Genomic DNA, 115,343 nt, shown 5'->3' with positions numbered 1-115,343 from the left:
TTGAAACGCACCAACGGCTTAACCAGCTTACGCATTCAGCCGGGCCAACCTTTATTGGTGGCCGCACAACAGACCAAAGAAACGCCTAACGCAGACTTGCCAGAAACCAGTGTGGTCAGCGTTGAAACCACGACCGTGGCGAATGCGGACAATCGGATTTTGGATTTGAATGTCTCGGCTTCTGCTGCTTCGCGTCATGTGGTGCAGCAAGGTGAAACATTGCCCGAGATTGCGAAACGCTATCGGGTGAGCGTGGCAGATTTAAAAGCGTTGAACCGTTTAGAGTCGGATACCTTAACCGCCAATCAAGTGTTAAATATTGGCGTACAACAGGCCAAAACCACTCAACAACCCGACACCTAAATTGCGCTCGGTCGATTGGGTTGCCAAACATCGGCAACCCAACACCACAACGGCGAATTTTTTTGGGTGGATAAGAGCGCCGTCCCTCGGTTACAGCGGCAACTGCATCCGCAATTCGTTCACCCAATCACGATGGGCAAAGTCTGGCCCCATCACCAGCGAAGCATAAAAATCACTGCCAAAGCGTGAATCGACCTCGATCAGCACATGGGTTTCATTGCCATACGGCAAAAAGGTCAATTCAATCTCTTGAATGCGGAAACTGCCGCCGCGTGGTCTGAGTTCAATTTCTTGATAACACCCCAACGTGCTGCTGACATGACCGACTCGCGCTGTACCCAATTCAACATCGGTGCTGCTAATCCCCCAGCCTAATTGATCGAAGGCTTGCAGCAAGGTGCTCACAGGGGCCGGCGGCAGAATTTCTAAGAAATCGCGGTCGTTGGTGTCGATAGCGGCATCAATCGCCAAATCGGTATGAATCCAAATTGGCAACGGTTGGCCATGATAAGGCAGGCCATTGATAGGCAAATCGGCGGGCAACTGAATTTCAAACGGAAACTCGCGGCGTTCTTCGGCACGGATGGTAAACGCTTGGCTGACACGCAGACTGCCTAGCGGCAAATTGACGCGCGTATCGTCATTGCTATCGTCCTCGGCTTCGATCATCAAGACCAATTCGATTTTTTCAATATCCTGTGCTGCCTTGCCGCCTTGCACAACAACCTTACCCCGCAACACATCACCCGGGTATAAACGGGGGTTATCTAGCTGGGTATCAACCTTGGCACCCCCGACACCAATCGAGGCAAGCAATTTTTTAAACATGGTGGGCCCTTTCTGTAACGGTGAGATGGATTGCAAAAGACAAGCAAACTACTGGCGCGCTACATGATGGCGTGGGGTGGTTTTTCCAGTCCATTGCCGCCACCAATCGCAGATTTTTTGCCAGCGCCCGTGTGCTTGTGCGTGCCGTTGGGCTTCGATTCGCGCATACGAGGCCATCTGTGCCTGTGCACAACCTTCGCCAGCTGAAGCGTCAGATTGTTGTAACATTCTGTCCTCCTATCGTTTCCAAATGCCTTGCCAAACACTGCTTAACCAACTGTGCCCACTGACCAACACCACCCCACCCAGCACACAGACGGTGCCGATGATGAAATTGCGTTCTAACGGTTCATTTAACAACCACACGCCAAACACCATCCCGAACAAGGGGGTCAGAAAAGAAAACACCCCGAGGCGCGAGGCAAGATAATTTTTCAACAGCCAAAACCACGCCAGATAGCTGACAAATGACACAATCACCGAGTGAAATAACAGGCTACCGATGGCGAGTGGGGTGAAGTGAATCTGCGCTTGGCCCAGTAAGATGGCCGCAGGCACCAACAGCACAAATGCCCCTAATAGCTGATATTGCAAGGTATGCGAAGTGGGGGCACTGGCCAGCCGCGATAAGCGCACGACTAAGGTGGTTGCTGCCCACGAGACACCAGCCAATAAACCCAGCATATCGCCCCATAACATCCGGCTCAGTTCACTTTCACTATAAGCATGATCGTTACCACGACCAAAAAAGGTCAACACAATGCCAGCAAAAGCTAAGCCAATTCCCAGCCATTGCCAACGGTTGAGCCGCTCGGTGGGCAATTTCCAATGCAAACCGAGGGCAACAAAAATCGGCGCGGTATAAAGCAACACCACCATGTGCGATGCAGAGGTAAAACGCAGCCCCTCACCGACCAATAAAAATTCAATTGCAAACAGTGTCCCAACCAAGCCGCCTGCTTTCCAATAGCCATTCCCCCATTGCATTTTTTCCTGTCGCCAACGCATCACCAGCCACACCAATGCCGCGGCTACCCCTGAACGCAGGGCGATTTGCAGCAGGGGCGTAATATCATTGGCAGCGGCTTTGAGCACCACTTGTTGCAGGCCCCAGATGACGCATAGCAAGGTCATGATGGCGCTGGCTTGGCCATCGAGGGTTTTTCTTTCGTGCATAGTTTGTCCGTTAAAGGTTAGAGCCGATTGCCAATATCATCCGGCAGCTCGTCGTCTTGTTCCATTTCACGGCGGTTATCATCGGGCGACAGTGTTGCCACTTGTTTTGCCTGTGCCACCACTTCGTGTAATTGGCGGTGCAATTCTTCTGGACTGAGGGCTAATAGGGCTTTGAGCGATAACCGCCGCAGCGACACTTTACCATTTGAGACAATCACATTGCCGTCTAAAAAGGCTGGATGTTCCTTAAATCGGCTGGCGCTGCGGTTCAAAATTGCTTTGAACAGCGCGGAATAGGTGATTTCTTTCGCGGTGCCGGTGCCGGTGGGGTCGGTACTGACACCATCGAGTGAAGGTTGTCCACGCAAGGTTTCAATGGCGAGGTTTAATAACTCCACCGTGCGCGGCGATTCCCCAATTTTTGCCATCACGCGGTCGATGGTCGATGCCGATAGCGCATGTTTATGTTGTTTTGCCCATGCAAGATTGTCTGGATTAAGCCGCTTAAACCAGCGTAAGCGATGCAGCCCCGAACGAGATCGCCCCAATAACATCTCTTGTTGCCGCAAAGAAAGCTGTTCTCCGCCGAGGGCTTGGCTGAGTTTTTGTTGTGACTCAAACAGTTCAATATCGGTGATTTTGTGATGTGAGGGATTGTCCGTGAGGACATAGAGCAAGGCTTGATAGTCGGTTAATTCACGCACTACGGCGCGAATTTTCGGCAAGCCCAATAAACGACTGGCACGCCATCGCCTTTCGCCAGCAATCAATTCATACAACCCCGCTCGGCTTGGATGTGGCCGCACCACGATGGGCGTAACTTGTCCGCCGGAGATAGAAAAGCTATCTGCCAAGCGGCGGATTTCGTCTTCGGTGGGAAAGCAAGGTTGAAAAGGCGATGGGGTGATGAGATTCACGTCCAACATCTGGTGTTGGTCGTTGTCGTCAATATGCAGCGGCGGTTGTACCCATTTCATCACCGCCGCCGGCATCGTGCTGCGTTTTTGCGTGGCGGCGGGGGCGGAATGGGGGGCGCGTGGTTTGCGTGGATAGCGGGATTTTTTGCCAGACTTGGGGGAATGCTCGCTCAATTTTTCCTCCTGATGCCATCAACAGGGCTATGCCTTCGGTAGAACAGGACGCGGCATAGTCATTTTCTATTATGAAATCTGACCGCCTGTGTGAATACAAGGAAAGTCGGCACGCTGTGTGCGATCAATCAGACGGTGTGTTTTGCTGTTTGTGTTGTTGCAGCAGCATAAAGTGTACCTGTGCCGCGCTTTCATCGGCTAGGTTGGCGGCGATATTTGCCAAAATCTGAATGCCGCCGAGTGTGCGATTGGGGTGTGGGTTGTCTTCATATTTGTTGCTGCGTTGTTCGATCATACGGCATAACTCGGTGAGGCGTTCAAGTTGGTCGGCGAGGGTGATGAGGTTTGGGGTGGGCATGGTGTGGTGGTGGGTTGGGTTGGTGGAAGGGGGATTTTGGTGGATTTGTTTGGGTTTGGCGAGTGGTGGGTGATTGGGGGTGGAGATTGTGCTTGTGTTGTTTGGATGATGTTGCTATATTTGGTGGATGTGTCTTGTTGCAAGCACAAACGCAATTAACAGCCCAGCTTTTTCGATCTTTGAAAACTTGGTAACCCCCTCTAGAAGTCCTTGATTTGCAAGGGGAATTTAGAGCGAAGAGTAGTAATTCAGCCCTGTTGTTAAAGGGATTAAGACTTAAATTTTTCACCTTCTTTAATTTCACGTGCAGTAGTAATTCAGCCCTGTTGTTAAAGGGATTAAGACCTCAGCATTACTTTCTAAGGATCGAGCCACTGGCTGTAGTAATTCAGCCCTGTTGTTAAAGGGATTAAGACTTAGTTGGACTACTAGGGTCGTAGCCAGCTTCAGTAGTAATTCAGCCCTGTTGTTAAAGGGATTAAGACCGAGCGTACTTTGATCTTCGAACCGCTGCATCCGTAGTAATTCAGCCCTGTTGTTAAAGGGATTAAGACCGTTTCGGAGTTGTGTCCCGATCCCAGTTTTCGGTAGTAATTCAGCCCTGTTGTTAAAGGGATTAAGACTCCAGTCAGATGAGCCGATAATCAGAATTGCAAACGTAGTAATTCAGCCCTGTTGCCAAAGGGATTTTCTGTAGCAAGCTTGTCAAAAACACATTCCCCCGCCATCCGGCTATCCTCCGTGCTTATTATTTTTCACGGAGAAACGCCGATGCGCTGTCTAATCGCCTATCACATTGCCTGCCCCGAACGCGCCCAAACCGTACAAAACGCACTCAAACCGTATGCAAAACCAATGCAAACGGCGCTATACCTGTACGACGGCCATCAGGCATTGCTGAGCGATTGCATCGACAGCGTACTTGAACACCTCCACCCCACCGAAGACCACATCTCCATCACCCCCCTCGACCCCGAAAACGACTGCCTTGTCGCCGGCGTTCCATTTGAGACAGAGGCGGTGTTGTGATGAAAAGATAAAAAATGATGCGTTGAGAAGTCCTTCCTTTTTAATACAATCTGGATGAGGGAATAAAACATGGAACGAGAACCAAGCGCCGCTGCACTGCCTGAATATGTCGACCAATGGATTCAATCGATTTTGGCTGAGGTAGATTGTTTGAGTGATCTATTGGATTGGCACAACGAAACAGAAACACGGCGAGAAAATGATAATGGGTTTGGTGAAGGTGGGGGTTTTTCCCCTCGCGTGCCATGCCGGATCAAACCTCGTGCTTCTCGGGGCGCTTCTTCGGTCAATGTCTTTCCTGCTGATCAGTTAGGCCCACACAAACCTGTTTTGGTGGTTTCTCTGCCTCGTTTTCCATGCAATAAATTGGGTGGTGTGGCAAAGCGTAATAACTTTTTTTATTTTCAAGATGCGGTGCGTGCGATTTATCATTGGGCGCAAAATAGCAATAGTGAACATTTGGTACTCATCACTGATACATGGCCATTACCGCCACAAGAACAAAACTTTAGTGAAAACCAACCCCCGTTTGATTTTTTAAATTTGGCTTTATCGTTGAAACGTCATTGCATTAGCCAGCGGATAGATCAGGAAGAATATCGTGAGCTATTAAATGATATGTGGCATTTTTACCGCCGTTATCATTTTGATGCGTTCTCTCATCGTTTTCCTCATTATGTAAAACGCCGTTTTGGTTTTGATTTATTAAATTTTTCATCGAGAGAAATGTCTGTGCAAGAAAAAATTGGTTTGATTTTGAAATCAACCAAAATTAATTGTCATGTCTATTTGCACATCGGAAAAAACCAGACTGTACCTTTTGCGCTGAATAAGGCATGGCCTTTAGGGTGGTAACTTCATGTCTTGAGGGCGGCATGCCTCGGCTGGTGTGGTTGGGGCATTGCTGCCATTGCGTTGGCTGGAGGTAGATTAAAAAGTGTAAGTTTTTTCTTGTGTTGTTTGGATGATGTTGCTATATTTGGTGGATGTGTCTTGTTGCAAGCACAAACGCAATTAACGGCCCAGCTTTTTCGATCTTTGAAAACTTGGTAACCCCTTCTAGAAGCCCTTGATTTGTAAGGGGAATTTAGAGCGAAGGGTAGTAATTCAGCCCTGTTGTTAAAGGGATTAAGACCTTTGAAATTGCGCTCTTCTGCCCATTGGCGAAGTAGTAATTCAGCCCTGTTGTTGAAGGGATTTTCTGTAGCAAGCTTGTCAAAAACACATTCCCCCGCCATCCGGCTATCCTCCGTGCTTATTATTTTTCACGGAGAAACGCCCCGATGCGCTGTCTAATCGCCTATCACATTGCCTGCCCCGAACGCGCCCAAACCGTACAAAACGCACTCAAACCGTATGCAAAACCAATGCAAACGGCGCTATACCTGTACGACGGCCATCAGGCATTGCTGAGCGATTGCATCGACAGCGTACTTGAACACCTCCACCCCACCGAAGACCACATCTCCATCACCCTCCTCGACCCCGAAAACGATTGCCTTGTCGCCGGCGTTCCATTTGAGACAGAAGGGGTATTGTGATGACCAAACCTATCGTTGCCCTACCAAACATGGTTCACACCAACCGCTTGCGTGTTGCTGTGCCCTTCCTCCCGTTTCATATCCAACTTTCACATCATGTTTTGGATAACATCGGCTCAATCGCACAATTTATGCTGTGCGCGCTGCGTACTTTCCCCCTTTCCCCCATTCAAATCGGCGAAAGAATCGGCTTATCCCCTCGGCAAACCGACAAAATCATCAGCCGCTTATCCCAATTCCGATTACTCACCGCCACCCACACCCTCTCCCCCCTCGGCCATCGGCTGGCCTTTGCCATACAAGAAAACCTCTACCACAACAAAAAAACAGTCTGGGTTGATGCCCTCGCCGGTACACAAACCGAACGATTGATGATGCCGGCTACCGTTGCCAAGCCGTGGCTCTCCGCGTGCCCAAAAAATGCAGTGGTGATGCCAAACGTATCTGTTTCTCCACAGAAGGTGACCGATCAACTGAGCAAAGTAAAAAATGGTCATGTCGATGTGTTTTCCGACCTGCGCCAAAATCTATGGCCAGAAACCCAGCCCTTTTTTGCACAAGAAAAATCCAATACCGATTGGTGGTTTGACGTGTCTTACGCCTTGGTGTTTGATGCCAATGGACGAAAGCGTTGTTCAACCAGCACAAAGCGATATCACTTGTCGCCTACAAAACAGTCAAATTGCCATCACCGCCAGTATCGACACTGAGCGCGGCATGTTACATGCCTTGTGCTGCGAGAAAGTCGCTATCAGCGCCAGCGGCATCGAATTGCCCTTTGCGCTGCAAGTGGTCGATAGCCTGTTGGCTGATGAGCCGCTATTGCATAAACCAGACATGGTTGAACCACTGATTTCTTTTGTGATGATGTCGCATATCAACCCACAACGCGAGGCATTGCGGGTGGAACAACACGCTTTTATACAACGCTGGCAGGCGGTATTGGACTGTCAAAAACAAGAAAGCTGTTTCCAATCCATCACATTTGATGCGCTGCCCATCGCAGATAAAACCCAAAACGATGTTTGGGAAATCATTTTGTCACGCGTGGCACACGAGGCATGGTGTGGTGCTTTCGAAGCCAATGAACGCCCCATCTTAAAATTATCCGTGTGGACGGCGGCGGCGGATGTGCCTGATTGGTTGCCGGTTTGTAAAGAAGTAAAGGTTGACGTGTCGTCAACTACCGAACTACGCCTCCAGTTTTCGCCACAACGCGGCTATCCTAAAATACAACTACAACGGGCCCAACATAGCTATTCCCTGAGTTTGGAAACCCGCGATGCGGCTTTAAAACGCCAACAACAAGCCTTGGCTGATTTCCAAGCTGATAAATTGGTTGAACCGGTGTTAAAAGAATTGTTACTGACACCACAATTTTACTATCCACAATCGCATCCCGAATGGCAACAACGGGTGGCACAGGGGTTGTCATGGTTTAACCTAGATCTTACCGAGACACAAAAACAAGTGATTCATAGAATCTCCGCAAGGAAACCCCTGACTTGAGTCAGGGGAGGAATTGCGGGTGCGCGAAGCGCACCATGTGGTGTAAACTGTGACGCATGATTGATGTTGTCACGAAACGTAATTGCGTCTATCAAACGGCGTACCATGTGATCTGGTGCCCGAAGTATCGGCGCGACGTACTGATTGGAGCGGTGGCGGAGGAAACAGGGGCGATGCTGGATGTGATTTGTGCGGAACGGAGTTGGCCGGTGATTTCCAAGGAGATTCAACCGGATCATATCCACCTGTTTCTGAGCATCCCGCCTGCCATTGCCGTAGCCGATGCCGTCAAGGTGCTCAAGGGCGTCACGGCTCGCCGTCTGTTCCAGCAGTTCCCGGCGCTGAAGAAACGGCTGTGGGGCGGACACCTGTGGTCGCCGTCGTACTACGTCGGCACGGCGGGCAACGTCAGCACCGAGACCATCCGCCGCTACATTGAGCGTTGCGAGCATGTCACCAAGAGGCGATAAGCGATGATGCGCACGGCGTCGATTCGGCTTGATACGACGGCAGAACACGTGGGCCGTCTTGCAGCACTTCAAGTGGCCTATGCGGACGCCTGCAACCGTCTTGTTCCCATCGTACGCGAGCACCGTCTCTACAACCGCGTCGGTCTGCACCAGCGCACCTATACGATGTTGCGCGAAGCGACACCGCTGGGCAGTCAGATGTGCTGCAACGCCATCTTCTCGGTCTGCAAGGCGTATAAGGCACAAAAAGAACTCGGGCGCATCAGGAAGGACGCCCCCATCCCCGACATCCGCTTCAACCGCGCCAGTGTCCACTTCGACAAACGCACCTACACCCTCAAAGGCAAGACCGTCTCGCTCTATACCCTCGATGGGCGTATCACCGTGCCGTTGCGTCTCGGCGAACACCAGCGCCACATCCTCGAATCCGGCCAGCCGAAGGAGGCGGAGCTGGTCTTGCGCAACGGGCAATGGTTTTTCAACCTCGTCGTCGAGCAGGGCGACGTAGAGCCCGTGGCATCCGGCCCTGTGCTGGGTGTGGATGTCGGAGAAAACAACCTCGCTGCCCATAGCTTGGGCAAGGTCTTCGGCGGCGAGCATCTGCGCGACAAGCGCGACCGTTACCTTGCCCTGCGCCGTCGTCTTCAGTCCAACGGCAGCCAGAGCGCGAGACAAAAGCTCCGGCAGGTCTCCGGCAAGGAGGCGCGGCGTGTGAAGCACATCAACCACCAAACGAGCAAGGCCATTGTTCAGGCGGCGATCCAAACCGGTGTCGCCAAGATTACGATGGAAGACCTGACGCACATTCGCTCCCGTATCAAAGCGGGCAAACGCATGCGTGGCCGCCTGCACCGCTGGGCGTGGCGGCAGTTGCAAACCTTCGTCGAATACAAGGCCAAGGCAGCAGGCATCGCGGTCGAGTACGTCAACCCGGCCTACACCAGCCAGACCTGCTCGTGTTGTGGAGGATTGGGGAAGCGCTCGAAACACCGTTTCGAGTGCCCTCACTGTGGTCTGCGGGCGCACAGCGACTTGAATGCAAGTCGGAACCTTGCCCGCATTGGCGAGACCGCCGTCTCGCCAAGGGCGGCTGTAAATACGCCTGATGTTGGGAGTGTCGATAGGGGTAACCATGTCTGCGCTTCACAATAAAGCCTGCGACTTCAGTCGCGGGTTATTTACGCTTTGCCAGAAGGGTGTCGGGCGACGTTGACTGAGCAATATCGGATGACGCCAGAAATTGGCGATTTGGTAGCGGAGTTGTTTTATACCGATCAGGGACAACGGCGGTTGTTCAATGGTGTGCGTCCGCTGCCGGTGGCGGTGTTGCCGAAGGCGATGGGCTGGGTTGATGTCAAAGGCCGTCATCAACGCGGCAGTCAGGGCCAAAGCTTGAAAAATGAAGATGAGGCAAGGGCCATCGTGGATTTTATAGATCGCCTGCGCCACAACACCACGACATCGCTTGATGTCGCGGTGATTACGCCCTATCGGGCACAAGTTGATTTTGTGCGTAAGGTGTTGCGGCAACGTGGGGCGATGCTTGATGTGCAACAGGGGATGGTGTGGGGACATTTGCGGTTAAAAGTGAATACGGTGGACAGTTTTCAGGGCAGTGAGGCCGATGTGGTGTGCTATTCAATTGTGCGCTCGTCGGGGTCGTTGCAGTTTTTGTTGGATAAAAAGCGTTTGAATGTTGCCTGTTCACGGGCACGGGCGCATTTGTATATTTTTGGTTCGGCTGACTTTGTGGCTGGTTATCAAGATGAGAAAAACGAGAATATTTTGGCGCAGTTGTTGGCGCGCCTGCCTCGGGTTTGATCCTGCCACGCATCACGCCCGATGCCTGTTCCCCTGTCTAGGCCCTACAAAAAAATAACCCAAGCCAAATCCTAATTTTTAAACATCAAGGTTGGCTTGGGTTAAAACAGATTGCTGCTGTTGCGTTAATGGAAATTAAACGGCAAGCATCTTTGCAAATAACTCACAATCGGCTCTGGATTGTGAATATGATGTGCTGTGTTTTTCCATTCCTTAAACACACCATGCGGCGCATCGGCCAGCTGGTGTGCCAACGTGGTCATCGTCTGTGCATCAACCTCGGCACCATAACGACCATTCAATGTGCCATACCACAACGCCAACACCTCACCCATCCAACGCAACGTAACACCGTCTTGCTCGCGACACATCTCAATCGCCTCGTCAAAATACCGGTTATGTGCATCGCCTTGACGCAAGGTTAAATAACCGCGATAGGCTTGAATCAACATCCAAGGATGGTCGTCACCACATTGCCATTGAGGTTGCAATTTCAGATATTCAGCACTCGCCGATTGCATCTCAACAGGGAACATCCAACACGCACGCAAGAACAGATAATGAATAAACCGCTGTTCTTGTTTTGAGGCAGCGAGGGATCGGGCTACTTGTTCTAACCCCTGCTTATGCAAAACACGCTCAAGATAATGCGTCAGACGCGATAGATAGGCCTCAATATCTAAATCAACCTGATCCATCTCAGCAACCAAGCGATAGAGCATGGTTTGTTGTTTTTCACGCTGTTGTTGTTTTTGGTCGCTGAGCTTGTCAAATGTAGCAAGGGCACGGTCGAAGTATTGCAAGGCCGGTGCCGTATGGCCTTGAAAAGCCTCTAGCTGGCCGAGGGTGGAATAGAGTTTGCCATGATTGCTCAGTCCAATCGCCGCCACCGGCTTTTCCAGCCAATGTTTGATAATGCTGTCGGTTACGGTAAATTGAAACGCATTGGTGGTTTGTACCACCACTCGCAAAATCACTTCGCATGATTCTCGGGCATCTTCTTCATACAACGACATCGCCAAATCGCACATCTGGCCTAAATGCTCGGGTTTGACATGACCGGTATGGTTGTCTGCCGCCAACATCGCCGACCCCAAATGCAGTTTCAACAAAGGGGGGAAATGATGGTTGCTGGGGGCGTAGCGTTGTAGCCAAGACAGCGCAAGTTGCAGCTGTTTTGGGTGATAGTTTTTTTGTCGCAGCTGTTGTTTGACAACCTCGAAATAGCGCGGCCATAACGTACATTCATGGTCTTGTTGTAAAACACCACCAACTTTTTCTAACACAGCATGCAACAACGATGAGGGAGGAAGTTCGCTGACTGCATTGACCATTCCATACCATTCTTCTGGGCTGAGATCGTGGTCGCGGCTGATGGCCAGATAAAGACGTTCGATACTATCTTCATCACAAGGCCGCAATAAGCAATGGCCCTCAAGGCGCGATTTTTTCAGGCGGTCGCAGCTATCACCTGCGCGGCTGCCCCAAGTGTGAGCGACAGCATCAACATAGCCGTTATGCGGATGGCCATTTTTATCAATAAATGCCAGCTCAAGGCCTAGATGTTGAAAGCGTTCGGCATCGAGGGTTTTTAATTGTTGCAACAACAGGCGTTCTACAGTGTGTAATGTTGCGCTGTCGCTATCACCGCCACGTTGTTCAATCAAAATTTTGACCTGTGGCTGGCCGGTCAGCGGAAGCTGGTAGAGCGTCCATGTCGCTAATTTCAATACATGGCTGAGCCAATCATTATCACCAGCATCACGGTCTTGAATGGTAAAACCGAAAATACCAACTTTGGCATGTAATAACACCCCTAACACACGGTCGATCTCGGTGCTGCTTTTATCCACCGCGTGCCACGATGAAAGCGCGGGCAGGTGTTTTTTCTGGTTGGCTGGAATTGCCAACGCAACCAATTTGCCCTCGCGACCATTTGAATTCAGTTGTTGGCGGTCGAATTGGTCGCCGGTTTCGTCAATCAAAATTTCCCAGCTTGCTGTTGGTGCAAGATAGGCGATGGCGTTCGGGTGGACGCCTTGTGTTAGGGTAACGGGCGTCAGTGTGCTGTGATAACTCTTGTTTTGCTGTGATTTTTTATTGAGGAAATCGAGGTGTTTATCTCGCACAATTTCAACACTATGCCGAATTCGCGAGGTATGCGGTTGTACCTTATCGAGCCAAATCGAGATTTTTTCTTGGCTTTCCCCTGCCTCAATTTTGGCAACAATTTGTTGCCCTAATAAATGTGCCGTCCGGCCATCTTTTTTTGCTTTGGCTAATTTTTCCAACAACAGCGGGTTGCTACGTTGTTTCAACTCACGTTCTAAGGCTAATACCTCACCACTGTTGTTAGGATCCCACGAGGTGCGTTTAAAAATTTCGAAAATCAGCTGTTTATTACTGAGGGTTTTATGGCTGCCAGATGGCGTGGCTGTGATGCTATCGACAGTGGCAACAGCAGATGGCGTGTCGGTGGGAGGAGTTTCTGCGGTGTGCTCGACTTCGACCGCTGCCGTGCGTTCAACTGCCACCGGCGGTGTGATGTCCTGCGGTGCGGTGGTGGGTGAAAACACGGCTTCTGTTGGTACTGGTGTGACAACGGGTGGGGCTAGGTCTGATTCGTCTTCATCTAGCGGCGGCGGTGTGGTTGGTGATTCGTTAAAGACCTCGCCGGTTTGTGGATTCACCCACTCTGGTGCGGCATAGCACAACACTTGTGCATTCGGAAAATGAGACAGGGCGTTGATCCATGCTAAGGCGGGGGTGTCGCTTGTACCTAAAATCCATTTGAAAGGTTGTTGTTGTGCCAAGTGTTGAAACTGTTGACGGACGGTAATGGGATGGCTCATGGCCTCGTCCCACGGTAGGCGGTAGCCCTCTGCTAAGGCACTGGGCAATTTGTCTATTGGACAGTTGGGAAGGTGTAACACTGCACTCATGGTGATCTTTCTATCTATTAAATACAGACTTAATCAGTTCTGGACGAGAACAGGCCAACTTAACAAAGCTAGCTTGGCAACGTGCTTCAAAATCTTGCCAGCTTCGTTGCTGTTCGCCTTTGCGCTGCATCGTGCGCCGTGCTTCTGGTCCCAATAATAGAATTTTCTTCGATTTGCCATAGACATCAATGCTTAATAGCTGTTGTACCAATTGGCCGTTGGGTTGTTCTGGCTGCTTGTCTGCTTTGGCTTCAACAATAAAGAGCTGTCCATTTAACAATCCGATAATATCGACCTCGCGCCCTTGTTCACTGTTGCGGTGATTGGTGACATTCAGCGCAATTTGCGTATCGTTCATGCCCTCTTCAATCAGCCAACCATAGGCCAATTCTTCTAACCAGCCTCCCGAAATCCATTTTTGCCACGCTCTACTTTTACCAGACTTGCTTAAAAACAGCCGCCCATCATTGTCTAGGGCAATAGAGCCGGGTAATAGCGCGTCAAATGCTTTTACCCACTCGGCAAGAGCGGGATCATCAACGGGCAGTGTGTCAGTAAACGCTGTCCCGTGCCACTGTTGGGAAAAGTATTTGAATAAGGTTGCTAATACCGGATCAGAGGCGTGTTGTTCACCTTCGAGCGCGTACCATATCTTTTGGGCTAAGTGTTGGCGGTGGGCAAGGTCAACAGCAGCCCACTTTTCTGTCGAGGGCAGATAGTCTTCGACATACAAACGTGCGGCATCAGCAATTTGCACTATTGGGGCAGGGATGGTGTCTGGTAAGGCAGGGTTGGCCGTAGGGGATTGATAAAAAATCCCGATATCTTTTTTGCCAAAGCTCTTGTAATCAATCCAATCCCATTCTCTTGATTGTGCAATGCCAAGGGCGAGCAATTTGGTACCGCCGGTTAGATTAAGACCATAACGTGCAGCTTGAAGGTGATTGAGCGTTGGGGTGAGTACGTCGGCAATCCATGTTTTGGTATTGGCGACGTTGTCACCTTGAAGGGGAAAATTGGCATCGTAGGGGCGATGGATCTGGCTATTGGGCAGTTTTTCTTGAATAACTCGGTGAAAATGGTTGGCATGTTTGTCCATGCTGGTGGTGACTACCAACACAATATCGCTGGGTTGATGATAGAGGCACGATTCAAGTTCGGCGATATTGTGTTCGGAAATCAAACAGACATAGGCAGTTTTTGGCTGATTTGACATCGAGGTACCCTCAACATGGGAAAAAGACTGCCGATTCTAACAAAGGTCTTGCCATTCGGGTATGGCAAAGGCATGATCTATTCACGTCTTGGCCACAATTTTTTGCACCCGATATTCGGTGAGACAGGCGCCGAGCGCGGTGAGCTGATCGGCACTGAGTTCGTGTCCGCGCCATTCCGCTGGCACCACGACATCTAAACTCCAAAACCGTCCGCCTCGTTCACAGACATAGGCAGCAAGGTGAAACGGTAAAATACCAATCACACTGTCTCCCGTTGCCAACGCTGTTACCTCAAGATGACTGACGATGTGGTCGGCGACAATGCCTTGTTGTTGCAACCACTCAAATGCCCCTTGATGACGAGTCACTAACCAAATTGCCATCATTGTCCTTTCGATGTTGTCTTTGAAAAAGACCACCCCCGTGGTGCGGGATGAAAGCACGAGGGCGGCAAAACCTGTGATTACTCGGTTAATTCGTTTTCAAATTCTTCATGACTCATCAACATTTCATAAGCACGGTTTTTCAGCTTCTCACCTGCACCAAACCAAGCACTTTTTAAGCGAGTGTCGGTATTGCGGCCGCGATTGTGGTCAACATGTTCGGTGATGACATTGAGCATCCGCCACCGATTGTGGCCACCCGTGAGATCCGACCCGATCAAGTTCTCATTAAACAGGTTCATCAACTGCGAAATTTCTTTTTCTGTTTTTGGTGAATCTATTTTGGGGTTGAGCAGCTGTGTGAGAAACGCATAGGCCTGCTTCTCGTTCATTTCGCGCTCGGCCAGTTGTCGCGTGTTTTTAAGCCATTTATACCAAATATTGTTTACCACACCGAGTTTCTCGCGGATTCGTTCTGGATGGAAAGTTTGATTGTGTGGAATGCGCACTGTTGACGACACACCCAAGTGGTTTGGACGACTCTCCACGTCGGATAGATTCACTGCCATCGTTAATGTATTGTGGCACACCACTCGAATAGCGGTGAATTTGGCAATAGTGGCCATTTGCCCATCATAAGATGTGGCTAATAGCAGATAGGGTCGCACCAAATCTTGACCGACAATCGGTGCGCCGTCGTTGACCTTGGCTAGACCCCAGATGCGTTTACCATCGGATAACGCCCCCGCCGTTTCCAATTCAAAGCCGCCGATTTTTGCCAGATCGTCAAAGAAATGTAATACCTCAGACGGTTGCACCACTTTGTAGCTTTTTGATACCACTGACAACGCGGCATGGGTATCGCTGCGGTATAACACCTGACGGTCGGCAAACTCAAGAGGCCCTTGGCACAACGAAGATTGAGATGAAGACGTCCCGTTTTCCGGTGTATATTCCACCGTTGCATGCAGCACTTCATAATTCAAGCCGGCGGCTTGTTGCCATGTGTGGATATTGGCACCCGGGCGTAATCGTTGCCCTAAGCCATGCCAAGGGGTGTCGCCAACATAAGCCATCGCAGCTTTACCTGTGGTTTGGTCGATCATGTGTGCCATAGTTTTCTCCAAAAGGGACAAAAGGGTGTGTGGTCGATCTACATCAGAAAAAGCTGCCCCCGCCTAGCGGGATGATCATTTAGCGAGGGCAGGTAAAGAGGCTTAGCCTTTTTGGCTTGGACGCCAGCGTTGGATAAGATCGGATAAATAGGGCAAGGCCTCTGGACCGACAATCTCAATGCGGTTGCTTTTTGCGCGTTCTCGCAAGATGTCGGACGGCGCTTGTGCCGATAACAACCATGTTTTGCCAAACAATCCACGCGCCTGTTTGCTGAGGCTATCGAGTTTGTACGCCAGTTGATTGTCGTTTTGGTTGTCTTGGAAACGCGCCGTTTTGCATTCTATAAACAACAGCTGGTTGCCATCGCATACCAAAACATCAAATTCGTTTTCGATGTTGGCTGTCGGTTGGACTTTGACGCCACATTCCACATCAAAAACACCTGCTTCTAAGGCCGCTTGGTAGGCATATTCTTCTAACCATTGTCCATTTAAGAAAATCGCTGCGTCTGCGCTTTGAAAGCGCACATCATAAGCACCATCCCATTCAAGTAACTGATAGGTTTGGCACAGCCGCAGCGCCTCGGCCCATAAGCCGCTTGGCTTGGGTTTTTTCCGGTCAAATAGCTGTTGTGGAGCCACCAAATTGTGAGTTTGGTTGAGTGCCGAGCTCGCCATGCCGTTGAGGATGGAGAAAAAGCGTGAGAGCTGGTCAGCATTTTTCGCTAAAAAGCCAGCCACCGTTTCACGTCCCAAACGGCGCGCATCCCACAATGCCGATTGGCTGTCGCTGTTTTGATAGCCGAGGCCTTGTGCGTTGAGGTAGTCGCGCACTTTTAAGACGTCGATCATTTTTTTGATCGGTTCAATGTGGCCGTTGAGTTGTGGCAGGGTTTCGATGCTGTAGTTCGCGGTATCCGCATAGATTACTGGCAGGCCGCGTTGACGGAAGGCATCGATAAAGCCAAATGACATCAGTTTGTTGCCGCCGGTGGCGTTGAGAGTCGGCCGGCAATTGGGCATGGCTTCTTGTAATACGTCCAACAGTTGGTTGGCGTAGTGGGTGATGTGTTGGACATCGTGAGTTGGGGCCTCATCGAGTTGTTCGACGGTGATACCGAAGTCTTCAAATAGGGCTTTGAGAACGCGGCCTTTTTGTGACATGGCTTGGCTGCAGACGATACAAACGTGTTTGACGTTGTCCATCAGAGCAGGGATCAGGTTGGGCAGGGTTTGTTCTGAAACAAGCAGGACTTGGGTTTGCATGGCGGCTTCCTTGGTGAGTGACTGGAAGCCATTGTGAAATTTTTCGTTAGGTGAGGTGAATTGACAAGCTTGTTGCTTTTTTGGGGTGGCGCACTGTTGTGCGCCGGTAGGGTTTAGAGATCGGTAAGTTCAACAACGGCATCGTCTTTTAAAACGAGGAAGCCGATTTCGTCATAGTATTCATCGTCGTTGATTTCAATAGGTTCGTTTTCTTCGTCGTTGGTTTCGATTACGACGGAGTAGCCAAGATCGGCTAATTCTGCGTTAAGTGCAGTAAGGAAGTCTAAATCAAGTTCAAAGTGTTCGAAGTTCGGGTCGGCTTCGCTACAAATGGAATAGACATCGGATGAGTAAAAACGCAGGAGATGGATGTCTTGGTTGAGGGTATTACGTAGGGTTTTGGCGATGATCTCAGCGGCATTCACGGCTTCTGCGACGTAGTTGCGGGCTAAGACTTTGGCTGATAGGGCTTTGTAGGCTTTGGATGTTTTGGACATGGTTTTTGCCTGTTGTGGGTCGTTGGGTATTAGCCCTCTATGACTGTCAGGGAGGGCTCGAACCCAGATTTTTGCATGACAAAATACTTTGTTGGTTTATGCGGTTTTTACACCATAAATCGCATAACAATGCACTTGTTTATTCGAAATGGCTTTCTCAAGCCCTTCTCGAATCGTGCCCGAAGCTTTTTCCCTTGTCTAGCCTTCGCTTAAAAAATTTTTTGGCCGATTTTAATGACATCCGCAGCCATTTTGTGCTTGAATCACCCACTCACTATCTAAATAGACTATGCAAAAAATGCAAAACAATTTATTTTAAATAATTTTAATTGGCTGGCGAAGATTTTTTTGTCATGACGACAAGCTTGTCAATCGACGCAATCCAGAGCTTTTCCTCTATCTTTCGCTCATTGCCACAAACCAACGGAGATAAGCGTGTTGTCACAAACCTAAACGCAACATCAAACCCTTAGTTGACCCAAATGCCACTGTCTGTGCTACCCAATCTGAAAGGTTTTTCCTCATGAACAAACGCAAAATTCTGTTGGCTGTTTCTGGCATGTCCCCACAAATCGTTACCGAAACCCTCTATGCATTGGTTACCCGCGACACCCCGTGGATTCCCGATGAAATTCATCTGTTGAGCACTAAAGACGGCTGCGAGCGTGCCAAAGTTGAGTTATTACATCCAAGCCGCGCCATTTTCCAACGCTTTTGCGAAGAATACCTGCCACAAGGGCACCAAATCCGCTTTGATAGCGAATGTCTCCACACCTTTACTCACGACGGTAAAGAGCTGTCTGATATCCATAACCTAGATGACAGCGCCCATGTCGCCGATGAAATCGCGAAAAAAGTGTTTGAGTTTACCCGCGATAATGAAACCGAAATTCATGCCTCGATTGCCGGTGGTCGTAAAACAATGGGGTTCTTATTGGGTTATGCCATGTCTTTATATGGTCGTGTTCAAGACCGTTTATCCCATGTTTTGGTTACCGAGGGTTTTGAAGGTAATCCTGATTTTTACTATCCGCCCAAAACCCCAACGGTGATCTACGACCGTAACAAAAAACCATTGGATACCAGCAAGGCTGAAGTGATGTTGGCCGAGATTCCGATTTTGCACCTTGGCCATGTTTTGCCCAGCAGCTATAAAAATACCCCGGCGAGTTTCTCCGACTTGGTGCAAATCATGAATAGGCAATTCAGTGCGCCAACAATAGAAATCAATATGCAGGAAAAAACCCTGACTTGTCATGGCATTGAAGTCAAGATGTCACCTGCACCACTGGCTTTGTATTCGTTGATTGCGTACAAAACCAAAAAACAAGGTGGGATGGTCTTGTTGGATATTACCGAGCAAGAATTTGCGATGGTATGTGATTTTATTGATAACCCAAAAGGCTTTTCATTTAACCCTGATCAATATGGCGGTAATGGTCGAATCTTGGCTGCACAGCATCAAAAAAAATACAAAGCTTTGCTTAAAAACCTTGAAGAAAAAGGCAATGAAGGTGTGCCATTTTTTGATGATAAGAAAACAAAAATCAAAAAAGAGCTTAATGATAAGTTAGGGATGTTGGCAGATCGGTATTTGCTGAAAAAAGACGGTAATAAAACTTTTATTGATATTTTGCCAGAAAATATTCATTTGGTGAATGTCAGTAAAAAAGACAAGAAAAAATAAATCTGTCGATGACTAAATTTGCTTGATTAATTGTGCTATTCAATTTTTTGAAGGCTTAAGGGGGTATCAATGTTGCCTAGCCAGATGTTAAAAGCTCGTTTTTGTATTGTGACACCGATGTTTTTAGGTGATGCCGATCAAAAAGCATCATCCATTCGTCCCCCGAGTCTCAAAGGTGCACTGCGCTTTTGGTGGCGGGCGCTGAATTGGTCAGGCTTTTTGAAACAAGCCAACCAAAACGAAGTGGCTGCGTTACAAGCCATGCACAAAGAAGAAGCGCGATTGTTTGGCGCTACGGCTGCAGATAATGCTGGTGGCCAAGGGGTGTTTTTGCTGACGGTTGCCAAAGATGAAACCAAAGTGGCAGAACAGCCTTTTGGCAAAGACATGAGTGGTGCACAGCTCTATTTGTTAGGAATGGGGCTGGGTTCGTTTAAGGACGGAAACCATACGTTGCGAAATGCACTTGAAGCAATGGGGTGTTTTTCTGTCGAGTTGTTATTCCGTCCAAAAACCTCTGCCAGTGACCGAAAATCGGTGGCCGATGCGCTTTACGCCTTCGGTTTATTGGGTGCGTTGGGTAGCCGCGCCCGCCACGGCATGGGATCGGTGTCTTTGATCGGTTGGGAAGGCAAAGAAACCCGCACGGTTCCCAAAACCCAAGAAGAATACAAAAAAGCGATACAGACTTTACTCGGCCCGGAAACTGAACAGGCCAACACTTTGCCTCCGTTCACCGCTTTTTCACAGAAAAGCGAAATTTGGGTGTCAGTCAAAGACAAATCTCCTATGCATTTACTCAGCATCGTGGGTAAACAGCAAATGTTGTATCGCAGTTATGGAAGAAATAACCGTGTTTTGAATCAACAAGCTGAACGTAATTTTGCTGATGATCACGATTTGATCATGAATGCCACCAACGGCCATCGCATTCAAAAAGCCCCTAGACGCGTGGTGTTTGGACTGCCACACAACTATCGTTTTTCGAATGAAGCTACAGCCTTCGTCAATTACGCCCCTCAACGCAAAGACGCCCGCCGTTCCAGCCCGTTGATCTTGCACATTCACAAATTGGCCGATGAGCAGTTTTTGGCGGTTCACGCCTTGTTGCCTGCTTTGTTTCTACCCACTGATGCAAGTATTCAAATTACATCTGAGGCACTTTGGCATCCTGTTGATGTTCCGGCAGATGTTGATTGGTCAGTATTAACAAATTATCTCAAGCGCCCATCCTTCACTCAGGACAAGATCTATGGCTGATTCTTCTTATTTCCATTTTACGATCGGCCCCGTTCAAGGCTTTGTGGCGCAAGCGCGCCGCACGCGTGACTTTTGGGCGGGTTCGTTCCTGCTGTCTTGGTTGTCTGGTGTGGCCATGGCTGAAATTCAACGCCAAGGCGGGATAATCAACTTTCCGTTGCCTGCTGACAATTATTTGGATTGGATTCAAGGCCAAGCCGACGGTTGCGACGCAGATGCCCCCCGACAAGGCGGCATTCCCAACCGTTTCAAAGCCATCAGCGCAGAGGTACCAAAAGAATTTGACGGCAAATTGTTGGAACAAACCGTCCGCGCTGCATGGATCGCCTTGGCTGAACACGTTTGGAAAAAAGACGAACTCGGTCAAATATCCAGCGAAATCACTCGCCAAATTTGGGATCGTCAGAACCACAATTTCTGGGAGATCAGTTGGGTTAAAACGACCGATAAAGAGGCAAGTTCGCTGCTCGATCAACGCAAAAATTGGCGTTCTCACTATCCGCAAGCCGAAGGCGGTGTGAAGTGCATGATGATGGACGGCTGGCAAGAACTGTCCGGCAGTCTGACACCGGGATTGTCTTCCAAGAAAAAAGACACTGAACTCAAACGTTTTTGGACACAAGTGCGTGGACTAAAACGCAGCGGCATGCAAACCGACTTGGCCGAAGACGAACATTTGTGTGCTCTTGCCTACGTCAAACGGCGTTTTGCGCGTTATTTCGACACTTTCAGCGCCACATTGCCTAGTGGTTTGAAACTCAAAGGCTGGAAATTGGCCGTTGGCATGCCGTCGGTGAGTTACATGGCCGCCGTGCATTGGCTGGAAAAATTGGTCGAGTGTGTTTCCCCATCCGAATTGGCCGAATTGCTCACCCTCGCCAAAGAAGTCAATCCTGCGCGGGATGAATGGGACACCCGTATCCAATGTTTGGTGAGGCAGCGCGAGGGTAAAACGGGTGAGGCGTTAGACAACCTCCGCGAGTTTCTGTCGCTGGACGCCAATATGTTCTTTGAACACGTGCAAGAAAAAGCCAGCTTGTATCTCAATTCAAACGATTTAGCTGATGAGCAAAAAAAGAAACTTGCGCTAGAAAAGCTAAAAATTTCTATTGAGAAGCTGCAACGCAAAGTGTGCGAGATTCAGAACAATCATCCAGAATTTCAAGAGCCTCTGTCACCGTTCTACGCGATTTTGCTGATGGATGGCGATTCGCTGGGCAGCCACATGAGCAAGGAAGCGAATCAGAAGCCCATTTCCACTGCTTTAAACGACTTCACCGGCGGCGTGCCTGCGATTGTCGAAAACCACAACGGCTTTTTGATTTACGCCGGTGGTGATGATGTGTTGGCGCTGTTGCCGATGGAAGACGCTTTGCGTTGCGCGGCAGAAGTGCGGCGGCATTATTTGGCTTCGTTCCAAGAAGCGTTCAAGGAAATGAAAGACGAAGACAAAATCCCCGCTTCGATTTCGGCAGCGATTCAGTATGTTCACGTCAAAACCCCATTGGGTATTGTGTTGGGTGACGCGCACCATCTGCTTGACGACGTGGCCAAAGACGGGGCTGGACGTGATGCCGTGGCGGTCAGAGTCTGGAAAACCGGCGGGGTGGTCTTGGAATGGGCACAGCCTTGGAAAATCGCGCTGGATGCCGCCCAAAACGATTTGATTTTGGAAGGCTTGGTCGACGATTTTAAAAACCCGGCAAAAGTCGGGGGAAGTGTTGTCAATTTCTCCAACAAATTCTTCTTCAAAATCGACGAGCGTTTTGTTTTGCTCAATCCGCGCAAAGACAAAAACGGCCAGTATGGACCAGCGGTTTTGGATGAACAAGAAGCCATTGATTTGCTCGCGGTGGATTTCAAAAACAGCGCTGACAACCGCAATGTGTCCCTTGAAGGTGCAAGAGAATTTATCACCCGTTTGTTGACGCAATGCCGGATGGTGACGCGAGACAAAGATAAAGACAAAGAAAAAGATGATCATGAAACGTGGCCTAAAAGTCCCTTGTTAAAACCTGATGCCGCGTTGTTGGTTCGATTTTTTGCCCAAAAAGGAGTGGATGCGTGATGACTCAACAATGGAAATTCTCCGCCGTTGACACGTTGTTCTTTCGTGAATCGCGCCCCATGGAATCCATCGGCGGCAGCCAGTTGGGAAGTGTGTTTCCGCCCCCACCCAGAACCCTGATTGGCGCGATTCGTTCAGCTATTGGTGAGCATCGCAATACCGATTGGCATGATTACACCCACAACCCCGAAAACCCGACCCGAAAAATCATAGGCACGCCGGACGATTTCGCGCCTTTGTCTTTCCGTGGGCCTTTTGTGTTTTCTCAACAAGAGCGTTTGTTTCCGGTGCCATTGGCTTGTTTGCAAGCCTCGTCCGTCGAAGGCAAAGACCCCGAACAAACCCGCCTGACTCCGTCTGAAAATCCCGTCGAATGTGACTTGGGCAAGGTACGTTTGCCAGTCAAAGAGAAGGCAGACCTCGCGGGTGCAAAACCGTTAGAAGGTGCATTTGTTACGCAAAAAGGTTTGATGGCCTTTTTAGAGAAAAAACCCATTCATGCCGACCAGATTCGCAAACTCGATGAACTGATCGTTCGAGAGCCGCGCTTGGGCATTGGCCGTGACAATGAAGCTAATGTGGTGAAAACCGGTCAGCTTTACCAAACCTGCCACCTGCGGCCTTTGGCGGCGGCAGAACTGGAAATTGCCATGGGCGTGACGGGATTGGATGTCGAGTTGCCAACCCGTGGTGCCGTGCGCTTGGGCGCAGAAGGCCGCATTGCTACTTGGGAACTATCGTCAACTGATCTCAAGTTACCGCCATTGCCAAAAGCAAAAGGCAGCAAACGCTTGATGTTGGTGTTACTGACACCGGCTTTGTTTGAAAACGGTTGGTTGCCCGATGGCTTTGAGGCGCAGACCGATGAACGGGGCTCGCTGACTTGGGTAGGTACGGTTAATGGTGTGGTTTTGCGCCTGATTTCTGCGGTGGTGGGTAAGCCGACTCGTGAAGGCGGCTGGGACATGGCCAAACACCGCCCGCGCGAAGTCATCAGTTGTGCACCGGCGGGCAGTTGCTACTTCTGCGAAGTGGTCCAGAACAGTTTGGACCTTGATGTGGCGCTGAAGAAGCTGCAAGGCCAACAAATTGGACAACAACAAGAACTGGGCCGTGGTGAATTGGCCGTGGGCTATTGGTAATTTTTGACGAATCGAAAGAATTTTCTTATGAAAACAGAATTGCTGGGTTTATACGCTGAAACTTCCATCCACGCCGGTGCCAACGGTTCAACCAGCGTGATTGATTTGCCGATCATGCGCGAAGCGCATACCGGCTGGCCGTGTGTGTTTGGCTCGGCCATGAAAGGCGCGATGCGCGCCAAAGCGGAAAAGCGCGCCAAAGCAGAAAAAAATGAGCTTGAAGAATCGCTGTTAAATATCGTGTTTGGCCCTAGCAGCACTGAGCACGCCGGTGCTGTGGCCGTGGGCGATGCACGTTTGTTGTTGTTACCCGTTCGTAGCCTCACCAGTCATTTTAAATGGGTGACTTGCCCTTCTTTGTTGCGCCGTGCGTTTAACGATGCCAAGCGCGTCGGCAAGGCTACGCCTGACGCGGTTCTGAAAACCATCGCCGCCGCCGGACTGACCGAAGACAGCGCTTTGCAAGTTGGCAAAGCAGGGGTTTTGTATTTGGAAGAATTCCAATGCAAGACGCAACAAACCGATTTGGATGCTTTGGTTACTTGGTTAGCGGGTTTTGTGCCGACAGAAGAAGACTTTGCCGAGCGTTTGAAAGCCCAACTGGTGATTGTTCACGACGATTTGTTTGCGCATCTGGCACAACACGCCACACCGGTCAGCCCGCACATTGCCATCAACAACGAAACCAAAACTGTAGTAGGTGGCATGCTGTGGTACGAAGAAACCCTGCCGCCCGAAACGCTGATGTATTTGACCGTGGCGGCCAATAATTCTCGCAACAAAGAATTAAAAATCGCTGCGGATGAAGTGTTGGATAGTTTGTTGTCCTTGTTCCCCGAATCTGCGCCTTATCTGCAAATTGGTGGCAACGAAACCGTGGGCATGGGCTGGTGCCGTGTGTCAGCGGTCAAAGGAGTTTAAGCCATGACGACAAACATCACGCAAACCCTGCAACAACAACGCGCCGCCCACGCGCTGAAAGAAGTCAAATCACTGGCTCCTGATGATAGTAATCATCAACCCAAAGCTTCAGCATCTGAACTCAAAGCGCGAGCCTCTGAGCTGCCGTTCATGATCCACACCAACGGCTTGGGGCAGGCCGCTGCTTTCTTCAAAAGCAAAAAAGACAAAGACGGCTATGACCATCTGTATCGTATTCTCAGCAGTTGGTTGACCAGCGAAGGCCGTCCGTTTGCCGGTCATCAAGATTTAATGCAGGCCATCACCAGCGCTGATATGCACTTGTATCGGGTGGCGCAAGCTGAAGCCATGCACTACATGGACTGGGTGAAGAAATTCGCCAAGGCCTACCTCTAAGGGGAAACCGTATGCCAGTTCCGTTTTACAGGTCGCCAGAAGGGCAACATCCGCGCACATTGCCCAACGACAGTAAACCCAATCTTGGGCTGTGGTTCAACCGTTTTTACAATTCGTTTGATGCAGAAGATTGGTCGGTTGACGATTCAGGCAAAAAAGCATGGATTGAAACTGTCAGTGCCGCCCGTGGCGATCCCAAAGTGTTGGAAGCGGCCGCCGCTCGATTGGAAAAACTCGCCACCGGCTTGGGCGCACAATGCAAAGACTTCAAAACCGAATGGCACCTTGCCACGGGTTTGGGCTTGAATCATCCGGTCGAAAATGGCTTTACATGGCATCACACCTTGGGGGTGCCGTATTTACCAGCGTCAGGTGTCAAAGGCATGTTACGCGGTTGGGTCGAAGCGTGGATGGAACATGCCGATGATGCAAGTCGTAATGCCCAAATTACCCGTTGGTTTGGGGCGGTTAAAGGTGAATTGGAGCAAACCGAAAACCACATTGGCAATTTGATTTTCTTTGATGCCATTCCCAGTAGCGTGGTTACGCTTAAATGCGACATCATGACCCCGCACATGGGTAAATGGTATGAAAAAGGTGCAGACATCACTGAACCACATTATGCCGAGAGTTTACCTGCTGATTGGCATAGTCCAGTGCCGGTGCCTTTTTTGGTGGTGAGCAATGCCACGTTCCGTTTTGTGATTGCACCGCGTTTAAGTGGTAATGCCGAGAAAGACGCGCAAGCTAAAGCCGATGCACAAGAGGCGATGGTTCAGCTTGGTGATGCGTTGCAATGGATGGGTGCCGGTGCGAAAACGGCCGCTGGCTATGGCCGCATGATTAAAATAACGAGTGCTATTGCTAGCTCTTCTAGTACCACTACTTGGAATGATGCCCTTGTTAAGTATGATAAGAGTAGTGGTTCGCTTACAGTGACGAACAAGACAGACAAGAAAAGCACGACACCACTAAAAGGAGCACAGTCTAAAAAATTGTTTGAATCTTTTAGTGAATCGGCGCAGAAGCTGTTAAAAGAAGGGAAAAAATCACTTTCTGTCCGAGCAGAAGTGATGATCAAAGGCAATCAAAGTGATTTAATAAAAATAGATCCATTGCCCTGATTTTTTTGTGGTCGATGGCAATTGAGTCATCGGCCACCTCAATTAAAAACTGATGCAACACAATTTGTCTGTTTTTATTGTCAATGTGTCGCGATCCTGCGCTTGCATCCGACAAGCTGATAGTAGCTTATCTAAGATTTCTCTCTATCTGCTCAACTACCTCCAAAATAAATCTTCTCTTTGGCAGATTCCGGTCGTTGCAAGAACGTACAGCGCCTATCTGCCATCTCTGCACAAACCTGTGGGAAAAGTGTCACGCAGAATTTTTCCCAGACCTCCATGCCACGCCGAGCCGACATGAAGCTAGGCGTTTATCCCTAAGCCGCGTGCTTGGCAACGCAGTTGTAGAGCACGAAGCTGTGCTATCTCCTTAAAAGAAATGCTCCGAAAGACTTGATGTTGAGCTCATAAGAGTCATCGCGTGGCTCATTCAATCATTGATCAAAACCAAACGGTGACAAGCTTGTTAAAAACAGGCTGTTGCCGTTTTTTATTACAGTTCGTTCTGTTGGCAACAAAGTGAAAAAGAAAAAATGAAAAGATAACAAACACTATTTTGTATTAAAAATATTGCTTTGTTAAGAAAAATTTACCTTGGTTTCTTGGAGAGAGACATGATGGACAGCACAGCGACCCAATACCTTGCAAGCAAGGAAACCAATAAAAAAATCTTGTGTCAATTTGTGTTTGATACATCTGCTTCAATGGCAGGAAAACCTTTGGCTGACTTAAAGCAAGGTATCGCACAGTTTATTTCCCTGTCGAAAAATAATTCGCATATTCATAAGACATTTGAACTGGGTATGATCGTTGCTGCTGGGCGTGTACACGAAATACAACCGTTAATAGAAATAGAGAAAGTCACCCATCCCACCCTATTTGCGTGTGGTGGTGCACCTTTAGGTCAAGCGATGGCGTTGGCTCAACACCGTTTATATCTCAGAAAGCATCAGCTACTGAGAAAAGGTGTGACGTCTGTTGCATCTCATTTAATCCTTATCAGCGATGGTATGCCAACGGATAACTGGCTGACTGTTGCTGCTCAATTAAAACAGCAAGCAGAACTAGGCAATATTTCCGTGTTAGCGGTTGGCTTACCAGGTTCAAATTTACACATGCTAAGCCAGTTTTCACAACATCCGGCCAAGTCGATTGCTTTTTCTGAGTTAACAGCATTCTTTCACTGGCTTGCCATTTTACTAACGCAAAAAATCAAGTAATTCTTTGCAAGTGACAAGCTTGTCATTCTGAAAAAAATCGGTGTTTTATTTAAGCTGTGTTTATCCAGTTTTCTCGTGATAGGGGTCATCATGTAATTTTCTATTTGAGGTTGTATCTATTTGAGATTGTGAATATTTTTCTTTTTTTCAAATTGGGAGTTTGGCCATGTTTAATTTTTCTGCCCTCGTTGAAAGCACTGCAAAACAAGAAGCGAAAAGCGATCTGATTGATAATCCTTAAGCAGCTATTGTGCCTGCACAGGTAAAATCAGCGACTTATCGTGGGACGAACAGTGTTTAGCATTTTTGATCACCTTTTCAAATCGGAAACCTAACCGTCTGCTGGCTTGGCACTTTGGCCATGCAGCGTAAAAATAATGGTTCGGTTATCCAGTATGACAGCCATTGATGGAGTGTGGGGAGGGGTTGTTCGGCGAACCAGATGGGATCGATGGCGGCAAATTGGCGGATGAAAGGGAAAATTGCGATATCAGTCGCACAAGCCTGTTCTCCGCCAAGAAATCGGCTGGCGCTGAGGCGAGTTGCGAGAGGTTGTAACAGACATGCCATCGCTTGCTGTCGATGGGTCTCGCGGCCTTGGCTATCGGCAAAACGTTCCGGGTATTTATAACGGTCGAGGTGATATTTAAATTCGCCATCATTGGTATGCAACAAGGCAAGATTGTCTGTGCTTTGTGCTGCTTGCCACCAATGGCAGACATCATTTTGTTGTAAAGCCCATTGAATAATGTCCCAGCTCTGGTCAATGACTGTGCCATCCGGTAGGCATAAGACAGGCACAGTGCCTTTTGGCGAGGCGGCTAGCATGGCGGCTGGTTTGTCTTTCAGCACAATTTCGTGAATATCAAACACAATATTCGCAATTAACAGACTGATTCTAGCACGCATAGCATAAGGACAACGGCGGTAGCTATAAAGCAGAGGTCGAGAAGTCATCATCGAGTGTCATTCACCTTTTTCGATTTTTAAATCATACCCTAGCTTAATTGACCGCTGTTGATGCTATGCACAAAAGGGTTTTGAGAAAATTGCCAGAGAAAAATTCTGGTAATATCTGATACAAATAAAATTTCCCTGATTGAGAGGGCGGTATGTCTGAGTATTGTGGTTTAACGATTCTCCACGCCAATCGTATGGAAGCGCTGCGTGAAGTGGTTTTCGGTTGGATAAAACAACATCCTCTTACCCACCCTCTTAGTCATGAAGTTATCTTGACTCATAGCCACGGTATGGCGCATTGGCTGAAATTAGAGTTTGCGAATCAACACCGCATCGCAGCAGCGTTAGCGTTCAAACTGCCTTCAGAATTTTTATGGCATAGCTACCGCACTGTGCTCGGAAAAGAGGACGTGCCGTTACAGTCTGCTTTTGATAAAAAACAACTGCAATGGCACTTGTACCGCCATCTACCCGAGTGGATTACACAACATCCTGATGATTTCGCTGCCCTTGGGCGCTTTTTAGAACGTGATGACGATGGGCGTAAACGCCATCAACTTGCGCTACAGCTGGCAGATTTGTTCGACCAATATCAAGTGTATCGTGCAGATTGGCTGACTGATTGGAGTGAAGAAAAATATCAGCTCCGGTTAGCGAACGGCCATATTACACCACTCACCGACAGCCAACATTGGCAAGTGAAACTCTGGCTCAAACTGAATCAAACGCTGTTAGAACAAATTAACACCCACCGAGCCGCCATCCATCCGAAGTTTCTTTCTACACTTGAAACCCTGTCTCAGCGGCCAGCAGGCTTACCAGAACGCATTATTGTATTCGGCATTTCTTCTCTGCCTGCCCAAGTGGTGGAAGCCCTCCATGCCCTAGGCAAACATTGCCACATCATTATGGCGGTGCTCAACCCGTGCCGACATTATTGGGCCGATATTGTTGAAGTGCGTACCATTCTGCAACGCGAAGTGCGCCGCCGCCATAACAAACGGCCGGGGGTGCCAGAGATAAACGACCCAGAATTATTGCATTTGCATGGACATCCTTTACTTGCTGCATGGGGGCGGCAAGGGCGCGACTTTATCGAGTTGTTAGATCAATATGATCAACAAGCGTACTCTGAACAGCAAAAAATTCTATTCAGCAAAATCGACTTGTTTGATGACACCGAACCATCCGAACAGGCTCCGTTACTGCAAAAGCTACAGTGGTCGATTGTCGATTTAGAACCCCCGGTTGACACACCCAAACCGCTACCACGTTTGGACGACTCGATTGTTTTTCACAGTGCGCATAGCCCACTGCGCGAAGTGGAAATTTTACATGACCAATTACTGAATCGATTTGAAACAAGTCGCGGTGAGTTGAAGCCGAGTGATGTGATGGTGATGGTGCCGGATATTGATTTATATGCACCTTTTATCCAATCTGTGTTTCGACAGCCTATTGTCACGGCGGATAACAAGTCTTTGACGATCCCGTTTAATCTTGCCGACCGCGCTGACCGCAGTACGGCACCGGTGTTACGAGTGATTGAAGCATTATTACATCTGCCGGAACAACGCTTGCAAGTCAGTGAGTTGTTAGATTGGCTGGATATTCCTGAGTTTGCACAGGCATTTGCGATGGAAAGCCACGAATTGCCTCTGCTGCGGCGTTGGGTTGAAGGGGCGGGGATTCGTTGGGGCTTGGATGGTGAGCATAAAACACGCTTACAACTCCCTTCTGAATCACAAAACAGCTGGTTATTTGGGCTGCACCGGATGTTGTTGGGCTATGCGATGGAAGAGGACGGGGCATGGTCAGACGTCTATCCTTATCCGGAAATCGGCGGATTAGAGGCTGAATTGATCGGTAAGCTGGCGCAGTGTCTGCGGATATTGGGTCAATACAGCCAAGCACTGACTCAAACGTATTTACCGACACAATGGCAAACCCTGCTCGGACAGTTATTACAAGACTGCATTGTGGCAGAGGATGAGTTCACCCAAGCATTATTAGAAAAATTTACCCAAAGTGTGACTGACTGGGTGCTGGCTTGTGATCAGGCAGGGATTGATCATCCTATTCCGCTGGCGGTGGTGCGCGAAGTGGTATTACAAGGGTTTACGGATACCAGTGTGGCATTGCAGTTTATGTCGGGTTTTGTCACGTTTGGGACATTGATGCCCATGCGCGCCATTCCGTTTAAACTCATTTGCCTATTGGGAATGAACGACGGCGATTATCCGCGCCAAACCCAGCGCATCGACTTCGATTTGATGGGGCAAGATTACCGCCCCGGCGATCGTTCACGACATGAAGATGATCGCTATTTGTTGCTCGAAGCCCTGCTTTCAGCGAGAAAAGCCTTATATATCAGCTATGTGGGACAAGATAGCCGCGACAACCGGCAGCGTTCCCCGTCCATATTGATTAGCCAACTGCAAAATTACCTCAACCGTACTTGGTGTTGGGGCGATGATCCAAATAAACCCCTCTCGGCACATCTCACGACTGAACACCCGTTACAACCTTTTAGCGTGCGCTACTTTCAAGGAGAACCGTGGTGGACGTATGCCGCACACTGGGAAAGCGTCCATACGCCGTCTGAACAAAACGTTGCTGAAGTGGGAAAACTCGCTGCATACACGCCGCCTGAAAGCATCTCGATACAGCAACTGGCCTATTTCTTTAAAAAGCCCGTCAGTACGTTTTTCTCACAACGGTTACAAATCTATTTTCAGGACAGCGATGCACCGCTCGACTGTGAAGTGTTCGCCTTAAACACGCTGAGCCTTTATCAATTACGTTCACGGGCCTTGAATCAATTATTACGGCGGGCGGATAGTCTCACCGAGCAGGAATTAGCTGAGCGTTGGCAGGCGTTTTGTGCTCAGTTACGAGGCGAAGGCGTCCTACCAGTGGGCGAAGTCGCGGAAGCAGACTTGCGGACATTGGAAGCAGATTTATGGTGTGGTTTCCGGTTGTGGCAGCAAGCGGCAGAACAGTGGCCAAGAGAAATGGAAGATGTGGCGCATCTATCCTTTACTTATGAACACGGCGCTGCCCAAAAACAGGTGATTGAGGCGGATATAAAACATTGTCGGATCAGCGAAAATTCAGCACAGCAAGCGGTCTTTTATGTGTTGCCCGATGCGATCCGAAGAAAAGAACGGCTGTTTAATTTAAAAGCCGTGGCAACGTATTGGCCATTGCATCTATTGGCTAGTGCTAATGGACGGCCATTATCAACGGTGCTGATTGCACCAAAAGACAACTGTTATTTTGTGTGGGAACCGCTTGCCCCCTCTGTCGCACAAGATGCCTTACACCGCTTATGTCAGTTATGGCTAGAGGCCATGCAACACCCGCTTCCGGTAGCGATTAAGACCGCCGGCGTGTATTTGGCGAGTGAGGGGCAGGAAGATAACCCGGAAAAATGGAAAAAGCAGGCAAAAACCGAATATGAAGGGGATGTTTACAACAACCGCGTAGGTGAGGTGAGACAAGAGGCAGCCTTGGCGCGGGCATGGCCAAGTTGGGAACAACTGTTAGCCGCCGGTTTTGAACACTATGCGTATGGGTTGTATCACCTGTGTTACACGGCGTTATCGAATGCGCCGTGTTATCCGCTTGATGACTAAAAACCCCCTTTAAACAACATTTAGCGCCATCGTATGCAAGTACCGTAGGGCTGATAAGCGTCCTAATCCACCAAGCCAGAGGGGTTGGTCCGATGACCACATGCTGCAACCTACGGGGCTTAATCAACAACAATGGAAATACCATGTCCCAGATCACAACAGAATCAATCAAAAAGCTGGATTTATTAACCTTTCCGCTGGCTGGAAATCATTTAATCGAAGCCAGCGCAGGGACAGGTAAAACCTATACGATTGCCAGCCTTTATGTGCGTTTAATTCTTGGCGCTGCTGATGAAAACGACAGCGATAGCCCAATACCGCCCCAAATGCCGTCATCGATTTTGGTGGTCACTTTTACCGAGGCGGCCACGGAAGAATTGCGTGATCGAATCCGGCGGCGCTTAGAACAAGCTGCTGCAGTTTTTCGATCACCACTCAATCATGACGATCCATTTTTGCAACAACTGCGCCAGCGGTACGCCCAAGACGACCCCAAAAAAGCGGCGGCTTTCGCTTATCGTCTTGATCAAGCGGCACAAGCGATGGACCAAGCCGCCATTTATACCATTCATGCTTTTTGCCAAAAAATGCTGCGTACGCACGCTTTTGATAGCCAAAGTCTGTTTGAGCTTAAGGTGAATACAGATGATATTGAGCTGAAACAAGAGGCGGCCCGTGATTACTGGCGCGTTCATGTGCAAACACTGCAAGAGCCGTTGTTACAAAGCGCACTGACCATCTTAGGTAACGATCCTCTTAATGTACTTAATCAAGTGCGGCCGTTATTAACCCGAGGGACACTGGATCTCAACCAGCCGCCTACCACATCGTTGGCGGCGGCCATTTCTCAAATCGACGCTGTCTATTGCCAACGCCTTGCCGCACTGCGGCGGCCGTGGCGGGAAGGTTGGTTAGATGCGCTGACAACCGCTTTGACCCAAACTGATACGGAAAAACAATTCAATGGTAGCCGCATTAAATCGGAAAAACTGCAGGGATGGCTCAGTGATCTAGCGATATGGGTGAATAGCGACCAAGCACAACCATTGTTACCCGCCCCTGTCCCTACGAAAAAAGAAGAAGGTTTCTGGAAATATCTATCACCCAACGGTATTGCCGCTGCCTTGAAGAAGAACTGTGTCTTAATAACCAACCATCCAGATCAGGTGAATGCCGCGCTTGCTGCGCTCGCTGAATTGCCCAGTAAAATCAAGGCTTTGCCTTCATTGACGTTAACGGTATGGCAACATGCCGCGCAATGGATTGGTCATCGGCTGTACCAAGAAAAACAGCGACGGGCAGAAATCGGTTTTGATGACATGATTACGCGCCTTGACCAGGCACTGGCCAACACATCAACCGAGGCAGAAAATCCGCTGGCTAGGGTGTTGCGGTGTCAATTTCCGCTGGCGATGATTGACGAATTTCAAGATACCGACCCCGCACAATATCGCATTTTCTCGACCATCTACCCAGACCAAAACAGCACCGAACACGGTTTATTGTTAATTGGTGACCCTAAACAAGCGATTTATGCGTTTCGTGGGGCGGATATCTTTACTTATATCCATGCCCGCCAAGTCATCCAACCTGCACACCGCACCACCTTAGACACCAACCACCGTTCGACTGCGCCGTTGGTCAAGGCAGTGAATCAGCTCTTCAGTCACGCGGACACCGTCTGGAAAGACGGCGATGGCGTGTTTTTCCATGAGCAAATCCCTTTCTTTCCGGTACAAAGCCGTCACCAATCGCTGGCGCTAACTATCGATAACACACCATTGGCAGCGATAGATTTTCACTTTGTGGCAGGGCTTGATGAGGTCAATTCTACGGACTATCGCTACCTAACGGCGAATCACACTGCCCAGCAAATTGCCAACTGGTTGGCATCACCCGAGCAGGTGCACTTGCCCTGTGGCGATAAGGACGCCACGACACGGCCAATTCGGGCAGAAGATATTGCCATTTTGGTCCGCAGTGGTCGCGAAGCCGACATCATCCGCCAAGCATTAAGCCGTTACGGGGTACGGTCGGTGTATTTATCCGACCGTGATTCCGTTTTTCAGAGCCAACAGGCGGCTGATATGGTGTTGTGGCTTGAAGCTGTAGTTTATCCAGAAGATGGTAACCGCGTTCGTCGTGCCCTTGCGACGCCATCGTTGGCATGGTCATGGCAACAGCTAGAGCAGCTGGTGGTGAATGAAACCTTCTGGGAACAGCAAATCAAGCGTTTTCGGGACTACCGGCTGTTATGGCAAAAAAATGGTGTTTTAGCGATGTTGCGCCAACTGTTGCTAGATGAAGCGGTGCCGCAACGAGTATTGCAAGAAACAGGCGGCGAGCGGGTGATGACCAACTTTTTACACTTGGCTGAACGTCTTCAAGCGGATTCTGCCCATCTTGAAGGCGAACAGGGCTTAATTCGCCATCTCAATCAGCTTATTGAACAGCCGAATTTGCAACAGCAAGAAGCCATTTTGCGTTTAGAAAGCGAAGCCAATTTGGTCAAAGTGGTGACCATCCATAAATCTAAGGGCTTAGAATATCCGGTGGTCTTTTTGCCTTTTGTCTGCGCTATTCGCGTACCGATGCAAAGTCAAACCAGTGCTTTTTTCATTCATCAACCGGACGGCTCACCATGCTTTATTGCCAAAGGGGAAGAGGCCACACCAGCACAGTGGCAACAGTTTGTGACCGAATCACAAGCAGAGGAAATGCGGCTGTTATATGTGGCATTGACCCGTGCTAAATACTATCTGGCTTTAGGTATTGCGGCGGTGGTTAATCGACAAGTTGGCGTCAATCAAACTGCCATTGGCCGGCTATTTGGTATGGCACAACCTTGGCCAGCCGAGCAGTGGTTACATTATCTCCGCCAGTTACAGGATGAGGATCCGGCGTGTTTTGCTGTCTCAACCTCGCCGCGAATGGCAAACGCATCCCGTGCCCAAATAAACGCTGACGACACGTTGACCACCACAGAAGAAGCAAAAAAGTTTACCGGCACTATTGATCATTCGTGGTGGATTGCCAGTTATTCTGCGTTGTTGCCAGATCGCCACCAACGGCACATTTTTAGCCAACCACATCCAGTGATTGAGGATGAAGGCACGGTATCGATGCCTGTGCAGCGTACCCCAACGCCAGTCAATGGGGTATTGCAAGACATTCATCGTTTTGAAGCAGGGCCTCGGGCAGGGGTGTTTTTACACGGTTTATTGCAATGGGCGGCGGAATATGGTTTTGCTGCGGCCTATGCTCATGACCGTGAGCGAAAACGGATAATTGCGCTACGCTGTCAACGCCGTGATTTATCCGAATGGGTAGAGGTGTTCGATGGGTGGTTAAAATTGGTGTTAGATACCCCGCTGTGTTTGGATGAGGCGCTACCCAAACTACGGCTTGCTGATCTGGCTCCTCACCAAGTGCAGACAGAAATGGAATTTATGTTGTCGATTGATGCTGAAGTCAAGACCAGTAAGCTAGAGCAAATGATTCACCCGCTATTTGCTGACGCACCCCGCACGCCGCTTAATCCGCGCACCCTTCACGGCATGTTCAAGGGGTATATTGACTTGGTGATTGAACATGCTGGTCGTTATTTTGTGTTGGACTATAAATCGAACCGCTTGGGAAAAAGTGATGACGACTACCAACCAGCGGCCATGCAAGCGGCGATGCTACAACATCGCTATGATGTGCAAGGCGTTTGCTACACCTTGGCTTTGCATCGTTTGTTACAAAACCGACTGACAAATTACCAACCACAAAACCACTTAGGCGGTTTTGTCTGTTTCTTTATAAGAGGGATCGAGTCTGCTTCTCAAGGGCTCATGGTCAAACAACCTTCGCCTACCTTGATTTCACAACTCGATCAGTTGTTCAGTGGCCGTTAAGTGTGGGACGTCGGATATGCGCAGTAGGGCGGTTTTGCGAGAAGCAAACCGCCAAATGATACTACGCTGACTGAGCTGGTTTCCCGTCGAGCGGCAGGGTAATCTGCATTACGGTGCCAGATGGGATGTTATCAAACACCTCAATTTTTCCGTGATGTAATTGAACAATTCGCCACACAATATTGAGCCCTAAACCACGGGTTTTTTCCTCTGTACCAGATACATAGCGTTTAAAGACCTCGCCTTTTTTCGCATCACTAATGCCCAAACCAAGGTCTTTGACAGCAATTTCTACCCTATCCTCATGTTCTTGCACCGTAACTGTGATTGGGCTGTTATCGACTTGGCTATGTGATAGCGCGTTATCAATCAGATTATCGATGGCGATAGCGAATAAGGCGGCATCAACGGTGAGGCTGATATTGTGTGAAGGATGAATCAGTTCGATTTTGCGATGGGGATGCAATAGTTGGTAGTGGTTAATACTGCAATTCAGCAACGACCACAGCTCAACCGGATAAATTGCCTCATCCAAACCGACCTCCGCCCGAAAGCGGTGTTGTTGCAATAAATCTTCTGTTAAATCATTCAGCCGCCAACTGCTGACCCGCAGCCGTTGTAGTCTTTCTTGTGCGGTTGGTGGCAGCTCATGGTGTAACAACAATAAGGAATCAATGCTCGATTTAATCATCGCGCTATGGTTGCGAAACTCATGCGCCAACAATTCTAAAAAGTGCAAAGTACGATAGTCGGTCACTTCTTGCACCTCGCCTTGCTGCGGTATTCTGCTTCGAGGTTCAAGTAATTGCTCCTGACTGATCAAACTATCAGCAAGGTCTGACATGCGTTTTGCCGCATAACGCATATTATCCACCCGCTGTAATACCGCTATCGGTAGGTCATGACCAACAATCCGTAATGAATCTAAGCTTGCCTGAATTTGTGCTAACGGTGTGCGAAACTCATGTGAAGCAGTGGACAGAATCGTTCGTTGTATCGCTTCATTTTCTCTTAACGCCTGTACCCACGTGGCTAATTCCTCATCATCTTGTCGTTTGGCTAATAACAGAAAACCAAAACCATTGATAATCAGCGTGATATAGGCCATAAAATAAATGCCAAAATTTGCCCAATTCATCTGAAAACGAACTAATTCGCCAATAAATATGCCGTAATAGACGCGCAGGAACATTGAAGTTGCCGCCAGTAAATTCACAATGCCAATCACCCATATCAGGCCAGAGCGTTGCGGATAAGAAAACAGCAAGATAGAAACACCGAATAATAATGAACCAATCACGGTAGAGAGCCACAATAAACGCGGCCCTTGGCTGGTTTCTGCAATGGCAATCGACAGCAGGATAACAAGTGAAATAAGACAAAACGGCCATAGCTTTTTCAGCCAAGAGGGTTTGTTGAGTAACAAGCAATACGCTGCAAATTCTGTTGCAATCCCAGTGATTTGTAAGACGTTACCTATCACCGGTGGGATTTGATGTGGCAGGAAAATCTGAGAGAAATTGAATAAAAACCCTGCACTCAGCAAGACTTTGGCACTGCACCAAACCTTTAATGCTTTTTGTGTCGATCTTGATTTTTTAATATACAAAAAGACTAAAATAGCAAAAATCAAATTGCCAAGGCCGCTAGTAAAGGTTAGAGTAGGCAAGTGTATGTTCATATTCTAAAGTGCCACTTTTAAATGGAATTATTCCAAGATTATAAAATTGCTTTGGTCGAAGATGAGGATATCTTAAGAAAAGAATTGGCTTTTCAACTAAGATATTTGGGCTTTGCGACTGAAGAATTCTCAAGTGCCGCACAATTTTACCGCAGATTATGTGTTCAAAGCTTTATCGCGGTGATTTTAGACATTGGTTTGGTGGGTGAAGATGGTTTGTCAGTTGCGCGATACCTGCGGCAACATAGAAAAGACATAGGCATTATTTTTGTCACTGCCCGCAGTTTGCGCGAAAATAAAATCGAAGGCTTCGAATCTGGCGCAGATTATTACTTTGTCAAGCCGATTGATATTATGGAGCTCTCGCTAGCGATCCGGCGCATTGTGGAACGGATGAATGGGGAATTACCGCAGGCCTTACAACATGCCGTGCCTACTGCAGAAGTATTAGTCTGTGGTGCTTGGTTGTTAGACGAATCATCTGGCCAGTTGGTGTTTTTACCGCAAGAGAACAGTATTACCCTGTCGCTCGCAGAAAGTCATTTAATAAAAACTCTATTTCTTGCCCAAGGTAAAGTAGTAGAACATAAGACATTTCTAGTTGAAATGGGTTTGGAAGAAGGCGAAGTGGGAAAACACCGCTTAGAGGTGATGGTCAGCCGCTTGCGGCATAAAGTGCGCCGTCAATTAAATGTGGATATTCCAATTCAAGTGCGGCGCGGTATTGGCTATTACATGACCGCTGAATGAGATGTGCTCATTCATGCTTTTGGTTCAGTGCATGGCAATATAGCGGTCCGGTCGGTGATAAAACCCAATCACCAGACTGAGCGCAGCGGCACCGATAAGAGAACCGATGAGTGCCGGCAGACTGACCATAAATAACGACGAAAGCAACACCAGTAAGTCCACACCAAACTGAACTTTGCCAGCGCGGATGGCATAACGTTGTTGCAAGTATAGGGTGAGGATATTGATGCCGCCGACGCTGGCTTTGTGTCGAAATAGGGCAATCAATCCCATACCAATTAACAGCCCACCCAACAGGCCGGTGTAGTACGGATTCAGTTCACCTTCAAACGGTAAAAAGGTTTGATGTAATCCAGCAAACACTGATACCAGACTCACTGCAATAAAGGTGCGTAGGGTAAATGTCCAGCCCATCTGCCGCACTGCCAACCAGTAAAAGGGTAGGTTGATGAGAAAAAACCACAGTCCAAACGGTTGTCCAAATTGGTAGTGCAATAAAAAGGCAACGCCTGCTGTGCTGCCCGTGAGTAAACCCGCTTGGCCAAACATCGCCATGCCAAAACCAATAAAAGAAGTCCCAATCAACATTGCCAGCACGTCTTCTGGCCAGGTGTGAGCAAGTGGATTGTGTCCTTCTTTGCTCAGGCACTTGGAATCGGTCATCATGTGTATACCGCCCACGCAGAAAAATTCATTATTTACGGTCAGTGTGTGGTACACCATGACCGCCCCACGGAAATATAAGCAATATTCTTGCCATGAAATCATTATACGCGGGTTTTAAATTTTGCATTGTGACCAAATGAAAAACCTCCCCAAACGGGGGAGGTGCAAAGTGGGTAGAGCTATTGCAGTCGGTAGGTGCTGTCACCCCGAAGGGGCGACGCACCATGAGTTGTTGGTATTTCTGAAAAAAATTGGGTTGCCAATCACCGGCAACCCAATCTACCTCTACGCTAGTTTAAAGGCGCTTACACCCACCCATCAAACTGCATCACCGTACCGATGGCGGTAATCGCTTCGCTGCTGGCGGCGATTTTGACTGCGAGTCCGTTGCGGTCGAGGCTGTTGTTTTGCAGTTCAGCCAGATGACCGTTGAGCTCGGTGGTGTTGGCTTGACGGCCATAGGTGTTTTGGTACAGGGTCTGAACGTAGGTGGTGTTATCCATTTTGGCCAAGTTACTGTTCTGGGCTTGGAACCAAGCAAAGATAACATCCGCCGACAGTCGGCCGACTTGATAGTCGGTGGCGGCTTGTTTGCCCAGTTGCCATTCACTGACTGAGGCATCACGGTTGAGGAAGGTTTGGAATAAGCGGGCCAAGATCGCTTCAACACCGTTATGGGTGAGGTGAACCACTTCTCCATTGTCAAAGGCAATCGATTCCGCGTTTTGTAGGCTTAACATCGCACCATCGGTGTAACGGGTGATTTCAAGCGCATTGCCATTGCGTTCCATGGCATAGTCTGCCCGTGTGGTGGTGAGTTTGAGCACGTCATGGCCTTTGCCACCATCGACATTCAGTGCTAACCCAAGCGGCAGATAACCCATCTCGTTACCGTCACCACCGGTAAATTGACGATTGGCGGTGACGTTGAGGACGTTAGGGTTATATTCAGCGGTAAACACTTCGCCATAGCGGATGGTGAGGTTGTCACCGCTGTCGAATTTGACCAGTTCAACATCCAGCAGGCGGTCGATTTCTCCAGTGGTCTTGTGGGTCAGCACGACGGTGTGACCGTCTACGCTGATGGTGTAGTCGCCACGGGCACCGCTTTGGATGGCGGTGTCGTTACCAAAGCCACCGTTAAGACGGTCGTTACCTACGCCACCGGTAAGCGTGTCATTACCCGCACCACCATAGACAATGTCGTCTCCTGTATCACCGTTAATGATGTCATTCCCGCCCAAGGAACCCACCGTATCTACACCCCCACCGCCAGAGATGGTGTCATCATCGGCACCAAGGACGATAAACTGATTGAGGTTATCGCCAACCGCGACGTTTTGCCCTTTACCCCCCACCGCACGCACTTCACCGACAATGGCGATAAAGTCGATGTTGTGAACTTGAATCACTGTGCCTTTGGGCAGTTGGCTGACATCAATCACCACCGCTTGTTTGCCATCGCCAGCTTTATCACTGCCGTTGATGATAATCGGGGCGGCAGGAGCTTGGTTGGTGTTGGCTGGTACAGTTGGCGTGATGGATTTCACGATCAGCTTTTCATCATTTTGCAATAGATTGAGGAAGCTGTTGCCGTTGTCTTTCATTTCCTGCTGGTTGTTGTTGCCGGTGTTCTTCTGTTCAATCCGGCGTAACAATTCTGCCAACGCATCGGTCTTGCTCAGCGGCTCGGCTTTGCCTTCAACCGTCATGCCTACGCCAGTGGGTACGCTGACGGTCAAGATCGATTCACCTGCTGCATTCTTCACCACGGGAATATCAGCGTGGGTTTGTTGCGGTGTCGTTGGGTCGTCTTCACGCTCATCCGTCACCACAGGAATACTGACCACCCGTGTGCCATCTGTCTGCACGGTTTCATTCACCGTCACCCCGTCAAACGTGCCAGCCGGTGTCGGTGTGGGAACAGGGACAGGCGTTGGTACGGGTGTAGGTGTCGGCTCCGGTGTCGGTACGGGAGTCGGTTCTGGTGTTGGGGTAGGCTCCGGTGTTGGAGTAGGTGTGGGAGTCGGGCTTGGTGTTGCTTCAACCACCACAGTTTTTTCCTGTGCCGTGACATTACTACCAACGTCCTTGTCGCCCGCTTCGGGTTTGTTGATCACGGTAACAATCAGCGGTTGGGTTTCACTGCCGCCGCTGGCACTGGTGATTTTGACGGTAACCGCGTAGGTGTTGTTACCTTTGGTATCGCCTGTATCCGTGGGTTTTTCGTAATCGGGGGCCGCTTTGAATGTCAATGCGCCTGTTTTACTGTCAATCGTAAACAGATCTTTATCTTCCCCATCTGTGATGGCATAGCTGAGCGTGCCAGTGACTTGATCCGTATTGATCAACGCCACGGTAGTCACTGCGGTATCGCCTTCAACGACGACAGGCAACAGGGCATTGTCTGCCGCGCCACCTGGGTCTTGAATTGTGCCATTGGCTTCACGGTCAGCGTCATACGCATCGCCATCTTTCAGCGAGAAACGAATGATTGCCTTGTCATCAGCGGTGCCTAGCTTACCATCCGCGCCCTTAGTGATTTCAACCCCTTTGGCGATGTTGACGTACTTTTTGGTTTCGTAGTTGTACTTATAGTAGGTGGCTTGTTTGAGGCTGGCATCGACTGTCATCGACAAGTCAGCGGTAAAGCCTGGATCACTTCCCGTGATGTCAAAGCTGAACGAACCCAACGGCATTTTGACACCCTTGCCCAGATTGGCAGGCGCATCCTTGTTCACGACATTACTGATGCTGTAGTTGCCGCCGCCCACTTCAAAGACTACCGATTGTCCTGGTACCTTGGTGATGACAGGGTCAGAGGTTTTGTTGGCTTTGGTGAGGTTACTGGCACCGTAATCGCTCAAACTCGCTGCATCATTGCCTGCTACGTCTTGAATGGCGTTGTCGTCATTATCGGTGGTTGGATCGGTGTAGCTGAACGTCACTTTTTCGCCGAATTTCACAGCACTTGCTAGGGTAATGTCTAGTTTTTTGCTGTCTGTGCTGTTAATCGCAACCTTGCTGACGTTAACCACTTTTCCTGCATTACCTGCAATGACCTTGACCTCGAAATCAGATGTTGCTGGCAAAGCATCGGTTTTTAGATCTTCGTCGTAGGTGAGGGTGAGCGTTGTGCCATCCACCGAGGCACTTTGGTAGGCGGGGGCTTTATCTGGCGTATATACCCACAACGCATCACTTTTGAGCGTATCGCTGATGGTTTTCTCAGCCTCTAGTACCAACTTGCCATTAAAATTGGTCAAGCGATATGGGTATGAGCCGTCTGATCCTTCTTTGAGGTCTTTAAGCAGTTTGGTGCCATCGGTGGTGCCGTCGCTCATCCATAGCTCTGAACCATGCACGCCATCATTTGCTTTGAAGTACAGAATACCATCAATGACTTCTGTATCGTCAGCACCAAAGCCTACGCCATAGTTGTCAAAGGCTTTTATCTGCTCAAAAGTCGTACCATCGGTTTTCCAGAGTACATGATTTGTGAGTGCATATGACCATGTATCAGAGGCAGAAGGTAGGATGTTCTGGATGCTGATGCTCGGATCAAGCTGAATCTGAACTGTTCCTGCTTCTGTACCATCGGTTTTCCAGAGTTCTGTTTTCTGTTCTGACGTATAAGTCGTGGGATCATAAACATCATACGTATAGCTAAAGAACAGCATTCCCTGAGCAACCATAAAGTTTCCGGGAGAAAGGATATCGTTTCCTTTTTCTATTCCACTTTTTACTAATAATGGCGCAGGTGTGTTACTTGCCGTGTCAAGTACATACAGATCTCTGCCATAATTTTGGGTGAAAAATATCTTGCTATCCACAGCAGAGAGATGGTCAACATAATTATCAGCATTAAGATCAGCAATGTTGAGATTGGTAGTGCCATCTGTCTTCCAAATTTCGTTATTGCCATGCAAGAAATAAAGCGAGCCATTGATTTCGGTAAAACTGCGAATGTCATTTTGAAAAGCAGTACCAAGCTGTGTTGCAACAGGGTTAGTGGCATTGGGATCAAATAGCCATAATTGTTTGCCATTTTCGTTTGTTGTGAATAACAGCTTATCGTTGAAATTGAGCGCGAATTCTATATTTTTGTCATAAATTGCAACTGTACCTTGTTCTGTACCGTCCGTCCGCCATAGCTTATAGGATGTACCATCATCGCCTTCAAAAAAGAACCAATTGCCAATCGCCACTTGATTACCAATAGAGGGATCGGCAGCACCGCCAGGGTTCAGATCTTTGACCAACATCGTACCTGCGGTGGTGCCATCCGATACCCAAAGTTCTTCTCTATGGCGTTCATCACTTGCTTTAAAGAACAACTTATTGCCCGCAACAAACAAACTATTTGGATCAGAATGTCTTTCTGCAAAGGTTTTCAGCAGTTGCATTGGGTCATTTTTATCGACTGGGAAGGTGCTGAAATTCAGCGTGCTTTCGTCATTGATTCCAGCAAATGCCGCGCCAGTTGCATCAACAAATGCCCCCGCTTCTACCTTGACATAGTAGTCAGAAGAAAAGATCAGCTTGTCTGTATAAAAGGTAACAGTGTCATCTTTAATCACAGCGGACGTGGCGGCAATGCTGTCCACCCATTCATCCTGTCCGCCTTCGACTGCACGATAGATTTGTATAGACTTATTGGCGACTGCAAAGACGTTTTTGCTGAAGTTAAGCACAATCCCTTTTTCATAGACGGCTGAAGGATCGACCAGTGTTGCATCGTCCGCTGGGGTCGCGCTTTCTAATACAGGGGGCAAATCCAAACGCAGGGTTTGTATGTTGCTGGTTTCAAGTGCGCCGCCCGTGCCTTGCGCCCCTGTGTTGCCATCATTGAGTGTCCATACCAGCTTGATGTCGGTTGCCACTGAGGGAGGCGTGCCTGTATTTTGATAGGCAATACTTTGGGCAACACCCTGCACCATCAATGCCGTCGCGCTGCTGTTAAAGGTAATGCTGAGGGTGCCATTGGTTTGGGTAAACGTTCCGACAACGACACTATCGTAGGTGACTGTACCGTTTGCAAGGGTGAGCTTGCTACCACTGGCGGCTGAGAACACATCATCAGCATTGGCAGCATTTTCACGGGCAAGGGTGAGGATCGCGCCATCGAAGTTATGGGTGGTATTTTGATCGCTACTCAGTTCGCCATCAAATAACACGACCTTGTTGGACAGGATAACAGGCGCGTTACCTGGGATATAAACCGTTTGACCAAAACTGGTATCCACAGAACCATCCGCATTGAGACGCGCTACCATGAATTGCGCTTCCCAATCGGCGGTATTGGCATGATCGCCAAATAGCCATATTTTGCCATCTTTGGCTAGGGTCATGCCCATGACTTCGGCAAATTCACCTTGGTGACTCTTACCTGCTGTATCTACCCCGATATTGGCAATGCCATGGTCGCCAAACGTGGTATCGAGTGCGCCAGTTGCTAATACCTTGGTGACTGTAGCGGGATAGTCATTGAGTAGATAGATATTACCAGCAGCATCAAACTTAATCTCTCTGGGTGCATCGTTGGTATTCATTGCAATCACCAACTTGCCATCTGTTCCAAAGGTGGTATCTAACGCACCGCTTGCGGTGATTTTAACGACAGCGTTGCTGGTTGTGCTGTTTGCAGTGACTTCCCCTGCTACATACAAATTGCCGTTTTTATCAATGGTGGAATAGGTAGCCCACATATTGCTAAAGGTGATGGGTAACTCAACCTTGCCTTGATTGCCAAAACTTGGGTCTAGTGTGCCATCGGCGTTATAACGCACAAGCATGGCAAAGGTTGTATCACCATCAGATTCAGCCAACCCAATGACCTTGCCATTGCTGAGTTCAAAGCCGTTATAAACTCCGTCCCACTCACCTGCTGTTTTGGTCACAACAAAGCCATTATTCACATGCACAAAAGGTGCGTCATTTTCGGCAGTGACATTCACATCCACATAGACTGGCTCGGTTGTAGCATTTTGATTGTCTGTGAAGGTGATTTTTAGCTTGCTGACCTCGGTTGGGAAGTCAGTCACAGAATAAGTAATTGATTCAATGATCTTTTCAATGACGGCTGCTGTGGGATTGTTGTTAGCATTGAAAAAGAATCTCAACCCTACTTCCAGATCATTGAAATAACCAATGAGGCTTTCTGAACTATTTGCATCTGCTTTGTAATAAATTTCATAGCCATTTAATGTGTAACCCCCTGCACGAATGTTCGCAGTATCTGACAGCAATAACTCGTTGTTACGCATTGAAATAGGCTGATCTGCATCATTCACGAAGAAAACATAGAGCGTGGCAAATTGAGAAGTGCTGAGTTTTTCTAATTTGCTGTTGTCGTAGCTGAAGGTAACATCGCTATCCAACAATTTGGGTGCAGCTTGCAACTCGGTTTCGGTGAAATTGAGGGTGGTGGTGATATTGGAGAAGCCGGGAGGAGCTTCAACCGTTAATGTTACCGTCGCAGCCTCTGAAGCTGTGTTTGCATCATTATTAACCGTCATTGAAAACTCACGCTCACCACCTGTCGGAGCCTTGTAATTGATGAGCTGCAATACCCAACCAATATCCCCCGGTGCATTGCCTGCTGTTCCTGCAACATCGCTGTCTGTGCGCGTAAAGGTGATTTTTAGATCTGTGCTATCGGTTAATAAAGCGTCAACAGTTCCAATTTCGACAATCGTAGCACCCGATAGATTCTCTGTTAATAGGAAAACCTTATCCCCAACTTGAAAACTGCCATCTTGTCTAAGGTCAGCGTAAGCAGAAGACGTTCCTGCAATCACAACACTAGCTGTTACTGTGTAGGTTGAGGCTGTATCATCAAAAGTAATCCCCGAGGTATCAAAAGCAAAAGAACCATCTTTTGTGCCTTTGGGTTGTTGAATGGTTAAATAACTGCCCTGTTTTGCACCTGTAACGTAAGCGTATTCACTGCTACTTGATAAATCCAAATAAACTAAGGTATTTGGATCTACCGCATTAGAGTTATCTTCCTCATCGAGGCCGTGAATGGTGGGTGTATTACTGTTTACAGTGACTTCTACCGTATCACTCATCGTTGAAAACGCATCAGACGTGGTTGAGTCGCCAGTCTTTGCGTTGCTATTCAAGTAGCTTGTAAAAACACCTGTCCCATCCCATGCCTTAAAGGTGATGGCATTAGTGATCGTCCCTTCAACATCTGTGTTAGCGCGAAAATAGATGCGTGTATTGCCAGGAAGCAAAAACGCATTGCTTTCTGAAACGTCACTTGAAGTTAATGCCATCCAGCCTGTAGGACCGTTGCCACTGGTTTTGTACCAATACAAAGTACCTTGGTTGCTGATGCCTGTGATGGCAATGCCAGCTGTATCGTTATCAGCATCAGAGTAGTTTGCTAAAGGACTGGTATTGACAAGGTCACTAACCAATTTGCCGAGATCAGTATCTTGATACGAAGGTGAATCGGCATTTTTTACAGTTGTGCCGAGTGAAGGAGATTTGGTGTTATCCAGTACAGGGCGGGTATTAGAAGATAACACCCCCCGCCACTCACTCACCTGCAACCCCGACTGCATCATCGCAGGCGCAACGTCTAATTCCCAACTGCCACCCAAATCGGCATGACCGACTTTATGCGTTGCGGCGGCGATGTTCAGGCCGGTGATTGACCGCAAAGTATCAACAAACTGCCGTCCGGCAACACCCGCGGCGACTTCACAGCCATACAGCAAAATCTCCCCTTCCTCCGCCATCGCATCAGACAACGCATGAAGCAAAGGGCGAGAGGCTTTCAGGGTGGTGAGGTCGATGATGTCATTACCCAAATGCAACTCACCTGGTGCACCGTGACAAATCAGATGCAAAGCAGCCAAACCAACACGATCGGCACACAACGCAACCATCTGTTGCAAAGCAGGAAACTGAGGATGCAAAACATGATATTCGACATGGGCAGGCAAACCGGCAACGAGGGTGTTGATATCAGGCAGGTTGCTATCGATAAAGGCCAACGAAGTCGGGCGAGTGGCAAACATGGTGATCTCCAAAACTCATCAAAAAGCTCAGCAAACCCAAATGGGGGGGGCAGTGATATGGGTAGCCCAATGGGTTTTTTTGCATAACGCTCATTGTTACTGAAGATCCAACCAAAAAATTTCCTCACAGTTTCCTCACAGTTGTGAGGGAAGTGAGAGTTAGCATGATGTGCTTGATAGGTAAATAATCGGGGTTTTTCTTCACTACGAAGTGTTGCATTTGATTTTCGTCAAGAAATGAATTGCGGTGTATTCAGCAAATCAATCGAATGATTTATCAAAAATAGCGTTATTGTATTTTAAAAAGTGTGGTTTTTTTGCAAAAAAATATGACAGCACTTTTTGATTTTGATGCTGATGGAATGCGTTTTTGGGTCAAGTGAGAGCTAACTCGGCGAAAACGCCGATTTTGCACGTCAATGACATAAAATTGGAGCGAGCCGAAATAGCAAAAAAACAAAAATTCTTTTCTTGACAAAGAGAGATTTTTGTAAAAAATGCAAAATGAATGTTGTTTTGGGTGAGATTTTGGTGGTGTGGGCACTGCTTGTGTGCCCACGACATCGGAAAAAGACGGTAAAACACCGCTGTACGTAACATGAATCGCTTGGGTGTGGCGGTTTTTTTGGAGGGCTGGATGATATGGATTTGGTGGGCAAAAATTCCTGCCCACCTTACCAAACCCAGTGAAAACAGTTGGTAGGTGCTGTCACCTCGAAGGGGCGACGCACCATGAGTTGGTTGTCTGTTTTGGCTAATCGACTTCTAACCAAAACAGTGTGTGTTCAGTTTGCACTGAGGGATGGTATTCCGCAGCCACAACGCCGCTATAACCTAAGCGGTCGATGGCGCTGAAAATCTCAACAAAATCCAATTCACCCGACCCCGGCTCGCGTCGCCCGGGGCAATCGGCAAACTGAATATGTGCCAACTGCGATAAATGCTGTTCGATAAAAGGCAAAATAGGCAACTGTTGCCGAGCAAAGTGGTAGATATCGACCTGAAGACCAAAGTTAGGACAATCGACTAACTCCAGCAACCGTAGCATATCCTCCCCGCGATTCACCAAAAACCCCGGCATATCAAATGGGTTGATCGCCTCGCTGGTGAGCGTGCAATCGAGATGCTCGGCAAAGCGTTGACAAGCGTATTGCACATTCTGTGTCAACAATGCCCATGCTTGCGCTGTTTGATGATCGGGCGCTAACCGACCCGCCAAAACATTGACACAACTCACCCCCAAGCCCTCGGCATAACGTAGGGCTTGTTCAATACCGGCTTGGAAGGCTTGTTCTTGTCCTGCGACGGCGGCAAGACCGGCGCCACCACTCATCAAATCACCGGCCGGCGCGTTGATTAAAACAATTTCAACGCCGCTTTCCCGTTGCCATTGCTGCCAATCACTCAATGGAATGGCATAAGGAAACTGAATTTCCACGCGGTCAAAGCCGGCCATGCGTGCCGCGTGTAACCGCTCCGCCCAAGGCACTTCCGTAAACATCAGCGAGAGATTGGCAGCAAATCGCGGCATTATGTGGCCTTTCGATACAGTTCAATCAAGGTGGATAAATCTTGCACACCAAAACCCTCGGCATGGTGTGCCAATTGTGCAGCGGCTTGACTGGCCACCGGCAGCGTCAACCCCGTTTGTTGTGCACTGTCGAGGGCGTTGCGTAAATCTTTCAATAATGTCGCCACCTTCCATTGCACCGGCTCATATTGCCCTTGTGCCATGCGTGGGGTCAGTAATTGAAACGGTTTGGAATCGGCAAACCCCCCTGCCAGCGCAGGGGCCAATAAATGCGGGTCTACGCCAGCTTGCTCCGCCAAAGCGACTGCTTCGGCAATCAACACCGCATTGGCAGCGACAATCAACTGATTACACAATTTGCTTACCTGACCGCTGCCCACATCACCCATTCGCGTCACACGGCTAGATAACGCTGAAAATACCGGTGTTAAACCCGTGATGGCGTCGGCATCGCCACCGGCCATAATGACCAAACTGCCTTGCTCGGCACCGACTACACCACCGGACACTGGCGCATCAATCCATTGAAAGGGTTGTTGTTCGGTGACTTGTGCGGCAAAGCGGCGGGTGGCGTCTGGTGTGATACTGGAAAAATCCACCAAAAAACGTGCCTGCGCTAACTGGGCATGAATTAAACCGTGTTCACCGAACACCACGTGTTCCACTGCCGCCGTATCAGCTAAACACAACATCACCACATCGCATTGTTCTGCTAATGCCTGTGGTGTCTCTGCCCATGTTGCACCAAGTGCCAAGAGCGCTGCGGCTTTTTCTGGGTGGCGGTTCCACACTTGCACGGTAAACCCTGCTGCTAACAACCGCCGCACCATCGGCTGGCCCATCAGACCAAGCCCAGCAAATCCTAGACTTAACATCTCTGTCATGCTGTATTACTCAAAATGATATTGCGTGACCCGTTCGACTTCTTCTTTCGAACCGAGAATGACCGATACCCTCTGATGTAAGCCTTCAGGCTGTAACGATACAATCCGCTCGCGGCCATTGGTCGCTGCACCACCGGCTTGTTCTACCAAAAAGGACATGGGATTGGCTTCATACATCAAGCGCAGCTTGCCGGGTTTACTTGGGTCACGGGCATCGCGTGGGTACATAAAGATGCCGCCACGGGTCAAAATACGATGTACCTCTGCCACCATCGAGGCCACCCAGCGCATATTAAAGTCTTTCCCACGGACACCCGTTTTACCAGCCAGTAATTCCGCCACATAACGCTGTACCGGTGCTTCCCAATGGCGTTGATTCGACATATTGATAGCAAATTCTTTTGTCGCCGTCGGGATCGTCATATTGGCTTGAGTCAGGATAAATTCCCCACAATGACGATCCAAGGTAAAGCCTTGCACCCCCTGACCCGTGCTGAGCACCAACATGGTTTGTGGCCCGTACAAGACATAACCGGCGGCCACTTGTTGGCTGCCTGCTTGTAAGAATTGCGATTCCAACTCACCTTCACCACGCTTCAAAATCGAGAAAATGGTGCCAACCGAAATGTTGACATCAATATTGGACGAGCCATCGAGAGGATCGAACAATAATAAGTAAGGGCCTTGTGGATATTCGACTGGAATGGGGCTGGCATGTTCCATTTCTTCCGAAGCCATGCCGCTGAGTAATCCTGTCCATGCCAGACCATCGAGCAACATTTGATTGGCAATCACATCTAATTTTTTCTGATCTTCCCCTTGCACATTGCCGGTGCCGGCTTCACCCAGCACACCTGCCAGCGCACCTTGGTTAACGGCATCACTGATGGAAACACAGGTACGCGCCACAGCGCTAATTAAGGCCGCTAAATCATGGTCGAGGTGTTGTTGCTGTTGGGCGGTTGCCAGAAAACGGGCCAAGCTGATGCTGGATGACATAAGGCACAATCCTAATCAAGATAAGTTCAGCCGCGATTATGAACTAGCTTGATGCGAGAAACAAAACCGATGGCAGGGTTTTTGCTGGCTTTGCTGGGTATGGACCGCCCAACTTCATCCCCACCGCCGATTGTGACCCTCCGTCGCGACTATAACCGCTGGGTTGCCAGCGAAACGCTCGAGGACTATGCGCTGCGCTTTACTCCGCAGCGTTTCCGCCGTTGGTCGCTATGGCAAGTGGCTAATACTGCCGCTGGTGGGGCGGCTGCTTTTTTAGTGTTAGAAGCCGTTGGCGCGACCATGATGGTGCAAACGGGCTTTCTCAATGCGTTTTGGGCGATTTTAGCCACAGGGTTAATTATTTTTTTGGCTGGGTTGCCGATCAGTTACTACGCTGCGCGCTATGGCGTTGATATGGATTTGCTGACCCGTGGTGCCGGATTTGGTTATATCGGCTCAACGATCACCTCGCTGATTTACGCCTCATTTACCTTTATTTTCTTTGCCCTCGAAGCCGCCATCATGGCCTATGCGCTAGAACTGGGGTTTGGCCTGCCACCGGCATGGGGCTATTTGGTCTGTGCTTTGGTGGTGTTGCCGTTGGTGATGCACGGGGTCACGGTGATTAGTCGCTTACAACAATGGACCTTACCCCTTTGGGCGGTGTTATTGCTACTGCCTTATCTGTTTGTCTTATGGCATGCCCCTGATGCCCTGACCGGTTTATGGCAATACACCGGTGCACATACTGCCCCAGCCGGTTTTGATTGGCACTTGTTTGGTGCGGCATTAACAGTCGGCATTGCGCTGATTACTCAAATGGGCGAACAGGCCGACTATTTGCGTTTTATGCCAGCAGCAGAGGCAGGTAAGCGGGGGCGGTGGTGGTTGGCGGTGATTGTCGGTGGGCCGGGTTGGGTGGTGCCGGGAGTGATGAAAATGTTGGGCGGGGCGTTATTAGCCTATTTAGCGCTGCGTAATGGTGTGGCCGCTGACAAAGCGGTTGATCCTAACCAGATGTATTTAATTGGTTTTTCGTATGTATTTGACCACACGGCGATAGCGATTGCCGTCACCACCGTATTTGTGGTGATTTCACAGTTAAAAATCAATGTCACCAATGCTTATGCAGGTTCTTTGGCGTGGTCGAATTTCTTTTCTCGTCTGACGCACAGCCACCCCGGACGGGTGGTGTGGGTGGTGTTTAATTTAGCGATTGCTCTGATGCTGATGGAACTGGAAGTGTTTCATGCGTTGGGGCAGGTATTGGGCTTGTATTCGCATATTGCCATTTCTTGGATGATGGCGGTGGTGGCGGATTTGGTGCTGAACAAACCGCTTGGTTTGAGTCCAAAAGGAATTGAGTTTAAGCGCAGCCATCTTTATGACATCAATCCCGTCGGCGTGGGGGCGATGTTATTGGCGTCAATATTATCTATCGCAGCTCACCTTGGGCTGTTTGGCGAGGACATTCAACCGTTTTCCGCTTTTGTGGCGATGTCGGTGTCGTTCTTGTCGGCGCCTTTATTGGCATGGCTAACCCGAGGTCGTTATTACCTAGCGCGTCAACCCCATCCACCGGTTGCCTCGGCTACACAACTGCAATGTGTGGTGTGTGAACAATCGTACGAAGCGGCGGATATGGCAACGTGTCCTGCCTACCAAGGGTCGATTTGCTCGCTTTGCTGCACCTTAGATGTGCGTTGTGGTGATCGTTGTAAACCACAAGCCCGTTTATCAGCACAATGGATGTCTTGTTTGCATACCCTGTTGCCACGGGCGTTACATCCTTATTTGGCGCATGGCTTGGCCCACTACTTATTGCTGATGGCTGGCATTGTCAGTGTGTTGGGTCTGATCTTGGGTTTGCTGTATTACATTGAATGGCAAGATGCCACTGCGCTGTATGCCGAAGCCTTGCCTGCTTTATTTTTGCGGTTACTGGCGGCTTTGGTGTTGGTCAGTGGGGTGGTGGCATGGTGGATGGTATTAACGGCACGCAGTCGTGAAGTGGCACAGGCAGAATCGGATCGACAAACAGCCTTGTTAATGCAAGAAATCGATTCTCACCGCCGTACCGATGAACAGTTAAAACGTGCTCGCCATGCGGCAGAACAAGCCAATCAGGCAAAAAGCCGTTATATCTCGTCGATTAGCCATGAATTACGCACACCGCTGAATAGTCTCTTGGGCTATGCCCAAATTTTGGCCGCCGACGCCACGATTCCCCCCCACCGCCGGCAAGCGGTAGAGGTGATACAGCGCAGTGGTGACCATTTATTGTCGGTGATTGAAGGCACGATGGACATTGCTCGAATTGAAAGCGGCAAATTGCGCTTAGACACTCGCGCCTTAGATTTTGCGGCATTTATCCAACAACTGGTGGCGATGTTCGAGCTACAAGCCCGCAATAAGGGCTTAGATTTTACTTTTAGCGGCCCTGCACATTTACCTGCGGTGGTGCGTGCTGATGAAAAACGGCTGCGGCAAATTTTAATTAACTTATTAGGCAATGCGGTGAAATTTACTCGCCGTGGTGGCGTGCGGTTTTGTTTGCATTACCGCCGTGATATGGCGACCTTTGAAGTGATTGATACTGGGCCGGGGATTGCACAAGCCGAACAAATGCGAATTTTCGAACCCTTTGAGCGTGCCGCCAGTAGTGGTGTCGGTGGCACGGGCTTGGGTTTAACCATTAGCAAAATGCTGACGGATTTAATGGGCGGTGAGCTGACTTTGCAGAGTCGTGTAGGCGAAGGTTGCCACTTCACGGTGCGCTTATTTTTGCCGTATGTCCACGCGGCGGTGGCGGCAAAAGAACTGCCACGGCGGAATCGTGTCGGCTATCTCGGTACGCGGCGGCGTATTTTGCTGGTGGATAATGAGGATACCGATCGCGAAATGTTAGCAACTATGCTGGCGCAGTTGGGGTTTGAAGTCAGTCAAGCTGCCAGCGGTGAAGCGTGTTTGGCATGTGTTGATGAGTTGAAACCGCACTTGGTATTGATGGATTTGGCCATGCCGGGAATGGATGGTTGGCAGACATTGCGCGTATTGCGACAAAAGCAATTAACCGACTGCCAATTAGCGATTATCTCGGCCAATGCGTTTGAAAAAGGGCAAGAAAACGATGTCGGAATTGCCAGCGAGGACTTTTTGCTAAAGCCAATTCGAATTGAAGAATTGCTAGATTGGATCGGTCAACGTTTACAACTGTCATGGTTATTGGCCGATTCGGCGGAGGACATGACTCCAGAAGTGCCAGCCATAACAGAAAGGGTTTTTCCTCCAGCAGCAGAACTGTTGCCCTTACTTGACGCCGCTGGTTTGGGCTATGTGCGCGGTATGAAACAAGAATTGGCACGTTTGGCCATGCTCGACCCGCGCTACGCTGAATTTGTGGCCGTGGCAAGCGAGCATGTGAAACGGTTTGAGTTTGATGCGCTGCGGGAGTGGATTCGGCGCGGATTGGCCACAACAGGAAATTCGATATGAACCATTGCGGTGTGGTGCTGATTGTGGACGATCAGCCGGATAATTTAACCTTATTGCATGATGCGTTGGATGAAGCGGGATATATGGTGTTGGTGGCTACCGACGGTGAGTCAGCATTACAACGGGCGCAACGCTCCTTGCCCGATGTGATTTTGCTTGATGCGGTTATGCCCGGCATGGATGGGTTTAGCGTGGCGCGGGCATTAAAAGCCAATTTTCACACGCGGTCGATTCCAATTGTGTTTATGACTGGCCTAACCGAAAGTGAACATGTGGTAGCCGCCTTTGCTGCTGGCAGCGCCGACTATGTGACCAAACCATTAAAACCACAAGAAGTGCTGGTGCGGATTGCCGTCCATATCCAACAAGCACGACAACTGACCCAAGCCAGTTCCGCCCTCGACGCTTTTGGTCAAGCCACTTTAGCGATTGCCAGTGCCAGCGGTAAATTAGTCTGGCAAACCGCGTTGGCGCGCCAGCTGTTAGAAAGCTATTTTGGCCTTAGCGACACCGCTCCGCCTGTGCTGTTGCAATGGATTGCCCAAGCGCAAACCGCTTATCTCAATGGGCAAGAGCCCTCGGCTTTGGTTTATCACGCCGCTGGCCGGCGCTTGCTGGCATCGCTGCATCAACAAACCACCGAAGGGGAATGGCTGCTGGTGTTACGCGAAGAAAATCACCAAGCCAGTATGCTCAGCCTGATGCAGGTTTTTCCATTGACCCAACGCGAGGCCGAAGTGTTGTATTGGCTGAGCTTAGGCAAAACCAACCGCGATATTGCCGACATCCTCGGTATGAGTCCCCGCACGGTCAATAAACATTTAGAACATATTTTCAGCAAGTTAGGTGTTGAAACCCGCACTGCAGCGGCGGCGTTAGCCTTGAGTAAATGGCGTAGCAGTTAGGCCGGCACGGGTGTACGCCAAATGACGTATTTAAGCGAACTGGGCACACGGGTAAGCTGTTTTTGCATTGCAGCAAAAACATTGATGACCTTTCTCAGGGAGCTTTGCCATGACCACCCGCCGTTTGTTTCTGAAACTTACCACCCTTACCGCCTGTTTGTTGTCTGCGGGTCTGACCTCCACCGTGTTGGCTGCTGACACTATTAAAGTCGGTGTGCTGCATTCCCTCTCTGGCACGATGGCCATTTCTGAGACCTCGCTCAAAGACATGGCCCTGTTTACGATTGATGAAATCAATGCCAAGGGTGGGGTATTGGGTAAAAAGCTTGAACCGGTGGTGGTTGACCCCGCTTCGAACTGGCCATTATTTGCTGAAAAAGCGCGTCAGTTGCTAACCCGAGATAAAGTGGCGGTGACCTTTGGCTGTTGGACATCGGTATCGCGTAAATCTGTATTGCCAGTGTATGAAGAACTCAACGGCTTACTGTTCTACCCTGTGCAATACGAAGGCGAGGAAATGTCGCCTAACGTGTTCTACACCGGCGCTGCCCCTAACCAACAGGCCATCCCTGCGGTGGAGTACCTGATGAGCAAAGACGGTGGCGAGGCAAAACGCTTCTTCTTGCTGGGTACCGATTATGTGTACCCGCGTACTACTAACAAAATCCTACGCGCCTTCCTTAAATCGAAAGGGGTGAAGGACAGCGATATCGAAGAGGTTTACACCCCATTCGGCCACAGCGATTACCAAACCATTGTTGGCAATATCAAAAAATTCTCTGCCGGTGGCAAAACAGCGGTGATTTCTACCATCAACGGCGATTCAAACGTGCCGTTTTATAAAGAGCTTGGCAACCAAGGGCTGAAATCCACCACCACACCGGTTGTCGCTTTCTCGGTGGGCGAAGAAGAGCTGAAGGGGATTGATACCAAACCATTGGTCGGTCATTTGGCAGCGTGGAATTACTTTATGAGTGTCAAAAACCCTGTCAACAGCAAATGGATTGCCGACTACAAAGCTTGGGCCAAGAAAAAAGGCATGGCTAACGCCGATAAGCTCGTGACCAACGATCCGATGGAAGCCACCTATGTCGGTATCCAGATGTGGGCCGAAGCGGTGAAAAAAGCCGGTACCACCGATGTCAACGCAGTGCGTAAAGCGATGGCAGGAATCAGTGTCAATGCACCTTCTGGTTTTACCCTGAAAATGGACGAGAAAAATCATCACCTGCATAAACCGGTGATGATTGGTGAAGTGCGTCCTGATGGCCAATTCTCGGTAGTGTGGAAAACCAAAACACCCGTTCGCGCCCAGCCGTGGAGCCCCTTTATCGCTAGCAACGATAAAAAACCCGATACCCCAGTGAAAAGCAAATAAGGGTTGATCGATTGGTTTGGTTGTGTGGGTGGGTCGTGTCCCACCCAACAGCCAACGCACAGGGGGAAAACAAAATGCGGCAAGCGATGATGCAACGGCTTACAGCGTGGATATTCGCTGTGGTGGCTTTGTTTTGCGCCAGCCTGAGTGTGGCCTCGCCATTGGCTGAGCTGGTACACACTGCGCCGGAACAGCGCCCAGCACAAATTGAACAATGGGCGGCACAGCCGACAGCGGCACGTTCTGAAGCTGCGTTGGCATGGCAAGAAGAACGGGTTTATCAAACACCTGACGAAAGCCAATTCTTTCTGCAACAGCCTGATGGCCAAGTGGTGGACATTCCATCAGGCAAAAGCCTCACCGCTTTACCAGCAGAAGCGGAACCGGTGTTATTAAACAACCGCCTCCGCATGGCCTTAGAGCGTTATCAAGCGGCTACCCAGTTACAGCAGGGCGATACCACAGCGCGTTTAGCGGCCGTGGGCTTATTACAAGACGCTGCAAATCCGGCATGGCTGCCGTTGTTACAAGCTCAATTACAGCGTGAACAAGAACCCACCGTTCGCACGGCCTTACAACTGGCCACCGCACGTATCCAGCTGCATAGCGACCAACTGCCACAACAGTTAGCCGCGATCAATACCCTCGCCGAAACCCGCGACCCCAATCTCTTGGTGGTGTTACAAGAATTGGCGGATAGCACGCCACAAGCGGCAGTGCGTCAAGCCGCTTTGCGTGCGATGGCCCAGCTCGAGTCAGCACAATTTACCGATCATTTACTGGGTCATCTGTTTAGCGGCATCAGCCTCGGGTCGGTCTTACTGCTGGCGGCGCTTGGCTTGGCCATCACCTATGGTCTGCTGGGTGTCATCAATATGGCACATGGCGAAATGTTGATGTTGGGCGCTTATAGCACCTATGTGGTGCAGCTGGCTTTTCAACGCTATGCCCCAGCGTGGATTGATGCCTATGTGCTTGTGGCATTGCCGGTGGCGTTTTTGGTCACCTGCGCCATCGGTATGGCACTGGAGCGTTTGGTCATCCGTCATCTGTATGGCCGACCCTTAGAAACCCTACTGGCAACGTGGGGCATGAGTTTGGTGTTAATGCAGGCAGTACGGGTGATGTTCGGCGCGCAAAACGTCGAAGTCGCCAATCCTAGCTGGATGGCCGGTGGCTGGGTTATCAGCCCGGCTTTAACGCTGCCGTTCAATCGTTTAGTGATTATTGCCTTTGTGGGTGCCGTGTTGTTACTGACGTGGTGGATGCTCAACCGCACCCGCTTGGGCTTGTTTGTCCGCGCAGTGACCCAAAACCGCCGCATGGCCGACTGTGTTGGTGTGCCAACCGGACGCGTGGATAGCTTGGCTTTTGGCATTGGCTCTGGTGTGGCGGGTTTAGGTGGCGTGGCATTAAGCCAGATTGGTAATGTCGGGCCCGATTTAGGGCAAAGCTACATCGTTGACAGCTTTATGGTGGTGGTGTTGGGCGGTGTGGGGCAACTGGCAGGGACGGTGTTAGGGGCTTTTGGTTTAGGGATGTTGAACAAAATTCTCGAACCTTCGCTGGGGGCAGTGCTCGGCAAAATCGCCATCTTGGCTTTAATCATCCTCTTTATCCAAAAACGGCCACAGGGTTTGTTTGCCCTCAAAGGTCGGGTGTTGGATTAAGTTCAGGGGACATATCATGCAAAGTGAACTGATAACCCAGCCTTACTCCATGCGGCTGTGGGCGTGGCTAGGGCCACAACTGGGATCATGGCTGTTAGGGGCGTTGCTCGTGATTGGTGTGGCGTTGCCCTTGGCACATGCCCTATTACCAGCGGAACACCCGTGGTTTATCTCGGCTTACACCTTAACCCTCGCTGGCAAAATACTGTGTTATGCCGTGGTGGCGTTGGCCTTGGATTTGGTCTGGGGCTACACCGGTTTATTAAGCCTCGGTCATGGCCTGTTTTTTGCCTTGGGTGGCTACGGCATGGGCATGTATTTGATGCGGCAAGGCGACGCCGAATTACCTGCTTTTATGACCTTCCTCGATTGGCAAACCTTGCCGTGGTTTTGGTGGGGCAGCGAACATTTCTTGTGGGCATTGGTGTTAATTGTGATGGTGCCGGCATTGGTGGCGGGGATTTTTGGATGGCTGGCATTCCGTTCACGGATTAAAGGGGTCTATTTTTCCATCATCACCCAAGCCTTGACCTTTGCTGCCATGTTGCTGTTTTTCCGTAATGAAACCGGCTTTGGTGGCAATAACGGTTTTACTGATTTCAAAACCTTGCTTGGTTTTGGGATTGCTGAACCCGCGACACGGGCGGTGTTATTCCTGTTGTCGTTGGCGTTGTTGGTGTTGGCATGGCTAGGGGCGCGTTGGTTGGTCAACAGTCCATTTGGTCGGATTTTGACCGCAGTGCGAGATGCCGAGTCGCGCTTAATGTTCTGTGGATACTCACCGCTTTATTTCAAATTGACCATCTGGGTGCTGTCGGCAGTGTTATGTGCTTTAGCTGGTGCGCTGTATGTGCCACAGGTGGGCATTATCAATCCCAGTGAAATGTCACCAGCTAACTCGATTGAGATGGTGATTTGGGTGGCCTTGGGGGGGCGCGGTACTTTGATCGGCCCGATGTTGGGGGCCGGTTTGGTGAATGGCGCAAAAAGCTGGTTTACCGTGGCATTTCCCGAATATTGGTTGTTCTTCCTCGGTTTCGTCTTTATTGCCGCGACTTTGTTCTTGCCACATGGGGTGGTGGGATGGTGGCGTCGCTTATGGAGAAAATCAGCATGACTCTCTTCTCTCCTAAAACAGCTGTGGTTGAACGTGAAGGCTGGGATGGCGAAGCCAAGGGACTCGCTCACCTTGTCGATGGCCAACTGGATACCCGTCACGGTGCAATTTTGTATCTGGAAGAGGTTTGCGTCAGTTTTGACGGCTTCAAAGCGTTAAACCATCTGAATCTGGATATTGGTGTCGGTGAACTGCGCTGCATCATTGGCCCAAATGGTGCTGGTAAAACCACCATGATGGACGTGATCACCGGCAAAACACGTCCCGATAGTGGGGCGGTGTTTTTTGGACAAACCATTGATCTGACTCGCTATCGTGAAGCCGAAATTGCCCAACTTGGGATTGGCCGTAAATTTCAAAAGCCGACAGTGTTCGAGGCAATGACGGTGTTTGAAAACCTCCAACTGGCCTTGGCTGGCCCGCGCTCGGTGTGGGCAAGTTTGCGCGCTCGATTGACTGGCGAACAACGCGACCGAATTGAAGCGTTATTGCTGCGAGTGCGGTTGCAGGAACAACGCCATCGGGTGGCGGGTTTGTTATCTCATGGCCAAAAGCAATGGTTGGAAATTGGCATGTTATTAGCTCAAGACCCACAGCTGTTGTTGTTAGATGAACCGGTGGCAGGGATGACCGATGCCGAAACAGAAAAAACGGCGGAATTGCTGCTGAGCTTGAAAGGCCATCATTCCTTGATGGTGGTGGAACATGACATGGCTTTTGTCGAGGCCATCGCCGAGCGAGTGACGGTGTTGGCCGAAGGCAGTGTGCTGGCCGAGGGGAGCTTGGCGCAGGTGCAAGCAGATGAGCGGGTGATCGAGGTCTATTTGGGGCGCTAGAGCATGTTACAGATTGAAAAACTGAATCAGTTTTATGGTGGCAGTCATATCTTACGCGATATTTCTTTCACTGCTGACATCGGCGAAGTGACCTGTGTATTGGGCCGCAATGGGGTAGGGAAAAGTACGCTGTTGCGCTGTTTAATGGGCGTGTTGCCGATTGCCAGCGGTCAAATCACTTGGCAAGGCCAAGTGGTCAATGCCCTTTCCCCACATCAACGGGTACAGCGTGGGATGGCCTATGTGCCGCAGGGACGGGAAATTTTTGCTCGCCTATCGGTAGAAGAAAATTTACGCATGGGGCTGGCACGTTTTGGTGGTGCCAAAGGGCGGCAGATTCCTGCTTGGGTCTATGACATGTTCCCTGTTTTAGCGCAAATGCGCCACCGGCGAGGGGGCGATCTCTCCGGCGGACAACAGCAACAATTGGCGATTGCCCGTGCGCTGGTCAGTGAGCCGTCATTGCTGATTTTAGATGAGCCCACCGAAGGCATTCAGCCGTCGATTATCAAAGACATCGGCCACGTGATTAAACAACTGGCGGCACGCGGTGATATGGCGATTGTGTTGGTGGAACAGTATTACGACTTTGCCGAGGCGCTTGCTGATCGTTATGTGGTGATGGCTCGCGGCGAAGTGGTGCAGGCTGGAACAGGTCAGGCGATGGTAACCGAGGGTGTGCGGGAGTTATTGGCGATTTAAGCCATATCAAAACGAGAGGGGAACACCGGTGTGGTATGCCAGTTTGCAACTACGCTATGGTCAACGACATGGGCGTACCGTCCCGATTTTGCGCCAGCATCAAGGCCCATTGCGGGTACAAAAACATTTTGTGCAACCGGATGGCGGCTGTCAGCACATTATTTTACATCCCCCCGGTGGCATTGCCGGTGGTGATGTATTAGCACTCGACATTGCCTTAGAGCAGGATGCCGATGTGCTTATCACATCGGCTGGTGCGGCGAAGTGGTACAACGGCTTTGGGCAAGCGGCACAACAAACCTTGACCGTCAACTTGGCGCCGCATAGCCGTTTAGCGTGGCTGCCCTTGGAAACCATTGTCTTTGATGGTGCACAGGTGCAATCACAAAACCGTTTTGATCTGCAACCCGATGCCGCTTTGCTGTGGGGGGATGTGGTGTGCTTTGGCCGTCCCGCCGGCGACAAACCTTTTCAACAGGGGTATTGGCGGCAAAGTACCGAAATTTGGCGACAACAGCAGTTGTTATGGTGTGAGCACACGCGTTTAGCCGCCAACGATCCGCTGTGGCAGTCGGCAATTGGCTTAGGTGGGCACAGTGTGATCGCTACGTTGCTGTGGACAGGGCAGATTCCCGAAACCTGTCACCAACAGATTTTGGCTTTGCCCTGCAAGGGGGAGGCTGGTGCGACACAACTCCCTGAGGTATGGCTGGCGCGTTTTATGGGTGACAGTGCAGAAGCGGCATGGCATTGGTTACGGGCGGCACGAGAACTGCTTTATCCCCATACCCATCAGCGACACGCTGATACCCCACGAATTTGGCATACCTAGTCGAACAGCAATCATAAAGGAGGATGGGATGGAGCTGACCCCACGAGAAAAAGACAAATTATTGATTTTCACCGCTGCGCTATTGGCAGAACGGCGACGGGCACGCGGTTTGAAACTGAATTATCCCGAAGCAGTGGCCTTGATCAGTGCGGCGATTATGGAAGGGGCGCGGGATGGGCGTACCGTTGCAGAGCTGATGCACTATGGCACTACTTTGTTAAGCCGTGAAGAGGTCATGGAGGGGATTGCTGAAATGGTGACAGAAATTCAGGTCGAGGCAACCTTCCCCGATGGCACAAAACTGGTCACTGTGCACCAGCCCATTATCTAGTCGGTGAGAAAAATATGATTCCAGGACAAATTATGCCTGCCGCTGGCGAGATCACCCTGAATGAAGGCCGCGATACGTTGTCGTTGGTGGTGGCAAACAGCGGTGATCGGCCTGTGCAAATTGGCTCGCACTATCATTTTGCCGAGGTGAATCGGGCGCTGTTATTCGACCGCCAACAAGCACGCGGATATCGCTTAAACATCCCAGCTGGGACAGCGGTGCGTTTTGAACCCGGCCAAAGTCGCACGGTGGAGCTGGTTGCTTTTGCTGGCACGCGCCACGTGTATGGCTTTCACGGTGATGTGATGGGGGCATTATGAAAATCTCACGACAAGCCTATGCTGAAATGTTCGGCCCGACGGTGGGTGACCGTGTGCGTTTGGCGGATACTGAATTGTTTGCCGAAGTAGAATATGACTACACCGTGTACGGTGAAGAAGTGAAATTTGGCGGCGGTAAGGTGATTCGCGATGGCATGGGGCAGGGGCAAGCGCTGGCCGCTGAGGTGGCTGATACGGTGTTGACCAATGCCTTGATTTTTGACCATTGGGGAATTGTTAAAGCGGACATTGGCCTGAAACAAGGCCGCATTATGGCGATTGGCAAAGCGGGTAACCCAGACATTCAACCTGCTGTGGATATTGTGATTGGTGCCTCGACCGAAATTATTGCGGCGGAAGGGATGATTGTGACCGCTGGCGGTATTGACACCCATATCCATTTTATTTGCCCACAACAGATTGAAGAAGCCCTGATGTCGGGCATCACCAGTATGATTGGTGGCGGCACTGGCCCAGCCACGGGTACCAATGCCACCACCTGTACCCCCGGCCCGTGGCATTTGGCGCAGATGTTAAAAGCGGCAGAAGCCTTTCCGATGAATTTGGGCTTTACCGGCAAAGGTAACGCGAGCTTACCCGAGCCCCTGCGTGAACAAGTGCGGGCTGGTGCGATTGGCTTAAAGCTGCATGAGGATTGGGGCACGACACCGGCGGCGATTGATAATTGTCTGACGGTGGCGGATGAAATGGATGTGCAGGTGGCGATTCATACCGACACCTTAAACGAATCGGGTTTTATTGAAACGACACTGGCTGCGTTTAAAGGCCGCACCATCCATACCTATCACACCGAGGGCGCCGGTGGTGGACACGCGCCAGATATTATTAAAGCCTGTGGCGAACTGAATGTGTTGCCCAGTTCTACCAATCCCACCCGTCCCTTTACCATCAATACCATTGACGAACATCTCGATATGCTGATGGTGTGTCATCACCTCGACCCGAGCATTGCCGAGGATGTCGCGTTTGCCGAAAGCCGTATTCGGCGCGAAACCATCGCAGCAGAGGATATTTTGCACGATCTTGGTGCGTTTTCGATGATGTCCTCTGATTCGCAAGCGATGGGCAGAGTGGGAGAAACCATTCTGCGGTGTTGGCAAACGGCTGACAAAATGAAACGGCAGCGTGGGCCATTGGCCGAAGACGGTCAGCATCATGACAATGCCCGTATTAAACGCTATCTCGCCAAATACACCATCAATCCCGCCATCACCCACGGTATTTCGCATGAAGTAGGTAGCATTGAAGTCGGGAAACTGGCCGATTTGGTGTTATGGAAGCCGATGTTTTTTGGCGTCAAACCGAGCTTAATCCTTAAAGGCGGCATGATTGCGGCGGCGGTGATGGGTGATGCTAATGCCAGTATTCCGACGCCACAGCCGGTACATTATCGGCCAATGTTCGGCAGCTATGGGGCTGCTGTCGCCGCAACCAGCGTGACTTTTGTCTCTCAAGCCGCATTACAGGCTGATATCGGTGGGCAGCTTGGTTTGAAAAAGCGTCTGGTTGCAGTGCAAGGCTGTCGTGAAGTGAAAAAGACCGATTTATTGCACAACAGCTACTTGCCGGTGATTGAAGTCGATCCCGAGAATTATCGCGTAAAAGCCGATGGTCAACTGTTGTGGTGTGAACCGGCACAGGTCTTGCCTTTAGCTCAACGCTACTTTTTGTTTTAGGAGGCGGCGATGCTGGTATTACGACAATTTTGTCAAGATGGGGTGCCGGTGGCGGAGTTGGTGTTACCGTTTGAATTGCGTACCAAACGCCGCTTGTTGACGCAAACCGCCGATGGGGAAGAAGTCGGCGTGTTATTGCCTTCGGACAGTCGCAGTTTGCGCGAGGGGGATTATTTGTTGGCCGATGATGGGCGTTGTGTTGCCATTCGCGCCGCTGATGAAAAATTGCTGCAAGTGTGTTGCGCTGATGCCGCCAGTTTGGCCAAAGCGGCTTATCACTTAGGCAATCGTCACGTCAAAGTGCAAGTTGGACAAGGTTGGGTGCGTTTGGCAGAGGATGAGGTCTTGGCCGAGATGTTATTGCAGATGGGGTTGGCGGTGGAACACATTGTGGCACCGTTTGAACCAGAGCAAGGGGCGTATGGCGGTGGTCATCATCATTCTCATGGGCAAGAGTCGGCCTTTCACTACGCCCCCAAACTTCATTTATTTGGCCGCCATCATGATGCCGCTTAATGTTGCTGCGCTGCAGTGGCTACGCTTGGCCAGCCCTGCGTTGCCGATTGGTGGCTATAGCTACTCCCAAGGCCTAGAGACCGCGTTAGACCTCGGTTGGGTGTATGACGCGAAAAGTGCAGAGCATTGGCTTTCTGCCATTTTGATGGGGCCTTTGGCCCATTTCGATGCCGCTTTGCTGGCGCAAGCGTGTCGGGCGGCGGCAGCGGGTAACCAAGCTCTATTAGGCCATCTCAATCAACGGGTATTAGCCAGCCGTGAAAGCCGCGAACAGCGTTTAGAAACCGAACAAATGGCCTACTCCCTTCATCAATTGCTGTCGGTGTTGCCAGAAGGGGCCGAAGGTTGGCCGGAACAGCTGCAAACTCCCTACAGTTTGCCGGTGGTGTGGGCGGTGGCGGCGCATCAATTTGCGATTGCTGGTGAGGCGGCGGTGGCAGCGTGGTTATGGAGTTGGTTAGAAAATCAGGTCATGGTGTTAATGAAGGCGATGCCGATGGGGCAAAGTGCCGGACAGCAGTTGATTTCTGCCCTGTTGCCACAGCTGCACGAAGCTACGGCTTTGGCGTGGAATCTGCCTGAAGATGAACTCAACAACTTTGCCCCCCGCTTTAGCCTAGCCGCACTGAAACACGAAACCCAATACAGCCGTTTATTTCGGTCATAAATTTTATTTATCAGAGGACAAAACATCATGAAACAACCCGCTTTGCGCGTTGGTATCGGGGGGCCTGTTGGCTCGGGAAAAACTCACCTGACGTGGGCTTTGTGTCAGGCTTTGCGCGAGCGTTACAACGTGGCGGCTGTCACCAACGACATTTACACGCAAGAAGATGCCCAATTTCTGGTTAAAAATGAAGCGCTTGCTGCCGACCGGATTATTGGTGTGGAAACCGGTGGTTGTCCGCATACGGCAATCCGCGAAGATGCGTCGATCAATCTCGAGGCTGTGGCACGTCTTAATCAACGGCACCCGGGCTTGGATATTATTTTTATTGAAAGCGGGGGCGATAATTTGGCGGCGACCTTTAGCCCAGAGTTATCCGATTTAACCCTGTATGTGATTGATGTGTCTGCCGGTGACAAAATTCCTCGCAAAGGGGGGCCGGGGATTTGTAAGTCCGATTTGTTGGTGATTAACAAAATCGACCTTGCCCCGATGGTGGGGGCATCGCTTGAAGTGATGGAACTCGATGCCAAGAAAATGCGTGGCGAACGTCCTTTTGTCTTTTCCAATTTAAAAATCAATCACGGTTTAGACCATATCATCCAATTTATTGAACATAAAGGCTTACTCAAGTTAGGAGAAACCGATGCGTAAAACTGTTGCTGTGATATTGCTGCTGTTATCTGCCACTGCCAGTGCACATAGCGGCCATGCCGATGGAGGGCTGTGGTATGGTCTTAGCCATCCTTTTGTTGGCTTAGATCATATTTTGGCGATGTTGGCTGTTGGTCTATGGTCGGCACAACATCAGGGGCCTCTACGTTGGCAAGCACCGGTCTTGTTCTTGGTGATGTTAACGGCTGGCGCGGTGATGGGGTTTCAAGGCAGTTCTTTGCCGTGGTTGGAACAAGGGATTGCCAGTTCAGTGTTGTTAATGGGGCTGTTGCTGATGGTGTGTCGCCGTGTGGCCCCAAGTGTGGCATTGATGCTGTTTGCGCTTTCGGCACTGTGGCATGGTGCTGCGCATGGGGTTGAAATGCCGACTGCCGTATCTGGCTTGCACTATGGCATCGGTTTTGTTTTGGCCAGTGCTGTCTTGCATGGCCTTGGTTTTGTGCTGATGCGAAGCCTTGCTGGTCGTTCGCCTGCTGTGCTGATCGGTCGGGTATTAGGCGGTGGTTTGACTGTGTGTGGCGGTACTTTGTTGGCGCTGACTGTGTAATCGTTGCAAGCAGGTGGTTTTCTCAGCATACAATAGCGCTTCGCCATGCCACACGGAACGCTGCTATGGAAAGCCACCTGATTGAATTAGAAATTCAACTGGCCTATCAAAACGAGTTGGTTGAATCACTCAACGCTACCGTTGCCCGTCAACAGCTGCAGATTGATGAGCTAGAAAAAAACGTGCGTTTGCTCTATCAAATGCTCCTCCACCACGCACCAGACATCCCCGACCCACGTTCGCTGGAACAAGAAATCCCCCCTCACTACTGATTCATCACTGCCCCTGCCCAGATCGATAAAATCTGGGCTTTTTTCTAGCATCTTTCGCAATCGGCAAAATCTGTGCTGTAATGAAAGCGAAGTAACTATATCAATAACGTAAAAATAAACGTTATTTGGTAATAAAACAAATTTTTTGGTGTTTTTATGAAAATTCTCTTCGCTGATGATTGCCAGATAGCCGCCTTACCCGTCATTTTATATCTGAATAAGTGTGGTTATACCGTTAAACATGTCGAGAATGGTCAGCAAGCGGTTGACAGCTATTTGCAAGAGATGCCCGACCTGATTTTAATGGATGTCATGATGCCGGTAATGAATGGGATTGAAGCCACAAAAACCATTCGCGCATTATCAAAAGATCACTGGGTACCGATTGTGATGATGACAGGGTTAAATGAACAAGAGGATATCTTAAACGGATTTGATGCTGGCGCTGATGACTATGTAATTAAACCCGTTAATTTGCGCCTGTTGCTGGCACGCTTAAATGCGATGCGGCGGGTGGTGATGATGCAGGAGAGTTTATTTAATATTTTGGATAATGTTTTTGAAGGCATTATTACCATTGATCAAAAAGGTTTAATTAAGAGTTTTAATCGCGCTGCCGAGCGAATTTTTGGCTATCATCACCGTGAAATTATAGGTGAAAATATCAAGTGTTTGATGCCAAAACCTCACTCAGAACAACACGACAGCTATCTTGAGCGTTATCAAAAAGAGCGTGTCACGCATATCATTGGTGTTGGTCGTAAAGTGCAGGGTTTACGCAAAAATGGTGAAGTATTTGCTATGCGTCTATCGGTTACCGAAATTCGCCGCAACCATGAGACATTCTTTATCGGTTTAGTCAGTGATATTTCTGAAGAAGAAATTGGCCGCCAGCGAGTTGAGTTTTTAGCCATGCATGATAGTTTAACTGGCTTACCCAACCGAGTTTATTTAAATGAAACATTGGAATTGGTTTTACGTTCTGTCGCAAAACATCAAAAAACACATGCCATTCTGTTTATTGATTTAGATGGTTTTAAACCGATCAATGATGAATTAGGTCACGATTGTGGTGATGCTGCATTAAAAATTATTGCCCAACGTTTGCGTAATCATCTACCAGCAGATGATTTTGTAGCGCGAATTGGTGGGGATGAATTTGTGATATTGTGTTATGACGTGGATACAGCAGAAAATGCGGTAAAAATTGCCGAACGCCTACTTGAAGCGATTAAAGAAGAGATGGTACTGAATGGATATACTCGTCAGATGAGCGCCAGTATTGGGATTGCTTTGATGCCGCAACATGGCCGCACTATCATAGAATTATTAACCCTCGCAGATAAGGCCATGTACCAAGCAAAAAGACAAACCAAAGGCAGTGTTGTCTTAGCAGATTTAAGCGAATGAAGATTTTTTCTGGGACCTACTAACTTGTTCACGCAATAAGGGAAGATAATTTTCAATCCGATTGCTAATATGACAAACATGGTGAAAACGTGCCGCAATTGACCATAATGCCGCTTTGGTTTCTAACTGATGTAGCTCATTTTTAACCACCGCAGTAAAGCCGACTTGACTGATTAAACCAATCACGGTTTGTACTGTTTTGACAAGTTGAGCCGGTTCGGTAATGTGCAAAAGCATCGCTTCTTTGTGCTGCGGCCACTGTTGTAAAAACAGTTGCACAATATGTTGATACAAGCTGTGTTCACCACCAAACCGTTCGAGAGCAGCGGCTAAATTAAATTCTTCGACATGATCTTCTTCAAACAGACCTAATAAGCCGCTGTTGTGGTTTTGCTCGTGAGGCTGTAGGGCACGCAGCAGTTGTTGATAATCGATGGGTTTGTCTAACACATAATCAAAGCCACAGCCGGCCAGTTCGTGAATCGTCGTCTCATCAAAAGACGTCATCGCAATAATGCATTGACACCCCGTTTCACGCAGCGTGCTAACCAAACTAGAGCCCAAACCGTCGGGCAACTGAATATCCAGCATGGCATGACTAAAGGGCTCACCAGCTGCAATCAACTGTTGGGCCTCTGCTAAATTGCCCGCCATAGATAGGTGTGCCCCCGATTGTTCTAGCCAACAACGCAGCAAAACTTCATCAATCAATGAATCTTCAACAATCAGCACACGGCTATGCTCAGGAACAGGCACGATCGTTTCCTTATGGTTGGAAAAATTTAAATGTTTGATTGATTTTACGGGTGGCAGGATGAAAAAAGAATGCGCTTTGTCAAATTTTTTGCATTTAACGGTTTTGTAGAGTGTCAGCTATTTGCTGCAATAAATCTTGTTTGGATACCGGTTTTGTAGCAATAGCATCAAAACCGGCCTGTCGGATTTCGTCCTGTTCAATCGCCATCGCATGAGCGGTATAAGCAATCACCGCCGGCTGTTTCCCTCGGTAGTCTCGGCGAATGCGTTGGCATAAGCTGATGCCGCTTTCCCCTGGCATACTGATGTCTAACAACACAAGATCAAAATCTTGTTGTTGCAAAATTGCCCATGCCTCGGCTGCATCTTTCACCGCTCGTGCAGCATAGCCTGCCCGTTCTAAAAAAAGCGTTGCCACACGACGGTTAATTTCTTCGTCATCAACAATTAGAATCGATGCGTTTTTTGTCATGCTGGGCATCCTTCAATGGCAGTTCAAGAATAAAGCAGCTCCCTTGATTGGGAGTGGATTGCACTTGAATGTTACCACCCATCAGACAACTTAATTCACGTACTAACGCTAAACCCAAGCCAGAACCGCCCTGAGAGCGCGTCACAAACCGTTCAACTTGGCGAAACTTATCAAAGATATAGGGTAAATCTTCTTCATGGATGCCAATGCCAGTATCAGTCACTTTAATGGTGACATGATGAGGCTGTCGGGTGGCTTCAACCGTGACCTTGCCTTGTGGCGTGTATTTAATTGCGTTATGTAGCAAATTACTGATGATTTCACCCAAGCGAACTGGATCGACCTCGGCTGATCCCAATAGTTCACTGTCCCAGACACATTCGAGGGCGAGATTTTTTTGGCGGGCAAAATGTTGATGTTGGTTGCAAGCTTGTTGCAAGATGGTAGCCAGTTGGCACGGTTTGGTTTGCAAGGTCATTTTGCCTGCTTCCAATCGGGCGAGATCTAACACCATATCAACGTGCTGATGTAATTGTTTACCGCTGCTATAGATCATCACGGCCAACTCGCGGCATTCTTCAACTTGCTCACTTTCTTGTATCAATTCGGCTGCACCTAAAATGCCATTAAGAGGTGTGCGTAATTCATGCGACATGTGGGCAAGAAATTCAGACTTCATTTTATTTGCAGATTCTGCCGCTGCTTGGCTTCGTTGTAAGCGGTGTGCTTGCCATAAAATATAGCCACCAAACAATAATAAAAACAATGAACTAAAGCCACCTAATAAAATAAGATATTCTTGTCTTTCTTCATGTTCTTGTAAAATAGAGCTGTCTTTGTGCATCAACACCACAGAAATAGGAAACTTGTCTAATGTCGTGGCGGAAAGTTGCCATGTGTGGTTGCCATAGCCGGTAAATTGTTTTTGAACGAATTGGTTGTGTTGGTTTTTTAATAGCTGGAACCAAGGGTGATGTGAAATGTTTTCTCCCATTTTTAAAAAATCGCCACTTTTAGCCGTGCGAATAATCCCATCTAGCCCAACTAATAAAATTACCCCATTATGGCTGGTATGAACGTCTTGATAAAGTTGTGTAAAATAAAAGGGATCGACAGAAACCACCACCACCCCACCAAAATCGCCATTAGCCTTATTGATACGGCGGGTAAATTGAATCGACCACTTACCAGAAGAACGACCTAAAATGGGTTTGCTGATGAATAGCCCTCGATCCTGCGCCTGTTTATGAACTAAAAAATGCTCGCGATCTCGCAGATCGACCCGTTTAAAATCGCGTTTATTGGTCATGGTTAAAAAGCCATGCTCATCAATAATGCCAATTTGGGTGAAATAGCGGTTGATAATGACCTCTTGTTCAAGAAAAGAGACAATATCAACCTGTTCTGGAGTTTGTTCATAACGAAATTTAAGAAAGCGGGTGGTTTGATCGACTTCACGAATCACACTGTCGATATGCTCCTCCAAGGCCCGAACTAAATTACGATCAATTTCTTGTTGGTGTGCAAGGCTGATTTTTTTATCGTGTTTGATGAGTGCATCAATCCCCAACCACAATCCTAATAAAACACATAGTAGAAAAACCGGTAGAATCGTGGTGAGGTGATGGGAGGATAAGAGCCGTTTAAACATCGGTCTCTCCTGTTTTTACATACTCGGTGAGCTCTTCGTTAAGATAATTCATTGTTTTTTCTAATTGTTGACATTCTTCAAAGGGAAAGTCCTCAGATGCTGACAGACGCTGTCTGAGTGTCTGCACAAGATCTTGGCCAATTTGGCATTGAAAAATGCCAAAAGTCGCTGACAGCTGATGTAAAAGTTGCCGTAGGGCAGGTCGCTTGTGTTGTTGTAGTTGCGCGATATGCAGGGGTAATTCTTGTGCGTACGCTTGCGCTAACAGTCGAAAGCCTTGTTTATCACCCCGTAAAGGAGCAAGGGCGCGCTCAGGGTTGAAGTAACGGTAGCTTGTCATAGAATTTTGCCCTTATCATACGCTGCTAGCCTCAAGAGTAGAGTAGTTTTACTGAAAAACCCACTCGGATGTTCCCTAGTGTTGGGCAAAATAGCGAATGATTTATTCACTCAGTCATTAAATTTATATCGAAAATGGATATTAAAAAAAGAAAATCATTAAGAAAACTGGCTGGCCTTGGCGCTGTATCAGCACTTTCTCCTTTATTAGCGATTCAATCTGTTTTGGCAAATCAGGCCGCTGTTATTCAAGGGATACGTACGCTACAAGGTGAGGTATGGATTAACGGACGCCTTGCCAAAGTCGGCGATGTGGTGCGCCGAACTGACCGTATCACCACAGGAAAACATGCCCATGTGGTCTATGTCATTGGTGAAGAAGCGTATTTACAGCGTGATCAATCCGAGGTGTTGTTTGGTGAATCGGCACAACAGTTTTTTCGGGTGGTAACAGGAAAGCTCTTGGCGGTATTTGGGCGCGGTGAAAAAACATTGCATACCCCTGTGGCAACCATGGGTATTCGTGGAACGGGGTGTTACTTTGAAGTTGAACCTGAACGAACCTATTTTTGTTTATGTTATGGCTGGACACACCTCCAACCCACGGCCAACCCACAACAAGCCATGCGCTATACGTCGTTTCATCATGACCGGCCGGTGTATATCTATCCCCGAGAACAGCAGCCAATTGAACCTGTCCCCGGGGGCGTATACAACCACACCGATGATGAGTTGTTGATGTTGGAGGCGCTGCAATATCGCAGCCTGCCTTTTGATATCAACTTATATTCAGAGGGGGGGTATTACTGAGCAATTAACCGAAACGCAGCGTGTCGCCTTGTTTCAAAAACTCAAGGTTCAATTCAGCACCTTGACTTAGCATAGCCGCCGGTGTGGTGGCAGCTTGTTGTTGGGCTTGGAGTTGTGCATGTAGGGTGACAAGTTGGCTCAGTTTTGCGATGTTTTGCATCGATAACAACTGGCAATAAACTAACGGCAAGGCACCGGCTTGACGGATATGAAACAGGGCTTCTGCTGGTAAGGCATTAAACGCTGCTTCATCAATACGGAATAGACCTTCTACCGTTTGATCGCCCTCAGCGGTTTTGACTGTCAAGGGCCACGGTACAATCAGTTGATACTGTTGAAGGACATCACACATCTGTCGAGTGGCGGCATCTGCACTTTTGACATGGCCAAGGAATGTCAGTAATTCACCGATCACTTGGCTTGGTTTGCCGGGTTCATCAAAGAAACGCTCACCACCTTCGGTAGTTAAATGATCGCCTGCTTCATCAATACACAACACTTGTTGACCATCGGCACTGTCTAGCAAGGCAAAGGGGTGGCCCCGATAGCGAGCAGGGATATAGTCACCTGCCCAACGACCATCAGGCAACACAAACAGATTTTGGTTAGGTTGAAATCCCTGTACGGCGACGACAGTAAAACGATCATTCACAGGCACTAAGGCAATGGCTAGGCTCAACACGGCCTTGGCCAGTTCTGGCGCTGTCAAGGGTGCAACTGCATCACCTGCAGCAAATAAGTAGTTGGAATAGCGTTTCCATTGTTGATGACCGTGACGTTCAAATGAAACCGGATGGTACTGCGGCATAGTCTGTATCCTTGTAGATGAATAGTAAATCAACTCCAGTCTAAAGACAGAAGCTTTATGGTCAGGAAAACCCGCCACATTCCGGACATTTACAAGGCCGGTTGCACAAACGGCAGTTTGTGCAATCCCCCGTTATTCGGCTTTGCCGCCATGCCACGAGAGGGATACGGGCGACGCACTGACGATAGCGCAATTCCTCCCCTGACTCAAGTCAGGGGTTTCCTTGCGGAGGTTCTATGAAGTTGGCAGATTCTGACAAAAAATGGTGGCCATGACCAGCGAACAGCCGCGACTTCACGAGATTTTTAAGCGAACATCTTTCTTTTGTCACAAAATCGCTTTACGATATGACAAATTGAATGGCTGCTATAACAAAAGCCATCAACTCAGAGGAGAGAGAACATGTCGGAAGCGATCATTGAATTGCCTGAATTGGCGCAAGCCCTTTCATCTTATATCAGCCAGCAGGCGGATACCCCCGAACCTGCGTTAGAAATCCAGCCTTATGTTTACACCTACCCTGATGCGGGGATCGGTGAGCATACCGCACAGGATCTGCGGACTTGGCTGTCAGTTGTCGCTTATGCCACACAGGTCAATGACAAAAATTCAAAAAATTAACTTTAGATTAAGATTTTTTTGTTGTTTTTGTTGTTTTTGTCTTTTATTGGATGTAATATCTTGTTCATTGGCGTTTTTGAAACGCTTTTCTGGTGAGTCAATACTGATGATGAGCTGGTTAAAACAGGGGGTTACGCCATGAACAAACACAAAGGCAATGTCATCCTACATCTCGTGCTAAAACATGCTCAATCTGATTTTGATGATCAAGAGCTAGTGGATGCCATATTCTTGATTGTTGGGGGAACGATGAATGTGACTTGTCCAAAATCATCTCCTGCTGTCCTTGAAACACATGTTCATGTGCGTCGCGTTGAACAGAACGTATTTGTGTGGTCTGATTTGACAAGATTGCAATGCGAAGTATTTCTTTTAAAGTTTGCAAAACTATTTATTTCAGTTGCTGCTGAAATAGGTGTTACATATGAAGCAAAGTTATTTGTCCCTAATCTCATTGATGAAAATGAGATTCTTGTAGTGAACAGAAAACGGTGTCAGCCACCGCTTTCCGGTCTAACAGTAGAAAAGCTGGGTGCTTATTCAAGCAAAAATATTTTCCGTGTAAAACAAGGTTTTTGACATCCTCTTTGTATGAGAGAAGCCTCCGGGTATAATCCCGGAGACGGGCTCGCTTATTCCTGCCGCATTTGTGGGAATAAGATCACATCGCGGATTGACGGTGCATCAGTTAACAACATCACCAAACGGTCAATACCGATACCACATCCCCCCGTCGGCGCCATGCCATATTCCAAAGCACGGATGTAATCTGCATCAAAGTGCATTGCTTCATCATCCCCCGCATCTTTTTGCTCAACTTGCTTCAAGAAGCGTTCGGCTTGGTCTTCTGGATCGTTCAACTCTGAATAGCCATTTGCCAACTCGCGTCCGACAACAAACAATTCAAAACGCTCGGTGATACCGGCACGTTGATCGCTGGCACGGGCTAAAGGTGACACTTCGGCTGGGTAGTCAATAATGAAAGTCGGCTGCCACAGTTGGCTTTCTGCACTTTCTTCAAACAACGCTAACTGTAAGCTACCGAGGCTGGTTGCGGGTGGTAATTTTCCACCTAAACGTTTGATTTCATTGCTCAACCATGCTGGATCATTGAGCTGTTCATCAGTGTATTGTGGATTGTAATGACGGATGGCTTCTAAAATGGTGAAACGGGCAAAAGGTTGGCCTAAATCGACTTCACGACCATTGTACTGCACCACGGTGGTGCCGCAGGCAGCAAGGGCGGCTTGGCGAATGATGGTTTCTGTGAGGGTCATCATCCGTTGATAGTCTGCATACGCCTCGTAGAATTCCATCATAGTGAATTCTGGATTGTGGCGAGTGCTCATCCCTTCATTGCGGAAGTTACGGTTAATTTCAAATACCCGCTCCAATCCCCCCACCACCAAACGTTTCAGATACAGTTCTGGGGCAATCCGCAGATAAAGCGGCATGTCTAAAGCATTGTGATGGGTGACAAACGGTTTTGCCGTCGCACCGCCGGGGATGGGATGCATCATCGGCGTTTCGACTTCTAAATAGCCTTCGCTTACCATCGTTTCCCGCACATTTTGGATGATTTTTGAGCGTTGAACGAAGGTTTTGCGGCTGTCTTCATTGACGATTAAATCCACATAGCGCTGACGATATTTCTGTTCTTGGTCGGTCAGGCCGTGGAATTTTTCTGGCAGGGGGCGTAACGACTTAGTCAATAAACGCAATTCACTGACGTTGACCGACAGCTCGCCTTTATTAGTTTTAAACAAGGTACCACGAGCAGCCAAAATATCGCCCATGTCCCAATGTTTGAATGCCGCGTGCACGTCAGCACCCACGCCTTGATCATTAATATAAAACTGGATCCGGCCAGACCCGTCTTGCACCGTGGCAAAACTGGCTTTTCCCATCACCCGCTTTAACATCATTCGCCCTGCTACGCTGACTGTGATGGCGAGTTGTTCTAATTCTTCCTTGCTCTTTTCGCCGTATTGGGCGGCTAAATCTGCGGCCAGATGTTCGCGTTTGAAATCATTTGGGAAAGCAATGCCTTGTTCGCGTAAGGCATGCAGTTTTTGCCGACGTTCAGCAATAATCTGGTTTTCATCAACAGCGATCTCGCTGGCGGGGGTATGTGCTGACATAAAAAATCCGTAATTTAAGTAGAGATTGCGTTAAGGGTTACACGCCTTGTTTCAGGCTCGCTTCAATGAAACCATCCAAGTCGCCGTCCATCACCGCCCTGACGTTACCGACTTCTACGTTGGTGCGTAAATCTTTCACCCGCGATTGATCAAACACGTAAGAACGAATTTGGTGTCCCCAACCCACATCGGTTTTGCTGTCTTCAAGCGCTTGTTTTTGTTCATTGCGTTTGCGTAATTCTAATTCGTATAAACGCGCTTTCAGCATCGACATCGCCTCAGCACGGTTTTTATGCTGTGAGCGGTCGTTTTGACATTGCACAACAATCCCTGTTGGGTTGTGCGTGATACGGATGGCGGAGTCGGTTTTGTTAATATGCTGACCACCGGCACCCGAGGCACGATAGGTATCAATCCGCAGATCGGCAGGGTTGATTTCAACCTCAATCGAATCATCGACTTCGGGATAAACAAACACACTGGCAAACGATGTTTGACGACGATTGTTGGAGTCGAATGGGCTATTACGCACTAAACGATGCACGCCAACTTCGGTACGCAGATAACCGTAGGCATATTCACCGCTGATTTTCAGGGTGGCGCTTTTAATGCCAGCCACTTCACCTTCAGATTCTTCGATCACTTCAGCAGTAAAACCTTTGCGCTCACAATAACGCAAATACATCCGCAATAACATCTGCGCCCAATCTTGGGCTTCGGTGCCGCCTGCGCCAGACTGAATATCTAAGAAGCAGTTGTTGGGATCCATCGGGTCGGAGAACATCCGGCGGAATTCTAATGTAGCCAACAGATTTTCAATTTCATCTAAATCGGCTTTGACTGCCAAGATCGTATCGGTATCTTCTTCTGCCTTTCCCATCTCTAACAGCTCGCCGCCGTCTTCTAGGGTTTGGCTGATGCGGTCGATCACAACGACGACATCTTCAAGTTGTTTTTTTTCACGACCCAATTCTTGCGCCCGTTTGGGGTCTTCCCAAATCGTGGGGTCTTCACTGAGGCGGCTGACTTCTTCTAGCCGTTCTTTTTTGGTGGGATAGTCAAAGATACCTCCGAATTTCGTCGTTACGGGCGGCGAGATCGGCAAGCTGGTTATCAATTTGGTTGAGAACTTCGGCTTCGAGCATGGTGGATCCTGAATGCAAAAATGGCTTCAAAAACCGCAAATTATAACCTTAGGCGCTGTGTATTTACACTAAAAGATGTGTCATGTCGCACTGTAATATGCTTTTTTGGAATGAAGCTGTAATGATTTGTTCGTTTTATGCCTATTGCAAACTGGCCTTGAAACGGTTAGCTTTAATGACACTGTTTGTTTTTCTGCCCCTAATCCTTTTTATTGAGGTGAACAATGCGTATTGAAACCTTAGCCGTGCATGGCGGTTATTCTCCCGATCCCACCACCAAAGCCGCCGCTGTGCCGTTGTATCAAACAGCCAGTTATGCGTTTGATAGCGCACAACATGGGGCAGACTTATTTGACTTGAAGGTACAGGGTAATATCTACACTCGTATCATGAACCCCACTACCGATGTGTTGGAAAAGCGCGTTGCGGCTTTAGAGGGCGGGATTGGTGCTTTGGCGTTGGCCTCTGGCATGGCAGCCATTTTGTATTCGATTCAAACCATTGCTGAGGCTGGTGACAACATTATTGCCACTTCAACGCTCTATGGTGGTACCTACAACCTGTTCGCACACACTTTGCCGCAATTAGGGATTGAAGTGCGATTTGTCGATTATCGCCAACCAGAACAAGTCGCCGATTTAGTTGACGCAAAAACCAAGGCAGTGTTTTGTGAGTCGATTGGTAACCCATTAGGCAATGTGGTCGATTTTGCTGCTTTTGCTGAGGTGGCACATCAAAACGGGTTGCCTTTGATTGTTGATAACACGGTGCCGAGTCCGTATTTGTGCCGTCCGTTTGAACATGGCGCTGATATTGTGGTGCATTCTTTAACCAAATATATGGGCGGTCATGGTACGACTATCGGCGGCATTATCGTTGATTCTGGTAAGTTCCCTTGGGGTGAGCACAAAGAACGCTTTGTTCGTCTTAACACACCAGATGTCAGTTATCACGGTGTGAATTATGTCGAGGCATTGGGGGCGGCTGCGTATATTGCGCGTGCGCGTGTTGTGCCGTTACGCAACATGGGCGCAGCCATTTCACCCTTTAACAGTTTTATGATTTTGCAAGGTATTGAAACCTTGCCATTGCGGATGGATCGTATCTGCGAAAACACCCAACAGCTTGCGAAGTTCTTGCTACAACATCCACAAGTGGCGTGGGTGGAATACGCTGGTCTGGAAGGTAGCCCGTCTAAGGCGTTGGTTGATCGCTATATGTCTGGTAAAGCCTCTGGTATTTTGTCTTTTGGTGTCAAGGGTGGCCGTGAAGCGGGGGCTGCTTTCTTGGATCGCTTACAACTGATCACCCGTTTGGTCAATATTGGTGATGCTAAGAGCTTGGCAACGCATCCGGCTTCTACCACCCATCGCCAACTCAACGATGAAGAGTTGAAAAAGGCCGGTGTGTCTGCTGATATGGTGCGCTTATCGATTGGCATTGAACATATTGAAGATTTGATTGCCGATGTCACACAGGCATTGGAACCTCAAGCATAAACATAGCGTCTTCCTCGCTGTGTGCTTGAATCTCACAGCGAGGAAGGATTTGCATTGTTTATGTCAGACCTAACGTTTTACCAACAACTCCCAACTTCTGATGATTTCAACCATGTATTGACTGGGTCTGCTTGGCGCGACTTGCCTGCGGACTGGTGGATTGTCATTGCTGATGTAGTCAATTCAACGGATGCAATCCAACGGGGCGCATATAAAGAGGTCAATACGGTTGGCGTAGCGTGTATTGCTGCGCTATCGAATCTTTTGCATGAACATAAATTAGATTTCCCCTATTTATTTGGTGGGGATGGTGCAACTTTTGCGATTCCTCCTTCATGGTACCCTCAAGCTGTTGCTGCTATTCGTGCAACCCAACAAATGGCCAAACAACGCTTTGGTCTGATGTTACGCGCTGGAGCGGTGCCGGTTGCGGTATTGTTAGAACAGGGTTATCGGGTACAGATCAGTAAATATCAGTTATCTACCGCTTTGCAACAAGCCGTATTTGCGGGCAATGGTTGGCAAGTGGCTGAACAATGGGTGAAGCAATCACACTCAGTGGTTCACACCATCACTCCCGAGGCTTTGCCTGTGACTGCCGATTTTTCTGGTTTTGAGTGTCGGTGGCAGACTGTCCCCAGTTTTCGTGGGGCGAAATTAGCGTTATTGGTGGCGGCAAATACCGATGATGAAAAGCAGCATGTCCAGATTTATCAGCAGGTGCTTGCCAAAATTGCCGAATTGTTTGGTGATGCTGAACAATCGCATCCTCTACGGCCAGAGGCCATGCAATTGAGCCTACAACCAACGGCACTGCAGTATGAAACCGCTGTGCGTACCTTTGATACAACTGTTGATACAACAGCAAACATGGCTGCTTACCGTCGTAAAATTTGGTGGATCAATGCGATTGGAAAAATTATTTTTGCTTGTGGCATTGATACCAAAGCTGTGGCGTGGAGTCGTTACCGGCAAGAATTAGTGCAACATACCGATTGCCGAAAATTTGATGGCATGTTGCGCATGGTATTGGATGGCTCTACACAACAAATTGCGGCCTTAGAACACTATCTACAGCAACAACAATCGTGTGGTTTGCTGCACTTTGGGATGCATGTTTCTAGTCAAGCGTTGGTGACCTGCGTCGTTCATGCACCGGGGCAACAACAACACATTCATTTTGTTGATGGGGCTGATGGCGGATATGCTTTGGCTGCACAACAGATGAAACAAACTTTGCGTTAATGACGCTCTAACTTCACCCGTCCCCCCCTTATCCTGCTTCCTGTTACAATCAGCGCTTAATTATCTGCCTGCACTGAATGTGTAATGGGGGTTGTATGTATTTTGTTGATCGTTCTGTTGCTGTTATCAAACCGAAACAACCGTTTCTCGATTGGTTAAATAATATGCCAGACAACGACATTGATTTGTCGTTAGATAATCTGCGCGCAGATTGCACGGTGTTGTTGATTCCAGAATACGACGAGCCGGAAGAAGGCGTTGCCTATATCGATGAGATTTTTGACCGAGTGTTCGAGATGGAGTTGTCGAGCTGGTATGAAGACAACACCGTTTGGCCGACCGATCGTTCCCTGAAAACCTTTTGGGAATGGTTTGATGTCGAATTTCACTCGATGTTAATTGATACATTAGACGAAGATCTGAGTAATACACCGGTCTAACGTTTTATCTTCCTGTTGGCTATGCGGCCTGAGCGACATTATCCCTTACGGCCCAGCCGCCAGCGGCGTTACGCGCTGTTAATCCTGATAGGGCTTAGCACACTGTTGTTGTCGCTGACCCTTGATGGGCTGTGGTGGTCTCTCCTGCCTTTGGTCTGGGGAGGCTATTGCTGGCGCGAGAACATGCCTGCTGTGGCGTTCATGCTGGAACCGGAGGGGCGTTTGTTGTTGCAAACAGCGGCAGGTAAATGGCTGCCGGTTGAATTAGATACGCAAACCCGAATTTGGCTTCCTTGGTTGATATTGAGCTGGTCGGGTGGGTGGTATGTGGTTTGGCCAGATAGTTGTCACCAAGAAGCTCAACGACAATTGCGTATTTGGTTGCGCTGGCATAGCGCCCTTGCTTCTTCCTCGATGGTAATAAAAAATTGACTGCTTCCACGCTTTTAACAGAACAGACCCCCTTAGCAACATGGTTATCACACTTAGAATCGCTGCATGGTCAAGCGATTGAGCTGGGTTTAGACCGAGTGCAACACGTCAAACAGCGTATGCAACTCAACCCAACGTGTCCGGTCTTTATTGTGGCAGGGACAAATGGTAAGGGCTCGATTTGTGCATTGCTATCAACGATGTTGCGGGCGGCAGGGTTTCGTGTCGGTACTTATACCTCGCCTCATCTATTGCGCTATAACGAGCGCGTCCGTATCGACATGGAAGAAGCCTCGGAGGCGGCAATTTGTGCGGGCTTAGCGGCCGTGGAGCAAGCCAGAGGCGATATTTCTCTGACTTATTTTGAATTTGGCACTTTAGCAGCCGTAGCGTGTTTTATGCAGGCTGAAGTGGATGTAATGGTGTTAGAGGTTGGGCTCGGTGGGCGTTTAGATGCGGTCAATGTTTTTGATGCCGACTGTGCCATTATTTCGAGCATCGACTTAGATCATCAAGATTGGTTAGGCGATACGCGAGAGCTGATTGGTCGTGAAAAAGCAGGGGTGTTTCGTCAGGCAAAACCAGTGGTCTGTGCCGATCCTGAACCACCCCAATCTTTGTTAGATCATGCCCACGCTTTAGCCTGTCCGCTAAAAGTCTTGGGGCGTGATTTTGGTGGCCAGCGTGGTGAGGGCCAACAATGGTTGTTTTGGTCGACTGAAAATCGCCGTGGCGGGCTACCTGTCCCAGCTTTACGAGGTAACTATCAAATCCATAATGCCAGCGCGGTCATCGCTGCCTTAGAACTGATGCACGATAAACTACCGGTGTCGATGGGGGCAATTCGGCGTGGTTTAGTCGAAGTCGAGTGGCCAGGGCGGTTTCAAGTGCTACCCGGACGGCCTGTTGTCGTATGGGATGTGGGACACAATCCACATGCCGCCCGAGGGTTGGCTACTAATCTCACTCAACTCAGTTTTGCACAACATCGTTATGCTGTTTTCTCAGTGTTGGCAGACAAAGACATTGATGGCGTCATTGCCCCGTTGAAAGACCAATTTGATACCTGGTTGATCGCACCCATTGATCATCCGCGTGCTCTACCTGTGACAGAAATTGCCGAGGCACTGCGAAATCATGGTATCAACGCGGTAGAAAGTTTACCTTCGGTTGCGGAAGCTTGGCAGTTGGCTTTATCGCGTGCCGATGAAAATGATAGAATCGTGGTTTTTGGGTCGTTCTTCACTGTGGCTGCCGCTGTCCAAGTGGGCCGGCCATAACAGACGCATTTCCTAAGTTTGCCGAAGGATGGGCATGAGCCGCGATAATCAAGCTGATTTGATCACGTTACGCAAACGTGCCCGCCGCCGCTTGGTGGGGGCGATTGCATTAACCGGTATCGCTGTCGGTGTTTTATGGAATGTGGTGGATAACGCCCCACCCAATGCCGATTTGCGTCCAGAATCAGTGGACGTGGTGGGGGCCGTTGTCGCACCTGCCACACCACCAGCGGCTGAATTGCCACAACCTAACGAGCCGGTTGAAGCCGCTGTCCCAACCCCTGTTTCACCCGCCGCAGTCCCTGTCACACCGCCGCCTTTGGTGATGCCAAGTGGCCCGATTGCGGTACCTAACTCGGCTCCACCGCCAAAACCCGAACCGAAACCAGCGCCGGTCGCTGAACCTAAGCCTGTTGAAAAACCGCCGGTTAAAGTTGAACCTGTGGTGAAAAAAACAGAAGAGAAGCCTAAACCAGTCGAAAAACCACCCGTAGTAGAGAAACCCAAACCTGTGGTTGAACCACCACCAAAAGTGGTTGAAAAACCGGTCGAAAAACCCAAGCGTGACCCTGCTGCCATTTTAGAAGGTCGTTTTGATGAGGCTGCAGCAGAGAAAAAACCTGCTGCTAAGGTGACCGACACTGAAGCTGGCGCGAATAAGAGTTATATCGTACAGATAGCCGCACTCTCTGATGCTGCTAAAGCCGATGAACTGCGGGCAAAATTGGCATCCGTTGGCGTACAGGCAAAAATTTCTCGAGTGGAAACCAGCAAAGGTGAAATCAGCCGTGTTCGTTTAGGGCCGTTTAACAACGAGCAAGACGCAAAAGCGGCTTTAGCAAAAGCAGCTCAAGTTGGAGTCAGTGGAATACTTATTCCACAGTAACAGCATGAATATTCTCGATTATCTTATCATCGCTGTTTTTGGTGGCTCGGCTTTGTTGGGGCTGTTGCGGGGGTTTACCCGCGAAGTTTTTTCCCTGTTTGCGTGGATTGTTGCTTTTATTGCCGCCCGCAGCTTAACCCCCGCTCTCGCCGATTGGTTGCCGGTAGGCGAGCCAGGCAGTTTGTTACGGCCAGTCTTAACCTTTGTGGCATTGATGGTTGTGGCCAGAATGGTGCTGGATATCTTTTCTCGTTTGGTGGCGGCACTCTTGCGAGGAATCGGTCTTGGTCCGCTTGATCGCCTACTCGGTCTGATTTTTGGCAGCATTCGCGGTGGTGCTTTTGTGCTGCTATTGGTATGGTTTGCGGGTCTAACCGATTTTCCACGTCAATTAGTGTGGCAAAAATCGTTGTTGATGGGGCCATTTGAAACGTTGGCCCAACATACCACAACCTGGTTGCCGGCTGTCTTGGCACAACAAATCAACTTTTCAGATTACTTTTTTGTGATTCCTGAACGGCCGGCTTGGATGCCTGCGCCGTCAGTATCGCCTAACCCTCGCCCTTCTCCTGCAACAAACTGAACGCGCTTAGCGCAGAGGCTTGAATAACTATGTGTGGCATTCTCGGTGTGGTCGGTCAATCGCCGGTCAATCAACTTTTGTATGACGGATTACAAATCTTGCAGCATCGCGGTCAAGATGCAGCAGGGATTGTAACGGCCAGCGGCAACAGTTTTCACATGCACAAAGGTAGCGGGATGGTGCGTGATGTGTTCCGCACGCGCAACATGCGCTCGTTATTTGGTCATGTGGGTATTGGCCATGTACGCTACCCGACAGCGGGGTCTGCCTCGAATCTGGCTGAAGCCCAGCCTTTCTACGTGAATTCGCCCTATGGCATTGTGTTGGCACACAACGGTAATTTGACCAATACCGATGAATTAAAAGAGGAAATGTTCCGGCAAGACCTCCGCCATATCAACACCAATTCCGATTCGGAAGTGTTGTTAAATGTCTTTGCCCATGAGCTGCAACGACATATTTATGGCCGAGAATTGTCGGAAGAAGCGGTGTTTCATGCGGTAGTGGAAGTCAATCGCCGTGTTAAAGGGGCTTATGCGGTGGTGGCGATTATCGCCGGCTTTGGCTTAGTGGCCTTCCGCGATCCAAATGGTATTCGGCCCTTGGTGTTGGGGATCAATCGTAACGGCCCGATTCCGGAATATATGTTGGCGTCTGAATCGGTGGCGCTTGATTGTTTAGGGTTTAAATTAGAACGAGATGTTGCCCCCGGTGAGGCAGTCGTGATTCGCTTTGATGGCACGATGACCAGCCGCATGTGTGCCGACCCTGCGCCTCATACACCGTGCATGTTTGAATATGTCTATTTTGCCCGCCCTGATTCGCTGATTGATGGCGCCAGTGTCTATCAAACCCGTTTGTTGATGGGTGAAAAACTGGGTGACAAAATCCGTCGTGAATATCCACAGCTGGCTGATATTGATGTGGTGATTCCGATTCCAGACACCAGCCTTCCTTCGGCATTACAACTCGCAAACCATCTTGGTTTACCTTTCCGCATGGGGTTTATTAAAAACCGCTATGTGGGCCGCACTTTCATTATGCCCGGGCAAGCCACTCGTAAAAAATCAGTACGCCAAAAATTAAACGCTATTGGTCACGAGTTTGCCGGTAAGAACGTGTTATTGGTTGATGACTCTATTGTGCGTGGCACAACCAGCCGTGAAATCGTACAGATGGCGCGTGATGCTGGAGCCAATAAAGTCTATTTTGCGTCTGCCGCACCGGCTGTTCGATTCCCCAATGTGTATGGGATTGATATGCCGACTCGGGCTGAATTATTGGCAACGGGTCGTACTGAGGAAGAAATTGCCCGCGAAATTGGCGCTGATGCCGTGGTGTATCAAGACCTCGACGCCTTGAAAGACGCGGTGCATGTGGCTAATCGCGACTTGGTTGATTTTGAAACGTCCTGTTTCGATGGTCGCTATATCACAGGTGATATTGATGAGGCCTATTTAAACCATGTCGAAAGTTTGCGCAGTGATGCCAGTGGACAACGTCACGACGCTAAGACGCAAGGCATGTTGGACATGAATTTAAATGTTGCTGAGCAGAACCTAATCTAACTAATTGTTTATATTGTAATTTATAAAAATCCCACCTAAAGCAAGGTGGGATTTTTTTTGCTAACCTTTATTTTGTTCAGTACAAAACTTTGACAAATTTCCAGTTTTCTCTATCCTTCTCTCTAACAAGGGAGAAAAAAGATGCGCATTGCTGTGATTGGAGCTGGGATTGCTGGTCTGTCTGCAGCATGGTTGCTGCGAAACCATCATCAGGTAACTTTATTCGAAGCTGAACACCGAGCCGGTGGGCACAGTCATACGGTAGATATTGAAGTCGAAGGTCAGCACTTAGCGGTTGATACTGGCTTCCTCGTTCATAATGATAGAACCTATCCTAACCTCATTGCTTTGTTTGAGCTGCTTGGCGTGAAAACGTATCCGAGCGAGATGAGTTTTAGTGTTCGAGCGGAAGCATCGGGTTTGGAATGGGCAGGCACAAATCTAAACACACTATTTGCTCAGCGCAGCAATCTGTTCTCCCCTTCTTTTTGGCGGATGTTGCGCGATATTTTGCGTTTACATCAACAAGCCCCGCAGCTGTTAGAACAAGCACGACAACAGCAATGGACGTTAGGAGAACTACTCCAAAACAGCGGCTTTAGTCGTGAAATGCAAGAGAACTACCTGTTGCCGATGGGCGCGGCGATTTGGTCGGCACCCGTAGCCAAGATGCGTGAGTTCCCTGCGGCCTCTTTCCTGAGCTTCTGTCAAAACCACGGTTTGTTACAGGTATCAGATCGACCGCAGTGGAAAACAGTCGTGGGTGGGTCACGAGTTTATGTGCAAAAAATGATTGCGCAATTAACCGACAAGAAAATTAAAAATCCAATCGAAAGAGTAATAAGACAAAACGGAAAAGTATTGCTGTTCCACGCTAATGGTAGAGAAACCTTCGATCAGGTGATTTTTGCTTGTCATACCGACCAAATTTTATCACTACTCGCTAATCCAACAACCGCTGAAGAATCTATCCTCTCGGCGATTTCCTACCAAAAAAACTATGCCGTTTTACATGCTGATGAAAGTTTCCTGCCACAGCAAAAACGCGCTTGGGCAGCATGGAATTACAGCGCTATGTCAGCTCAACATCAGCATGAACAAGATGCCGTGATGGTGACCTATCTACTCAATCGACTACAACCTCTGACCGTCAATACACCGATTATGGTGAGCCTTAACCCATACAAAACGCCAAAACATATTTTTGCTGAATTCCACTACGCCCATCCCGTCTTTACAACCGAGGCTATTGCTGCACAAAAACGCTTGAGCACTATCCAAGGCCAACAAAGTAGCTGGTTCTGTGGTGCGTGGGCAGGATATGGCTTTCATGAAGATGGTTTAAAAGCAGGTATGGCTGTCGCACAAAGCCTCGGGGCGACAATACCGTGGCGGCATCAAGTTCCACCGGCCCACACTGGCTGCATTATTAACGACTAAAAAAGGAAAACATATCATGTCGTTTAATCGTGCTTTGCTTTATACCGGCCATGTTTGGCATCAACGCTTATTACCGCGTAAACACAATTTTCGCTATCCATTTTGGTGGTTGGCAATTCCATTACAAGAATGGGACGGTCAACCTAAGAAAATGCCGTTTGGCCTAAGCTGGCATCCAAAAAATCACGGACCACGCAATGGCAGCCCCGTTTTACCTTGGTTAATTGAAAAACTACAACAAAACCATTTACCAGAAATTGGCGAGATTGTTTTACATACGCAACCTAGTTTATTTGGCTATGTATTTAATCCTGTTAGCTTTTATTTTATTTACAACCCACGGTCTGAGCTGATTGCGGTATGGGTTGAAGTCAATAATACCTTTGGTGAGCATCATGACTATTTACTTCACCATGAGGGCTTTAAACCTATTCGCTCTGGTGATGTTTTCGCGCAAGAAAAAAAATTTCATGTCTCACCGTTTTACCAAGTCTCCGGTTGCTATTACTTCCGATTTATCACACCGAATAATAATCAACTCACCATTAGCATTGAATATGATTGTGAGACAGATCGAAAACGGGCTTTTTATGCTGTTCAGTCCGGTGAGTCGTCTTTGCTCGAGAAAAAGCATCTACCCAAATTACTATGGCAATACGGTTGGCAAACTTTATTGGTGTGGTTGCGTATTCATTGGCAAGCCATGAAGCTTTGGCATAAAAAAACGCCTTTTTACGGAAAAAAAGGCCAGATTGTTTCTTCTGTGGAGAATTCCTAATGAGTGCATCAACATTAACTGCTGTTGAGATGAGCCATATTCCAACCCACGGACGTTTTTTGTTTAATTTACTACAGCATATTCAGATTGGCTCTCTCGATTGCTATACACCAAATGGCGAACATTTTTCGTTCTCTGCCGCCGAAGCTGGCCCTCATGCTGTTGTTTATATTGGTGATTGGCGTGCGGTGAGTAAAATTATAACGCATGGGGATATTGGTCTTGCGGAGGCATATCGAGATGGTTGGATTGATTCTGACGATTGGACACAGTTGTTATTGCTTGCCCTTTTAAATGAGAAAATTTTATCGCCCCTAATTGAAGGTAAATGGTGGCATAAACTGGGCTATTGGCTAAAACATCTGACTCGAGCGAATACGTTACGCGGTAGCCGAAAAAATATCCACGCCCACTATGATTTGGGTAATGACTTTTATCAGCTATGGTTAGACAGCTCGATGAGCTATTCTGCGGCGATGTATTATGGCAATCACAAAACATCGCTGACCTGTGCACAAATCAATAAATATGACCAGATTTTGCAACAGCTCAATGTTAGCCAAGACAGCCATATTTTAGAAATAGGCTGTGGCTGGGGTGGTTTTATGGAGTATGCAATTGAGAAAACAGGTTGCCGTGTAGATGGCGTCACGTTATCAAGTGAACAAAAAGCATGGACAGAAAAAAGATTAGCAGAAAAAGGCTTTGCTGATCGTGGGAAAGTTCAATTAACCGATTATCGAAAAATTAAGCAACAGTACGATCATATTGTCTCCATTGAGATGTTTGAAGCGGTTGGCGAACAATATTGGAAAGTTTATTTCCAAAAAATAATGGAATGCCTCAAACCGGGGGGAAAAGCAGTGATTCAAACAATTACCATTGAAGACGGAAGATTCGAGTCATATCGAAAAAATACTGATTTTATCCAACAATATATTTTTCCGGGTGGGATGTTACCTTCGGTGGAAAAATTCGTTGCTCATGCGCGATTACATGGGTTTAAAACAAGTAAACCCATTTTATTTGGCCAAGATTACGCAGAAACCCTGCGTCGATGGCAATATAATTTTGAAAACAAACTTGCGATGGTGAAAAACTTAGGTTTTGACGATGCGTTTATCCGGTTGTGGCGGTTTTACCTTGCTTATTGCGAAGCTGGTTTTATCTCCGGACGAACTGATGTGATGCAAATAACGCTGAAAAAAGGCTAAAAAATAGCCCTTGCGTTATGCAAGGGCTATGTTCAATCATGCTTAATTAGAAGAACCCTAATGGTTTCGGGCTGTAGCTCACCAAAAGGTTTTTAGTTTGTTGATAGTGATCCAACATCATTTTGTGCGTTTCGCGGCCAATACCCGACTCTTTATAGCCACCGAATGTGGCATGCGCTGGATAAGCATGATAGCAGTTTGTCCACACACGACCTGCTTTAATGCCACGGCCCATGCGATAAGCGGTATTGCCATCACGGCTCCACACCCCAGCGCCTAGGCCATAAGGCGTGTCGTTGGCAATCGCCAGTGCTTCTTCTTCTGTGCTAAATGTTGTGACGGCTAATACAGGGCCAAAAATTTCTTCTTGGAAAATCCGCATTTTATTGTGGCCTTTGAACAGGGTTGGTTGGATGTAGTAACCACCAGCCAATTCACCATCCAAATGTGCACGATCACCACCAATTAAACACTCGGCTTGTTCCTGACGGCCAATTTCTAAGTAAGCCATAATTTTGTTCATCTGCTCTTGCGAAGCTTGAGCACCCATCATGGTCTCGGTGTCGAGAGGGCTGCCTTGTTTAATTGCCCGCACCCGTGCCAACACTCTTTCCATAAAGCGATCATAAATTGATTCATGGATCAGTGCGCGACTTGGGCAGGTGCAGACTTCGCCTTGGTTGAAAGCAAACAGCACCAAACCTTCAATAGCTTTATCAAAGAAATCATCATCTTGTGCTGCAACATCAGCAAAGAAGATATTGGGCGATTTACCGCCAAGTTCTAACGTCGCTGGAATCAAACTTTGCGCGGCGGCTTGTGCGATAACACGGCCAGTGGCGGTAGAGCCAGTGAAGGCAATTTTGGCAATCCGGCGGCTAGTCGCCAGCGGCATCCCTGCTTCACGTCCCAAACCGTTAACAATGTTCAATACTCCCGGCGGCAGCAAATCGGCAATCAGCTCCATCATCACCAAAATACTGATGGGGGTCGATTCTGCTGGTTTGAGCACAACGCAGTTACCTGCACCGAGTGCCGGTGCCAGCTTCCACGCCGCCATCAAAATTGGGAAATTCCACGGAATAATCTGCCCAACCACACCTAAGGGTTCATGAAAATGATAGGCGATGGTGTTTTCATCGATTTCAGAGATCGAGCCTTCTTGCGAGCGTAAGCAACCGGCAAAATAACGGAAGTGGTCAACAGCCAACGGAATATCTGCATTCAGGGTTTCGCGAATGGCCTTGCCGTTATCGACGGTTTCAACGTAGGCCAAGCATTCAAGATTGGCTTCAATCCGGTCGGCAATTTTGAGCAAAATATTAGAACGCTCTGCCGGCGAGGTTTTCCCCCACTTTTCAGCTGCAGCATGTGCTGCATCCAACGCCAATTCGATATCATCAGCACCAGAACGAGCCGCTTTGGTATATGGCTGACCGGTGAGGGGAGTAATCACATCGAAATATTCGCCACGAACCGGTGGTGTCCACTTGCCATTGATAAAGTTGTCATAGTGAGTTTTGTACTGATGTTTTGCGCCGGTGGTGCCAGGTAGGGTGTAAATCATGCTCAATCTCCTCGTTTTTATAAAACCGACGAACCGTCGATTGCCCTATCAGTATCAATCCTTGTGCCAACTCAAAAAAATAAGCTAGTGTTTTGTTTTTTTGAGATAAATTAAATTATTGCGCTGCAGTAGTTCGCGGCATAGTGTTGCAAATTGACACACTGTCACGTGACAGCTGAGACAGCGTAGTTTGGACAACACGTGTAATAACTTTCGCCTCTTACGGCATGGCGCTCTATACTGCCCGAATCAAAACTGTTTCAAAGAAAACAGCTGACCTTTCTTAAGAAAAGAAGGGGAAAACGAGGAGCCGTGAGCCATGTTTTTAGAGTTAGAAGCCTCTTTGCACACTGCACGACAATATTTATTGTCTGACCAAGCCCTACCGCAAGGACTGATCAGTGATCGTCTAGCCCGATCTTGGCTGCGTTGTGCAAAAGCAGGGTTATCACCCAGTCGTACCGTCAAAGATGTGCCAGCATTGCATGACAATCTACTCAAACAACGATTAGAAGAACATCAAGAGTTGGTCAGTCATGCACAACCCGTGATGGCGCATCTGTTTAGCCAAGTGAAGCACTCTAATAGCATGGTGGTATTGGCTGATCACAGTGGGACATTGCTGCATGTGTTAGGTGATGGGGATTTCTTACCAAAAGCCGAACAAGTCGCTTTAGCCCCCGGGGCCTCATGGCAAGAAAATCATCGTGGCACCAATGCCATTGGGACAGCCTTGGCGGAATACAGCGCGATTGCCATCCGAGGGGCCGAGCATTTTTTAGAGCAAAACAGTATCTTAACTTGTACCGCTGCCCCTCTTTACGATCCACAAGGCCAGATATTAGGTGTGATTGATATTTCGAGCGAGGTGCAACGCTATCATCCCCATACCGGCGGTTTGGTCAAAACTGCGGCACAGATGATCGAAAACAAATTGTTATTGTCGCGCTATCAAAATGCCATGCGTTTACATCTCCATCCTCATCCAAAGGGAATTGGTACGGTCGGTGAAGGCATTATTGTGCTGTCAGAACAAGGAATTGGGCACGCGGCTAACCGTGCTGCGTTGGAAATGTTAGAGCTCAGTTATGTTGAGCTATCACAATTTCCCCTGCGCCTGTGGCTAGAACAACAACTGTCGCAACATAGAAATCTGCATCATCTGTTACCCATGTCGTTGGCGAAGGGTAAGACCTTATATGTACAGGTTGTGTTACCCAATAAAAATACACACGCCACCAGAGACCAAAAAACAGTTCACGTCCAAGATGCTTTGTCTAGGTTGGATACCGGCGATGAGGCGATCCAAAAATTGGTGCATAAAGCGAGAAAAGTCGCAGGAACCGCAATTCCTATTCTTTTACATGGTGAATCCGGTGTTGGCAAAGAATGGTTTGCTAAAGCGATTCATGAAAGTGGCCAACGAAAGAATGGCCCTTTTGTTGCCATCAACTGTGCGGCATTGCCAGAGCAATTGATTGAGTCGGAATTATTCGGTTATACCGCTGGTGCTTTTACAGGGGCGCGACGTGAAGGCTATCGCGGAAGAATTGTGGAAGCCCACGGCGGCACACTTTTCCTCGACGAAATCGGTGATATGCCTTTGTCTCTTCAAAGTCGCTTATTACGGGTATTACAGGAACGAGAGGTCACGCCACTTGGTGGCGGAAAAGCGATCAAAGTCGATTTTTCTCTTATCTGCGCCACCCATCGTAACCTACCACAGGATATTGCCAGTGGCCGGTTTCGGGCCGATTTGTACTATCGATTAAATGGCATGGCGCTGGTGGTGCCCGCGTTACGTGAACGCAGTGATTTTTTGATTTTGTTGCGTAGTCTGTTGCAACAACACAGCCCTGAAAAATTCTGCACGATTTCTCCCTCGCTACAACAAGCGTTACAACACTACAGCTGGCCCGGTAATTTGCGCCAGCTTAATAATGTGATATTGACAGCGGTTACTCTGTTGGAACAGGACGACAATCTAATTGATTGGCCGCATTTATCAGACGACATGCTCACTGCTTTGACACCTTTACCCTCATCAAACCAAACAGCGGATACCACGACTTTAGAGCGACTCTCGCAACAGGCGATTGAACAGGCGCTTTCTGCTTGCGGTGGTAATGTGTCACAGGCGGCGCGGCAGCTAGGGATTAGCCGAAATACGCTCTACCGCCGCTTGAAAGGTTAAACCGATTTTTCTTCGAGATGGCTTGCCGCAGCAGCGAGTAATTGACTCACCAAGGGGTGTTGTACTTTTTTGGTAGTAGCAATGGCAAAGAACTGTTCTTCCAGTCCTTCGGATTGGCCGAGATAACGTACACCATAACGCCGTTGTAAATCATCATGCACCCACTCCGGCGCAGGAAACACACCTAACCCTTGTGCACCAAAGGTTTTGAGTAACGCACTGTCTTCAAATTCACCAATGATATTCGGCACAATGTTGTGTTGCTCTAGCCATAGGTCAATTCGCAAACGCACTGCGGCATGGCGGCTGGGCAATAACATCGGCAGTTGTGCGAGGCATTGCCGTAAGGTGTGGTTTGTATGGTTTGGCTCGAGCTGAGCCAACAGCGATTCGGTGGCATACCACGCCAGCGCAGAACGTCCTAGCTGGTGGTCATGCAATTTAAGGTTAGGGTATGCCCCCAACGCACGATCAGCTAAAACAACATCTAATTTGTGCAAGGCGAGTTGTCCGCATAGCTCGTCAAACTCCCCTTCTTCAACAATCAATCTAATGTTTGGGAGGCGGATAATGGGGTCAAGTAAGCGGCTCACCACAATTTTTGGTAATCCATCAGAGGTCCCCACTCGCAACAACACATTCGCTTGCTGTGTTGCATCGCGTAAGCGTTGCGGTAATTGCTCTCCAAGCTGAAAAATTTGATCTGCTTGTTGTAGGGCAACACGTCCGGCCGGTGTCAATTCCAACCCCCGCCCTGCTGGGCGCAATAATTCATGCCCAAGTTGTTTTTCAAGTTCACGAACTTGGGTACTGATGGTTTGGATAGCCATTCCCAACCGATTCGCCGCCTTTCCCATTCCCCCCTCGGTTGCCACAACCCAGAAGTAATAGAGATGGCGATAGCTAAAATGTTGGCTCATTGTTAAGCCGCTACCACGTGGGTATGAACTTCTACTTTAAGGGCGCGGGTAATGGCAGCAAAAATTGCTGAAAGATTATTCATAGTCGGGTTGCCTGTGGCAGAAAGCATACGGTGTAAGCTTTTTGCCGGTTTATGTATTTCTTCTGCCAACGATTCAAACCCAACAGTAGCATTGACTAAGTCACGCAAAATCAATTTAGCAGTGTTAGGTTCACCATCAAGAAACAGCGAGATTGCTTCATCAAGTAGAGCTTGGGCAAAAGCAGGATCGGTTTGAATACGCTCCGCTATCGTTTCTCTTACATCACGCTTTTTCATAATGTGAAAATCCCTTTTTTTCTGAATATGACTTCATTTATATCTGATTTTTTAGAAATAAGAAATGGGCTACATTTCGTCTGTCGCGTGAACAACACGCAAATCATCTACACAAGGAGAACAGGCGATGCGTAGTTACCCTAAAAACAGTGAACAATCGGTGTTGCGTTTGTTGGTATTGGTCATGTTGGCCGATGGTCACTTGGCAAAAGAAGAATTGTCTTGGCTGAAAAACCAAAGCCTGTTGCAACGCTTTTCCAACTCGCCAGACGCATGGGAAACCGTGTTAAACGGCTTTTGTGAAGATTTGAGCTATCAACACAATCTCTCTTGGACTGAAGCATGTTCTTTGGATAATCAAACGCTGAAAAGTCTGCTGCAAGAAGTTGATGATACGGATTTACAAACTGAAGTCTTTAAACTGGCCGTTCATCTTATCGCAGCTGATGAATACATCAGCGAAAAAGAATTTTTTGTCCTGCGAGCGATGTCCACCCAATGGAACATCGACCACCGCGCGATTTTGCAACATAACCAACGCAGCACCTTATCGCAGGAACAACAAAGCGTGGTGGCATTGAGCTTAACTTCTTAACTTAAGGCAAATAACGGAAAGGCAGGGCAATCGATGGAATTTCTATTCCAGCTCTTTATCGGCTACCCAATATGGGTATGGCTCATGTTCTTTTTCGTGGTGATTGCTCTGTTAGCGTTTGACCTTGGGGTATTACATCGCGATCAACATGAAATTGGGGTGGCGGAAAGCTTAAAGCTGTCTGCCTTCTATATCACCCTTGGCCTGTTGTTTGGGGCTTGGCTATGGTGGTATCAGGGGGCAGAGGCTGGGATGGCCTATTTAACAGGCTATTTAGTCGAGAAATCGCTCTCGATGGACAATGTGTTTGTGATCTCTCTGATTTTCACCAGCTTAGCCGTACCACGGATTTATCAACATCGGGTGTTGTTCTGGGGGATTTTGGGTGTGATCGTGATGCGGGCCATCATGATCGGCTTGGGCGCCTTACTGGTGGCTGAATTCCAGTGGGTGTTAGTGTTGTTTGGCCTGTTCTTGGTCTTCACAGGTCTGAAGATGCTGTTTTCTAACGATGAGATAGAAGTTTCGTTAGATAAAAACCGCCTCTATCAGTTCTTGCGTAAACACTTACGGTTGACACCTACTTTGCATCAGGAGAAATTTTGGGTTCGAGGAGAAGACCATCAATTGGCAAAAGGCTGGTGGGCAACACCGCTGTTCCTTGCCTTGCTGCTGGTAGAAAGTGCGGACTTGGTATTTGCGGTTGATAGCATCCCCGCTATCTTTGCCATCACCCAAGACCCCTTTATTGTCTACACCTCAAACATTTTTGCGATCTTAGGTTTACGGGCCCTGTATTTTGCGCTCGCGGCAATGGTGCACCGCTTCCACTACCTAAAATATGCGTTAGCTGGGGTGCTAGTGTTCATCGGTATTAAAGTGGCACTGGTTTACTTTAATGGGATTGACCTGATTAGCTTGAAGATTCCCACATGGTTATCTTTGAGTGTGACGCTCAGTCTGTTGACCTTCGGTGTGTTGTACTCGCTACATAAAACACGCAACCCAGAGCAACCCAAAACCACGTGATCCTCAACATACTTTGAACCGCCCCAACATTGGGGCGGTTTTTTTATTATGGGCTGTCGGGAATAAGCGAAACCGTTTTTCCTGTTAATTCCCGTGCCAAGCGCGTGGTATTGCGGACGGCAAGCGCATAAATCGACAGTTGCGGATTGGTGCCAACGCTTGTTGGAAAAATCGAGCCATCAATCACTGACAAATTATCGACCTGCCAATGTCTGCCATAGCTGTTGACGACCCCTTTTTCTTCTCTCGCACTCATTGCACAGCCTCCCATCACATGGGCGCTGACCAATTTGGCTTGGAGTGTGGCTAACGGTAAATCGGCAATCGCCTGTTGTGCGGCTTGCCACGAAGTATAAGGGTCAGCTTCTTCGTGGATGGGTAACACTGATTTTGCGCCAGCAGCGAATTGGATTTCTGCCATGCTCAACCAAGCACGTCTTACCCCATCCCACAACGCATCAGTCATCACGTAATCCAATACAGCCGAACCATCAGCGTTTAAGAAAACTTGCCCTCCTTTACTGTCAGGGTGAAAACCATCCCGTAACAAGGCGATCATGACGTGAAGATGGGGGTATTGTTGCATCAACTTCGCATGGCCTTCACCGTGTCCCTGTAAAGTCACGGCGGCAAGCAGGGGGTGTACGGGAGGCACTTCCAGCTTATAACCAATCGGACCATCAATGTCATCACGATGTAAAAAGTGATCCGAATAAACAGTTTGTGGCGCTCCTTGCCATGCTTCGATTTTATTTGGCATCACAGCAGCAGACAAACAGACTGGATGCAAAAAGGTTCTTTTACCTAATTGGCTGTAAGGATCAGGAAATTGGCTGCGTAATAGCAAAGCAGGCGATCCAATCGCACCTGCTGCAACAATAAAATGCTTTGCCCGAAACAAAACCGTATGACCCGGTTTGGGAATGCGGCCATCACTGCCGTGCATCGCCACCGCCCGCAGCACTTCCACCGTTCCTTTACGTTCAATAAACCGTTGTGCGCGCAGGCGAGTGTAAAGTGTTGCGCCTGCCGCCAGCGCAGCGGGAATGGTGGTGGTTAACATCGAGCGTTTAGCATTGGTCGGGCACCCCATGCCACAATATCCAAGATTCCAACAACCTCGGACATTGCGCTTTACCCGCCCGACGCTGAGTCCGAGTTTTTTACAGCCTCGCTCTAACACTGCATTGTTTGCATTGGGATCAGCCTGCCACGGTCGAATATCCAAATAGCTTTCTACCTGTTCAAACCAAGGTTTAAGCTCAATCGGACTAAATTCGCGCATATCTAAATGATCGCGCCAATAGGTCAGCGTTTCCGTTGGCGTGCGAAAGCTGCTTGTCCAGTTGACCGTGGTTGAACCGCCGACGGTTCGACCTTGAAGAATGGTAATCCCCATGTCACGGGTTTTCTGTGCAGCGGCTTGTTGATAGAGCGTTGAATAGGCATTGGCCTCATTCATATCGAAATCAACCGAGGTTGCCAGTTGTCCTTCTTCAATGATGGCAACATGCAACCCTGCTTCAGTTAACAACTTAGCCGCCATGCCGCCACCGGCGCCTGAGCCGATAATAACAACATCGTATTCCGCCTCGACTGTCCCCGGTAACTCGGCTGCATCAATCACCCGCCAACCGGCGGATAAACCACTGCGGTAAGGATCTGGCGTCACGATCTATTCCCCCTTTAGCATATTGTTTTCATTATTTTTTAATATGGGGTGGCCCAGGATAACCAATGTGTGGCCATGTCTGTTGATCGGCATACCACGCAGCAAAAACCACAGTTTTTAATCCTTGATAGCCTGCCCGTAGATGTGTAAACGAACTGTGCCGCCAGTCCTGTAAAAACGCATCCACCTCTTGCTGTGTGGCGTCTTGCCACGGATGAGAGACCCCAGCAATCACATGACGAAATAAGCGCTTGCGTAATGCCTGCAACAATACATTGAGCGCTTCTTGCTGTTCATGGGCAAGGTTGGCCAATACGCTGTCTAACTGATGCAAAAACCGTTCTACATGCTGGCGAGGCATCGACACTGGCCATAAGGGATGCAACACCGCAGGCGCCAAAGCCAGCCAAAAAGCTTGTTGTTGTGGTTGAAGGATTTGCCATCCCCCATCGGGTGGCGGAAAGTGAGCCGGATGTGGTGGATCATCCCATGTGGTGATCAAGCTGCCAGCGCCAGCAATGACAACCGATGCAGCGCCCCACTGTAGGAAACGGCGCCGAGTAACCATGCCTCTCCCCCTTTTATTTGCGTAACATTAGACGCAGTAGTGTATTAACCAGTTTGCCATAGGGCGGGCTTAGCCACGGCAGAGGAGAATATCGTCCAACCTCAAAAACAGGTTTGAGCTTGCTAAAAGTTAAAAACCCCTCATAGCCATGATAATGCCCCATCCCTGACGCGCCAATGCCACCAAACGGTAAATCATCCTGCGCCACGTGTAAAACAGTATCGTTAATGGTCACCCCACCGCTATGGGTATGTTGTAAAAAACGTTGAATCCGTTGTCGGTTACGATCAAACAGATATAAAGCAAGCGGACGGGGCTGAGTTTGTAAACAAGTCAGTACATCTTCTTCGGCACGATACGTCACCACCGGCAAAATTGGCCCAAAAATTTCCTCCTGCATCAGTCTCATGCTCTGGTGGGTCTGACAAACCAAATAAGGCGCCAGCTTTTGGCTGATACCGAGGTCTTCTTGCGCAGGATTGATCTCTATCACCTCCGCCCCTTGTCCAACAGCTTCTTCCAGCAAGGCGTGTAATCGTTGTTTATGCTGTGGATGAATGATGGCAGTGTAATCGGGGTTATGTTGCAAGCGGGGGTAGTAACGGCCTACGGCACGTTGATAGTGTGCAATAAAAGCAGCCTGTTGCGACTCGTGAACCCAAACATAATCTGGCGCAACACAGGTTTGCCCTGCATTAAGCAATTTCCCCACCGCAATTCGCTCCGCCGCGTGAGCAATGTCTGCATCCGATGCAATAAACACTGGCGATTTACCGCCGAGTTCTAAGGTAACCGGCGTTAGGTTTGTCGCAGCAGCTTGCATCACTTTGTGCCCTACCGTTGTCGAGCCGGTAAAAAACAGATGATCCCACGGTTGTTGGGCAAATGTTGCTGCGACTGCGGCATCACCCGTGATAATCGCAATTTTGTCTTCACTGAAATAGCGATGAAATGCTTGTTGTAACACGATTGCCGTTTGTGGCGTGTATTCCGAGAGTTTTAACATGGCTCGATTTCCTGCGGCTAACGCAGCAACCAACGGGCCGAAACTCAGATAAAGCGGATAGTTCCACGGCACAATAATTCCCACCACGCCCAATGGTTGCGGCATCACCTGTGCCCGCGCCGGTTGAAACCACAGCGAGACATGACGTTTCTCGGATTTTATCCAACGAGGTAAACGCTTTTTTGCGTCCTTAATCGCCTGTAAACTGGGAAAAATTTCCGCCAACTGTGTTTCAATCACACTGCGATGGCTAAAATCGGCAGCCAACGCCTGTTGCAAGGGGTGTTGATATTCCAACAACAGTTGAGCCAGCGCCGTTAAATCGCCTTGCCTTTGTGCTAGGGTGGGATAAGGGTGTTGCCGTGCAGCACGCTGTTGTTGGGTAAAGCAGTGCTGCAAGCGAATAAAATCCGACTCCATAGTTTCCTCGTGAGATCAAAACGAATCATCTGTTTGTTATCGTTATCGCGGCTTGTCTCATTCAAGACAAACAAGCGTTTTAATGAACTTAACTGCTCTCTTTCAGAAAAGCAACGTACACCATGTTGATTGATTTTTTTCTTGCCTTACGTCAGGCCGCTCTACCCGTCAGCCTAAAAGAATTTCTGTTGTTGCTACAGGCGATGGAGGCACGGCTGGCTTTTGCCTCGATTGATGAGTTTTACTACCTCAGTCGAACCGTTTTAGTGAAAGATGAAAAGTGGTTTGATCGTTTTGACCAAGTGTTTGGCCAATACGTCCACGGGATTGAAAGCACATTGCAAGACCTGAAAACCACTCTCCCAGAGGATTGGTTACGTAAACAGGTTGAGAAATTTCTATCGGAAGAAGAGAAAAAAGCCCTCGAAGCACTGGGCTTTGATGAGCTGATGCGGCGGTTACAAGAACGTTTAGCAGAACAAAAAGAGCGCCATCAAGGGGGCAATAAATGGATTGGCACCGGCGGTACCAGTCCATTTGGTGCCTATGGTTACAATCCAGCTGGGGTACGGATTGGACAACATGAATCACGCCATCGCCGTGCGGTGAAAGTGTGGGATAAGCGTGAGTTTCGTAATTTGGACGATCAAGTTGAGTTGGGTACACGTAATCTCAAAGTGGCGCTACGCCGCTTGCGCGAATTTGCTCGTGAGGGGGCTGCGGATGTTTTAGATTTGGATGCCACTTTACGCGCCACAGCCAGACAAGGCGGACTCTTAGATTTACAGTTTGTGCCTGAGCTGCATAACACGGTCAAGGTATTGGTATTGTTTGATATTGGCGGGTCGATGGATGATTATATCCATACCTGTGAAGAACTTTTCTCAGCAGTCCGAAGTGAATTTAAGCACCTTGAAACCTATTATTTTCACAACTGCGTGTATGAAAAACTGTGGCGCGATAATCAACGCCGGTGGCAAGAAACGGAATCCACATGGGATGTATTGCATCGTTTAGGGCAAGATTGGAAATTGATTCTTGTCGGCGACGCGACGATGAGCCCATACGAAATCCTATATCCGGGCGGCAGTGTTGAACACCATAACCAAGAAGCCGGTTCAGTGTGGTTGGGGCGTTTGCTAAATCATTTTCGACACGCTGTTTGGTTAAATCCTGTCGCAGAACCGATTTGGGAAATGACAGGTTCGATTCGTCTTATTAAAGACGCGATGCAAAACCGCATGTTCCCCTTGACAGTGGAAGGGCTAGACCGCGCCATGCGACAACTCCGCCACGGCGCTACCGCGTTGCCACAGGCCGTACCGAGTTAAAACTCACAGGGAGCGGTACAACTTATCTCATGGTGCTGTTTGGGATGGAAAAACTGGAGAAACTCGGCATGAAGCAACAAACGCGGACTGGCTAACTGTATGTCGGTGGGTGCATAAAAACGATCGCCAATAATGGGATGACCGAGCGCCAGCATGTGAACCCGTAACTGATGTGACCGTCCGGTTACCGGATAGAGTGCAACACGGGCGCGGCTGTCATCCTGCTCTAAGACACGGTATAGCGTTTGCGAGGGTTTGCCATCTTGAAAGCAGACTTTTTGTAGCGGGCGTTTTGGCCAATCACAAATCAATGGTAAGTCAACTTCCCCCTGTTTTGCAGCCAATACCCCTGACACTTCGGCAAGATAGCGTTTTTTGGTTTGCCGTTGTTGAAATTGAATTTTTAAGCTGCGCTCGCTGTTTTTGTTCAAGCTAAATAACAAAATACCCGAAGTGTCCATATCCAAACGGTGGACTAATTCTGCGGTTGGATATTGTTGCCGAACACGCGACCAAGCACTGTCATAATGATTGGGGTCACGGCCCGGTTGTGACAGTAAACCCGCTGGTTTGTTGATGATGACAAAGTCTGGATCGATGTGGAGCCATTCTAGTGGTGCACAGGGAGGTGAATAGATAAATGGCTCAGTATTATGTGGCGGCATATTTTTTATAACTTTTGTTTAAAAGCCTCTGCATTAAAGGGCTTGGGTTCGCCGCTGGCCTCGCCTTCAATCAACGCGGTACGAATTGCCTCCATTTCAAGGCTGCGTTCTTGCTCTCGCCGAATCAAATCACGAATAAACTCACTGTCATTCGTATAACGCCCTGTGCTAATTTGTGCTTTGATCCAGTTATCTTGCTGATCGGTCAAGGTAATGGTTTTACGAACAGTTTTCATGGTGGGTGTCCTGTTGGGTTAAACCGCATCAATATTCATACTATTGGTGCAATATAGTGTAGATCAGCACCAATTACCAGTACCAAGAAAAGAGAGTTAAATCAGATCGTTTTGTAATACGATGGTCATGACCAAGAGCGAAAAGCCTGCGGCAATCAGATCATCCAACATCACCCCGATACCACCCTTGACCCGACGATCAAGCCAGCTAATTGGCCAAGGTTTAATGGTGTCAAAAAACCGGAATACGATAAAAGCCACCGACCACGTCATGGCATTGGTTGGCAAGAAGGACAGTAACAACCACATAGACACCATCTCATCCCACACCATGCCACCATGATCGGGATGCCCCAACGCCTTGCCTGTGATCTCACAAATCCAACAGCCCACCAAAAATGCCGGAATACAGGCCCATGCCAGCGCCTGTTGCGTAAACCCCAACAACAAAAAGGCGGCAAACATGGGTAAGGCAAATAGTGTTCCTGCCGTACCCGGCGCCGAGGGAGCCAGACCGCTACCAAAACCAAAGGCGATAAAATAGGCAGGATGAGAAAGGATGAAATTCCAATCAGCTCGTCGCGAAATGGTCAAAACCGGTCCTTTCTATCGGCATCGGCTGCCCGTGTGTATCGAGCACCACCGTACCGGTATGAGCCGCTTCGACCTGACCAATACGAGAAACAGGAATGCCAATGCGATGAGCCATATCAACGATGTTTTCTCTGGCCGAGCGGGGCGCGGTAAAACACAACTCATAATCATCCCCCCCTGCCAGTGCCCATTCCGGTTTAAACCATGCGGCATCTCGCCACAGCGCATTCACCGGTATCTGATCCCACCACAGCGTGGCACCAAGCCCACCAGAGCGTTGCAAAATATGGCCTAAATCCGCCAATAAACCGTCTGATACATCAATCGCAGCATGGGCACAGGATAATAAAGCTTGTCCTAGCGCAACCCGTGGCTCTGGTTGTTCTAATGCAGCGAGGGCCTCTTGCTGCTCAACAGACGTGAGCGACAGTTGTTGTTGTCGGCAGGCCAAGCCAATGGCAGCACTGCCGACCGTACCACTGAGCCAAATATCATCGCCCACCTTCGCTTGATCGCGCCGTAGGGCACAGCCTTGTGGTGTTTCCCCGATAATGGTGACTGACAAAGTCAATGGCCCGCGTGTGGTATCTCCACCAATCACGTCAACCTGATAGCGATCAGCAAGTGCAAAAAACCCCCGAGCAAAATTCGCTACCCAATCTTCATCCACCACCGGTAAAGCTGCGGCCAGCAACACCCATTTTGGCGTTGCTCCCATTGCAGCCATATCTGACAGATTGACCGCCAAGGTTTTATGCCCCAGCTTAAACGGGTCAACATCTGGAAAAAAATGTCGACCCGCGACGAGCATATCGACAGAGACATGTAGCTCATGCCCCTGTCGTTGGCTGAAAATCGCCGCATCATCACCAACCCCAAGTCGAGTATGCGACACAGGGCGGGTGAAATAATGACGGATCAGTTCAAACTCATTCATCGGCAGGCATAGCCGCAGGACGCGGGCGACGCTGGGCTTGTTTTTCTTCGGCACGTACTTCTGCGGCCAATTTATCCAGTACGCCGTTTACAAAACGGTGGCCATCGGTACCGCCAAACGTTTTAGCAATTTCAATTGCCTCATTGATAATCACTGGGGAGGGGGTTTCTGGATGACGCAGCAGCTCTAACGCCCCCATCCGTAAAATCGCCCGTTCAACGGGGCTGACTTCATCAGGCGCCCGTTCATAAAAACGAGCTAATGCCACATCAAGATCGCTGTAATAGTTAATCACACCGAACAATAAGGTACGGAACAACGCTTCATCTGCTTTACGAAAACTGTCGTTTTCTTTCAGATGCGCTTCAATGGCAGAGGCGGTGAGGCCATTGAGTTGCCATTGATAAATGCCTTGTACGGCAAACTCACGAGCACGGCGGCGGGCGGTTTTCATAATTCGATCAGTCCTCGTTGTAAGTTGGCCATTTCCACCGCACATTGCGCACATTCACGCGCTTTGTCTAAACGTGCCAAAGCTTGTTCATCGTTTTCGGTTGTTAAAATACCGTTAGCGATGGGAATATCAAAATCGAGACCCACACGGGTTACACCGCTGCCAGACTCGTTAGAAACCAGTTCAAAGTGGTAGGTTTCACCACGAATCACGGCACCCAAAGCAATCAGCGCATCAAAACCTTCTTCTTCCATCATGGCCAAATTTTGCAAAGCCAAAGGAATTTCTAAGGCACCGGGAACACTTAACAACACAATGTCCGATGGGCTGACACCTAAGCGAATCAGCTCATCAAGACAACGATCGCGTAAACCATGACAGACATCTTCATTAAAGCGAGCAACAACAATGCCAATTTTAAGGCCGGTGCCATCGAAATTTGGCGCCAGCGTAACGATATCGGAATGCATTACATTCTCCACAAGAAAAGATCAGAATAAAAAGCGGGTTGTGCTCAATTCATTGAGCAGGGCACCATCGCAGCCCTGCTGACAATAGGTGTTACAACAACGAGCCATCGGGTAAAACATAACCAGACACTTCGAGATGAAAGCCCGTCATGCTTGGAATTTTCAACGGTTTGGACATCAGGCGCATTTTACCCACGCCTAAGGTGCGTAACATTTGTGCACCAATACCGTAGGTTTTTGGATCCCATTTTCTGGCAACAGCAGGGGCCGTGTTAGGGAAAGTTCGCGCCAGCAAATCATCGCCCGATTCTGTGCTGTGCAACAAAATCAGCACACCTTGTTCAGATTGTGAGAATTTTTGCAGCACTTGCGGCACGCTCCACGAATGGGAGTGTTCGTCAATATCGAGCCAATCGACCACTGATAATGGCTCATGGACGCGTACTAAAGTCTCATTTTCTGCTGTGATCTTGCCTTTAACGATAGCAAGATGGGTTGCCATACTGCTTTCATCGCGGAAAGCATGGAGAATAAACTCTCCCCAAGCGGTTTTCACCGGACGTTCTGCAACATGGGTAATCAGGCTTTCGGTTTGGCTACGGTGGGCAATCAAGTCAGCAATCGTACCCACTTTTAAGCCATGTTCTTGTGCAAAGGCGATCAATTCCGGCAAGCGCGCCATCGTGCCATCATCGTTCATGATTTCACAAATCACTGCCGCCGGTGTTAACCCTGCCAAACCCGCTAAATCACATCCGGCTTCGGTATGGCCTGCCCGCACCAACACCCCGCCGTTTTGCGCCTTGAGTGGGAAGATATGCCCGGGTTGCACAATGTCGGAAGGCTTCGCATGACGCGCAACCGCTGCTTGAATTGTGCGTGCACGGTCTGCAGCAGAGATACCGGTTGAGACACCCTCGGCAGCTTCAATTGACAAAGTGAAGTTGGTGCCGTGGGATGAGCCGTTGTTATTGACCATTAATGGCAGGTTTAACTGCTGGCAACGCTGCTCGGTCAAGGTTAAACAAATCAAGCCCCGCGCATATTTCGCCATAAAGTTAATCAACTCTGGCGTCACGAAATCAGCGGCGAGAATAATATCGCCTTCGTTTTCTCTGTCTTCATCGTCCACTAAAATCACCATTTTACCCATGCGGATATCGGCGATGATTTCAGTCATTGGTGATAAACCATTCATTATACGGCACTTTCTGGTTGATACATTCTTTCCACATAGCGAGCAATCAAATCAACTTCTAAGTTCACTTTTTCGCCTGTGTTCAGATGTTTTAATGTCGTGTTCTGTAAGGTGTGAGGAATCAAATTGATCGAAAAACGATTGTCCTCAACCCGATTGGTGGTCAAGCTCACGCCGTTAACAGCAATCGACCCTTTGGCAGCAATATAGCGTGCAAGGCGTTGAGGTGCGGCGATGTCGAGTTCCCAACAGTCACCAACCGGCTCAAAACGCACCACATCGCCCACTCCATCGACGTGACCAGAAACCAAATGCCCCCCCAAACGGTCGGCAAGACGTAAGGCTTTTTCTAAATTGACTTCTTGTCCTGCGTGTTCCAAACCTGTGGTGCAGTTGAGCGACTCACGCGATACATCAACCTGATAGCCTTTCTCAAACAGCGAGATCACAGTTAAGCACACGCCGTTGTGGGCGATGCTGTCGCCAAGCGCGACATCCGATAAATCTAAGTCATTGCTGGCAACGGTAAGCCGCAAATCTGGACCGCGTGATTCGACAGCAGAAATCAACCCAACGGCTTGAATAATTCCAGTAAACATAAAACGGGTTCCTTAATGTCAGGCGGAGAGACAGTGCATTTTATGTGCTGCTACGTGCGTGTTGTTGGAAAAATTCTGCAACAAAGCGATGTAGGATAGCTTGCTCCACTTTCTGTTTTTGGCTCGGTGGGATACCAATTCTCACCATCACTAAAGCGTGTTTTTCATCCACAATTTGAATCGAGGCCCGAGGTTTTACCGAAGGGCTGTCAACCATGTGCATGGCTTCCATTTTGGCCATGAATTTTTGTGCCTTTTCCATAAAAGGCGCACAAATATCGGTAGCAGCGGCCATCAAAATGGCTTCGGCCTGTAATAAATCCGCTTCCACTGCCAACGGCACACTGACCACGTGGACGGTGTATTCCTCGCTAAAATCTTCACGAAATACGGTATGTGTCAACAATAGGCTGTTTGGAATGGTGAATAAGCGCCCTGTCAGTTGGTGGGCATGGCGGCCGGGGCCAATTTCCATCAGCGTGGTACCAAACAAATTAAAGTCGATCACCCGTCCGCGCAGGTTGTTGATCTCGATGTGATCGCCAACAGAATAGCACTTGGCCATGGTGCGGTAAGCCGACCCGACAAAGCACATAATCATCTCTTTGCCCGAAATGGCAATGGCAGCAGCAATCGCCACCAAAGAGACAGCGACGGTTTCAATTTCGCGGAACCAAATAATCACAAACAACAACAAACCAATGATTAACAGCACATTCCGCAAATTAACCGCCCAGCGCCGGCGGGTTTCCAAACTCAGCTGAGTTTGTCGCATCAGGGCGCGGCCAGTGAGGGTATTGGCCACGACTAAACTGATAAGCAACACCAAAGACCGGATAATATCCGGCCCCCACTGGTTAGGCAGACTTTGTATCAGGTCCCGAATGGGAGCGGTCCATTCAATCATGACAGTTTGACAGAATGTTCTCGAGTTTCATGGAAGGCGATATCGGGCCACCGTTCTTTGGTTAAATCAAGATTGACGCGGTTAGGCGCTAAATAAGCCAAGCTGCCTGCCGCATCTTCCGCCAAATTATGCACCAGACTATTTTGGAACTCATCGAATTTCTGGCGGTTGTCACAGCTCACCCAACGGGCCGACCAAATCGGGCACGAACCAAACACCGCTTCAACACCATATTCTGTCAACAAACGATGTGCCACCACTTCAAACTGCAACACCCCTACGGCACCTAAAATCAAGTCGCCGCCATTCATGGGTTTAAACACCTGCACGGCACCCTCTTCACCAAGCTGTTGCAGGCCTTTTTGCAGTTGCTTTAATTTCAGTGGGTTTTTAATACGAACACTGCGGAATAACTCTGGTGCAAAGAAAGGAATCCCCGTAAACGCCAGCATTTCCCCCTCGCTAAACGAGTCGCCAATCTGAATGTTGCCGTGGTTAGGCAGACCGATAATATCCCCCGGCCACGCTTCTTCAACAATCTCGCGATCATGCGCCATAAATGTCACGACTGAACTGGCAGCCACATCGCGATTGAGGCGCAAGTGTTTGATTTTCATACCACGTTCAAATTTGCCTGAGCACACACGCAAGAAAGCAATCCGGTCGCGATGTTTCGGATCCATATTGGCTTGGATTTTGAAGATAAAACCACTGAATTTATCTTCTTCAGGGGCCACGCTACGCACCGTGGCATCGCGTGGCGAAGGGGCTGGCGCCCATTCGATTAAAGAATCAAGAATTTCTTTAATGCCAAAATTATTGATCGCGGAGCCAAAGAAAACAGGCGTAAGTTCACCGGCCAAAAACTCTTCTAAAACAAAAGGATGGCTGGCTGCTTGCACCAATTCAATTTCATTGCGCAGTGCATCCATTTCCAACGGAAAAAGCTCGTCTAACCGTGGGTTTTGCAGACCCTCGATAATATCAAATTCATGCGGTAGACGTTCTGCTCCAGCTTCAAACAGCACCACGCGATCATTTAATAAGTCGTACACACCACGGAAATTTTTCCCCATCCCAATGGGCCAAGTAATCGGGGCACAACGGATTTTGAGGATATTTTCGACTTCATCTAATAGCTCTAACGAATCGCGTACCTCACGGTCATACTTATTCATAAAGGTGACGATTGGCGTGTCGCGTAGGCGACAAACATTCAGCAATTTGATGGTTTGCTCTTCTACCCCTTTAGCAGCATCAATCACCATCAAGGCCGAGTCCACCGCCGTCAATACACGGTAGGTATCCTCAGAAAAGTCTTGGTGACCGGGGGTATCAAGAAGATTCACCACATGGTCGCAGTAATCGAACTGCATCACCGAGCTAGCAACGGAAATCCCCCGCTGTTTCTCAATTTCCATCCAGTCGGACGTCGCAAACTTGCCGGATTTTTTGCCTTTGACGGTACCAGCGGTTTGAATTGCACCAGAAAAAAGCAATAATTTTTCTGTCAGTGTGGTTTTACCCGCGTCGGGGTGGGAAATAATTGCAAAGGTACGACGGCGTGCCGCTTGGCGGGCAACAGGAGAAAGCTCAGTCATCGCAAATTCATCACAGCGAGAAAAACCTAACACTTTACCAGATTTAACCGTAAACCTCGCGGCTGACGGGTTGTTAGCCAGAAAAAATTAGGGGCACACACTCGGTGCACCCCTAAATTCAGCTAAACATCAGCCAGCCAACGGTTTCGCTAAAATTTCTCGGGTCGCAGCACTTCCACGTCTTGCAAGAAAGAAATCATGGCGTAGTTCTGATAGAACTTGTCCTGAATAAATTGCAAGGCTTTTAATGCCACTTCGCGCTGACAAATCACTTCAACACGAATATTCGCTGCCTCGCCCCACGTGGCATCACGGACACCACGACTCCCCCGCCCACGCACATCGGACACGGTGTAGCCTTTGATGCCGAGTTTTTCTAAATCTTTTAGCAAAGCATGTTCAACAGCGGCTTCGGTAATAATGGTTAACAGTGTGCGATTTTCTAGATGATCCATCGTTATGCCCCAAAGAGTGTTTCAGCCAGATAGTGATAAAACGGGATGCCAAGCATGATGTTAAATGGGAACGTCACCCCCAAAACTGTGGCAAGCGACAAGGCTGGATTCGCTTCAGGAATCGCTAACCGCACTGCCGCTGGCACTGCAATATAGGAAGCACTCGCCGCCAGTGTCGCTAACAGCGTCATTCCACCGATAGACAGCCCAATCAAAGCCCCACAGCTCAGTCCTAAGACAGCGGAGAAAAGCGGCATCAACACACCAAAACCGATGATAAAGATACCACGTTGCCGTAAATCGCCGGCTTGCCGCGCCACAATCAGCCCCATCTCCAACAGGAACAACGCTAACGCCCCTTTGAATAAATCAAAGAACACACCTTTTACAGAAGCCAATCCCTCTGGCCCTGCGGCCCAACCAATCAACATCCCTCCGAGCAATAAGGTTACCCCTTTGCCCAAAAAAGTTTCATGGGCTAGTGCTTTCCACTCGGTGTTTTTGCTGATGCCACGTACCAGAATAATACCTACCATAATGGCCGGTACCTCCATCACAGCTAAGAAAATCGCCATTTGCGATTCAAAGAAAATGTCACGCGAGGCGAGCCAATCGCTCCCCACAGCAAACGTGGCAACACTCACCGAACCATAATGTGCCGCCATCGCTGCAGCATTGGCACGATCAAATTTGCCAAAAGTTATTAAAATAAAAAACGCGATTAAAGTTTGTAATACCCCAAGCGCAATCACAGCACCGAGCTGAGGTAATAGGGGTAATAAATCCTGTTGTGCCAGCCCCTGCCCACCTTTCAAACCAATCGCTAACAGTAAAAAAACTGAAAGAGATTCATATAATGAAGCGGGTAACTTGAGCTCTGAGCGCAATAGACCAGCAATCAAACCAAATAAGAAAAACATCACCACTATATCCATACCATCTCCTTATCTGTCACAGAAACCGTTGGCACGATACCACGATGAGAAAAATTGCAACAGTAAATTAGCTTTCATTTATATTGAGATATGATATTATGCTTTTTTGCTAAAACTTAGTCGGAACTAAAATTCCATTCTCGTAATCGATATCAGTTGGTCGTTAAATCTTGGAGCCAATGATGAGCCTTAACCCAAAATTAAAAAATTGGCAGGGAAAACGAGTTTGGATAATCGGGGCAGGGCATGGTATCGGTGCTGCGTTAGCCAACGAATTACATGCACTTGGCGCCGAACTGATTTTATCTGGTCGAACGGTATCTGCACTGCAGGCGGTTGCAGATGGCAAAACACGGGTCTCGGTGCTACCGATGGATGCGCGAGAACCAGCAGCTTGGCAAGCCTGCTATGCAGCACTTTCTCAACAAAACAAAGTATTAGATGCAGTGATTTTTTCACTCGGCGCTTATACGCCAACGCGAACTTGGCAGCTCGATGCAGCAGAAATTGATCAAGTTGTTTCAACAAATTTATCTGCTGTTTTGTATGGGATTGCTACGGTGACCCCTGACTTGATCAAAAATAAACAAGGTAGCCTGATTTTACTGGCCAGTGTTGCCGGATGGGGTGGTATGCAGAATAGTTTGGTGTATGGTGCTACTAAAGCTGCCCTACAAAATCTTGCTCAAACCCTCTATTTAGATCTTCATCCACACGGAATAGGTGTTTATTTAATCAATCCGGGGTTTGTTGCAACACGATTAACAGCAAAAAATGAATTTAAAATGCCAGCCTTAACCTCCCCTAAACAGGCCGCCGAACAAATTTGCTATGGCCTGTCTCAAGGAAAATTTGAAATTAATTTCCCAAAGAAATTTACGTGCATACTGCGGGCAATCACATTGATGCCAAACCGAATCTATTTTTGGATGATGCAAAAAATAACAGGTTTATCATAATGCCAAAATTGATTTTAATTAGGGGGCTACCCGGAAGTGGAAAAACCACATTCGCAAAAAAAGTATTACAACAACTGCCTAACACAGTTCATTTTGAAGCAGATATGTTTTTTATGTCCAAAGACGGGAAATATGTTTTTCAAGCCAATCGACTACCCCTCGCTCATCAATGGTGTATGAGAAAAACTAAACAGGCACTGACAAGACAAAAAAACGTTGTTGTTAGCAATACCTTTACTCGACAATCTGAAATGCAGTTTTATTTAGATCTAGCCCATGATCTCGGTTGTGAGCTCTCGATTTATGTCACCACCGGCACATGGCCCTCTGTGCACCAAGTACCACCGGATATGATTGAGAAAATGCGGGCAAGGTGGGAACCCTATGCCTTAGAAACCTTTGTGAGTGATGATGAAATTTCTAGCCCAAAATAATTTTTTGCAAATCGCGCTCGATCAATCCTTTAGCGCAGTTTTAATCACAGATGCCTGTTTAGAAGACGGCGGGCCTTTTATTCAATATTGTAATCCTGCTTTTTGTCGTATGACAGGTTATGACTTAGCAGCACTACAAGGTCAATCACCCAGAATTTTGCAGGGCCCGAATACCGATAGAACGGTGATTGATAGCTTACGTATGGCTTTACATCAGGGTGTGTTTTGGCAAGGCCAGACAGTCAACTACAAAAAAGACGGCCAACCCTATTTTGTTGAATGGAATATCTCACCGGTAAAAGACAGCACAGGAAAAATCAGCCACTTTATTTCGATTCAGCAAGATTTGACTAGCAAGATTCATGCGGAACAAGAACGAGATTTAATGGTGCAAGCCCTTAATGCGGCACAAGATCCTATTCTGATTGCTGATCAACATGCTCGAATTATTTTTGTCAATTCTGCTTTTGAAAAACTAACAGGCTATCAGTCCTCTGAAATTCTTGGTGAAACACCTCGGTTATTACAGTCAGGCAACCATGACCCGATTTTTTACCGTGATTTATGGAAAAAGCTTTCTCAAGGTCAAGGTTTTCGTGCCACGTTTATGAATCGGCGTAAGAACGGTCAGATTTTTTATGCCGAGCAAAGTATTGCGCCATTAAAAGATAAACAGGGCAACATCACACACTTTGTCAGTATTGCAAAAGATATTAGCGACATTGTTGAGCGTGAAAAAACATTAAGTGAGTTGGCACATCACGACCAATTAACCGGTTTGCTCAATCGACATGCGGGTGAGCGACTGCTGCAAACTCAGCTGCAGCAACTTGAACAAGATCATCATCACTGCTTCTGTTTGATTGTATGTGATATCGATTTTTTCAAGCAGATTAACGACCAACATGGCCATATCACCGGCGACCGTGTGATTCAAAAGGTTGCACACACCATGAATCAATTCGTCCGTCAAACAGATGCCGTGATTCGTTGGGGTGGCGATGAATTTGTGTTGATTATCGATGCGCCTTTGCCAGTGGCGTTGAAGTTAGCCGAACGGATTCGTCACACCGTCAATCAAACGCCAGACTATCAAGTTGGCAAGCTTTCAATGTCGTTTGGCCTTGCTGAGGCAAAGGCAGACGAAACAATGACCGATTTGTTTGCACGAGCGGATGCCGCTTTGTATCAAGCGAAGCAACAGGGACGTAATTGCGTGGTTTCTGCTTGATTGTGCCCCAATTCTCCTTTAAACCCAAATCCTTAGCTAAGTCACTGTTAGTAAAGACATTTACGGATTTTTCCCTTAAAAAACTTCCCATTATTCGCGTTATGGGAATCAAAGGTATGGCAATAAAAAATAATTTACGTATAACATTAAATATTTTACAATTTAATTTCTGAACAACATTGTGCCTAACAACTCACAAAGGAAAATCAAGATGTCTGATATCAACTTACGGATTCATGAAGCGGCCTACCGTTTAGCAGCAGAAGGCGTTTGGCCAACGGTAAACAGCGTGCGTGAGCGTGTCGGCAGTGGTTCGAACACCACGATCAACAGCGAATTGAAAAATTGGCGTCAGCAATTTTTGGCTAAGTTAAGCACTGCCAGCCGCCGCCCAGATTGGCCACCGGTCTTAATTGAAGCAGTGGAAAAAATTTGGCAAACCGCATGCGAACAGGCAGAGCAACATTTAGAAACGGTCAAAACAGAAGTTGAAGCAGAGCGCTTGGCGTGGCAAACAGAAAAGGAAGCATTTGAAGCAGAACGGTTGGCTTTATTAGCCATTCAAGATAATTTGCAAGCGGAGCAATTACAACAACAACAGGCACTGCATTTACTGCAAGAACATTTGCAACAAGCCATTCGGGAAAAAGAAATCGCACAAGCCAGCCACATCACACTAGAAAAAGCCAATGCGGCGCTGTTGCAAGATTTTTCACGGCAGCAGGTTCAATTTGATGAAAAAATGGTGCAGCTACAGCTTGTCCACCAAGAGCGTATTCAGCAAATCCAGCTTGAGGCAGAAAGAAAAGAAGAATTGGCGTATGCTCGTTTGGAAGGTTTACGAATTCAGTTGTATCAACAAGCAGAAGACGAGCGACAGCGTTTAAATAAGGAAAAACAACAGATTCAAGACAACTTGCAAGCGCAGCAAAAGCAATTTGCCCACAAAGAAGAACGCTATCAAGAACAACTACAGCATTTGCAAAATCATCTGTTACAAGCCCAGTGGCAAACGCAACAACAACAGGCCCAGCTGCAAGAAAAACAACAACAATTAGAACAAGTTCGCCTCAACCATGAGCAAATTGTTTTGGCTTGGCGCGAAACCACCCAAGCACTCGGCACTCTACGGCAAGAGTATGAAAACTTGCGGCAACAGTTGATTGAAAACGCCGAGAAAAGAACAGCTGACAACGAATCACCAAGAGAGACATCATAATGTCCTTACTGCCTTCTCTTACCTCCTCGAGTCCAATTACCCCCCTTCATCACGGCCAGCCGCGTCTTATCACAGCAGAGAATGATATTGATGCGGTGTTGACTTGGTTGCGCGAGTATGAAGATTCACCTCATACCTTTGCCAGTTACCGCAAAGAAACTGAACGTTTTTTAATGTGGATGGCAGAGCAAAAACGTACGCTTTCGCAGTTAAGCCGTAATGATTTAATGGATTTCGAGCGTTTTTTAGCCAATCCACAGCCTGCAGAACGGTGGATCGGGCCTGCCGTAGCGCGGCATCATCCTAACTGGCGGCCATTTACCAAACCCTTACAACCCAGCAGCATTCAACAAACCCTTGTGATTTTAAGTGGCCTGTTTCGCTATTTGAACGAAGCGGGCTATTTACAAGGCAATCCCTTGGCTTTGGCAAAGCGTACAAAACGGGCACTCACCAAAAAAGTGCAAACCGTAGAGCGTTACCTCGATCAGACATTATGGCAATGTGTCTTAGAAACATTGGCACATTTGCCACAAGATACCGAGAAAGAAAAAGCCCATGCCGTCCGCGCTAATTGGTTGTTTTCTTTGCTGTATCTTACCGGCGCACGGCGGTCTGAAGTAGCAGATGCGGTAATGGGAGATATTTTTGTGCGGCGCGGACAATGGTGGTGGCGGGTGATTGGTAAGGGGAATAAAGAAGGCGAAATTCCAATTAACGATGAGCTATTACAACAACTCGTGCGTTATCGTACGGCAATCGGGTTACCCCAGTATCCTCACCCACGAGAAAACATCCCGTTGGTTGGTCGGCTATCAGAAAAAGGTCAATGGAACTGCCTAAGCAGTAAATCCATCTATCTGATTACAAAATCGATTTTTGAACAGGCGGCACAATACGCGGAACAGCAACAACAGTTTGATATTGCTTTCCGCTTACGCACCGCCTCAACCCATTGGCTACGTCACACCTCGGCATCCCATCAATTGGAAGCAGGCATCCCCTTATTGGTGGTCAGCCAAAACTTACGGCACAGTAATATTGAGACTACACGGCGTTATCTGCACACCGATAACGAAACCCGTCATCAAGCTTCGCAAGCGCTGCGCTTTGATAGAACAAAATAGAGTGCGCCAGCTAGTCGGATTTTTAGCCTGATGATTTTGGTAACCCTGCGGCAACATCTCGAAATGCAGCCAGTGCCGCTTCAAGATGTTCAATGATTTCTTGTTGCAGGACATCCGGTGGTGGCAAATCATCAAGGTTGTCTAGACTTTCATCCTTGAGCCAGAAAATGTCGAGGCTGGCCTTATCGCGTGCCATCAGTTCTTCGTAGCTAAAGAACTTGAAGCGTTCGGTAGCCACGCGCTCATGGCGATTTTCTGGGTGGTAGCAGGTGATAAAATCCTGTAGATCATCCAACTTGAGTGTGCGAGTTTTCAGGGTGAAATGTTTGTTGGTGCGTAAATCATAGAACCAAATGCCCTTAGTGTGGATCTGGCCATCCTTGGGTTTAGCGTCGAAGAATACGACATTGGCCTTAACACCTTGAGCATAAAAAATACCGGTGGGTAGACGCAAAATTGTGTGTACGTCGCAATTCTCCAGTAGTTTGCGGCGAATCTTCTCACCGGCCCCACCTTCAAATAACACGTTATCTGGCAAGACCACCGCTGCTTTGCCATCTACTTTTAGCATACTGACAATATGCTGGAGAAAGTTGAGCTGTTTGTTTGAAGTGGTTTCCCAGAAGTCTTGACGTTCGTAGGTTAAAGCCTCTTTATCTTCTTCGCCTTCTTCGTTGGTAATGGTCATGCTGCTCTTTTTGCCGAAAGGCGGATTGGCCAACACATAATCCACTTTACACTTGGGCTCTGAGATCAAGGCGTCGGAACGTTCAACCGAAGGTTCGCCATCTAGTTCACCAATATTGTGCAAAAACAGATTCATCAAGCACATACGGCGTGTATTCGGCACGATTTCATTGCCGTGGAAAGTCCGCTCGCGCAGGAATTCTTTTTGCCGTTTATCCAGTTTGGCTCCCGGGCGTGTCAGCCAGTTGTATGCACCCAAGAAAAACACCGGTACCACAGGCGGGGTCGGCAATGGTTTTCATGGGTTCTGGCCGAATGCAGGCAACGATGGCTTCAATCAGTGCCCGAGGTGTGAAATATTGACCCGCGCCACTTTTGGTATCCTCGGCATTTTTCTGTAACAAACCTTCGTATAAATCGCCCTTGGTATCGGCATCAAGGCTGATCCAGTTTTCAGCATCAATGAGCTGAACCAGTCGTGATAGCTTGGCAGGGTCTTGAATCTTGTTTTGAGCCTTAAAAAAAATCGCGCCTAGCATACCCTGCTCATTGCCCAGTTTGTGCAGGGTGGCGAGATAATGTGCTTCCAATGGTTCACTGACTTTATTGGTCAGGCTGGCCCAGTCATACCCCCTCGGAATATGGGTATCACGGTTGTAGGGTTCTTGTGCGTATTCATGCGCCAGCTTCAAAAACAGCAGATAGGTGAGCTGTTCCAGATAATCGCCATAACCCACGCCGTCATCGCGCAAGGTGTGGCAGAAATTCCAGACTTTCTGGACGAGGGAAGAGGTGTTCATACTTCATCCTTAATTAGTTCAGCTTCTAGGCGGCGGATGGCTGCTACCAAATTGCGAAAGCTGGGGGAGCGGTCATTTTCTAAATTCAGGTGTTGACCAATGGCCTTCGATCCCGAAACTTTTTGATAGCGGCCTTTGGTCAGTGTCTTTAACTCCTGACTGGGACTGCCCAAATGATCGGGATTTTTAAATTTTTTTGATTTCTGGTAACGAGCTAAACCCGTCATAGACAAGGCGACTTCAACGGCTTGTAAATCACCCAAATAAAAA

At 48.6% G+C, this 115,343-nt stretch carries 106 protein-coding genes and 1 CRISPR repeat array (2 of these 107 running past the window's edge); of the genes, 60 read left to right on the top strand and 46 right to left on the bottom strand.

Features of this window, described 5'->3' with window-relative positions; translation table 11 throughout:
• Positions 1–363 carry the 3' end of a transglycosylase SLT domain-containing protein gene (locus ACYVJG_RS03590; protein ID WP_460429826.1) on the top strand. It extends 1,044 nt beyond the left edge of the window, so 363 of the gene's 1,407 nt are visible here — the last part of the coding sequence; its start codon lies beyond the left edge, outside the window; its stop codon occupies positions 361–363.
• A 90-nt stretch (positions 364–453) separates the two neighbouring features.
• Here the strand turns inward: ACYVJG_RS03590 and ACYVJG_RS03585 are convergent, their stop codons facing one another.
• The 5 genes from ACYVJG_RS03585 to ACYVJG_RS03565 form a co-directional block, all read right to left on the bottom strand.
• Positions 454–1,191 carry a sporulation protein gene (locus ACYVJG_RS03585; protein WP_460429825.1) on the bottom strand — a complete coding sequence of 246 codons (738 nt, stop codon included), beginning with the start codon at positions 1,189–1,191 and terminating at the stop codon, positions 454–456.
• A 48-nt stretch (positions 1,192–1,239) separates the two neighbouring features.
• Positions 1,240–1,419 (bottom strand): hypothetical protein, encoded by a 180-nt coding sequence (locus tag ACYVJG_RS03580; protein WP_460429824.1) that lies wholly within the window; start codon positions 1,417–1,419, stop codon positions 1,240–1,242.
• Between the two features lie 9 nt (positions 1,420–1,428).
• Positions 1,429–2,367 (bottom strand): DMT family transporter, encoded by a 939-nt coding sequence (locus ACYVJG_RS03575; protein WP_460429823.1) that lies wholly within the window; start codon positions 2,365–2,367, stop codon positions 1,429–1,431.
• Between the two features lie 17 nt (positions 2,368–2,384).
• Entirely contained in the window at positions 2,385–3,458 is a 1,074-nt protein-coding gene (locus ACYVJG_RS03570) for a ParB/RepB/Spo0J family partition protein (protein ID WP_460429822.1), read from the bottom strand.
• Positions 3,459–3,582: 124 nt separating this feature from the next.
• Positions 3,583–3,816: a hypothetical protein gene (locus ACYVJG_RS03565; RefSeq protein ID WP_460429821.1), complete on the bottom strand. Its 234-nt coding sequence runs from the start codon at positions 3,814–3,816 to the stop codon at positions 3,583–3,585.
• A gap of 240 nt (positions 3,817–4,056) precedes the next feature.
• Positions 4,057–4,510: a CRISPR direct-repeat array (repeat unit 36 nt; unit sequence GTAGTAATTCAGCCCTGTTGTTAAAGGGATTAAGAC).
• Positions 4,511–4,587: 77 nt separating this feature from the next.
• Between ACYVJG_RS03565 and ACYVJG_RS03560 the strand changes: the two genes are divergently transcribed.
• The 8 genes from ACYVJG_RS03560 to ACYVJG_RS03525 all read left to right on the top strand — a co-directional run bounded on the left by ACYVJG_RS03560 (position 4,588) and on the right by ACYVJG_RS03525 (position 10,186).
• The gene (locus tag ACYVJG_RS03560) at positions 4,588–4,845 is read left to right on the top strand and encodes a hypothetical protein (protein ID WP_460429820.1); all 258 of its coding nucleotides are present in this window, start codon (positions 4,588–4,590) and stop codon (positions 4,843–4,845) included.
• A gap of 69 nt (positions 4,846–4,914) precedes the next feature.
• Entirely contained in the window at positions 4,915–5,700 is a 786-nt protein-coding gene (locus ACYVJG_RS03555) for a hypothetical protein (RefSeq protein WP_460429819.1), read from the top strand.
• 428 nt (positions 5,701–6,128) lie between these two features.
• A complete protein-coding gene (locus ACYVJG_RS03550; protein ID WP_460429818.1) occupies positions 6,129–6,386 on the top strand; it encodes a hypothetical protein in 258 nt (85 codons plus the stop codon).
• Positions 6,386–7,096, top strand: coding sequence for a hypothetical protein (locus tag ACYVJG_RS03545; protein WP_460429817.1), 711 nt, complete (start codon positions 6,386–6,388; stop codon positions 7,094–7,096). The genes ACYVJG_RS03550 and ACYVJG_RS03545 overlap by 1 nt, the downstream gene beginning before the upstream one ends.
• The gene (locus ACYVJG_RS03540; protein WP_460429816.1) at positions 7,005–7,895 is read left to right on the top strand and encodes a hypothetical protein; all 891 of its coding nucleotides are present in this window, start codon (positions 7,005–7,007) and stop codon (positions 7,893–7,895) included. Before ACYVJG_RS03545 ends, ACYVJG_RS03540 begins: the two co-directional genes overlap by 92 nt.
• A gap of 56 nt (positions 7,896–7,951) precedes the next feature.
• Positions 7,952–8,365: an IS200/IS605 family transposase gene (gene tnpA / locus ACYVJG_RS03535; RefSeq protein WP_460429815.1), complete on the top strand. Its 414-nt coding sequence runs from the start codon at positions 7,952–7,954 to the stop codon at positions 8,363–8,365.
• 3 nt (positions 8,366–8,368) lie between these two features.
• Positions 8,369–9,517: an RNA-guided endonuclease InsQ/TnpB family protein gene (locus ACYVJG_RS03530; protein WP_460429814.1), complete on the top strand. Its 1,149-nt coding sequence runs from the start codon at positions 8,369–8,371 to the stop codon at positions 9,515–9,517.
• Between the two features lie 33 nt (positions 9,518–9,550).
• Positions 9,551–10,186, top strand: a complete 636-nt coding sequence (locus ACYVJG_RS03525) for a C-terminal helicase domain-containing protein (protein WP_460429813.1) — start codon at positions 9,551–9,553, stop codon at positions 10,184–10,186.
• 125 nt (positions 10,187–10,311) lie between these two features.
• Here the strand turns inward: ACYVJG_RS03525 and ACYVJG_RS03520 are convergent, their stop codons facing one another.
• The 6 genes from ACYVJG_RS03520 to ACYVJG_RS03495 all read right to left on the bottom strand — a co-directional run bounded on the left by ACYVJG_RS03520 (position 10,312) and on the right by ACYVJG_RS03495 (position 17,606).
• Positions 10,312–13,128, bottom strand: a complete 2,817-nt coding sequence (locus tag ACYVJG_RS03520) for a hypothetical protein (protein WP_460429812.1) — start codon at positions 13,126–13,128, stop codon at positions 10,312–10,314.
• A 10-nt stretch (positions 13,129–13,138) separates the two neighbouring features.
• Entirely contained in the window at positions 13,139–14,344 is a 1,206-nt protein-coding gene (locus ACYVJG_RS03515) for a Card1-like endonuclease domain-containing protein (RefSeq protein WP_460429811.1), read from the bottom strand.
• A gap of 81 nt (positions 14,345–14,425) precedes the next feature.
• A complete protein-coding gene (gene csx16, locus ACYVJG_RS03510) occupies positions 14,426–14,728 on the bottom strand; it encodes a CRISPR-associated protein Csx16 (protein ID WP_460429810.1) in 303 nt (100 codons plus the stop codon).
• An 80-nt stretch (positions 14,729–14,808) separates the two neighbouring features.
• On the bottom strand, positions 14,809–15,843 hold the full coding sequence (locus ACYVJG_RS03505) for a DUF932 domain-containing protein (RefSeq protein ID WP_460429809.1): 1,035 nt from the start codon (positions 15,841–15,843) through the stop codon (positions 14,809–14,811).
• A gap of 102 nt (positions 15,844–15,945) precedes the next feature.
• On the bottom strand, positions 15,946–17,109 hold the full coding sequence (locus ACYVJG_RS03500; RefSeq protein WP_460429808.1) for a Card1-like endonuclease domain-containing protein: 1,164 nt from the start codon (positions 17,107–17,109) through the stop codon (positions 15,946–15,948).
• A 113-nt stretch (positions 17,110–17,222) separates the two neighbouring features.
• Positions 17,223–17,606, bottom strand: coding sequence for a hypothetical protein (locus tag ACYVJG_RS03495; RefSeq protein WP_460429807.1), 384 nt, complete (start codon positions 17,604–17,606; stop codon positions 17,223–17,225).
• Positions 17,607–18,129: 523 nt separating this feature from the next.
• On the opposite strand from ACYVJG_RS03495, the gene csm6 reads away from it, so the two are divergent.
• From csm6 to ACYVJG_RS03455, 8 genes are all read left to right on the top strand, one after another.
• The gene (gene csm6, locus ACYVJG_RS03490) at positions 18,130–19,293 is read left to right on the top strand and encodes a CRISPR-associated ring nuclease Csm6 (protein ID WP_460429806.1); all 1,164 of its coding nucleotides are present in this window, start codon (positions 18,130–18,132) and stop codon (positions 19,291–19,293) included.
• Between the two features lie 69 nt (positions 19,294–19,362).
• Entirely contained in the window at positions 19,363–20,553 is a 1,191-nt protein-coding gene (gene cmr1 / locus ACYVJG_RS03485) for a type III-B CRISPR module RAMP protein Cmr1 (RefSeq protein WP_460429805.1), read from the top strand.
• Positions 20,546–22,621, top strand: coding sequence for a type III-B CRISPR-associated protein Cas10/Cmr2 (cas10, locus tag ACYVJG_RS03480; RefSeq protein ID WP_460429804.1), 2,076 nt, complete (start codon positions 20,546–20,548; stop codon positions 22,619–22,621). Before cmr1 ends, cas10 begins: the two co-directional genes overlap by 8 nt.
• Complete coding sequence (locus ACYVJG_RS03475) at positions 22,621–23,763, top strand: type III-B CRISPR module-associated Cmr3 family protein (RefSeq protein WP_460429872.1); 1,143 nt, start codon at positions 22,621–22,623, stop codon at positions 23,761–23,763. Before cas10 ends, ACYVJG_RS03475 begins: the two co-directional genes overlap by 1 nt.
• 27 nt (positions 23,764–23,790) lie before the next feature.
• Positions 23,791–24,684: a type III-B CRISPR module RAMP protein Cmr4 gene (cmr4, locus tag ACYVJG_RS03470; RefSeq protein WP_460429803.1), complete on the top strand. Its 894-nt coding sequence runs from the start codon at positions 23,791–23,793 to the stop codon at positions 24,682–24,684.
• Between the two features lie 3 nt (positions 24,685–24,687).
• The gene (gene cmr5 / locus ACYVJG_RS03465) at positions 24,688–25,080 is read left to right on the top strand and encodes a type III-B CRISPR module-associated protein Cmr5 (RefSeq protein WP_460429802.1); all 393 of its coding nucleotides are present in this window, start codon (positions 24,688–24,690) and stop codon (positions 25,078–25,080) included.
• An 11-nt stretch (positions 25,081–25,091) separates the two neighbouring features.
• The gene (gene cmr6, locus ACYVJG_RS03460; RefSeq protein ID WP_460429801.1) at positions 25,092–26,204 is read left to right on the top strand and encodes a type III-B CRISPR module RAMP protein Cmr6; all 1,113 of its coding nucleotides are present in this window, start codon (positions 25,092–25,094) and stop codon (positions 26,202–26,204) included.
• A 614-nt stretch (positions 26,205–26,818) separates the two neighbouring features.
• The gene (locus ACYVJG_RS03455; RefSeq protein WP_460429800.1) at positions 26,819–27,424 is read left to right on the top strand and encodes a vWA domain-containing protein; all 606 of its coding nucleotides are present in this window, start codon (positions 26,819–26,821) and stop codon (positions 27,422–27,424) included.
• 318 nt (positions 27,425–27,742) lie between these two features.
• Here the strand turns inward: ACYVJG_RS03455 and ACYVJG_RS03450 are convergent, their stop codons facing one another.
• A complete protein-coding gene (locus ACYVJG_RS03450; protein ID WP_460429799.1) occupies positions 27,743–28,384 on the bottom strand; it encodes a glutathione S-transferase in 642 nt (213 codons plus the stop codon).
• Between the two features lie 152 nt (positions 28,385–28,536).
• Here ACYVJG_RS03450 and recC point away from each other — a divergent pair, with 152 nt between their 5' ends.
• Together recC and recB are read left to right on the top strand one after the other, a co-directional pair.
• Positions 28,537–32,022, top strand: a complete 3,486-nt coding sequence (recC, locus tag ACYVJG_RS03445; protein ID WP_460429798.1) for an exodeoxyribonuclease V subunit gamma — start codon at positions 28,537–28,539, stop codon at positions 32,020–32,022.
• A gap of 143 nt (positions 32,023–32,165) precedes the next feature.
• Entirely contained in the window at positions 32,166–35,921 is a 3,756-nt protein-coding gene (gene recB, locus ACYVJG_RS03440; RefSeq protein ID WP_460429797.1) for an exodeoxyribonuclease V subunit beta, read from the top strand.
• 61 nt (positions 35,922–35,982) lie between these two features.
• Here recB and ACYVJG_RS03435 read toward each other — a convergent pair whose 3' ends face one another.
• Complete coding sequence (locus tag ACYVJG_RS03435) at positions 35,983–37,404, bottom strand: ATP-binding protein (protein WP_460429796.1); 1,422 nt, start codon at positions 37,402–37,404, stop codon at positions 35,983–35,985.
• 219 nt (positions 37,405–37,623) lie between these two features.
• On the opposite strand from ACYVJG_RS03435, the gene ACYVJG_RS03430 reads away from it, so the two are divergent.
• A complete protein-coding gene (locus ACYVJG_RS03430; RefSeq protein WP_460429795.1) occupies positions 37,624–38,352 on the top strand; it encodes a response regulator transcription factor in 729 nt (242 codons plus the stop codon).
• A 24-nt stretch (positions 38,353–38,376) separates the two neighbouring features.
• Here ACYVJG_RS03430 and ACYVJG_RS03425 read toward each other — a convergent pair whose 3' ends face one another.
• The 5 genes from ACYVJG_RS03425 to ACYVJG_RS03405 form a co-directional block, all read right to left on the bottom strand.
• Positions 38,377–39,018, bottom strand: a complete 642-nt coding sequence (locus ACYVJG_RS03425; protein ID WP_460429794.1) for a YitT family protein — start codon at positions 39,016–39,018, stop codon at positions 38,377–38,379.
• Positions 39,019–39,323: 305 nt separating this feature from the next.
• A complete protein-coding gene (locus ACYVJG_RS03420) occupies positions 39,324–47,051 on the bottom strand; it encodes an ELWxxDGT repeat protein (protein ID WP_460429793.1) in 7,728 nt (2,575 codons plus the stop codon).
• A gap of 754 nt (positions 47,052–47,805) precedes the next feature.
• Complete coding sequence (locus tag ACYVJG_RS03415; protein WP_460429792.1) at positions 47,806–48,582, bottom strand: hydroxypyruvate isomerase family protein; 777 nt, start codon at positions 48,580–48,582, stop codon at positions 47,806–47,808.
• A complete protein-coding gene (locus ACYVJG_RS03410; protein WP_460429791.1) occupies positions 48,582–49,466 on the bottom strand; it encodes an NAD(P)-dependent oxidoreductase in 885 nt (294 codons plus the stop codon). The genes ACYVJG_RS03415 and ACYVJG_RS03410 overlap by 1 nt, the downstream gene beginning before the upstream one ends.
• A 6-nt stretch (positions 49,467–49,472) precedes the next feature.
• Positions 49,473–50,465, bottom strand: coding sequence for a class 1 fructose-bisphosphatase (locus ACYVJG_RS03405; protein ID WP_460429790.1), 993 nt, complete (start codon positions 50,463–50,465; stop codon positions 49,473–49,475).
• 51 nt (positions 50,466–50,516) lie between these two features.
• Between ACYVJG_RS03405 and ACYVJG_RS03400 the strand changes: the two genes are divergently transcribed.
• From ACYVJG_RS03400 to ACYVJG_RS03320, 17 genes are all read left to right on the top strand, one after another.
• Positions 50,517–53,960 carry a hybrid sensor histidine kinase/response regulator gene (locus ACYVJG_RS03400; RefSeq protein ID WP_460429789.1) on the top strand — a complete coding sequence of 1,148 codons (3,444 nt, stop codon included), beginning with the start codon at positions 50,517–50,519 and terminating at the stop codon, positions 53,958–53,960.
• Positions 53,957–54,865 carry a response regulator gene (locus ACYVJG_RS03395; protein ID WP_460429788.1) on the top strand — a complete coding sequence of 303 codons (909 nt, stop codon included), beginning with the start codon at positions 53,957–53,959 and terminating at the stop codon, positions 54,863–54,865. Before ACYVJG_RS03400 ends, ACYVJG_RS03395 begins: the two co-directional genes overlap by 4 nt.
• A gap of 109 nt (positions 54,866–54,974) precedes the next feature.
• Complete coding sequence (gene urtA, locus ACYVJG_RS03390; protein WP_460429787.1) at positions 54,975–56,243, top strand: urea ABC transporter substrate-binding protein; 1,269 nt, start codon at positions 54,975–54,977, stop codon at positions 56,241–56,243.
• Between the two features lie 35 nt (positions 56,244–56,278).
• Positions 56,279–57,913 (top strand): urea ABC transporter permease subunit UrtB, encoded by a 1,635-nt coding sequence (urtB, locus tag ACYVJG_RS03385; RefSeq protein WP_460429786.1) that lies wholly within the window; start codon positions 56,279–56,281, stop codon positions 57,911–57,913.
• A 16-nt stretch (positions 57,914–57,929) separates the two neighbouring features.
• Positions 57,930–59,030, top strand: a complete 1,101-nt coding sequence (urtC, locus tag ACYVJG_RS03380) for an urea ABC transporter permease subunit UrtC (protein ID WP_460429785.1) — start codon at positions 57,930–57,932, stop codon at positions 59,028–59,030.
• Positions 59,027–59,866 (top strand): urea ABC transporter ATP-binding protein UrtD, encoded by an 840-nt coding sequence (gene urtD, locus ACYVJG_RS03375; protein WP_460429784.1) that lies wholly within the window; start codon positions 59,027–59,029, stop codon positions 59,864–59,866. Before urtC ends, urtD begins: the two co-directional genes overlap by 4 nt.
• A 3-nt stretch (positions 59,867–59,869) precedes the next feature.
• Complete coding sequence (gene urtE, locus ACYVJG_RS03370) at positions 59,870–60,568, top strand: urea ABC transporter ATP-binding subunit UrtE (RefSeq protein WP_460429783.1); 699 nt, start codon at positions 59,870–59,872, stop codon at positions 60,566–60,568.
• A gap of 28 nt (positions 60,569–60,596) precedes the next feature.
• Positions 60,597–61,400 carry an urease accessory protein UreD gene (locus tag ACYVJG_RS03365; protein WP_460429782.1) on the top strand — a complete coding sequence of 268 codons (804 nt, stop codon included), beginning with the start codon at positions 60,597–60,599 and terminating at the stop codon, positions 61,398–61,400.
• A 28-nt stretch (positions 61,401–61,428) separates the two neighbouring features.
• Complete coding sequence (ureA, locus tag ACYVJG_RS03360) at positions 61,429–61,731, top strand: urease subunit gamma (RefSeq protein ID WP_460429781.1); 303 nt, start codon at positions 61,429–61,431, stop codon at positions 61,729–61,731.
• Between the two features lie 14 nt (positions 61,732–61,745).
• Positions 61,746–62,051, top strand: a complete 306-nt coding sequence (locus tag ACYVJG_RS03355; protein ID WP_460429780.1) for an urease subunit beta — start codon at positions 61,746–61,748, stop codon at positions 62,049–62,051.
• A complete protein-coding gene (gene ureC, locus ACYVJG_RS03350) occupies positions 62,048–63,748 on the top strand; it encodes an urease subunit alpha (protein ID WP_460429779.1) in 1,701 nt (566 codons plus the stop codon). Before ACYVJG_RS03355 ends, ureC begins: the two co-directional genes overlap by 4 nt.
• Positions 63,749–63,757: 9 nt before the next feature.
• Positions 63,758–64,264: an urease accessory protein UreE gene (gene ureE / locus ACYVJG_RS03345; RefSeq protein WP_460429778.1), complete on the top strand. Its 507-nt coding sequence runs from the start codon at positions 63,758–63,760 to the stop codon at positions 64,262–64,264.
• Positions 64,251–64,931 (top strand): urease accessory protein UreF, encoded by a 681-nt coding sequence (locus ACYVJG_RS03340; RefSeq protein WP_460429777.1) that lies wholly within the window; start codon positions 64,251–64,253, stop codon positions 64,929–64,931. Before ureE ends, ACYVJG_RS03340 begins: the two co-directional genes overlap by 14 nt.
• Before the next feature lie 27 nt (positions 64,932–64,958).
• Entirely contained in the window at positions 64,959–65,585 is a 627-nt protein-coding gene (gene ureG / locus ACYVJG_RS03335) for an urease accessory protein UreG (protein WP_460429776.1), read from the top strand.
• The gene (locus tag ACYVJG_RS03330; protein ID WP_460429775.1) at positions 65,578–66,153 is read left to right on the top strand and encodes a HupE/UreJ family protein; all 576 of its coding nucleotides are present in this window, start codon (positions 65,578–65,580) and stop codon (positions 66,151–66,153) included. Before ureG ends, ACYVJG_RS03330 begins: the two co-directional genes overlap by 8 nt.
• 65 nt (positions 66,154–66,218) lie before the next feature.
• Positions 66,219–66,425 (top strand): SlyX family protein, encoded by a 207-nt coding sequence (locus tag ACYVJG_RS03325; protein WP_460429774.1) that lies wholly within the window; start codon positions 66,219–66,221, stop codon positions 66,423–66,425.
• A gap of 156 nt (positions 66,426–66,581) precedes the next feature.
• Complete coding sequence (locus ACYVJG_RS03320) at positions 66,582–67,835, top strand: two-component system response regulator (protein WP_460429773.1); 1,254 nt, start codon at positions 66,582–66,584, stop codon at positions 67,833–67,835.
• On the opposite strand, the gene ACYVJG_RS03315 is transcribed toward ACYVJG_RS03320, so the two are convergent.
• The 4 genes from ACYVJG_RS03315 to ACYVJG_RS03300 all read right to left on the bottom strand — a co-directional run bounded on the left by ACYVJG_RS03315 (position 67,824) and on the right by ACYVJG_RS03300 (position 71,054).
• Positions 67,824–68,591 (bottom strand): response regulator, encoded by a 768-nt coding sequence (locus tag ACYVJG_RS03315; protein WP_460429772.1) that lies wholly within the window; start codon positions 68,589–68,591, stop codon positions 67,824–67,826. The genes ACYVJG_RS03320 and ACYVJG_RS03315 overlap by 12 nt on opposite strands.
• Positions 68,592–68,685: 94 nt before the next feature.
• Positions 68,686–69,063 (bottom strand): response regulator, encoded by a 378-nt coding sequence (locus tag ACYVJG_RS03310; protein WP_460429771.1) that lies wholly within the window; start codon positions 69,061–69,063, stop codon positions 68,686–68,688.
• On the bottom strand, positions 69,032–70,714 hold the full coding sequence (locus ACYVJG_RS03305; RefSeq protein WP_460429770.1) for an ATP-binding protein: 1,683 nt from the start codon (positions 70,712–70,714) through the stop codon (positions 69,032–69,034). Before ACYVJG_RS03305 ends, ACYVJG_RS03310 begins: the two co-directional genes overlap by 32 nt.
• Positions 70,707–71,054 (bottom strand): hypothetical protein, encoded by a 348-nt coding sequence (locus ACYVJG_RS03300; RefSeq protein ID WP_460429769.1) that lies wholly within the window; start codon positions 71,052–71,054, stop codon positions 70,707–70,709. Before ACYVJG_RS03300 ends, ACYVJG_RS03305 begins: the two co-directional genes overlap by 8 nt.
• 134 nt (positions 71,055–71,188) lie before the next feature.
• Between ACYVJG_RS03300 and ACYVJG_RS03295 the strand changes: the two genes are divergently transcribed.
• Positions 71,189–71,863: a FecR family protein gene (locus ACYVJG_RS03295; RefSeq protein ID WP_460429768.1), complete on the top strand. Its 675-nt coding sequence runs from the start codon at positions 71,189–71,191 to the stop codon at positions 71,861–71,863.
• A 4-nt stretch (positions 71,864–71,867) separates the two neighbouring features.
• Here ACYVJG_RS03295 and ACYVJG_RS03290 read toward each other — a convergent pair whose 3' ends face one another.
• Positions 71,868–72,671: a SapC family protein gene (locus ACYVJG_RS03290; protein WP_460429767.1), complete on the bottom strand. Its 804-nt coding sequence runs from the start codon at positions 72,669–72,671 to the stop codon at positions 71,868–71,870.
• 402 nt (positions 72,672–73,073) lie between these two features.
• Here ACYVJG_RS03290 and ACYVJG_RS03285 point away from each other — a divergent pair, with 402 nt between their 5' ends.
• Together ACYVJG_RS03285 and ACYVJG_RS03280 are read left to right on the top strand one after the other, a co-directional pair.
• Complete coding sequence (locus ACYVJG_RS03285) at positions 73,074–73,292, top strand: hypothetical protein (protein ID WP_460429766.1); 219 nt, start codon at positions 73,074–73,076, stop codon at positions 73,290–73,292.
• 138 nt (positions 73,293–73,430) lie between these two features.
• Positions 73,431–73,871 (top strand): hypothetical protein, encoded by a 441-nt coding sequence (locus ACYVJG_RS03280; RefSeq protein WP_460429765.1) that lies wholly within the window; start codon positions 73,431–73,433, stop codon positions 73,869–73,871.
• 53 nt (positions 73,872–73,924) lie between these two features.
• Here ACYVJG_RS03280 and lysS read toward each other — a convergent pair whose 3' ends face one another.
• Together lysS and prfB are read right to left on the bottom strand one after the other, a co-directional pair.
• Positions 73,925–75,433 carry a lysine--tRNA ligase gene (lysS, locus tag ACYVJG_RS03275; RefSeq protein ID WP_460429764.1) on the bottom strand — a complete coding sequence of 503 codons (1,509 nt, stop codon included), beginning with the start codon at positions 75,431–75,433 and terminating at the stop codon, positions 73,925–73,927.
• 37 nt (positions 75,434–75,470) lie between these two features.
• Positions 75,471–76,578, bottom strand: a protein-coding gene (gene prfB, locus ACYVJG_RS03270; RefSeq protein WP_460429763.1) for a peptide chain release factor 2 whose coding sequence is annotated in 2 segments (ribosomal slippage) — positions 75,471–76,493 and positions 76,495–76,578 — 1,107 coding nt in all. Because the reading frame shifts where the segments join, the coding sequence is not laid out codon by codon here.
• A 224-nt stretch (positions 76,579–76,802) separates the two neighbouring features.
• On the opposite strand from prfB, the gene ACYVJG_RS03265 reads away from it, so the two are divergent.
• The 11 genes from ACYVJG_RS03265 to ACYVJG_RS03215 all read left to right on the top strand — a co-directional run bounded on the left by ACYVJG_RS03265 (position 76,803) and on the right by ACYVJG_RS03215 (position 87,943).
• Complete coding sequence (locus tag ACYVJG_RS03265; RefSeq protein ID WP_460429762.1) at positions 76,803–78,077, top strand: O-acetylhomoserine aminocarboxypropyltransferase/cysteine synthase family protein; 1,275 nt, start codon at positions 76,803–76,805, stop codon at positions 78,075–78,077.
• Between the two features lie 60 nt (positions 78,078–78,137).
• A complete protein-coding gene (locus ACYVJG_RS03260) occupies positions 78,138–79,322 on the top strand; it encodes a DUF3095 domain-containing protein (protein WP_460429761.1) in 1,185 nt (394 codons plus the stop codon).
• A 95-nt stretch (positions 79,323–79,417) separates the two neighbouring features.
• Entirely contained in the window at positions 79,418–79,762 is a 345-nt protein-coding gene (locus tag ACYVJG_RS03255; protein WP_460429760.1) for a hypothetical protein, read from the top strand.
• Between the two features lie 21 nt (positions 79,763–79,783).
• The gene (locus ACYVJG_RS03250) at positions 79,784–80,194 is read left to right on the top strand and encodes a hypothetical protein (RefSeq protein WP_460429759.1); all 411 of its coding nucleotides are present in this window, start codon (positions 79,784–79,786) and stop codon (positions 80,192–80,194) included.
• A complete protein-coding gene (gene folC, locus ACYVJG_RS03245) occupies positions 80,191–81,474 on the top strand; it encodes a bifunctional tetrahydrofolate synthase/dihydrofolate synthase (RefSeq protein ID WP_460429758.1) in 1,284 nt (427 codons plus the stop codon). Before ACYVJG_RS03250 ends, folC begins: the two co-directional genes overlap by 4 nt.
• A 34-nt stretch (positions 81,475–81,508) precedes the next feature.
• Positions 81,509–82,360 (top strand): SPOR domain-containing protein, encoded by an 852-nt coding sequence (locus ACYVJG_RS03240; RefSeq protein ID WP_460429757.1) that lies wholly within the window; start codon positions 81,509–81,511, stop codon positions 82,358–82,360.
• A gap of 4 nt (positions 82,361–82,364) precedes the next feature.
• Positions 82,365–82,943, top strand: coding sequence for a CvpA family protein (locus ACYVJG_RS03235; RefSeq protein ID WP_460429756.1), 579 nt, complete (start codon positions 82,365–82,367; stop codon positions 82,941–82,943).
• A 29-nt stretch (positions 82,944–82,972) separates the two neighbouring features.
• Positions 82,973–84,511, top strand: a complete 1,539-nt coding sequence (purF, locus tag ACYVJG_RS03230; RefSeq protein WP_460429755.1) for an amidophosphoribosyltransferase — start codon at positions 82,973–82,975, stop codon at positions 84,509–84,511.
• A 141-nt stretch (positions 84,512–84,652) separates the two neighbouring features.
• Positions 84,653–85,951, top strand: a complete 1,299-nt coding sequence (locus ACYVJG_RS03225) for an NAD(P)/FAD-dependent oxidoreductase (protein WP_460429754.1) — start codon at positions 84,653–84,655, stop codon at positions 85,949–85,951.
• Between the two features lie 16 nt (positions 85,952–85,967).
• Positions 85,968–86,729: a DUF1365 domain-containing protein gene (locus tag ACYVJG_RS03220; protein WP_460429753.1), complete on the top strand. Its 762-nt coding sequence runs from the start codon at positions 85,968–85,970 to the stop codon at positions 86,727–86,729.
• Entirely contained in the window at positions 86,729–87,943 is a 1,215-nt protein-coding gene (locus ACYVJG_RS03215; RefSeq protein WP_460429752.1) for a class I SAM-dependent methyltransferase, read from the top strand. The genes ACYVJG_RS03220 and ACYVJG_RS03215 overlap by 1 nt, the downstream gene beginning before the upstream one ends.
• A 46-nt stretch (positions 87,944–87,989) precedes the next feature.
• Here ACYVJG_RS03215 and adh read toward each other — a convergent pair whose 3' ends face one another.
• On the bottom strand, positions 87,990–89,510 hold the full coding sequence (gene adh / locus ACYVJG_RS03210; protein WP_460429751.1) for an aldehyde dehydrogenase: 1,521 nt from the start codon (positions 89,508–89,510) through the stop codon (positions 87,990–87,992).
• Positions 89,511–89,829: 319 nt separating this feature from the next.
• On the opposite strand from adh, the gene ACYVJG_RS03205 reads away from it, so the two are divergent.
• Positions 89,830–91,704, top strand: a complete 1,875-nt coding sequence (locus ACYVJG_RS03205; RefSeq protein WP_460429750.1) for a sigma-54-dependent Fis family transcriptional regulator — start codon at positions 89,830–89,832, stop codon at positions 91,702–91,704.
• On the opposite strand, the gene ACYVJG_RS03200 is transcribed toward ACYVJG_RS03205, so the two are convergent.
• The gene (locus ACYVJG_RS03200) at positions 91,701–92,624 is read right to left on the bottom strand and encodes a LysR family transcriptional regulator (protein WP_460429749.1); all 924 of its coding nucleotides are present in this window, start codon (positions 92,622–92,624) and stop codon (positions 91,701–91,703) included. The two genes, ACYVJG_RS03205 and ACYVJG_RS03200, sit on opposite strands and share 4 nt — an antisense overlap.
• Positions 92,625–92,626: 2 nt before the next feature.
• The gene (locus ACYVJG_RS03195) at positions 92,627–92,944 is read right to left on the bottom strand and encodes a helix-turn-helix domain-containing transcriptional regulator (RefSeq protein WP_460429748.1); all 318 of its coding nucleotides are present in this window, start codon (positions 92,942–92,944) and stop codon (positions 92,627–92,629) included.
• Positions 92,945–93,071: 127 nt separating this feature from the next.
• Between ACYVJG_RS03195 and ACYVJG_RS03190 the strand changes: the two genes are divergently transcribed.
• Together ACYVJG_RS03190 and ACYVJG_RS03185 are read left to right on the top strand one after the other, a co-directional pair.
• A complete protein-coding gene (locus tag ACYVJG_RS03190; RefSeq protein ID WP_460429747.1) occupies positions 93,072–93,539 on the top strand; it encodes a tellurite resistance TerB family protein in 468 nt (155 codons plus the stop codon).
• A gap of 33 nt (positions 93,540–93,572) precedes the next feature.
• Positions 93,573–94,568: a TerC family protein gene (locus ACYVJG_RS03185; RefSeq protein WP_460429746.1), complete on the top strand. Its 996-nt coding sequence runs from the start codon at positions 93,573–93,575 to the stop codon at positions 94,566–94,568.
• Positions 94,569–94,614: 46 nt separating this feature from the next.
• Here ACYVJG_RS03185 and ACYVJG_RS03180 read toward each other — a convergent pair whose 3' ends face one another.
• Genes ACYVJG_RS03180 through ACYVJG_RS03170 form a run of 3 tightly spaced genes read right to left on the bottom strand, consistent with a single transcriptional unit; the run spans position 94,615 to position 98,234 of the window.
• Positions 94,615–96,240: a GMC family oxidoreductase N-terminal domain-containing protein gene (locus ACYVJG_RS03180; protein WP_460429745.1), complete on the bottom strand. Its 1,626-nt coding sequence runs from the start codon at positions 96,238–96,240 to the stop codon at positions 94,615–94,617.
• A gap of 31 nt (positions 96,241–96,271) precedes the next feature.
• Positions 96,272–96,808 carry a hypothetical protein gene (locus tag ACYVJG_RS03175; protein ID WP_460429744.1) on the bottom strand — a complete coding sequence of 179 codons (537 nt, stop codon included), beginning with the start codon at positions 96,806–96,808 and terminating at the stop codon, positions 96,272–96,274.
• Between the two features lie 13 nt (positions 96,809–96,821).
• On the bottom strand, positions 96,822–98,234 hold the full coding sequence (locus tag ACYVJG_RS03170) for a coniferyl aldehyde dehydrogenase (RefSeq protein ID WP_460429743.1): 1,413 nt from the start codon (positions 98,232–98,234) through the stop codon (positions 96,822–96,824).
• Between the two features lie 122 nt (positions 98,235–98,356).
• On the opposite strand from ACYVJG_RS03170, the gene ACYVJG_RS03165 reads away from it, so the two are divergent.
• Positions 98,357–99,565, top strand: coding sequence for a vWA domain-containing protein (locus ACYVJG_RS03165; protein ID WP_460429742.1), 1,209 nt, complete (start codon positions 98,357–98,359; stop codon positions 99,563–99,565).
• On the opposite strand, the gene ACYVJG_RS03160 is transcribed toward ACYVJG_RS03165, so the two are convergent.
• The 12 genes from ACYVJG_RS03160 to ACYVJG_RS03105 form a co-directional block, all read right to left on the bottom strand.
• Positions 99,562–100,230: a pseudouridine synthase gene (locus ACYVJG_RS03160; RefSeq protein WP_460429741.1), complete on the bottom strand. Its 669-nt coding sequence runs from the start codon at positions 100,228–100,230 to the stop codon at positions 99,562–99,564. The two genes, ACYVJG_RS03165 and ACYVJG_RS03160, sit on opposite strands and share 4 nt — an antisense overlap.
• A gap of 5 nt (positions 100,231–100,235) precedes the next feature.
• Complete coding sequence (locus ACYVJG_RS03155; protein ID WP_460429740.1) at positions 100,236–100,466, bottom strand: type II toxin-antitoxin system ParD family antitoxin; 231 nt, start codon at positions 100,464–100,466, stop codon at positions 100,236–100,238.
• Positions 100,467–100,562: 96 nt separating this feature from the next.
• Positions 100,563–101,060 (bottom strand): phosphatidylglycerophosphatase A family protein, encoded by a 498-nt coding sequence (locus ACYVJG_RS03150; RefSeq protein WP_022653351.1) that lies wholly within the window; start codon positions 101,058–101,060, stop codon positions 100,563–100,565.
• Positions 101,038–101,997, bottom strand: a complete 960-nt coding sequence (gene thiL, locus ACYVJG_RS03145) for a thiamine-phosphate kinase (protein ID WP_460429739.1) — start codon at positions 101,995–101,997, stop codon at positions 101,038–101,040. The genes ACYVJG_RS03150 and thiL overlap by 23 nt, the downstream gene beginning before the upstream one ends.
• Entirely contained in the window at positions 101,990–102,451 is a 462-nt protein-coding gene (gene nusB / locus ACYVJG_RS03140) for a transcription antitermination factor NusB (protein WP_460429738.1), read from the bottom strand. The genes thiL and nusB overlap by 8 nt, the downstream gene beginning before the upstream one ends.
• Positions 102,448–102,921, bottom strand: a complete 474-nt coding sequence (ribH, locus tag ACYVJG_RS03135) for a 6,7-dimethyl-8-ribityllumazine synthase (protein WP_460429737.1) — start codon at positions 102,919–102,921, stop codon at positions 102,448–102,450. Before ribH ends, nusB begins: the two co-directional genes overlap by 4 nt.
• A 91-nt stretch (positions 102,922–103,012) precedes the next feature.
• On the bottom strand, positions 103,013–104,119 hold the full coding sequence (ribBA, locus tag ACYVJG_RS03130) for a bifunctional 3,4-dihydroxy-2-butanone-4-phosphate synthase/GTP cyclohydrolase II (protein WP_460429736.1): 1,107 nt from the start codon (positions 104,117–104,119) through the stop codon (positions 103,013–103,015).
• Positions 104,119–104,718: a riboflavin synthase gene (locus tag ACYVJG_RS03125; RefSeq protein ID WP_460429735.1), complete on the bottom strand. Its 600-nt coding sequence runs from the start codon at positions 104,716–104,718 to the stop codon at positions 104,119–104,121. Before ACYVJG_RS03125 ends, ribBA begins: the two co-directional genes overlap by 1 nt.
• Positions 104,719–104,758: 40 nt before the next feature.
• Positions 104,759–105,625: a mechanosensitive ion channel domain-containing protein gene (locus ACYVJG_RS03120; RefSeq protein WP_460429734.1), complete on the bottom strand. Its 867-nt coding sequence runs from the start codon at positions 105,623–105,625 to the stop codon at positions 104,759–104,761.
• Complete coding sequence (locus ACYVJG_RS03115) at positions 105,622–107,226, bottom strand: peptide chain release factor 3 (protein ID WP_460429733.1); 1,605 nt, start codon at positions 107,224–107,226, stop codon at positions 105,622–105,624. Before ACYVJG_RS03115 ends, ACYVJG_RS03120 begins: the two co-directional genes overlap by 4 nt.
• Before the next feature lie 149 nt (positions 107,227–107,375).
• Complete coding sequence (locus tag ACYVJG_RS03110; protein ID WP_460429732.1) at positions 107,376–107,681, bottom strand: P-II family nitrogen regulator; 306 nt, start codon at positions 107,679–107,681, stop codon at positions 107,376–107,378.
• A gap of 2 nt (positions 107,682–107,683) precedes the next feature.
• Positions 107,684–108,616 (bottom strand): sodium-dependent bicarbonate transport family permease, encoded by a 933-nt coding sequence (locus ACYVJG_RS03105; RefSeq protein WP_460429731.1) that lies wholly within the window; start codon positions 108,614–108,616, stop codon positions 107,684–107,686.
• Positions 108,617–108,795: 179 nt separating this feature from the next.
• Between ACYVJG_RS03105 and ACYVJG_RS03100 the strand changes: the two genes are divergently transcribed.
• The 5 genes from ACYVJG_RS03100 to ACYVJG_RS03080 all read left to right on the top strand — a co-directional run bounded on the left by ACYVJG_RS03100 (position 108,796) and on the right by ACYVJG_RS03080 (position 113,586).
• Positions 108,796–109,575, top strand: coding sequence for an SDR family NAD(P)-dependent oxidoreductase (locus ACYVJG_RS03100; RefSeq protein ID WP_460429730.1), 780 nt, complete (start codon positions 108,796–108,798; stop codon positions 109,573–109,575).
• The gene (locus ACYVJG_RS03095; protein WP_460429729.1) at positions 109,575–110,009 is read left to right on the top strand and encodes an ATP-binding protein; all 435 of its coding nucleotides are present in this window, start codon (positions 109,575–109,577) and stop codon (positions 110,007–110,009) included. The genes ACYVJG_RS03100 and ACYVJG_RS03095 overlap by 1 nt, the downstream gene beginning before the upstream one ends.
• Positions 109,984–111,240 carry a sensor domain-containing diguanylate cyclase gene (locus ACYVJG_RS03090; RefSeq protein ID WP_460429728.1) on the top strand — a complete coding sequence of 419 codons (1,257 nt, stop codon included), beginning with the start codon at positions 109,984–109,986 and terminating at the stop codon, positions 111,238–111,240. Before ACYVJG_RS03095 ends, ACYVJG_RS03090 begins: the two co-directional genes overlap by 26 nt.
• A gap of 211 nt (positions 111,241–111,451) precedes the next feature.
• Positions 111,452–112,459 (top strand): DNA-binding protein, encoded by a 1,008-nt coding sequence (locus tag ACYVJG_RS03085; protein WP_460429727.1) that lies wholly within the window; start codon positions 111,452–111,454, stop codon positions 112,457–112,459.
• The gene (locus tag ACYVJG_RS03080) at positions 112,459–113,586 is read left to right on the top strand and encodes a tyrosine-type recombinase/integrase (RefSeq protein ID WP_460429726.1); all 1,128 of its coding nucleotides are present in this window, start codon (positions 112,459–112,461) and stop codon (positions 113,584–113,586) included. The genes ACYVJG_RS03085 and ACYVJG_RS03080 overlap by 1 nt, the downstream gene beginning before the upstream one ends.
• Positions 113,587–113,608: 22 nt before the next feature.
• Here the strand turns inward: ACYVJG_RS03080 and ACYVJG_RS03075 are convergent, their stop codons facing one another.
• The 3 genes in view from ACYVJG_RS03075 to ACYVJG_RS03065 are tightly spaced (each overlapping or abutting the next) and all read right to left on the bottom strand, a layout consistent with a single transcriptional unit that may run on beyond the window.
• Positions 113,609–114,565 carry an HsdM family class I SAM-dependent methyltransferase gene (locus tag ACYVJG_RS03075; protein WP_460429725.1) on the bottom strand — a complete coding sequence of 319 codons (957 nt, stop codon included), beginning with the start codon at positions 114,563–114,565 and terminating at the stop codon, positions 113,609–113,611.
• On the bottom strand, positions 114,486–115,073 hold the full coding sequence (locus ACYVJG_RS03070; protein WP_460429724.1) for a class I SAM-dependent DNA methyltransferase: 588 nt from the start codon (positions 115,071–115,073) through the stop codon (positions 114,486–114,488). Before ACYVJG_RS03070 ends, ACYVJG_RS03075 begins: the two co-directional genes overlap by 80 nt.
• On the bottom strand, positions 115,070–115,343 hold the end of the coding sequence (locus ACYVJG_RS03065; protein WP_460429723.1) for a DUF4276 family protein. Its footprint extends 308 nt past the window's final position; the window shows 274 of its 582 coding nt (coding positions 309–582); its start codon lies beyond the right edge, outside the window — the gene reads right to left on this strand; it ends in the stop codon at positions 115,070–115,072. Before ACYVJG_RS03065 ends, ACYVJG_RS03070 begins: the two co-directional genes overlap by 4 nt.

It is taken from the genome of Aquaspirillum soli, assembly GCF_054781915.1.
The sequence above is the reverse complement of the archived record's forward strand: the minus strand, read 5'-3'. Positions and strand labels throughout refer to the sequence as shown.

Bases quoted from the DNA above. Each gene is read 5' to 3' on its own strand.
- urtC (WP_460429785.1), top strand. From the start codon at position 57,930: ATGCAAAGTGAACTGATAACCCAGCCTTACTCCATGCGGCTGTGGGCG.
- ACYVJG_RS03425 (WP_460429794.1), bottom strand. From the start codon at position 39,018: ATGATGACCGATTCCAAGTGCCTGAGCAAAGAAGGACACAATCCACTT.
- ACYVJG_RS03240 (WP_460429757.1), top strand. From the start codon at position 81,509: ATGAGCCGCGATAATCAAGCTGATTTGATCACGTTACGCAAACGTGCC.
- ACYVJG_RS03235 (WP_460429756.1), top strand. From the start codon at position 82,365: ATGAATATTCTCGATTATCTTATCATCGCTGTTTTTGGTGGCTCGGCT.
- thiL (WP_460429739.1), bottom strand. From the start codon at position 101,997: ATGAATGAGTTTGAACTGATCCGTCATTATTTCACCCGCCCTGTGTCG.
- ACYVJG_RS03565 (WP_460429821.1), bottom strand. From the start codon at position 3,816: ATGCCCACCCCAAACCTCATCACCCTCGCCGACCAACTTGAACGCCTC.
- ACYVJG_RS03575 (WP_460429823.1), bottom strand. From the start codon at position 2,367: ATGCACGAAAGAAAAACCCTCGATGGCCAAGCCAGCGCCATCATGACC.
- ACYVJG_RS03220 (WP_460429753.1), top strand. From the start codon at position 85,968: ATGTCGTTTAATCGTGCTTTGCTTTATACCGGCCATGTTTGGCATCAA.
- ACYVJG_RS03185 (WP_460429746.1), top strand. From the start codon at position 93,573: ATGGAATTTCTATTCCAGCTCTTTATCGGCTACCCAATATGGGTATGG.
- ACYVJG_RS03530 (WP_460429814.1), top strand. From the start codon at position 8,369: ATGATGCGCACGGCGTCGATTCGGCTTGATACGACGGCAGAACACGTG.
- urtD (WP_460429784.1), top strand. From the start codon at position 59,027: ATGACTCTCTTCTCTCCTAAAACAGCTGTGGTTGAACGTGAAGGCTGG.
- cmr6 (WP_460429801.1), top strand. From the start codon at position 25,092: ATGCCAGTTCCGTTTTACAGGTCGCCAGAAGGGCAACATCCGCGCACA.
- ACYVJG_RS03090 (WP_460429728.1), top strand. From the start codon at position 109,984: ATGATGAAATTTCTAGCCCAAAATAATTTTTTGCAAATCGCGCTCGAT.
- ACYVJG_RS03340 (WP_460429777.1), top strand. From the start codon at position 64,251: ATGATGCCGCTTAATGTTGCTGCGCTGCAGTGGCTACGCTTGGCCAGC.
- ACYVJG_RS03450 (WP_460429799.1), bottom strand. From the start codon at position 28,384: ATGATGACTTCTCGACCTCTGCTTTATAGCTACCGCCGTTGTCCTTAT.
- ACYVJG_RS03395 (WP_460429788.1), top strand. From the start codon at position 53,957: ATGAACCATTGCGGTGTGGTGCTGATTGTGGACGATCAGCCGGATAAT.
- ACYVJG_RS03170 (WP_460429743.1), bottom strand. From the start codon at position 98,234: ATGGAGTCGGATTTTATTCGCTTGCAGCACTGCTTTACCCAACAACAG.
- adh (WP_460429751.1), bottom strand. From the start codon at position 89,510: ATGATTTACACCCTACCTGGCACCACCGGCGCAAAACATCAGTACAAA.
- ACYVJG_RS03095 (WP_460429729.1), top strand. From the start codon at position 109,575: ATGCCAAAATTGATTTTAATTAGGGGGCTACCCGGAAGTGGAAAAACC.
- cmr5 (WP_460429802.1), top strand. From the start codon at position 24,688: ATGACGACAAACATCACGCAAACCCTGCAACAACAACGCGCCGCCCAC.
- ACYVJG_RS03540 (WP_460429816.1), top strand. From the start codon at position 7,005: ATGGACGAAAGCGTTGTTCAACCAGCACAAAGCGATATCACTTGTCGC.
- recB (WP_460429797.1), top strand. From the start codon at position 32,166: ATGTCCCAGATCACAACAGAATCAATCAAAAAGCTGGATTTATTAACC.
- csm6 (WP_460429806.1), top strand. From the start codon at position 18,130: ATGAACAAACGCAAAATTCTGTTGGCTGTTTCTGGCATGTCCCCACAA.
- ACYVJG_RS03300 (WP_460429769.1), bottom strand. From the start codon at position 71,054: ATGACAAGCTACCGTTACTTCAACCCTGAGCGCGCCCTTGCTCCTTTA.
- ACYVJG_RS03320 (WP_460429773.1), top strand. From the start codon at position 66,582: ATGAAAATTCTCTTCGCTGATGATTGCCAGATAGCCGCCTTACCCGTC.
- ACYVJG_RS03190 (WP_460429747.1), top strand. From the start codon at position 93,072: ATGCGTAGTTACCCTAAAAACAGTGAACAATCGGTGTTGCGTTTGTTG.
- ACYVJG_RS03580 (WP_460429824.1), bottom strand. From the start codon at position 1,419: ATGTTACAACAATCTGACGCTTCAGCTGGCGAAGGTTGTGCACAGGCA.
- ACYVJG_RS03410 (WP_460429791.1), bottom strand. From the start codon at position 49,466: ATGACAGAGATGTTAAGTCTAGGATTTGCTGGGCTTGGTCTGATGGGC.
- ACYVJG_RS03290 (WP_460429767.1), bottom strand. From the start codon at position 72,671: ATGCCGCAGTACCATCCGGTTTCATTTGAACGTCACGGTCATCAACAA.
- purF (WP_460429755.1), top strand. From the start codon at position 82,973: ATGTGTGGCATTCTCGGTGTGGTCGGTCAATCGCCGGTCAATCAACTT.
- ACYVJG_RS03405 (WP_460429790.1), bottom strand. From the start codon at position 50,465: ATGTCATCCAGCATCAGCTTGGCCCGTTTTCTGGCAACCGCCCAACAG.
- ACYVJG_RS03125 (WP_460429735.1), bottom strand. From the start codon at position 104,718: ATGTTTACTGGAATTATTCAAGCCGTTGGGTTGATTTCTGCTGTCGAA.
- ACYVJG_RS03255 (WP_460429760.1), top strand. From the start codon at position 79,418: ATGTATTTTGTTGATCGTTCTGTTGCTGTTATCAAACCGAAACAACCG.
- ACYVJG_RS03585 (WP_460429825.1), bottom strand. From the start codon at position 1,191: ATGTTTAAAAAATTGCTTGCCTCGATTGGTGTCGGGGGTGCCAAGGTT.
- cmr1 (WP_460429805.1), top strand. From the start codon at position 19,363: ATGTTGCCTAGCCAGATGTTAAAAGCTCGTTTTTGTATTGTGACACCG.
- ACYVJG_RS03310 (WP_460429771.1), bottom strand. From the start codon at position 69,063: ATGACAAAAAACGCATCGATTCTAATTGTTGATGACGAAGAAATTAAC.
- csx16 (WP_460429810.1), bottom strand. From the start codon at position 14,728: ATGGCAATTTGGTTAGTGACTCGTCATCAAGGGGCATTTGAGTGGTTG.
- ACYVJG_RS03215 (WP_460429752.1), top strand. From the start codon at position 86,729: ATGAGTGCATCAACATTAACTGCTGTTGAGATGAGCCATATTCCAACC.
- ACYVJG_RS03430 (WP_460429795.1), top strand. From the start codon at position 37,624: ATGGAATTATTCCAAGATTATAAAATTGCTTTGGTCGAAGATGAGGAT.
- cas10 (WP_460429804.1), top strand. From the start codon at position 20,546: ATGGCTGATTCTTCTTATTTCCATTTTACGATCGGCCCCGTTCAAGGC.
- ACYVJG_RS03325 (WP_460429774.1), top strand. From the start codon at position 66,219: ATGGAAAGCCACCTGATTGAATTAGAAATTCAACTGGCCTATCAAAAC.
- ACYVJG_RS03165 (WP_460429742.1), top strand. From the start codon at position 98,357: ATGTTGATTGATTTTTTTCTTGCCTTACGTCAGGCCGCTCTACCCGTC.
- ACYVJG_RS03070 (WP_460429724.1), bottom strand. From the start codon at position 115,073: ATGAACACCTCTTCCCTCGTCCAGAAAGTCTGGAATTTCTGCCACACC.
- ACYVJG_RS03295 (WP_460429768.1), top strand. From the start codon at position 71,189: ATGGATATTAAAAAAAGAAAATCATTAAGAAAACTGGCTGGCCTTGGC.
- urtA (WP_460429787.1), top strand. From the start codon at position 54,975: ATGACCACCCGCCGTTTGTTTCTGAAACTTACCACCCTTACCGCCTGT.
- ACYVJG_RS03175 (WP_460429744.1), bottom strand. From the start codon at position 96,808: ATGGTTACTCGGCGCCGTTTCCTACAGTGGGGCGCTGCATCGGTTGTC.
- ACYVJG_RS03555 (WP_460429819.1), top strand. From the start codon at position 4,915: ATGGAACGAGAACCAAGCGCCGCTGCACTGCCTGAATATGTCGACCAA.
- urtE (WP_460429783.1), top strand. From the start codon at position 59,870: ATGTTACAGATTGAAAAACTGAATCAGTTTTATGGTGGCAGTCATATC.
- ACYVJG_RS03085 (WP_460429727.1), top strand. From the start codon at position 111,452: ATGTCTGATATCAACTTACGGATTCATGAAGCGGCCTACCGTTTAGCA.
- ACYVJG_RS03260 (WP_460429761.1), top strand. From the start codon at position 78,138: ATGTCAGACCTAACGTTTTACCAACAACTCCCAACTTCTGATGATTTC.
- ACYVJG_RS03080 (WP_460429726.1), top strand. From the start codon at position 112,459: ATGTCCTTACTGCCTTCTCTTACCTCCTCGAGTCCAATTACCCCCCTT.
- ACYVJG_RS03545 (WP_460429817.1), top strand. From the start codon at position 6,386: ATGACCAAACCTATCGTTGCCCTACCAAACATGGTTCACACCAACCGC.
- nusB (WP_460429738.1), bottom strand. From the start codon at position 102,451: ATGAAAACCGCCCGCCGCCGTGCTCGTGAGTTTGCCGTACAAGGCATT.
- cmr4 (WP_460429803.1), top strand. From the start codon at position 23,791: ATGAAAACAGAATTGCTGGGTTTATACGCTGAAACTTCCATCCACGCC.
- ACYVJG_RS03280 (WP_460429765.1), top strand. From the start codon at position 73,431: ATGAACAAACACAAAGGCAATGTCATCCTACATCTCGTGCTAAAACAT.
- ACYVJG_RS03110 (WP_460429732.1), bottom strand. From the start codon at position 107,681: ATGGATCATCTAGAAAATCGCACACTGTTAACCATTATTACCGAAGCC.
- ureC (WP_460429779.1), top strand. From the start codon at position 62,048: ATGAAAATCTCACGACAAGCCTATGCTGAAATGTTCGGCCCGACGGTG.
- ACYVJG_RS03520 (WP_460429812.1), bottom strand. From the start codon at position 13,128: ATGAGTGCAGTGTTACACCTTCCCAACTGTCCAATAGACAAATTGCCC.
- ACYVJG_RS03120 (WP_460429734.1), bottom strand. From the start codon at position 105,625: ATGATTGAATGGACCGCTCCCATTCGGGACCTGATACAAAGTCTGCCT.
- ACYVJG_RS03355 (WP_460429780.1), top strand. From the start codon at position 61,746: ATGATTCCAGGACAAATTATGCCTGCCGCTGGCGAGATCACCCTGAAT.
- tnpA (WP_460429815.1), top strand. From the start codon at position 7,952: ATGATTGATGTTGTCACGAAACGTAATTGCGTCTATCAAACGGCGTAC.
- lysS (WP_460429764.1), bottom strand. From the start codon at position 75,433: ATGTCAGCACATACCCCCGCCAGCGAGATCGCTGTTGATGAAAACCAG.
- ACYVJG_RS03550 (WP_460429818.1), top strand. From the start codon at position 6,129: ATGCGCTGTCTAATCGCCTATCACATTGCCTGCCCCGAACGCGCCCAA.
- ACYVJG_RS03305 (WP_460429770.1), bottom strand. From the start codon at position 70,714: ATGTTTAAACGGCTCTTATCCTCCCATCACCTCACCACGATTCTACCG.
- ACYVJG_RS03105 (WP_460429731.1), bottom strand. From the start codon at position 108,616: ATGGATATAGTGGTGATGTTTTTCTTATTTGGTTTGATTGCTGGTCTA.
- ACYVJG_RS03420 (WP_460429793.1), bottom strand. From the start codon at position 47,051: ATGTTTGCCACTCGCCCGACTTCGTTGGCCTTTATCGATAGCAACCTG.
- ACYVJG_RS03495 (WP_460429807.1), bottom strand. From the start codon at position 17,606: ATGTCCAAAACATCCAAAGCCTACAAAGCCCTATCAGCCAAAGTCTTA.
- ACYVJG_RS03415 (WP_460429792.1), bottom strand. From the start codon at position 48,582: ATGCCGCGATTTGCTGCCAATCTCTCGCTGATGTTTACGGAAGTGCCT.
- ACYVJG_RS03505 (WP_460429809.1), bottom strand. From the start codon at position 15,843: ATGGCACACATGATCGACCAAACCACAGGTAAAGCTGCGATGGCTTAT.
- ACYVJG_RS03330 (WP_460429775.1), top strand. From the start codon at position 65,578: ATGCGTAAAACTGTTGCTGTGATATTGCTGCTGTTATCTGCCACTGCC.
- ACYVJG_RS03475 (WP_460429872.1), top strand. From the start codon at position 22,621: ATGACTCAACAATGGAAATTCTCCGCCGTTGACACGTTGTTCTTTCGT.
- ACYVJG_RS03515 (WP_460429811.1), bottom strand. From the start codon at position 14,344: ATGTCAAATCAGCCAAAAACTGCCTATGTCTGTTTGATTTCCGAACAC.
- ACYVJG_RS03455 (WP_460429800.1), top strand. From the start codon at position 26,819: ATGATGGACAGCACAGCGACCCAATACCTTGCAAGCAAGGAAACCAAT.
- ureE (WP_460429778.1), top strand. From the start codon at position 63,758: ATGCTGGTATTACGACAATTTTGTCAAGATGGGGTGCCGGTGGCGGAG.
- ureA (WP_460429781.1), top strand. From the start codon at position 61,429: ATGGAGCTGACCCCACGAGAAAAAGACAAATTATTGATTTTCACCGCT.
- ACYVJG_RS03265 (WP_460429762.1), top strand. From the start codon at position 76,803: ATGCGTATTGAAACCTTAGCCGTGCATGGCGGTTATTCTCCCGATCCC.
- ACYVJG_RS03160 (WP_460429741.1), bottom strand. From the start codon at position 100,230: ATGCCGCCACATAATACTGAGCCATTTATCTATTCACCTCCCTGTGCA.
- ACYVJG_RS03205 (WP_460429750.1), top strand. From the start codon at position 89,830: ATGTTTTTAGAGTTAGAAGCCTCTTTGCACACTGCACGACAATATTTA.
- recC (WP_460429798.1), top strand. From the start codon at position 28,537: ATGTCTGAGTATTGTGGTTTAACGATTCTCCACGCCAATCGTATGGAA.
- ACYVJG_RS03115 (WP_460429733.1), bottom strand. From the start codon at position 107,226: ATGACTGAGCTTTCTCCTGTTGCCCGCCAAGCGGCACGCCGTCGTACC.
- ACYVJG_RS03225 (WP_460429754.1), top strand. From the start codon at position 84,653: ATGCGCATTGCTGTGATTGGAGCTGGGATTGCTGGTCTGTCTGCAGCA.
- ACYVJG_RS03100 (WP_460429730.1), top strand. From the start codon at position 108,796: ATGATGAGCCTTAACCCAAAATTAAAAAATTGGCAGGGAAAACGAGTT.
- ribH (WP_460429737.1), bottom strand. From the start codon at position 102,921: ATGCATTCCGATATCGTTACGCTGGCGCCAAATTTCGATGGCACCGGC.
- ACYVJG_RS03200 (WP_460429749.1), bottom strand. From the start codon at position 92,624: ATGAGCCAACATTTTAGCTATCGCCATCTCTATTACTTCTGGGTTGTG.
- ACYVJG_RS03560 (WP_460429820.1), top strand. From the start codon at position 4,588: ATGCGCTGTCTAATCGCCTATCACATTGCCTGCCCCGAACGCGCCCAA.
- ACYVJG_RS03155 (WP_460429740.1), bottom strand. From the start codon at position 100,466: ATGAAAACTGTTCGTAAAACCATTACCTTGACCGATCAGCAAGATAAC.
- ribBA (WP_460429736.1), bottom strand. From the start codon at position 104,119: ATGAATGGTTTATCACCAATGACTGAAATCATCGCCGATATCCGCATG.
- ACYVJG_RS03285 (WP_460429766.1), top strand. From the start codon at position 73,074: ATGTCGGAAGCGATCATTGAATTGCCTGAATTGGCGCAAGCCCTTTCA.
- ACYVJG_RS03400 (WP_460429789.1), top strand. From the start codon at position 50,517: ATGCGAGAAACAAAACCGATGGCAGGGTTTTTGCTGGCTTTGCTGGGT.
- ACYVJG_RS03500 (WP_460429808.1), bottom strand. From the start codon at position 17,109: ATGCAAACCCAAGTCCTGCTTGTTTCAGAACAAACCCTGCCCAACCTG.
- ureG (WP_460429776.1), top strand. From the start codon at position 64,959: ATGAAACAACCCGCTTTGCGCGTTGGTATCGGGGGGCCTGTTGGCTCG.
- ACYVJG_RS03250 (WP_460429759.1), top strand. From the start codon at position 79,784: ATGCGGCCTGAGCGACATTATCCCTTACGGCCCAGCCGCCAGCGGCGT.
- ACYVJG_RS03195 (WP_460429748.1), bottom strand. From the start codon at position 92,944: ATGAAAAAGCGTGATGTAAGAGAAACGATAGCGGAGCGTATTCAAACC.